General features: G+C 44.7%; 116 protein-coding genes (2 of these 116 running past the window's edge). 49 read left to right on the forward strand and 67 right to left on the reverse strand.

Features of this window, described 5'->3' with window-relative positions; translation table 11 throughout:
• Positions 1 to 962 carry the 3' portion of a phosphoenolpyruvate-protein phosphotransferase PtsI gene (gene ptsI, locus ITG09_12105; GenBank protein ID UPR51435.1) on the forward strand. 763 nt of this gene lie to the left of the window's left edge, so 962 of the gene's 1,725 nt are visible here — the last part of the coding sequence; its start codon lies beyond the left edge, outside the window; it ends in the stop codon at positions 960 to 962.
• A gap of 106 nt (positions 963 to 1,068) precedes the next feature.
• Entirely contained in the window at positions 1,069 to 1,578 is a 510-nt protein-coding gene (gene crr / locus ITG09_12110; protein UPR51436.1) for a PTS glucose transporter subunit IIA, read from the forward strand.
• 573 nt (positions 1,579 to 2,151) lie between these two features.
• Here the strand turns inward: crr and ITG09_12115 are convergent.
• From ITG09_12115 to ITG09_12130, 4 genes are all read right to left on the reverse strand, one after another.
• Positions 2,152 to 3,285, reverse strand: a complete 1,134-nt coding sequence (locus tag ITG09_12115) for a flagellin (protein ID UPR51437.1) — start codon at positions 3,283 to 3,285, stop codon at positions 2,152 to 2,154.
• Positions 3,286 to 3,581: 296 nt separating this feature from the next.
• Positions 3,582 to 4,715 (reverse strand): flagellin, encoded by a 1,134-nt coding sequence (locus ITG09_12120; protein ID UPR51438.1) that lies wholly within the window; start codon positions 4,713 to 4,715, stop codon positions 3,582 to 3,584.
• Between the two features lie 122 nt (positions 4,716 to 4,837).
• A complete protein-coding gene (locus tag ITG09_12125) occupies positions 4,838 to 5,761 on the reverse strand; it encodes a Dyp-type peroxidase (GenBank protein ID UPR51439.1) in 924 nt (307 codons plus the stop codon).
• A gap of 65 nt (positions 5,762 to 5,826) precedes the next feature.
• A complete protein-coding gene (locus ITG09_12130) occupies positions 5,827 to 6,288 on the reverse strand; it encodes a DUF2919 domain-containing protein (GenBank protein ID UPR51440.1) in 462 nt (153 codons plus the stop codon).
• 109 nt (positions 6,289 to 6,397) lie between these two features.
• Between ITG09_12130 and ITG09_12135 the strand changes: the two genes are divergently transcribed.
• Complete coding sequence (locus ITG09_12135) at positions 6,398 to 6,742, forward strand: DUF2956 domain-containing protein (GenBank protein ID UPR51441.1); 345 nt, start codon at positions 6,398 to 6,400, stop codon at positions 6,740 to 6,742.
• Positions 6,743 to 6,754: 12 nt separating this feature from the next.
• Positions 6,755 to 7,087 carry a DUF4156 domain-containing protein gene (locus ITG09_12140; protein UPR51442.1) on the forward strand — a complete coding sequence of 111 codons (333 nt, stop codon included), beginning with the start codon at positions 6,755 to 6,757 and terminating at the stop codon, positions 7,085 to 7,087.
• A 92-nt stretch (positions 7,088 to 7,179) separates the two neighbouring features.
• Here ITG09_12140 and ITG09_12145 read toward each other — a convergent pair whose 3' ends face one another.
• Positions 7,180 to 7,467 carry a helix-turn-helix domain-containing protein gene (locus ITG09_12145; protein UPR51443.1) on the reverse strand — a complete coding sequence of 96 codons (288 nt, stop codon included), beginning with the start codon at positions 7,465 to 7,467 and terminating at the stop codon, positions 7,180 to 7,182.
• A 205-nt stretch (positions 7,468 to 7,672) separates the two neighbouring features.
• Here ITG09_12145 and ITG09_12150 point away from each other — a divergent pair, with 205 nt between their 5' ends.
• From ITG09_12150 to ITG09_12165, 4 genes are all read left to right on the forward strand, one after another.
• The gene (locus ITG09_12150) at positions 7,673 to 8,020 is read left to right on the forward strand and encodes an ArsC family reductase (GenBank protein ID UPR51444.1); all 348 of its coding nucleotides are present in this window, start codon (positions 7,673 to 7,675) and stop codon (positions 8,018 to 8,020) included.
• A 111-nt stretch (positions 8,021 to 8,131) separates the two neighbouring features.
• Positions 8,132 to 9,268: a succinyl-diaminopimelate desuccinylase gene (gene dapE / locus ITG09_12155; protein UPR51445.1), complete on the forward strand. Its 1,137-nt coding sequence runs from the start codon at positions 8,132 to 8,134 to the stop codon at positions 9,266 to 9,268.
• A 46-nt stretch (positions 9,269 to 9,314) separates the two neighbouring features.
• A complete protein-coding gene (locus ITG09_12160; protein ID UPR51446.1) occupies positions 9,315 to 9,989 on the forward strand; it encodes a M15 family metallopeptidase in 675 nt (224 codons plus the stop codon).
• Between the two features lie 8 nt (positions 9,990 to 9,997).
• Complete coding sequence (locus ITG09_12165) at positions 9,998 to 10,207, forward strand: DUF2897 family protein (protein ID UPR51447.1); 210 nt, start codon at positions 9,998 to 10,000, stop codon at positions 10,205 to 10,207.
• A 146-nt stretch (positions 10,208 to 10,353) separates the two neighbouring features.
• Here ITG09_12165 and bamC read toward each other — a convergent pair whose 3' ends face one another.
• Together bamC and dapA are read right to left on the reverse strand one after the other, a co-directional pair.
• Positions 10,354 to 11,400 (reverse strand): outer membrane protein assembly factor BamC, encoded by a 1,047-nt coding sequence (gene bamC / locus ITG09_12170; protein UPR51448.1) that lies wholly within the window; start codon positions 11,398 to 11,400, stop codon positions 10,354 to 10,356.
• A gap of 48 nt (positions 11,401 to 11,448) precedes the next feature.
• On the reverse strand, positions 11,449 to 12,327 hold the full coding sequence (dapA, locus tag ITG09_12175; GenBank protein UPR51449.1) for a 4-hydroxy-tetrahydrodipicolinate synthase: 879 nt from the start codon (positions 12,325 to 12,327) through the stop codon (positions 11,449 to 11,451).
• Between the two features lie 378 nt (positions 12,328 to 12,705).
• Between dapA and ITG09_12180 the strand changes: the two genes are divergently transcribed.
• Both ITG09_12180 and bcp read left to right on the forward strand, forming a co-directional pair.
• Positions 12,706 to 13,248 (forward strand): glycine cleavage system protein R, encoded by a 543-nt coding sequence (locus ITG09_12180; GenBank protein UPR51450.1) that lies wholly within the window; start codon positions 12,706 to 12,708, stop codon positions 13,246 to 13,248.
• Between the two features lie 12 nt (positions 13,249 to 13,260).
• A complete protein-coding gene (gene bcp, locus ITG09_12185) occupies positions 13,261 to 13,731 on the forward strand; it encodes a thioredoxin-dependent thiol peroxidase (GenBank protein UPR51451.1) in 471 nt (156 codons plus the stop codon).
• 124 nt (positions 13,732 to 13,855) lie between these two features.
• On the opposite strand, the gene ITG09_12190 is transcribed toward bcp, so the two are convergent.
• Positions 13,856 to 14,932, reverse strand: coding sequence for an AI-2E family transporter (locus tag ITG09_12190; GenBank protein ID UPR51452.1), 1,077 nt, complete (start codon positions 14,930 to 14,932; stop codon positions 13,856 to 13,858).
• Positions 14,925 to 15,164 carry a sulfurtransferase TusA family protein gene (locus ITG09_12195; protein UPR51453.1) on the reverse strand — a complete coding sequence of 80 codons (240 nt, stop codon included), beginning with the start codon at positions 15,162 to 15,164 and terminating at the stop codon, positions 14,925 to 14,927. Before ITG09_12195 ends, ITG09_12190 begins: the two co-directional genes overlap by 8 nt.
• 178 nt (positions 15,165 to 15,342) lie before the next feature.
• Here ITG09_12195 and ITG09_12200 point away from each other — a divergent pair, with 178 nt between their 5' ends.
• The 4 genes from ITG09_12200 (at position 15,343) to ITG09_12215 (ending at position 18,308) form a co-directional block, all read left to right on the forward strand.
• The gene (locus ITG09_12200) at positions 15,343 to 16,797 is read left to right on the forward strand and encodes a M48 family metallopeptidase (GenBank protein UPR51454.1); all 1,455 of its coding nucleotides are present in this window, start codon (positions 15,343 to 15,345) and stop codon (positions 16,795 to 16,797) included.
• A gap of 126 nt (positions 16,798 to 16,923) precedes the next feature.
• Positions 16,924 to 17,274, forward strand: coding sequence for an arsenate reductase (glutaredoxin) (gene arsC, locus ITG09_12205; GenBank protein ID UPR51455.1), 351 nt, complete (start codon positions 16,924 to 16,926; stop codon positions 17,272 to 17,274).
• A gap of 6 nt (positions 17,275 to 17,280) precedes the next feature.
• A complete protein-coding gene (gene wrbA / locus ITG09_12210) occupies positions 17,281 to 17,874 on the forward strand; it encodes an NAD(P)H:quinone oxidoreductase (GenBank protein UPR51456.1) in 594 nt (197 codons plus the stop codon).
• The gene (locus ITG09_12215; GenBank protein ID UPR51457.1) at positions 17,871 to 18,308 is read left to right on the forward strand and encodes a DUF2069 domain-containing protein; all 438 of its coding nucleotides are present in this window, start codon (positions 17,871 to 17,873) and stop codon (positions 18,306 to 18,308) included. The genes wrbA and ITG09_12215 overlap by 4 nt, the downstream gene beginning before the upstream one ends.
• Before the next feature lie 115 nt (positions 18,309 to 18,423).
• Here ITG09_12215 and ITG09_12220 read toward each other — a convergent pair whose 3' ends face one another.
• Positions 18,424 to 19,689 (reverse strand): DUF2066 domain-containing protein, encoded by a 1,266-nt coding sequence (locus ITG09_12220; protein UPR51458.1) that lies wholly within the window; start codon positions 19,687 to 19,689, stop codon positions 18,424 to 18,426.
• Positions 19,690 to 19,967: 278 nt separating this feature from the next.
• On the opposite strand from ITG09_12220, the gene ITG09_12225 reads away from it, so the two are divergent.
• Both ITG09_12225 and ITG09_12230 read left to right on the forward strand, forming a co-directional pair.
• Positions 19,968 to 21,206: a uracil-xanthine permease gene (locus ITG09_12225; GenBank protein ID UPR51459.1), complete on the forward strand. Its 1,239-nt coding sequence runs from the start codon at positions 19,968 to 19,970 to the stop codon at positions 21,204 to 21,206.
• A 128-nt stretch (positions 21,207 to 21,334) separates the two neighbouring features.
• A protein-coding gene (locus tag ITG09_12230) for an IS3 family transposase (protein ID UPR51460.1) occupies positions 21,335 to 22,569 on the forward strand; the annotation gives its coding sequence in 2 pieces (ribosomal slippage) (positions 21,335 to 21,704 and positions 21,704 to 22,569; 1,236 coding nt in all).
• A 90-nt stretch (positions 22,570 to 22,659) separates the two neighbouring features.
• Here the strand turns inward: ITG09_12230 and upp are convergent.
• Positions 22,660 to 23,286: a uracil phosphoribosyltransferase gene (upp, locus tag ITG09_12235; protein ID UPR51461.1), complete on the reverse strand. Its 627-nt coding sequence runs from the start codon at positions 23,284 to 23,286 to the stop codon at positions 22,660 to 22,662.
• Between the two features lie 169 nt (positions 23,287 to 23,455).
• On the opposite strand from upp, the gene purM reads away from it, so the two are divergent.
• Positions 23,456 to 24,496, forward strand: coding sequence for a phosphoribosylformylglycinamidine cyclo-ligase (gene purM / locus ITG09_12240; protein ID UPR51462.1), 1,041 nt, complete (start codon positions 23,456 to 23,458; stop codon positions 24,494 to 24,496).
• A gap of 132 nt (positions 24,497 to 24,628) precedes the next feature.
• Positions 24,629 to 25,303: a phosphoribosylglycinamide formyltransferase gene (purN, locus tag ITG09_12245; protein UPR51463.1), complete on the forward strand. Its 675-nt coding sequence runs from the start codon at positions 24,629 to 24,631 to the stop codon at positions 25,301 to 25,303.
• Positions 25,304 to 25,419: 116 nt separating this feature from the next.
• Here purN and ITG09_12250 read toward each other — a convergent pair whose 3' ends face one another.
• Together ITG09_12250 and lpcA are read right to left on the reverse strand one after the other, a co-directional pair.
• Positions 25,420 to 26,265: a class II glutamine amidotransferase gene (locus tag ITG09_12250; GenBank protein ID UPR51464.1), complete on the reverse strand. Its 846-nt coding sequence runs from the start codon at positions 26,263 to 26,265 to the stop codon at positions 25,420 to 25,422.
• A gap of 67 nt (positions 26,266 to 26,332) precedes the next feature.
• Positions 26,333 to 26,908 (reverse strand): D-sedoheptulose 7-phosphate isomerase, encoded by a 576-nt coding sequence (gene lpcA, locus ITG09_12255; protein UPR51465.1) that lies wholly within the window; start codon positions 26,906 to 26,908, stop codon positions 26,333 to 26,335.
• Positions 26,909 to 27,236: 328 nt separating this feature from the next.
• Here lpcA and fadE point away from each other — a divergent pair, with 328 nt between their 5' ends.
• The gene (gene fadE / locus ITG09_12260; GenBank protein ID UPR51466.1) at positions 27,237 to 29,702 is read left to right on the forward strand and encodes an acyl-CoA dehydrogenase FadE; all 2,466 of its coding nucleotides are present in this window, start codon (positions 27,237 to 27,239) and stop codon (positions 29,700 to 29,702) included.
• A gap of 128 nt (positions 29,703 to 29,830) precedes the next feature.
• Here the strand turns inward: fadE and ITG09_12265 are convergent, their stop codons facing one another.
• Both ITG09_12265 and dnaQ read right to left on the reverse strand, forming a co-directional pair.
• Positions 29,831 to 31,078, reverse strand: a complete 1,248-nt coding sequence (locus ITG09_12265; GenBank protein ID UPR51467.1) for a TIGR03503 family protein — start codon at positions 31,076 to 31,078, stop codon at positions 29,831 to 29,833.
• A 9-nt stretch (positions 31,079 to 31,087) separates the two neighbouring features.
• Positions 31,088 to 31,855 carry a DNA polymerase III subunit epsilon gene (gene dnaQ, locus ITG09_12270; GenBank protein UPR51468.1) on the reverse strand — a complete coding sequence of 256 codons (768 nt, stop codon included), beginning with the start codon at positions 31,853 to 31,855 and terminating at the stop codon, positions 31,088 to 31,090.
• A 56-nt stretch (positions 31,856 to 31,911) separates the two neighbouring features.
• On the opposite strand from dnaQ, the gene rnhA reads away from it, so the two are divergent.
• Entirely contained in the window at positions 31,912 to 32,376 is a 465-nt protein-coding gene (gene rnhA / locus ITG09_12275) for a ribonuclease HI (GenBank protein ID UPR51469.1), read from the forward strand.
• Positions 32,377 to 32,454: 78 nt separating this feature from the next.
• On the opposite strand, the gene ITG09_12280 is transcribed toward rnhA, so the two are convergent.
• Complete coding sequence (locus tag ITG09_12280; protein UPR51470.1) at positions 32,455 to 33,237, reverse strand: methyltransferase domain-containing protein; 783 nt, start codon at positions 33,235 to 33,237, stop codon at positions 32,455 to 32,457.
• Between the two features lie 53 nt (positions 33,238 to 33,290).
• Here ITG09_12280 and gloB point away from each other — a divergent pair, with 53 nt between their 5' ends.
• The 3 genes from gloB to ITG09_12295 all read left to right on the forward strand — a co-directional run bounded on the left by gloB (position 33,291) and on the right by ITG09_12295 (position 36,377).
• The gene (gene gloB, locus ITG09_12285) at positions 33,291 to 34,049 is read left to right on the forward strand and encodes a hydroxyacylglutathione hydrolase (GenBank protein UPR51471.1); all 759 of its coding nucleotides are present in this window, start codon (positions 33,291 to 33,293) and stop codon (positions 34,047 to 34,049) included.
• 70 nt (positions 34,050 to 34,119) lie between these two features.
• A complete protein-coding gene (locus ITG09_12290; GenBank protein ID UPR51472.1) occupies positions 34,120 to 35,694 on the forward strand; it encodes a LysM peptidoglycan-binding domain-containing protein in 1,575 nt (524 codons plus the stop codon).
• The gene (locus tag ITG09_12295; protein ID UPR51473.1) at positions 35,691 to 36,377 is read left to right on the forward strand and encodes a YIP1 family protein; all 687 of its coding nucleotides are present in this window, start codon (positions 35,691 to 35,693) and stop codon (positions 36,375 to 36,377) included. Before ITG09_12290 ends, ITG09_12295 begins: the two co-directional genes overlap by 4 nt.
• Positions 36,378 to 36,477: 100 nt before the next feature.
• Here ITG09_12295 and ITG09_12300 read toward each other — a convergent pair whose 3' ends face one another.
• From ITG09_12300 to rpsB, 21 genes are all read right to left on the reverse strand, one after another.
• On the reverse strand, positions 36,478 to 37,320 hold the full coding sequence (locus tag ITG09_12300; GenBank protein ID UPR51474.1) for an endonuclease/exonuclease/phosphatase family protein: 843 nt from the start codon (positions 37,318 to 37,320) through the stop codon (positions 36,478 to 36,480).
• Between the two features lie 61 nt (positions 37,321 to 37,381).
• Positions 37,382 to 37,720 (reverse strand): nitrogen regulatory protein P-II, encoded by a 339-nt coding sequence (gene glnB, locus ITG09_12305; GenBank protein UPR51475.1) that lies wholly within the window; start codon positions 37,718 to 37,720, stop codon positions 37,382 to 37,384.
• Between the two features lie 130 nt (positions 37,721 to 37,850).
• Positions 37,851 to 38,162 (reverse strand): cytochrome c, encoded by a 312-nt coding sequence (locus tag ITG09_12310; protein UPR51476.1) that lies wholly within the window; start codon positions 38,160 to 38,162, stop codon positions 37,851 to 37,853.
• A 58-nt stretch (positions 38,163 to 38,220) separates the two neighbouring features.
• Positions 38,221 to 39,567 (reverse strand): tRNA lysidine(34) synthetase TilS, encoded by a 1,347-nt coding sequence (tilS, locus tag ITG09_12315; GenBank protein ID UPR51477.1) that lies wholly within the window; start codon positions 39,565 to 39,567, stop codon positions 38,221 to 38,223.
• A gap of 125 nt (positions 39,568 to 39,692) precedes the next feature.
• On the reverse strand, positions 39,693 to 40,652 hold the full coding sequence (accA, locus tag ITG09_12320; GenBank protein UPR51478.1) for an acetyl-CoA carboxylase carboxyl transferase subunit alpha: 960 nt from the start codon (positions 40,650 to 40,652) through the stop codon (positions 39,693 to 39,695).
• A gap of 45 nt (positions 40,653 to 40,697) precedes the next feature.
• On the reverse strand, positions 40,698 to 44,177 hold the full coding sequence (gene dnaE / locus ITG09_12325; GenBank protein UPR51479.1) for a DNA polymerase III subunit alpha: 3,480 nt from the start codon (positions 44,175 to 44,177) through the stop codon (positions 40,698 to 40,700).
• Between the two features lie 102 nt (positions 44,178 to 44,279).
• Positions 44,280 to 44,900, reverse strand: coding sequence for a ribonuclease HII (rnhB, locus tag ITG09_12330; protein ID UPR51480.1), 621 nt, complete (start codon positions 44,898 to 44,900; stop codon positions 44,280 to 44,282).
• A 33-nt stretch (positions 44,901 to 44,933) separates the two neighbouring features.
• On the reverse strand, positions 44,934 to 46,130 hold the full coding sequence (gene lpxB / locus ITG09_12335) for a lipid-A-disaccharide synthase (protein ID UPR51481.1): 1,197 nt from the start codon (positions 46,128 to 46,130) through the stop codon (positions 44,934 to 44,936).
• A gap of 123 nt (positions 46,131 to 46,253) precedes the next feature.
• Positions 46,254 to 47,042, reverse strand: coding sequence for an acyl-ACP--UDP-N-acetylglucosamine O-acyltransferase (gene lpxA / locus ITG09_12340; protein ID UPR51482.1), 789 nt, complete (start codon positions 47,040 to 47,042; stop codon positions 46,254 to 46,256).
• 1 nt (position 47,043) lies between these two features.
• Positions 47,044 to 47,496, reverse strand: coding sequence for a 3-hydroxyacyl-ACP dehydratase FabZ (gene fabZ / locus ITG09_12345; GenBank protein UPR51483.1), 453 nt, complete (start codon positions 47,494 to 47,496; stop codon positions 47,044 to 47,046).
• Positions 47,497 to 47,589: 93 nt separating this feature from the next.
• Positions 47,590 to 48,621, reverse strand: coding sequence for a UDP-3-O-(3-hydroxymyristoyl)glucosamine N-acyltransferase (gene lpxD, locus ITG09_12350; protein ID UPR51484.1), 1,032 nt, complete (start codon positions 48,619 to 48,621; stop codon positions 47,590 to 47,592).
• Positions 48,622 to 48,626: 5 nt separating this feature from the next.
• Positions 48,627 to 49,127 carry an OmpH family outer membrane protein gene (locus tag ITG09_12355; protein ID UPR53638.1) on the reverse strand — a complete coding sequence of 167 codons (501 nt, stop codon included), beginning with the start codon at positions 49,125 to 49,127 and terminating at the stop codon, positions 48,627 to 48,629.
• 27 nt (positions 49,128 to 49,154) lie between these two features.
• Complete coding sequence (bamA, locus tag ITG09_12360) at positions 49,155 to 51,560, reverse strand: outer membrane protein assembly factor BamA (protein UPR51485.1); 2,406 nt, start codon at positions 51,558 to 51,560, stop codon at positions 49,155 to 49,157.
• A 48-nt stretch (positions 51,561 to 51,608) separates the two neighbouring features.
• The gene (gene rseP, locus ITG09_12365; protein ID UPR51486.1) at positions 51,609 to 52,967 is read right to left on the reverse strand and encodes a sigma E protease regulator RseP; all 1,359 of its coding nucleotides are present in this window, start codon (positions 52,965 to 52,967) and stop codon (positions 51,609 to 51,611) included.
• The gene (gene ispC / locus ITG09_12370; protein ID UPR51487.1) at positions 52,964 to 54,172 is read right to left on the reverse strand and encodes a 1-deoxy-D-xylulose-5-phosphate reductoisomerase; all 1,209 of its coding nucleotides are present in this window, start codon (positions 54,170 to 54,172) and stop codon (positions 52,964 to 52,966) included. Before ispC ends, rseP begins: the two co-directional genes overlap by 4 nt.
• A gap of 50 nt (positions 54,173 to 54,222) precedes the next feature.
• Entirely contained in the window at positions 54,223 to 55,065 is an 843-nt protein-coding gene (locus ITG09_12375; protein ID UPR51488.1) for a phosphatidate cytidylyltransferase, read from the reverse strand.
• Between the two features lie 15 nt (positions 55,066 to 55,080).
• The gene (locus ITG09_12380) at positions 55,081 to 55,833 is read right to left on the reverse strand and encodes an isoprenyl transferase (protein ID UPR51489.1); all 753 of its coding nucleotides are present in this window, start codon (positions 55,831 to 55,833) and stop codon (positions 55,081 to 55,083) included.
• Positions 55,834 to 55,931: 98 nt separating this feature from the next.
• Positions 55,932 to 56,489: a ribosome recycling factor gene (frr, locus tag ITG09_12385; protein UPR51490.1), complete on the reverse strand. Its 558-nt coding sequence runs from the start codon at positions 56,487 to 56,489 to the stop codon at positions 55,932 to 55,934.
• 98 nt (positions 56,490 to 56,587) lie between these two features.
• Positions 56,588 to 57,319 carry a UMP kinase gene (gene pyrH / locus ITG09_12390; GenBank protein ID UPR51491.1) on the reverse strand — a complete coding sequence of 244 codons (732 nt, stop codon included), beginning with the start codon at positions 57,317 to 57,319 and terminating at the stop codon, positions 56,588 to 56,590.
• 156 nt (positions 57,320 to 57,475) lie between these two features.
• Positions 57,476 to 58,321: an elongation factor Ts gene (gene tsf / locus ITG09_12395; protein UPR51492.1), complete on the reverse strand. Its 846-nt coding sequence runs from the start codon at positions 58,319 to 58,321 to the stop codon at positions 57,476 to 57,478.
• A gap of 138 nt (positions 58,322 to 58,459) precedes the next feature.
• Positions 58,460 to 59,191: a 30S ribosomal protein S2 gene (gene rpsB, locus ITG09_12400; GenBank protein ID UPR51493.1), complete on the reverse strand. Its 732-nt coding sequence runs from the start codon at positions 59,189 to 59,191 to the stop codon at positions 58,460 to 58,462.
• A 457-nt stretch (positions 59,192 to 59,648) separates the two neighbouring features.
• Between rpsB and map the strand changes: the two genes are divergently transcribed.
• The 3 genes from map to ITG09_12415 all read left to right on the forward strand — a co-directional run bounded on the left by map (position 59,649) and on the right by ITG09_12415 (position 63,836).
• Entirely contained in the window at positions 59,649 to 60,527 is an 879-nt protein-coding gene (gene map / locus ITG09_12405) for a type I methionyl aminopeptidase (protein UPR51494.1), read from the forward strand.
• A gap of 139 nt (positions 60,528 to 60,666) precedes the next feature.
• Entirely contained in the window at positions 60,667 to 63,288 is a 2,622-nt protein-coding gene (gene glnD / locus ITG09_12410; GenBank protein ID UPR51495.1) for a bifunctional uridylyltransferase/uridylyl-removing protein GlnD, read from the forward strand.
• A gap of 164 nt (positions 63,289 to 63,452) precedes the next feature.
• Positions 63,453 to 63,836, forward strand: coding sequence for a DUF3461 family protein (locus ITG09_12415; protein ID UPR51496.1), 384 nt, complete (start codon positions 63,453 to 63,455; stop codon positions 63,834 to 63,836).
• Between the two features lie 125 nt (positions 63,837 to 63,961).
• On the opposite strand, the gene truC is transcribed toward ITG09_12415, so the two are convergent.
• Both truC and ITG09_12425 read right to left on the reverse strand, forming a co-directional pair.
• Positions 63,962 to 64,711, reverse strand: coding sequence for a tRNA pseudouridine(65) synthase TruC (truC, locus tag ITG09_12420; GenBank protein ID UPR51497.1), 750 nt, complete (start codon positions 64,709 to 64,711; stop codon positions 63,962 to 63,964).
• Positions 64,711 to 65,025, reverse strand: coding sequence for a YqcC family protein (locus ITG09_12425; protein ID UPR51498.1), 315 nt, complete (start codon positions 65,023 to 65,025; stop codon positions 64,711 to 64,713). The genes truC and ITG09_12425 overlap by 1 nt, the downstream gene beginning before the upstream one ends.
• Before the next feature lie 87 nt (positions 65,026 to 65,112).
• Between ITG09_12425 and ITG09_12430 the strand changes: the two genes are divergently transcribed.
• Together ITG09_12430 and ITG09_12435 are read left to right on the forward strand one after the other, a co-directional pair.
• Positions 65,113 to 66,153: a DUF3549 family protein gene (locus tag ITG09_12430; GenBank protein ID UPR51499.1), complete on the forward strand. Its 1,041-nt coding sequence runs from the start codon at positions 65,113 to 65,115 to the stop codon at positions 66,151 to 66,153.
• Between the two features lie 85 nt (positions 66,154 to 66,238).
• Complete coding sequence (locus tag ITG09_12435; GenBank protein ID UPR51500.1) at positions 66,239 to 66,547, forward strand: DUF3301 domain-containing protein; 309 nt, start codon at positions 66,239 to 66,241, stop codon at positions 66,545 to 66,547.
• Here the strand turns inward: ITG09_12435 and ITG09_12440 are convergent.
• The gene (locus ITG09_12440; GenBank protein ID UPR51501.1) at positions 66,513 to 67,031 is read right to left on the reverse strand and encodes a GNAT family N-acetyltransferase; all 519 of its coding nucleotides are present in this window, start codon (positions 67,029 to 67,031) and stop codon (positions 66,513 to 66,515) included. The two genes, ITG09_12435 and ITG09_12440, sit on opposite strands and share 35 nt — an antisense overlap.
• 754 nt (positions 67,032 to 67,785) lie before the next feature.
• On the opposite strand from ITG09_12440, the gene ITG09_12445 reads away from it, so the two are divergent.
• From ITG09_12445 to ITG09_12455, 3 genes are all read left to right on the forward strand, one after another.
• Positions 67,786 to 68,070 carry a hypothetical protein gene (locus tag ITG09_12445; protein ID UPR51502.1) on the forward strand — a complete coding sequence of 95 codons (285 nt, stop codon included), beginning with the start codon at positions 67,786 to 67,788 and terminating at the stop codon, positions 68,068 to 68,070.
• A 57-nt stretch (positions 68,071 to 68,127) separates the two neighbouring features.
• The gene (locus tag ITG09_12450; GenBank protein UPR51503.1) at positions 68,128 to 68,571 is read left to right on the forward strand and encodes a YaiI/YqxD family protein; all 444 of its coding nucleotides are present in this window, start codon (positions 68,128 to 68,130) and stop codon (positions 68,569 to 68,571) included.
• A 118-nt stretch (positions 68,572 to 68,689) separates the two neighbouring features.
• A complete protein-coding gene (locus tag ITG09_12455; GenBank protein UPR51504.1) occupies positions 68,690 to 69,460 on the forward strand; it encodes a MipA/OmpV family protein in 771 nt (256 codons plus the stop codon).
• A gap of 122 nt (positions 69,461 to 69,582) precedes the next feature.
• On the opposite strand, the gene ITG09_12460 is transcribed toward ITG09_12455, so the two are convergent.
• The 3 genes from ITG09_12460 to ITG09_12470 form a co-directional block, all read right to left on the reverse strand.
• Positions 69,583 to 71,169 carry an AbgT family transporter gene (locus ITG09_12460; protein UPR51505.1) on the reverse strand — a complete coding sequence of 529 codons (1,587 nt, stop codon included), beginning with the start codon at positions 71,167 to 71,169 and terminating at the stop codon, positions 69,583 to 69,585.
• Positions 71,170 to 71,557: 388 nt separating this feature from the next.
• Positions 71,558 to 71,683, reverse strand: coding sequence for a 50S ribosomal protein L36 (gene rpmJ / locus ITG09_12465; GenBank protein UPR51506.1), 126 nt, complete (start codon positions 71,681 to 71,683; stop codon positions 71,558 to 71,560).
• The gene (locus ITG09_12470; GenBank protein UPR51507.1) at positions 71,684 to 71,944 is read right to left on the reverse strand and encodes a type B 50S ribosomal protein L31; all 261 of its coding nucleotides are present in this window, start codon (positions 71,942 to 71,944) and stop codon (positions 71,684 to 71,686) included.
• A 124-nt stretch (positions 71,945 to 72,068) separates the two neighbouring features.
• Here ITG09_12470 and tsaA point away from each other — a divergent pair, with 124 nt between their 5' ends.
• The 6 genes from tsaA to ITG09_12500 all read left to right on the forward strand — a co-directional run bounded on the left by tsaA (position 72,069) and on the right by ITG09_12500 (position 76,586).
• On the forward strand, positions 72,069 to 72,764 hold the full coding sequence (tsaA, locus tag ITG09_12475) for a tRNA (N6-threonylcarbamoyladenosine(37)-N6)-methyltransferase TrmO (GenBank protein UPR51508.1): 696 nt from the start codon (positions 72,069 to 72,071) through the stop codon (positions 72,762 to 72,764).
• Between the two features lie 101 nt (positions 72,765 to 72,865).
• On the forward strand, positions 72,866 to 74,581 hold the full coding sequence (locus ITG09_12480; GenBank protein UPR51509.1) for a proline--tRNA ligase: 1,716 nt from the start codon (positions 72,866 to 72,868) through the stop codon (positions 74,579 to 74,581).
• 189 nt (positions 74,582 to 74,770) lie between these two features.
• Positions 74,771 to 75,466 carry a tellurite resistance TerB family protein gene (locus tag ITG09_12485; GenBank protein ID UPR51510.1) on the forward strand — a complete coding sequence of 232 codons (696 nt, stop codon included), beginning with the start codon at positions 74,771 to 74,773 and terminating at the stop codon, positions 75,464 to 75,466.
• A 164-nt stretch (positions 75,467 to 75,630) separates the two neighbouring features.
• The gene (locus ITG09_12490; GenBank protein UPR51511.1) at positions 75,631 to 75,834 is read left to right on the forward strand and encodes a YaeP family protein; all 204 of its coding nucleotides are present in this window, start codon (positions 75,631 to 75,633) and stop codon (positions 75,832 to 75,834) included.
• A gap of 1 nt (position 75,835) precedes the next feature.
• Positions 75,836 to 76,027 carry a DUF4250 domain-containing protein gene (locus tag ITG09_12495; GenBank protein ID UPR51512.1) on the forward strand — a complete coding sequence of 64 codons (192 nt, stop codon included), beginning with the start codon at positions 75,836 to 75,838 and terminating at the stop codon, positions 76,025 to 76,027.
• A gap of 232 nt (positions 76,028 to 76,259) precedes the next feature.
• Complete coding sequence (locus tag ITG09_12500; GenBank protein UPR51513.1) at positions 76,260 to 76,586, forward strand: hypothetical protein; 327 nt, start codon at positions 76,260 to 76,262, stop codon at positions 76,584 to 76,586.
• A 571-nt stretch (positions 76,587 to 77,157) separates the two neighbouring features.
• On the opposite strand, the gene ITG09_12505 is transcribed toward ITG09_12500, so the two are convergent.
• Positions 77,158 to 78,408, reverse strand: a complete 1,251-nt coding sequence (locus ITG09_12505; GenBank protein UPR51514.1) for a serine hydroxymethyltransferase — start codon at positions 78,406 to 78,408, stop codon at positions 77,158 to 77,160.
• Positions 78,409 to 78,755: 347 nt separating this feature from the next.
• On the opposite strand from ITG09_12505, the gene ITG09_12510 reads away from it, so the two are divergent.
• A complete protein-coding gene (locus ITG09_12510) occupies positions 78,756 to 79,358 on the forward strand; it encodes a YitT family protein (GenBank protein UPR51515.1) in 603 nt (200 codons plus the stop codon).
• A 178-nt stretch (positions 79,359 to 79,536) separates the two neighbouring features.
• Here the strand turns inward: ITG09_12510 and treC are convergent, their stop codons facing one another.
• The 5 genes from treC to gmhB all read right to left on the reverse strand — a co-directional run bounded on the left by treC (position 79,537) and on the right by gmhB (position 85,033).
• Positions 79,537 to 81,222 carry an alpha,alpha-phosphotrehalase gene (gene treC, locus ITG09_12515; GenBank protein ID UPR51516.1) on the reverse strand — a complete coding sequence of 562 codons (1,686 nt, stop codon included), beginning with the start codon at positions 81,220 to 81,222 and terminating at the stop codon, positions 79,537 to 79,539.
• A gap of 141 nt (positions 81,223 to 81,363) precedes the next feature.
• Entirely contained in the window at positions 81,364 to 82,788 is a 1,425-nt protein-coding gene (gene treB / locus ITG09_12520; GenBank protein UPR51517.1) for a PTS trehalose transporter subunit IIBC, read from the reverse strand.
• 205 nt (positions 82,789 to 82,993) lie between these two features.
• Entirely contained in the window at positions 82,994 to 83,938 is a 945-nt protein-coding gene (gene treR, locus ITG09_12525; protein ID UPR51518.1) for an HTH-type transcriptional regulator TreR, read from the reverse strand.
• 91 nt (positions 83,939 to 84,029) lie between these two features.
• Positions 84,030 to 84,365: an MliC family protein gene (locus tag ITG09_12530; GenBank protein ID UPR51519.1), complete on the reverse strand. Its 336-nt coding sequence runs from the start codon at positions 84,363 to 84,365 to the stop codon at positions 84,030 to 84,032.
• Positions 84,366 to 84,481: 116 nt separating this feature from the next.
• A complete protein-coding gene (gene gmhB / locus ITG09_12535) occupies positions 84,482 to 85,033 on the reverse strand; it encodes a D-glycero-beta-D-manno-heptose 1,7-bisphosphate 7-phosphatase (protein UPR51520.1) in 552 nt (183 codons plus the stop codon).
• A gap of 240 nt (positions 85,034 to 85,273) precedes the next feature.
• On the opposite strand from gmhB, the gene metN reads away from it, so the two are divergent.
• The 3 genes from metN to ITG09_12550 all read left to right on the forward strand — a co-directional run bounded on the left by metN (position 85,274) and on the right by ITG09_12550 (position 87,857).
• On the forward strand, positions 85,274 to 86,308 hold the full coding sequence (gene metN, locus ITG09_12540; GenBank protein UPR51521.1) for a methionine ABC transporter ATP-binding protein MetN: 1,035 nt from the start codon (positions 85,274 to 85,276) through the stop codon (positions 86,306 to 86,308).
• Positions 86,298 to 86,981, forward strand: a complete 684-nt coding sequence (locus ITG09_12545; protein UPR51522.1) for an ABC transporter permease — start codon at positions 86,298 to 86,300, stop codon at positions 86,979 to 86,981. Before metN ends, ITG09_12545 begins: the two co-directional genes overlap by 11 nt.
• Before the next feature lie 66 nt (positions 86,982 to 87,047).
• On the forward strand, positions 87,048 to 87,857 hold the full coding sequence (locus ITG09_12550; protein UPR51523.1) for a MetQ/NlpA family lipoprotein: 810 nt from the start codon (positions 87,048 to 87,050) through the stop codon (positions 87,855 to 87,857).
• A gap of 109 nt (positions 87,858 to 87,966) precedes the next feature.
• On the opposite strand, the gene ITG09_12555 is transcribed toward ITG09_12550, so the two are convergent.
• The 3 genes from ITG09_12555 to syd form a co-directional block, all read right to left on the reverse strand.
• Positions 87,967 to 89,172 carry a carbohydrate porin gene (locus tag ITG09_12555; protein ID UPR51524.1) on the reverse strand — a complete coding sequence of 402 codons (1,206 nt, stop codon included), beginning with the start codon at positions 89,170 to 89,172 and terminating at the stop codon, positions 87,967 to 87,969.
• A 410-nt stretch (positions 89,173 to 89,582) separates the two neighbouring features.
• A complete protein-coding gene (locus ITG09_12560) occupies positions 89,583 to 90,359 on the reverse strand; it encodes a Zn-ribbon-containing protein (GenBank protein UPR51525.1) in 777 nt (258 codons plus the stop codon).
• 4 nt (positions 90,360 to 90,363) lie between these two features.
• Complete coding sequence (gene syd / locus ITG09_12565; protein UPR51526.1) at positions 90,364 to 90,909, reverse strand: SecY-interacting protein; 546 nt, start codon at positions 90,907 to 90,909, stop codon at positions 90,364 to 90,366.
• Between the two features lie 131 nt (positions 90,910 to 91,040).
• On the opposite strand from syd, the gene queF reads away from it, so the two are divergent.
• The 5 genes from queF (at position 91,041) to xni (ending at position 98,425) form a co-directional block, all read left to right on the forward strand.
• A complete protein-coding gene (queF, locus tag ITG09_12570; GenBank protein UPR51527.1) occupies positions 91,041 to 91,886 on the forward strand; it encodes an NADPH-dependent 7-cyano-7-deazaguanine reductase QueF in 846 nt (281 codons plus the stop codon).
• A 55-nt stretch (positions 91,887 to 91,941) separates the two neighbouring features.
• A complete protein-coding gene (locus tag ITG09_12575) occupies positions 91,942 to 94,200 on the forward strand; it encodes a tetratricopeptide repeat protein (protein UPR51528.1) in 2,259 nt (752 codons plus the stop codon).
• Positions 94,201 to 94,318: 118 nt separating this feature from the next.
• Positions 94,319 to 95,884, forward strand: coding sequence for a GGDEF domain-containing protein (locus tag ITG09_12580; GenBank protein UPR51529.1), 1,566 nt, complete (start codon positions 94,319 to 94,321; stop codon positions 95,882 to 95,884).
• 242 nt (positions 95,885 to 96,126) lie between these two features.
• On the forward strand, positions 96,127 to 97,491 hold the full coding sequence (locus ITG09_12585) for an LOG family protein (GenBank protein UPR51530.1): 1,365 nt from the start codon (positions 96,127 to 96,129) through the stop codon (positions 97,489 to 97,491).
• A 160-nt stretch (positions 97,492 to 97,651) separates the two neighbouring features.
• A complete protein-coding gene (gene xni / locus ITG09_12590) occupies positions 97,652 to 98,425 on the forward strand; it encodes a flap endonuclease Xni (GenBank protein ID UPR51531.1) in 774 nt (257 codons plus the stop codon).
• Between the two features lie 130 nt (positions 98,426 to 98,555).
• Here the strand turns inward: xni and rlmM are convergent, their stop codons facing one another.
• The 7 genes from rlmM to pomA all read right to left on the reverse strand — a co-directional run bounded on the left by rlmM (position 98,556) and on the right by pomA (position 105,742).
• Positions 98,556 to 99,647 (reverse strand): 23S rRNA (cytidine(2498)-2'-O)-methyltransferase RlmM, encoded by a 1,092-nt coding sequence (rlmM, locus tag ITG09_12595; GenBank protein UPR51532.1) that lies wholly within the window; start codon positions 99,645 to 99,647, stop codon positions 98,556 to 98,558.
• Positions 99,644 to 100,042, reverse strand: coding sequence for a DUF423 domain-containing protein (locus ITG09_12600; GenBank protein ID UPR51533.1), 399 nt, complete (start codon positions 100,040 to 100,042; stop codon positions 99,644 to 99,646). The genes rlmM and ITG09_12600 overlap by 4 nt, the downstream gene beginning before the upstream one ends.
• Positions 100,032 to 100,655 carry an alpha/beta fold hydrolase gene (locus tag ITG09_12605; GenBank protein ID UPR51534.1) on the reverse strand — a complete coding sequence of 208 codons (624 nt, stop codon included), beginning with the start codon at positions 100,653 to 100,655 and terminating at the stop codon, positions 100,032 to 100,034. The genes ITG09_12600 and ITG09_12605 overlap by 11 nt, the downstream gene beginning before the upstream one ends.
• Complete coding sequence (locus tag ITG09_12610) at positions 100,648 to 101,556, reverse strand: transcriptional regulator GcvA (protein ID UPR51535.1); 909 nt, start codon at positions 101,554 to 101,556, stop codon at positions 100,648 to 100,650. The genes ITG09_12605 and ITG09_12610 overlap by 8 nt, the downstream gene beginning before the upstream one ends.
• Positions 101,557 to 102,228: 672 nt before the next feature.
• Complete coding sequence (thiI, locus tag ITG09_12615; GenBank protein UPR51536.1) at positions 102,229 to 103,677, reverse strand: tRNA 4-thiouridine(8) synthase ThiI; 1,449 nt, start codon at positions 103,675 to 103,677, stop codon at positions 102,229 to 102,231.
• Positions 103,678 to 104,017: 340 nt separating this feature from the next.
• A complete protein-coding gene (locus ITG09_12620) occupies positions 104,018 to 104,965 on the reverse strand; it encodes a flagellar motor protein MotB (GenBank protein UPR51537.1) in 948 nt (315 codons plus the stop codon).
• Positions 104,966 to 104,977: 12 nt separating this feature from the next.
• Entirely contained in the window at positions 104,978 to 105,742 is a 765-nt protein-coding gene (gene pomA / locus ITG09_12625; GenBank protein ID UPR51538.1) for a flagellar motor protein PomA, read from the reverse strand.
• 298 nt (positions 105,743 to 106,040) lie between these two features.
• Here pomA and xseB point away from each other — a divergent pair, with 298 nt between their 5' ends.
• The 3 genes from xseB to dxs are packed head-to-tail and all read left to right on the forward strand — an operon-like array spanning position 106,041 to position 109,093.
• A complete protein-coding gene (xseB, locus tag ITG09_12630; protein UPR51539.1) occupies positions 106,041 to 106,283 on the forward strand; it encodes an exodeoxyribonuclease VII small subunit in 243 nt (80 codons plus the stop codon).
• Between the two features lie 20 nt (positions 106,284 to 106,303).
• Positions 106,304 to 107,188, forward strand: a complete 885-nt coding sequence (gene ispA, locus ITG09_12635) for a (2E,6E)-farnesyl diphosphate synthase (protein UPR51540.1) — start codon at positions 106,304 to 106,306, stop codon at positions 107,186 to 107,188.
• 21 nt (positions 107,189 to 107,209) lie between these two features.
• On the forward strand, positions 107,210 to 109,093 hold the full coding sequence (dxs, locus tag ITG09_12640; GenBank protein ID UPR51541.1) for a 1-deoxy-D-xylulose-5-phosphate synthase: 1,884 nt from the start codon (positions 107,210 to 107,212) through the stop codon (positions 109,091 to 109,093).
• Positions 109,094 to 109,223: 130 nt separating this feature from the next.
• Here the strand turns inward: dxs and pgpA are convergent, their stop codons facing one another.
• From pgpA to nrdR, 8 genes are all read right to left on the reverse strand, one after another.
• Positions 109,224 to 109,730, reverse strand: coding sequence for a phosphatidylglycerophosphatase A (gene pgpA, locus ITG09_12645; protein UPR51542.1), 507 nt, complete (start codon positions 109,728 to 109,730; stop codon positions 109,224 to 109,226).
• Entirely contained in the window at positions 109,730 to 110,704 is a 975-nt protein-coding gene (thiL, locus tag ITG09_12650; protein UPR51543.1) for a thiamine-phosphate kinase, read from the reverse strand. Before thiL ends, pgpA begins: the two co-directional genes overlap by 1 nt.
• Before the next feature lie 115 nt (positions 110,705 to 110,819).
• Positions 110,820 to 111,287 carry a transcription antitermination factor NusB gene (gene nusB / locus ITG09_12655; protein UPR51544.1) on the reverse strand — a complete coding sequence of 156 codons (468 nt, stop codon included), beginning with the start codon at positions 111,285 to 111,287 and terminating at the stop codon, positions 110,820 to 110,822.
• Complete coding sequence (ribE, locus tag ITG09_12660) at positions 111,287 to 111,757, reverse strand: 6,7-dimethyl-8-ribityllumazine synthase (GenBank protein UPR51545.1); 471 nt, start codon at positions 111,755 to 111,757, stop codon at positions 111,287 to 111,289. The genes nusB and ribE overlap by 1 nt, the downstream gene beginning before the upstream one ends.
• A 281-nt stretch (positions 111,758 to 112,038) precedes the next feature.
• On the reverse strand, positions 112,039 to 113,148 hold the full coding sequence (gene ribB, locus ITG09_12665; protein UPR51546.1) for a 3,4-dihydroxy-2-butanone-4-phosphate synthase: 1,110 nt from the start codon (positions 113,146 to 113,148) through the stop codon (positions 112,039 to 112,041).
• 108 nt (positions 113,149 to 113,256) lie between these two features.
• A complete protein-coding gene (locus tag ITG09_12670; protein ID UPR51547.1) occupies positions 113,257 to 113,913 on the reverse strand; it encodes a riboflavin synthase in 657 nt (218 codons plus the stop codon).
• Positions 113,914 to 113,982: 69 nt separating this feature from the next.
• The gene (ribD, locus tag ITG09_12675) at positions 113,983 to 115,062 is read right to left on the reverse strand and encodes a bifunctional diaminohydroxyphosphoribosylaminopyrimidine deaminase/5-amino-6-(5-phosphoribosylamino)uracil reductase RibD (GenBank protein UPR51548.1); all 1,080 of its coding nucleotides are present in this window, start codon (positions 115,060 to 115,062) and stop codon (positions 113,983 to 113,985) included.
• A 40-nt stretch (positions 115,063 to 115,102) separates the two neighbouring features.
• Positions 115,103 to 115,343: the 3' portion of a transcriptional regulator NrdR gene (gene nrdR, locus ITG09_12680; protein UPR51549.1), read on the reverse strand. The gene runs 209 nt beyond the window's last position; 241 of the gene's 450 nt are visible here — the last part of the coding sequence; its start codon lies beyond the right edge, outside the window; its stop codon occupies positions 115,103 to 115,105.

Consider the following 115,343-nt stretch of genomic DNA (forward strand, 5'->3'; position numbering starts at 1 on the left):
AACTTAAAGACCTACCTGCTATCACGCTTGATAACCATCAAGTAGAAGTTTGCGGCAACATCGGTACAGTTAAAGACTGTGACGGTATCCTGCGCAACGGTGGCGAAGGTGTTGGTCTGTACCGTACTGAATTCCTATTCATGGACCGTACTGCACTTCCTACTGAAGAAGAGCAATACGTTGCTTACAAAGAAGTAGCTGAAGCAATGCACGGTGAGTCAGTGATTATCCGTACAATGGATATCGGTGGCGATAAAGATCTACCATACATGGATCTTCCAGAAGAGATGAACCCGTTCCTAGGCTGGCGTGCAGTACGTATCAGCTTGGATCGTCGTGAAATCTTACGTGACCAACTACGCGGCATTCTTCGTGCATCTGCACACGGTAAGCTACGTATCATGTTCCCAATGATCATTTCTATTGAAGAGATCCGTGAACTGAAAAAAGCAATCGAAGAGTACAAAGTTGAACTTCGCGCTGAAGGTCACGCATTCGATGAAGACATCGAAATTGGCGTAATGGTTGAGACTCCAGCAGCAGCTGCAATCGCACACCACCTTGCTAAAGAAGTGGCTTTCTTCTCTATCGGTACTAACGATCTAACGCAATACACTCTTGCAGTTGACCGTGGTAACGAGATGATTTCTCACCTTTACAACCCACTATCTCCAGCGGTTCTTCTTGTAATCAAGCAAGTAATCGATGCTTCTCATAAAGAAGGCAAATGGACAGGTATGTGTGGCGAGCTAGCAGGCGATGAGCGTGCAACTCTACTTCTTCTTGGTATGGGTCTAGATGAGTTCTCTATGAGCGGTATCTCTATCCCTAAAGTTAAGAAAGTAATCCGTAACTCTAACTTCGCAGAAGTTAAAGCTATGGCTGACGAAGCACTATCTCTACCTACAGCTGCAGAAATTGAAGCTTGCGTAGAAAAGTTCATCGCTGAGAAAACTCAGTAATCACCAAGAGCTTAATAAAGTTAGACGGCTAAAAATAGTCGTCTAATTTGTTAGATTGGTATAGTATATTCTACAGAATAAAACTAAACGTTAGGAGCATGACACAATGGGTCTGTTTGACAAACTGAAAAAGCTAGTATCTGACGACAGCGCTGACGCTGGTGCAATCGAAATCATCGCACCTCTATCTGGCGAAATCGTAAATATTGAAGATGTGCCAGATGTTGTTTTCGCTGAAAAAATCGTTGGTGACGGCATCGCGATCAAACCAGCTGGCGACAAAATGGTTGCTCCAGTTAACGGTACTATCGGTAAGATTTTCGAAACTAACCACGCATTCTCTATCGAGTCTGACGACGGTGTTGAGCTTTTCGTTCACTTCGGTATCGATACTGTTGAACTTAAAGGCGAAGGCTTCACTCGTGTAGCTGAAGAAGGTCAATCTGTTAAAGCTGGTGACACTATCATCACTTTCGACCTAGCGCTTCTAGAAGAGAAAGCGAAATCTACGCTTACTCCAGTTGTTATCTCTAACATGGACGAAATCAAAGAGCTGAACAAGCTTTCTGGTTCTGTAACTGTTGGCGAAACTCCAGTTCTTAAAGTAACTAAGTAATTTCGATTACTTAACTGCTTTAATAAAAACGCTGCCTAAGGGTGGCGTTTTTTGTGCCTGCTATTTTTTTCCAATACCTCAGATAGCATTACTGACTATCACACCGATACTCTTCTCCAAGATCCCTTAAAGAATCACAACCACACTGACCGTTTGCACCCTACTATCCAACTAGGTTTTGACTAAACGCTGTTAAGCGCTATTCAATGCATTTCGTCCATACATCAAATTATACTTGAGGCTTTTAACAAGCAGCAGATCTCTGATACCTCGTTCTACTCGATTCTGAGATGACGACTAAAGGCTTAGATTCAGGTAAGCAAAAGCTCAATACCACTCTATAGTCGTCATTCCCTACAGTGAGGAACGAACGTGATAGGGAATCTCGCTTTTTCTTCTCTTAACCAACATTACACTTGTCCGAAAGCACCTTTGCCAAATCACAGGCAATAAAAAACCCAGCCGAAGCTGGGTCTGTTTAGCGCTCATCTCTCACCACGAGCTAATTTGTGGAAGCCTAACGTTAACGCTTTTTCTCAACAACGCTTATAGTCAACGTGGCCTTTCAATCGATTAACCTAGTAGGCTAAGTGCCGAGTTCGGTGCTTGCTTCGCTTGAGCAAGAATCGAGCTTGAAGCTTGAGAAAGGATCTGAGACTTAGTCATCTGAGTCGTTTCTTTCGCGAAATCGGTATCTTTAATACGGCTCTTAGATGCGTTAACGTTCTCGTTAATGTTGTCTAAGTTGCTGATAGCGTGGTCGAAACGGTTTTGGAACGCACCTAGCTCAGCACGGTGGCTGTCTACGTACTTAAGTGCCGCATCGATTACAGCTACAGACTCTTGTGCGCCGCCAACTGATGTTACGTCGATAGTATCAACTGTTACATCTTTACCAGGTTGCATGCCTAGTTCGCCAGCAAGGCTGCCAGAGAATGCCACTTCGCCTTCAACTTTGTTGTTACCAGTAAACATTTGTAGCTTACCGTCTTCAGTTACAGACGCTTTAACAGAATCTTGTTGACCGTTGATGTACGTTGCTAGCTCTTCGATGTCGTCACCCGCTTTCGCAGACACATCGATTTCTTGTGCTTGGCCGAAGTTATCAGTGAACGACATTTTTAGGTCGTTTGCGCCAGCTTGAACGTTCCAGTCTTTGTCTTTCGCGTTCTCAGTTTGGTAGCTCTTACCACCCATCTGAGCGTTATCAGAGCGCATGTCTTTCAGTTGAAGCATTACCGCTTCACCGTTGTCCGCACCGATTTGGAATGACTTAGTACCGTGAGTACCGTTAAGTAGCTTGTTGCCACCAAAAGACGTCGTTTCCGCGATACGGTTTAGCTCGTCGTTCAGTGCAGTTACTTCTTCTTGAATCGCTACACGCTCAGATTTTGAGTTTGAGCCGTTTGAAGATTGTAGAGACAAATCACGCATACGTTGCAGGATGTTCGTTGTCTCGTTCATTGCACCTTCAGCAGTTTGTGCAATAGAGATACCGTCATTCGCGTTACGTACAGCAACATCAAGACCACGGCTCTGAACGTTCAAACGATTTGAGATTTGTAGGCCCGCAGCGTCATCTTTCGCGCTGTTGATTTTAGAACCTGAAGCTAGACGCTCCATTGATGTTTGTTGTGCGCTGTTTGCATTGTTTAGGTAACGTTGCGCTGTCATCGCTGATACGTTTGTATTTACATTCACTGCCATGGTGACTTCTCCAATTGATTTTCCGGTATAGCGGTTTCCGACGTCTCGGAAAACCAAGTAGTTATCTCTAAGTTACTTTTAATAACGGCGTGATTGGCGAAACCTTTAGGAAAAAAACAACAAAATTAAAGAAATAACGATAAAGGGGAAGAAAGCGTGACTGGCAGTAAAATTATCAAAAAAAGATAAGAAAATCGCTAAAGTTGCCGAGAAGTCGGTCGAGCGACAATTAGTATTTTAATTAACCAAATGAACTGATTTAGCTGAAATACCTTTATAAGATTTGAGGTAATTTATTAGCCCAATAAGGTTAAGGCAAGGTTCGGCGCCTGCTTTGCTTGAGCCAGTATTGTGGTGCTCACCTGCTGCAAAATTTGTTGCTTAAGCATTTGAGTGGTTTCTTTGGCGTAATCGGTATCTTTGATTCTGCTGTTTGATGTCGCCAAGTTCTCATGAACATTTTCGAGATTATTAATCGCATGATCAAAGCGGTTTTGCATTGCCCCTAATTCAGAGCGATGACTATCCACGTACTTCATTGCTGTATCTAAAATAGAAACAGCGCGCTGCGCACCACCCACATCGGTCACATTGATGTCATCGACTGATTCGTAATAACCCGCTGACATCGAAAGCTCACTGGCTAACGAACCTGAGAAAGAGATAGTGCCTGCCGTATCTTCACCAGACATATAAATCTGAAGCTGACCGTCATCGTTGACGGAAGCAGATACGAGATCCGTTTGACCATTGATGTAAGTCGCCAGCTCTTCGATGTCATCGCCCGCCTTCGCATTAATGGTGATCTCTTGAGGCTGACCAAAACGATCGGTAAACGACATCGTCATATCATTTTGATTGGATTTCACTTCCCATGAATCACTGGCCATGCCATTAGCAACGTAGCTAAAGCCGCCCATGTTGATGTCATCAGTACGCATGTTTTTCAAACCTATCTGCACCGCTTCACCAGAACTGCCACCGATTTGAAAAGATGAGTGCCCAAAACTGCCATTAAGGAGCTTTTTACCACCGAATGAAGTGGTTTCGGCAATTCGATTCAGCTCATCATTTAAGGCGGTGACTTCTTCTTGAATCGCCGTCCTTTCCGACTGGCTATTCGAACCATTACTCGCTTGCAGTGACAAATCTCGCATGCGTTGCATGATATTGGTGGTTTCGTTCATCGCCCCTTCTGCAGTCTGCATAATGGAGATTCCGTCGTTGGCGTTTCGAACCGCGACATCAATACCGCTCATCTGCGCTTCTAGTCGATTTGAAATTTGTAAGCCAGCCGCATCGTCTTTTGCACTATTAATACGACTTCCTGAAGCTAAGCGCTCCAAAGATTGGTTCAGCATGTTGTTGGCATTCGACAGATTCCTCTGAGCCACCAGCGCTGAGACATTTGTATTAACAGTTATAGCCATAGACCTTCACTTACAAAAAGATGAATAAAACTCACGATTGCTCTTATATCGACCAATCTATCTAAAGCTTTAATAAAAAAGGAGCCCTGAGGCTCCCTTTGTTTATTCTATTTTGAGACGATTTACTTAACCGTTAATGCACTCAACATGTCAGTTGAAGGAGCAAAGTAGTAAGCGCCTGTCACCGCTTTAGTAAAGCGAAGCAGTTGATCTGTTTTGCCATCGGTTACGCCGTACATGCTCTCTAACATCGCATCAAAGTTATGGCGAACGTTACAGTAAGCAATGAACAGTAAGCCATGATCGCCTGTTGCTGTTCCGTAAGGCAGGCTGTGACGAACGATTTTAAGACCCTTGCCTTCTTCTTTAATATCCACACGACCAACGTGAGACGCCGCAGGAACATCGTCTAGCTCAATTGAATCGGGCTTAGTACGACCAACAACTTTCTCTTGTGCCGATACATTCAATCGGTTCCAAGCAGGTAGGTTATGCACAAAACGTTGCACCATCACATAACTACCGCCAGCAAATTCACCTTCAGGTACAATCGCCACTTCAGCGCGCTGTGCGTCTTTCGGGTTTTCGGTGCCATCAACGAAATCGGTCATGTCACGTGAATCTAGGAAGCGGTAACCGTAGGTTTCATCAACTACTTCAACGTCTGCAGCTACTTCAGATAGCAATTTACGTAGGATGAAGAAGTGCAGATCGTGTCGATTTGAATGACAGTGAATCAGAACATCAGACAATGTGCTCGGTGCAGTGACATCACCTTCACCAAGCGCAGGGAAATCAATGAGGTCCGACGGAGCTGCTTGCTCGAACTTATCCCAAAAAGCTTTTGAGAACGCAACCGATGCCGTTAAGTTCGCATCAGGCTGAGCTTGATTTAGCTCTTCGATTAGCGCAGGAATCTTTTGAATTTCTGCTAATACGTCAGCAGCGTTAGCATTCACTTTTAGTTGAACGTAAAGAGCGAAAGGCCCAGCTTCTGGCAAGATAGCACTTTGAATTTGAGACTGCTCATTTGAGATGTTAAGCATAGATTAATCCTTTCATTTTTAGCTTCTAAGTATAATTGTGAACGGGACAAATGTTTTGATGAGAATCAGTCTTCTAGCTCGACCGCTTTAAAGCAATCTTTAGCGGTATGACTATTGGTTAGATAAAGAGCTAACCACAGGAGTAACAATAAAGTTACCCCATTCGACCAACGAAACCATCCGTTATCCAAATAGATTAAATAAAGGGTATGAGAGCTCTGTGCCAAGATAGCCATCATGGTCACCCCGCGTCCCCATGACACGACTTTGTTAAGGCGCTTTCTATCTGGAGATCTTAGCCCAAATAACCACATCAGTAGCAAGCTAGGAACGCTCAATGCAATTCCAACATAAAACATTTGATGGTCTGGATAGATAATTTCGAGGATATCCGTGCCCGACTCTCGGCTTGCTCCTGCGACAATGAAAACAACCAAAGCTTTCGCCAGATACAGCCAACCTAACCATAAAAGGATTGGGGCTTTTAAAAAGCCGTGCTTATCGTATTGTTCTATGGAGTGCCGCACAAATCTCACTTTCACTTATTTTAAAACCAACACTTTAACGCAAATCATTCATACTTAACTAGCTTTGCGTTATCTTAGTAGCCAATCCGTTTTAATTATCGAACTCAGTATGAAAAAGAAAACTAATACGCCGTCTGTTGAATCTCAACAAGAAGCACTGAAGATAGCCAAAGCGACTCAAAAGCCAGCTCAAACCAAAGAGCAAACCAAGTTGATTGCTCAAGGTATCGAGAAAGGCATCGCACTTTACAAGAAACAGCAAAAAGAACGCAGTCGCCAAGCTGATAAAGCAAAAAAACGCGTACAGAAAGAGAAGCAGACTCAACAAGCTAATCTAGACGAAGAGAACAATGTAGACGCGAGTGTTGAAACAACATCAAATCACGCCAGTAAATTGCCGTGGTTACTATTGATCGCAAGCTGGGTAGGTTTCGCGATTTATTTGATGAAATAGCAGGGTAAACGAATGAAAAAGGAATTAGTCGCTTTGACCATGAGTGGTGCATTGCTAGGTTGCACGACACCGACATCAGCTCCTCACAATGAAGCGGACAAAGTACAAATGGATTTCCACGGTATGATTAATATCGAACAATGCGAGTATAAAGGGGAAGTCACGGGCAGTGAAGGCCATTGGTACAGCTACCTATTCTTTCCCAATGACACATTGATTCAAGGCGCCATGAATGAACTCAAGTCGAATACGATTGAGCTAGGCGCAGATACCGTGATATTCACACTTCCCCAAGATTTTTCCACATCTGTGACTATGCTGGGAACTGCCTATCTGTGTAAGTAAATCGAAACGTAATGAGGTCGCTCACCACTCAAATGAGCGTCATACTACCCGACGACTTCTACTACAAAAAAAGAAAGCCAGCTTTCGCTGGCTTATGCACTAAATCCAAGGCTTGTTGCTATATCGCCTTTACGCTGGATAACCCATTGACTGTCAAATGGCCCCCAGTCGGATAACTGGTAATAGCCATCATTATGACGTCGCCCATCTTGAACAAACATAAGTTCGATACCGATCCCCGGTAACGCCTTGAGTACATCTTGAATAGTACGACGAGGCCACCCCGTTTTTTCGATGAGTTTAGGCACATTTGGCCTATCAAGGCTTTCCACTAACAATGCTAAATATAGCCGCCTTGCAAAAACAGGACTCAACTCCATTGACACCTCCTATATATGTGCAGCTCAATTATTTCTTTTTTCGCTGACAACATGTTGAGGCTGATCAATAAGTCTCCAATAGTGACATTTTCTTACGCTTTTTTTTCACTCTATGAAATATTCATCACTCTATTTTGTCTGAGTTGCCGCTTCCTGATAGGATTCAACTCATAACAATGAAATAAAATCACTCAAAGGAAGAATAATGACTATCACCATGTTTGGCATTCCAAACTGCGACACCATCAAAAAAGCAAAGAAATGGCTCGAAGCTGAAGGTATCGAGTTCGAATTTCACGATTATCGCAAACAAGGTATCACAGAAGAGCTAGTAACAAGCTTTTGCTCTGAGCTAGGTTGGGAACTTGTGCTAAACAAACGTGGTACGACTTATCGCCAACTTTCTCAAGAGCAGAAAGACACATTGACGGAAGAAAAAGCCGTCGCGCTGCTTGTTGAACAACCAGCAATGATTAAGCGCCCTATCTTGAAAGCCGATGGCAAGCTTCATGTTGGCTTCAAAGCTGACCAATACGCTGCTATTTTTGCGTAATCAGCAATTTTCGTAATAAGCAAATTAGAACAGATAACAAGACGTTGAACTGCCCCTATTCAACGCCTGAAATTAATGACTAGACGTTTTATTTAAACAAGGAATTCAAGGATGACAGATAGCCCAACTTTGGCTCTGGCAAAAGACCTCATTAGCCGCCAATCGGTAACCCCTGAAGATGCAGGCTGCCAAGAGCTGATGATTAATCGCTTAAAAGCGCTCGGTTTTGAAATCGAAGTAATGGTATTTGAAGATACGACAAACTTTTGGGCTCGTCGTGGTACCGAAGCTCCTCTGTTTGCCTTTGCTGGCCACACTGATGTTGTACCTGCAGGCCCAATCGAACAATGGAACACTAAGCCATTCGAACCGACTATCGTAGACGGCTTCCTACACGGTCGCGGTGCAGCGGACATGAAAGGTTCTCTGGCTTCAATGATCGTTGCCGTAGAACAATTCATCGCTAAGCATCCTGATCACACAGGTTCAATCGGCTTCCTTATCACATCGGATGAAGAAGGCCCGTTTATCAACGGTACCGTACGTGTTGTTGAGACACTGATGGCACGCGGTGAGAACATCGACATGTGTATTGTTGGCGAACCATCAAGCACTGAATTCGTAGGTGATGTTGTGAAAAACGGCCGTCGTGGCTCTATCACAGGCGATCTAACGGTTAAAGGTACACAAGGTCATGTTGCCTACCCTCACCTTGCGAACAACCCGGTACACAGCTCTCTGCTTGCAATCAACGAGTTGGCAACGACTGAGTGGGACAAAGGTAATGATTACTTCCCACCAACCAGTTTCCAAATCCCAAATGTAAGCGCAGGTACGGGGGCTTCCAACGTGATTCCTGGTGAGTTTAATGTTCAGTTTAACCTGCGTTTTAGCACCGAGTTAAGCAACGACATCATCGTTGAACGAATCACAACAACGCTCGATAAGTACGACTTCGAATACGATCTGAAATGGACATTCAATGGCGACCCGTTCTTAACAGATGCAGGCTCATTACTTGATGCTATTGTCGATGCAGTAGGTCATGTAAATGATGTTAAGCCTGCATTGCTTACCACCGGTGGTACATCAGATGGTCGCTTTATTGCTCGCATGAAAGGGCAAGTGGTTGAACTAGGCCCTGTGAACGCGACGATTCACAAGGTTAACGAATGCGTGAAAGTGGCTGATTTAGAAAAGCTAACTGACATGTACGAAAGAACATTGGTGAACCTGTTCGCTAAATAGTTCTTTAATCAGCGATTCATAGCATCTAATTATTGAGAGACACGTTATGACACCAGAGCAGCTAACCGGACAATCAGATTCTCACCTAGAGCCTAACCTGATTGGCACCAAGACATTCTTGGTTCACAGTGATGTCAAAGATGATCTGAACAATTTGATTGAAGCTGCTCAACTCGCTGGTTTTAAAATGGAGATTGCCAGTGGCTTTCGCGACTATGAAAGGCAGTCTCTGATTTGGAACCGTAAGTTTTCTGGTGAAGCACCAATATTAGATTCAGAAAGCCAACCTCTTGATGTATCTACACTCACTGAGCATCAAAAGTTATCAGCTATCCTGAGATGGTCCGCGCTTCCCGGTGCGAGCCGTCACCACTGGGGTTGTGACTTCGATGTCTTTGCTCGTAACCACTTACCTGAAGGCATGCTGCTGCAATTAGAACCTTGGGAATACCTTACAGGCCACCAGCAAGCGTTTTACCAATGGCTTGTTGCCAATGCATCTCAATATGGGTTCTTCTTTCCTTACAGCCAAGACCTCGGCGGTGTGGCGATAGAACCTTGGCATATTAGCCATCGTAAAGTTTCACAGTTGTGTTTATCACAGTTATCTCCCACTTTACTTGGCAAGCAACTCCAATCTAAGTCAATATTAGGGTATGAGATAATTATGGAGCAGCTAGACGAGATCTATGCGCGCTTCGTGGCGAATATCAGTCATTAGGAGCGCTTATGTTGGAGTGGCTTACAAACCCTTGGGTTATCATCATCATCGTAGTTAGCGTTGTGGTGGGTAACATCGCAGCTCTCAAACAGACCGCCAATATGGATCTGACAGGTCGTAACAAAACAGAACGAGACTTAGATAAGCTCAATCGATTGGATAAGCAGAATCAAGAGAAAGCTGAAAAAGAAGAGTCCAAAGACAATAAAGATGTTTAGCCTTTTTACTTTGGTCCACTAGCCTGATTGATCTACAGGCTACTGAAAACGGATACAAAAAAAAGGACACATTGTGTCCTCTTTTTTATTGGCTTTAGCTAATCACAGAGCTGATTTTACTCAGCTCTGAAACGGCTTAAGTGCAACTACTCAGCTTTCGCTTCTTTGTCATCTTTGGTCTGGTCTGCGATATGCGCGAGTACCGGAACCATTGACTTAAGCAACTCTTCTTCTACTGGTTTACCTGATGCATCCGTTACGTTGATCGACGTACGGTTGCCAAGGTCACCAAATAGGAAGTTGTAAGTGCCTGGCGCTAAGTCGATAGGCTGTAGGCCAATTTCTTGCCAGAATTCATCATCTGGCGCGGCGTACTTAGCTTTCACTGTACCTTGAGACTGGTTACGCTCTTCAAGCTCAAAACCCATAGCAGGCAACAAGCTTGGCAGACGTTGCCAGAATACATTGTATGGTGTACGAGCAATAATCACAGGGAAGCCACTGCGGTCAGAACCCATTGAAATTGGAATACGCTTCACCAACTCTTGCGCTTTCAGCGCCGCTTCAGCACGAAGGTTTTCATCGTACTTAGCCATGACTAGATTGGTCAGAAACGCGTTGTAACGCTCTTTATTGGTTGCCGTTACCGGTTTCTCTTCAGTACCTTCACGCCAATCAATCAGATTAATCTTGAAGCCATGACGGTTATTCGCTTGGAAACGAGAGATAGAGTAGCGGCTGCCAATCTCTACGTCTTCATCTTCAGAAACCCAAGTTACCCAGTCGGTCTCAATCTCATTCTCTGATTGCTCACGAATGCCAATACCACGCTGAGCCAGCATGTCTACAGCCGTTTGCCATACACGATCTGCCTCTTCAGCACGAAGAAGCCATAGTGTCACTTCACCATTTTGACGCTCAGCACGAGCTCCTGGGATCAATTCAAGCACTTGTTGAGGTGGACGAATATCCACTTCACGACCTGTACCACCACTGAATTCACCGCTTGGGATGTCAAAGTTTGGGTAGAACTGAGGCTGAGCATCTTCAGGCAACTGCCATTGTGAAAACTCAGGTGTTTCTAAGTATTCGAAATCATCTTTGGCTTGGCGACGTTGAGTCGGGCTACCAGAACATGCTGTAAGAACGAAAACAGCCAGTGACCCAATCACTAGCTGGTGAGAATACTTCATTTATACTCCTAAATGCCGAAGGTTCGCTTCGGCATCACTTCATACGTTTTAGTAAATGCACGCTTCAGTCATTGCTTGAGCAACGACAGGTTGAGCTGGTTCTGACAGTTCAGTCAGCGGTAGACGTAAACCACCTTCAGCAATCAGACCCATTTTATGAACCGCCCATTTTACGGGAATAGGGTTAGACTCAACGAACAAATTCTTGTGTAGAGGCATCAAGCGCTCATTGATCGCTTCTGCTTCTTCAAACTTACCTTCTTTCGCTAGTTTGAACATGGTTGCCATATCAGCGGCTGCAACATTATTGGTTACAGAGATCACGCCGTCACCACCACGCTTAACAAATTCTAGGCCTGTTAAGTCATCACCACTTAGTAAGATAAAGTCTTCGCCACAAAGTTCACGGTGAATTGCAATTCTGTCGAGATCACCCGTCGCATCTTTAAGTGCAACGATGTTTTCGATCTCAGCAAGGCGAGCAACCGTCTCTGGTAATAAGTCTACAGCAGTACGACCAGGAACATTGTATAGGATTTGTGGAACGTCACTGACTTCAGCAATCGCTTTGTAGTGTTGGTACAAACCTTCTTGAGTCGGTTTGTTGTAGTAAGGCGTTACGCTCAGGCAACCTGCAATGCCAGAACCATTTAATAAACGGCTGAATAGCACTGACTCGTGAGTTGCGTTTGCACCCGTACCAGCGATAACAGGAATACGACCATCAGCAAATTCAACGATCTTATTGACGACTTTGACATGCTCTTCAATTGTGAGTGTTGAAGACTCACCTGTTGTGCCAACCGCAACCAGACCATCACTACCTGCAGCAACATGGTGATCAACCAACTTTTTAAGGCTGTCGAAATCCACTTCGCCATCTGCGTTAAATGGCGTAACTAGCGCAACGATACTTCCTGAAAACATGTCTATCTCCCTTAATTTATTCTTTTTGCATGTTACTGTAAGCCAATCAATAAACACAAGACATTAAAGTGGCTTACCGGCAACATCTGCATTAAATATTGTCGTATGTTTGAGGTAAAACGACTTCTAACGGCGTTCTACCTAGAATTTGGGTAACCTACGCTCAATCTAGCGGATGGCACACCACTGGATGTCAGTAACAAGTAAGCTGTGCTCTCATCACGCTATCTCATTTTTTAACGCGCTCGATATTCTTATCATTGGTTACCAATTAGATAGACGCAAGGTGCCTCATAAAAAGCCCCGTGCACACGCTTATTCCACGAGCTAACTGTGCTAACATGCATGAATCAATGGAATATAAAGAGACGTGATTTTATGACTCAACATCTAGTAATCACAGCTGTGGGCACTGATCGCCCAGGTGTATGCAACCAAGTGGTTCATTTAGTCACCCAATCAGGCTGTAATATTATTGATAGCCGTATCGCTCTGTTTGGCGAAGAATTTACGCTTATCATGCTACTGTCTGGAAAGGCAAATAACATTACCCGCGTTGAAACCACCCTACCCTTGCTTGGCCAAGAGCACGACTTGATTACGATTATGAAGCGAACCTCGCCTCATGATGTTATTGAGAACTCCTACACGCTAGAAGTTTTCGTTGAGTCAGACGACAAACTCGGCCTAACTGAGCAGTTCACTCAGTTCTTCGCAGACCGAAATATCGGTCTCGATTCGCTTAGCGCGCAAACCATCAATAAGTCCAAGGTTCAGCTCGATAACGACCAATTCCATATCTCTATTACCGCTTCTGTGCAATCAGAATGTAATTTGATGCAGCTACAAGAAGAATTCAATTCGCTGTGTCAGAGCCTATCAGTTCAAGGCTCGCTCAACTTTATCAAAAACAGTCTTTAAAAAGGAAATGTCATGAATACGCTAACGGCTGGTGTTCCAGCACCTGCTTTTTCTCTTCCAGATCAAGATGGCAATATCGTATCTCTTGGTGACTTCAAAGGTAAAAAAGTACTTTTCTACTTTTACCCAAAAGCAATGACTCCAGGTTGTATTGTGCAAGCGGAAGGCCTGCGTGATATCAAAGCACAGCTTGATGACCTAAATGTGGTTGTTTTGGGTGTGAGTGTTGACCCAGTAAAACGCCTACCAAATTTCGTTGAGAAGAAATCTCTGAACTTCACACTGCTGTCTGATGAAGACCACAGCGTTGCTGAACAGTTTGGCGTTTGGGGCGAGAAGAAATTCATGGGTAAGGTATACGATGGTCTGCACCGTATTAGCTTCCTAATTGATGAAGAAGGCCAGATTGAACACGTCTTCAACAAGTTCAAGACCAAGACTCACCACGAAGTGGTTCTAGATTACTTCAATCAAGAAGCTTAAGGGCTATTTGAGTAAGTTAATGACTTAGATTCGCCACTCTCTAAGGCAATAGCAACACTTATTAAGCTAAGAGCAAAAAGGCCGAACATCATGGATGCTCGGCCTTATTCTATAACAAGATCAATTACTTTTGATGTTCGGAGTCATCGTCTAATGCGTGACTCGGTAAGGCATTCCAAACCGCCTTAACTAGCGTTGCCAACGGGATAGCAAAGAACACGCCCCAGAATCCCCACAGTCCACCAAACACTAACACCGCAACAATAATCGCAACTGGGTGCAGGTTCACTGCTTCAGAGAACAGAACCGGAACCAACACGTTACCATCTAGCGCTTGGATGATGCCGTACGCAAGTAACAGCCAGTAGAACTGAGGTTCTAGTCCCCATTGGAACAAACCAACAATCGCCACAGGTACCGTTACCGCTGCCGCACCGATATAAGGAATCAATACAGAGAAACCAACCGCAACCGCTAACAAGACTGAATAACGAAGATCTAAAATCGCGAAGGTTACATAACTCACACCACCAACGATTAAAATCTCGAGAACCTTACCGCGAATGTAATTGGAGATTTGCTGGTTCATCTCTACCCATACTTTGGTCGCCAAACGACGATTTCGAGGAAGTACACCACTCGCCATTCTGATCATCTCTTCTTTGTCTTTTAACAAGAAAAAGATAAGCAGTGGTACGAGAATTAAGTAAACCGCTAAGGTCGCTAAGCTCACAAGAGAAGCAAGAGAGCCTTTGACAACACTTTCACCAAAACCTAACGCTTTGTTTTTGGCGTTAGACATAATGGACTCAACAATCTGCAGGTTAGCAAGTTCAGGGTAACGCTCTGGAATCGTCGCAATGAAGTTTTGTAAGCTGCCATACATACTTGGGATGTCATTGATTAGGTTACCCACTTGCTCCCAAATGGTTGGTACCAAGCCAAAGATCGCAAGTAGCATCACGCTAAAGAACATCATAATGACCAACATCACCGAAGGCGTTCTTGGAACACCGAGTCTTTGAAGTTGGGTAACAGGCCACTCAAGCAAATAAGCCAACACAATTGCAACCAAGAGTGGCGCAATTAGGTGACCAAAGAAGTAGATGGTAACAAAGCCGAAGAGAATGATGGCAACCAAACTGACAGCATGGGGATCAGAGAAACGTCGTTTATACCAACGATTGACCATTTCAAGCATCTGACTGCAATTCCTTTTTAGTGACGAGGAGATGATGGTAATTAGAGCAAACCTCAGTGATGACGTCATAGGTTTGCTTAGACAAATAAGTAACAATATCTTTCATCGAGCTGATGTCAGAGACATAAATTGACAATGTTTGCCCTACTTCTAACTTTACACTGTGACGCTTGGCTAATAATAGTGCCATTGGACAGCGCTCTTGGCGTAAATCTAGAATATTAGGTGTCATTCTTGAGCCCGATGCTTATTATAAGGGTCGTATTGTAATCTGTTTTTGAAAACGCGCCATCATTCATTCATCTTCCTTCATGATAGCGCACGCACTTGGCAAAGGTTAAATCAGATAAAGAACCAATTTGCATCGCACTTGTCTTACTGTCAGAAGAAACGGAGTATTACTGACTAATATGTTTAAACGCGCTCGCTCAATTGCTTGCTTATGCATCGCAGCTACATTAAGCACCCCAACTTTGGCGAATACCAACAGTTTGGAGCTACCAGATATCGGTACCGCTGCTGGCGGCACACTCTCTATTGACCAAGAACTTATCTATGGTGATGCCTACATGCGCATCATCAGAAGCAGCCAGCCCATTGTTAACGACCCGGTTCTAAACCTTTATATCGACACGTTAGGCCACCGTTTGGTCGCGAACGCAAATGATGTAAAGACACCTTTCCAGTTCTTTATGATTCGTGATCGCAACATCAACGCCTTCGCATTCTTTGGTGGTTATGTTGCTTTGCACTCCGGTCTATTCCTGCACGCACAATCTGAGAGTGAACTCGCTTCTGTATTAGCGCACGAAATCGCGCACGTTACCCAACGTCACTTAGCACGTAGTATGGAAGATCAAGCTCGTCGTTCTCCTGCGACTATCGCTGCACTTGCGGCTTCAGTATTACTGGCGATTGCAGCCCCTGAAGCGGGTATTGCAGCCCTAACCGCAACAACTGCGGGTAACATGCAAAGCCAAATCAACTATACGCGTAGCAACGAGAAAGAAGCTGACCGCTTTGGTATCAACACTCTGGCAAAAGCTGGCTTTGATGTGAATGCAATGCCACGTTTCTTCGGCCGTTTAGCTGATGAATACCGCTACGCAAGCACACCACCGCCAATGCTATTAACTCACCCACTACCAGAAGACCGTATTACCGATTCACGCGCTCGTGCTCGTAGTTACCCACCACTGAAACTGGCCCCGTCGCTGGACTACCACTTAGCAAGAGCCCGCATTGTCGCGCGCTATACTGGCATTAATAATGATGCTGCTCTTGATTGGTTTGAGCGTCAGCTGAAAAAAGCCCCTAAAGCTTTGGTTCCGTCATTAGAGTATGGCCAAGCATTGGTTTACCTAGATTCTAAAAAATTAGACAAAGCGGAGCCCATTCTGAACAAGCTGATTAACAGCGACCCAACCAACCTGTTTTATCTAGATGCTATTTCGGATCTGCACATTGAGAAGAAACAGCCTGAGATTGCGATTAAAGAACTTAAATCAGCACTGGTTCGTCAACCAAACAACCCGGTTCTGACCATTAACTACGCCAACGCAATGATTGAAAATGAAGACCTACAGGAAGCCGTTCGCGTATTGCAACGTTACACGCACGATAATCCGAACGACACCAATGGCTGGCACCTACTTTCAAAGGTCAATACGAGCTTAGGTAATAGCGACGAAGATCTTGCCGCTCGCGCAGAAATCTTGGCACTGCAAGCCAACTGGAACAAAGCGATTCAGTATTACACGCAGGCCAGCCAAATCGCAGAGCTCGGCAGCCTAAAACAAGCACGTTATGATGCTCGAATTGACCAGTTAATGATTCAGCGCGAACGTTTCTTATCGTTGCAATAAGCTTGTTTTATTAGCCGTCATTCTTGGTAAAAGAATAAAAACAACGCTCAACATTACATAATATAGAAGCCATTCAGGTGGCTTCAACTGAACAACTAAATCAAAAAATAATAATGAGGAAGAACCATGTCTGTCGTGATTTATCATAACCCACGTTGCTCAAAGAGCCGTCAAACTCTCGAACTGCTTCAAGAAAATGGCGTACAGCCAGAGGTAATCAAATACCTAGAGACTCCGTTAACAGTTGAACAGCTGAAAGTACTGTTCACTCAGCTTGGTTTCGAGAGTGTTCGTGACATGATGCGTACCAAAGAAGCGGATTACAAAGAAGCAAACCTTGGTGATGCGTCGGTGACTGATGAAGATCTTTTCTCAGCAATGGCTGCAAATCCAAAACTGTTTGAACGCCCTGTTGTTGTCGCGAACAACAAAGCAAAGATTGGTCGCCCACCAGAGCAAGTGCTAGAGATTCTGTAATCCAATATGAGCATTAACATTCTTGTTCTTTACTACAGTCGCCACGGCAACACACAAGCGCTAGCAAGGCAGATAGCACGAGGGGTTGAATCCATCCCGAACTGCGAAGCCATGCTAAGAACGGTGAACGACGTGTACACGGTAGAGGAGCAGCCTGATTCGCGCTATCAACCAACCGATCCTATTGCGACCTTGCAAGATCTCCGTTCTTGCGATGGTTTGGCGCTGGGCAGTCCAGTTTGGTTTGGCAATATGGCCGGGCCAATGAAGCACTTTTGGGATAGCACGACATCACTTTGGATCAATGGCGATCTTATCGATAAGCCCGCCTGTGTCTTTACCTCTTCTTCATCACTGCATGGTGGTCAAGAGACGACACAGCAAAGCATGATGTTGCCTCTACTTCACCATGGCATGTTAGTCGTAGGAATTCCCTACTCAGAACCTGCTCTGCACACCACTCAAACTGGTGGCACACCTTACGGTGCCAGCAGTACAGGAGAGAGCGCTTCGCTTAGCAAAGAAGAGATTGAGTTGGCGCAGAGCCTAGGCAAACGCTTAGCACGTATCGCCATCAACCAGAAGGGGAACTCTCAATGATGTATATGCCAGAAACGGCTATGTCTCCCAAAACCAAGCTCTTTCGTTATCTTGCTTTAGCGGGCAACTTATCGCTTTTATTCTGGGTAGTAGCTTGGCAAATGACGCTTTCACCACACCCGCATCTAAGCAATGTCACACTAGCGATTGCTTGGGCTATTCCGCTGTTGCTGCCATTACCGGGCATTTTAGCAGGTAAGCCTTATACGCACGCTTGGGCGAATTTCGTATTGATGCTCTATTTCCTACACGCATTAACTATTTTGTATGTAGACGATGGTGAACGCTTGTTAGCGGCTGTAGAACTGCTTCTTACGACTCTAGGTTTCGTGGGCAATATCTTATTTACTCGCTTTAGAGCCAAAGAATTAGGCATCAAGTTGAAGCGCCTTTCCGAAGTAGAAAAGAGAGAGAAAGCTAAATTCGAGCAATAATATTGATTCGATGTTCTAAAGCTCACATAACACCAGAACAACAAAAAGCCCTGCGAGATTGCTCTTGCAGGGCTTTTTTCATGTTTTCATTTCAATCAGTCATGTCAGCTGACAATTATGAGCGAATCCACTCGTAGACCAAGCTTGGCTTAGCATGTAATGGCGCAGTGATAGTTAGTTCTTCCGTGTTAGATTCTTCTAACGTGACATCAGAAGTACCTGTTGGCTCAGCATCCGTAGATACCTCACTACCTTTAATCACCTGAACGCTTGAGTCAGCCTCACTTCCCTCGCCTTCAGCATCAACAGTGCTTGTTGAATCATCGCCTACAGACATGGAATTGTCTTGCGTTTCAAATTCAGGGCTCACTTCAGGTTCAATGTAAGATTCTTCAACCTTCGCGACTTGACGAATGCTTTCAACTTCTTGCTCAAACTCTTGTTGAGTCGACAATAAGTGAATTCGGAAAGTGACTTCGTTGTTCTGAATCTTCAGAATATCTAAGCTTGCCACCGAGTTTAGACGCTTAAGTGCGCTCTCCAACTGGAAGAAGTCTTGAGCATTATTCAGGCTTATAAACTGCGTTAAAATCGACTCTGATGACTCACTCGCTACCGTCACAGCACTTTTACCTGCGTAGTAGTTACTGATTTGGTCGACTAACTTCTTAGAAGTCGTTGCGCTGTTACCTGATAAAGAACCACTTACAGGCGATGTTGGTGCACTCGTCAATTGACTTGGCTTTTGATCGTATAGAGCCCAACGTAAACCTGAAGATTGAGCCTTTATCACCAACACAGCATCAACAGGGTAACGCTGACTCGCTTTACTGATTGGCGTAACAAAGCTGCCCCACAAATCAGAAGTCGCAATACCCGTAATATCGTCAAAATCACCCACAGGCAGCGTTAGAGGCAAGCCACGCTCTTTTGCGTTTGCTTGTAAGCCAGCTGCTAACTGTGAGTTAGAGTGTTCCCATACGATGTTCTTGTCGTAGTTGTCCTCTTCCACAAGCCAAACAAGGATGTTTGAACGCGTGTCAGGCCAGTAAGGTAACTGTGCTTGAGTCAGTAGAGAACGGATTTGAGCGCCGTTAAAACGCATACGCAATGTTGATTGGTCATTGCTTTCGCCAAAACTCATTTGAGACATGTACTGCGAACTCTTGCGCATCGCCTTTTGAATCGTCTCATTCGAAGCGACATCAGTTTGGCCAGTCGCACGTATCAATACCTGCTCCATACCTGTATTTCTTGCCACTTGTTCTGGCTGTTTGTCTTCAGCGTTAATCGCAACTTCAGCACTAAAAATATCTACTTGAGTTAAGGCATAACTCGGAGAGGCTAATAGTCCCATCAACAACAATGCTATGTAGCGCATACTGATCCTAATATTCAAATCTTGTGCCTAGATGATAAGCAACTATGGATTGAGGGGCAAGGTCGATAGCGCCCACTGTGTTTAATAACCACAAAATATCACTTAGCCATGATAAATCGCTCACTTATAAACTGAATTTCTAGGGTTTAGATGGATATAAAACATCACTAAGATAAATAAATTTGATCCATCTAGTGTAGCAATCGATTGCTAAGTGATAGAATCCTGCGAATTTTATTTTTCACTTTTCATATAACGACCATTTTTAAGGACATATCATGAAAAATGCTTTGCAAGGTGCGCAAATGCTGTTCGTAGCTTTTGGTGCGCTTGTACTCGTGCCGCTACTAACAGGACTTGATCCTAACGTTGCACTCTTTGGCGCAGGTATCGGTACCCTTTTATTCCAACTTATTACACGCCGTTCAGTGCCAATCTTCTTAGCGTCTTCGTTCGCATTCATCGCACCTATCATGTTTGGTATTCAAACTTGGGGTGTAGGTGCAACCATGGGCGGCCTAATGGCAGCCGGTGTTGTTTATGTATTAATGGGTGCGTTGATTAAAGTGCGTGGCGTAGCCTTCATCCATAAGCTGCTTCCACCGGTCGTGGTTGGCCCAGTGATCATGGTGATCGGTTTAGGTCTTGCCCCTGTTGCGGTAAACATGGCGCTAGGTAAAACAGGCGACGGCGCAGTTCAGCTTATCGATGCAGACGCTGCACTGTGGATCTCTTCGATTTCACTGTTAGTAACGATTGTCATCAGTGTGTTCTCTAAAGGCTTCCTTAAGCTACTGCCAATCTTCGGTGGTATTGTTGCAGGTTACATCACAAGCTTGGTTTACGGTGTCGTTGATTTCACGCCAGTTGCTCAAGCTGCTTGGTTAGCTCTACCTAAGTTCACAGCGCCAGAGTTCAATATCAACGCTATCTTCTTTATGGTGTTTGTTGCGATTGCACCGGCCGTTGAACACGTTGGCGACATGCTTGCTATCTCTAACGTAACCGGCAAAGACTACCTTAAAAAACCAGGTCTACACCGCACGATCACAGGTGACGGTGTGGCGACGATTGCAGCTTCTATGCTGGGCGCGCCACCAAACACAACCTACAGTGAAGTAACTGGGGCGGTAATGCTGACCAAAGCATTCAATCCTGTGATCATGACTTGGGCAGCAGTAACAGCGATTGTTCTCGCATTGGTCGGTAAGTTAGGTGCTCTACTTCAAACTATTCCGGTTCCTGTGATGGGCGGCATCATGATTCTACTGTTTGGCTCTATCGCAACCGTAGGCTTGAATACTCTAATTCAGAACAAAGTTGACCTACACAAATCACGCAACCTTGTGATTGTGGGCATTACGTTAGTATTTGGTATCGGCGGCATGGCATTTGGCATCGGCGACTTTAGCCTACAAGGCGTAAGCTTATGTGGCATCGTAGCGATTCTACTGAACCTAGTTCTTCCAGATGAGCTAGGTGATAACACTGTGGTAGATAAAGCTCAAATCGATTAATCAATCGATAAGGCTAGATTCAAAAGAATCACAAACCAACAAGATCAAAAAAGGGAGAGCATCGAATGCTCTCCCTTTTTATTAATACTGTCCCGTCCTGAAATGTGTTTACACATTGAGGACGAATTATGACTACTTCAAATAATACCTACGTTAAGCGCACTCAGCGTGATTACACACTAGGCTTTAAATTACAGGTCGTCGCCGCTGTAGAAAGAGGCGATATGACATATAAACAAGCCCAAACCATTTATGGTATCCAAGGCCGTTCAACTGTTTTAACTTGGCTTCGAAAGCACGGTAAGATGAATTGGGCGCAAACTCCAAGGATGAATACCATGCACCAATCTAAGCCTAAAGAGTCACCAGCACAGAAAATAAAGCGCCTTGAGAAAGAGCTGGAAGACGAAAAAATAAAGAATCTCTTTTTAAATAGAGTGGTTGATATTCTTGATGCTGAACACGGAACTAGCCTCAGAAAAAAGTATCTCGCCAAGGAGCAAGAAGTCTTCAAGAACAGGACGGAATAAGTTTAGTTCGAGTATGTAAGCTATGCGGGATAACGAGACAAAGCGTTTATCAACGAGAAAAGCGAGCTGTTCATCGCCAGTTAGAACTTAAACCCATCAAACAAATGGTGTTGGATATTAGACGTTATATGCCTCGGGTTGGCACTAGGAAACTCTACTTTTTACTTAAGCCAAAGTTGCAAGAACAAGGTATCAAGCTAGGTCGAGATGCTCTTTTCAACTACTTACGTGATGAACGATTATTGGTAAGACCTAAACGTAGTTTTACAAAAACGACAAACAGTAAGCATTGGATGAAAAAACATCCGAACTTATTAAAGAACTACAAACCATGCAATCCAGAGGGTGTGTTAGTAAGTGACATTACCTATATCCAATCAGATGAAGGTGTTCACTATCTCTCATTGGTAACTGATGCGTTTAGTCGGAAAATTATGGGCTACGAGCTGAGCAACGAAATGAAGGCGACGGATGTTGTGAAAGCGCTAGATATGGCTGTTAAGGGACGTCAATATCATTGTTCGTGTATCCATCACTCTGATCGTGGTCTCCAGTACTGCTCAGGTGTTTATCAAGATAAGTTGAAAAGTAGCGGCATAATCCCCTCGATGACAGACGGTTATGACTGCTACCAAAATGCATTAGCAGAGAGAGTAAATGGAATACTGAAACAAGAGTTCTTACTTGATAAGTGTAGAAACCTCGGAGAGCTTAAACAACTAGTAAAAGAGTCTATAAGTACCTATAACAACATGAGGCCGCACCTTAGCCTTAGGATGAAAACTCCAAATGAGGTGCATGAAAAAAGCCAACAGCTGGCGCTATTGGCTTAGTAGAAATACTGTCAACGTATTTTAGGACGAGACATACGGTTGATTCAACGAGTTAAGGAACGGTTTAGAGTCTCTTAAGCTGATACCGAATTACTTAGTACCGAAGATCTTATCACCAGCATCGCCAAGACCAGGAACAATGTAGCCCTTGTCGTTTAGCTTCTCATCGATTGCAGCGGTGTAAAGCTCAACGTCTGGGTGCGCTTTTTCTAGAGCAGCGATACCTTCAGGAGCAGCAACAAGCACAAGAATCTTAAAGTGCTTACAACCTTTCTCTTTCATCAGGTCGATAGTCGCGATCATAGAACCACCTGTCGCAAGCATTGGGTCTACTACTAGAGCAATACGCTCATCGATGTTAGATGCAAGCTTGTTGAAGTATGGTACTGGCTCAAGTGTTTCTTCGTCACGGTAGATACCAACAACGCTGATACGTGCACTTGGAATGTGCTCAAGAACGCCGTCCATCATGCCTAGACCAGCACGTAGGATTGGCACTACAGTTACTTTTTTACCTTTAATTTGGTCAACTTCTACTGGACCGTTCCAACCGTTAATCGTCACACGCTCAGTTTCAAAGTCTGATGTCGCTTCGTATGTTAGAAGGCTACCCACTTCTGTCGCTAGCTCACGAAAACGCTTAGTGCTAATCTCACCTTCACGCATCAGGCCAATTTTATGTTTTACTAGCGGGTGTTTCACTTCAACAACTTTCATTTCCAACTCCGGCAATATTTAAACAAACCTGTAGATTATACACGAACTCTAAGGTTATTTCAGAATCTTTATTCTAATAAAAAAAACCGCGCAAACGTTTGCTCTTGGTAATCAAGCCCTGTTAGAATAGCGCCGTTTTCACATCCAACTTAAGTTCGAGGACTATCCCGTGAGTGGTAATACTTCTTCTCTAAGCTACAAAGACGCTGGTGTTGATATCGACGCAGGTAATGCACTAGTAGACCGTATCAAAGGTGCTGTTAAACGCACTCGTCGCCCTGAAGTAATGGGCGGTATTGGTGGCTTTGGCGCCCTATGTGAACTTCCAACGAAATACAAAGAGCCGGTACTTGTTTCAGGTACTGATGGTGTTGGTACTAAACTTCGCCTTGCTTTGGATCTGAAAAAACACGACACCATTGGTATCGACCTAGTGGCAATGTGTGTGAACGACTTAATCGTTCAAGGTGGTGAGCCGCTATTCTTCCTAGACTACTACGCAACAGGTAAGCTAGATGTAGATACAGCAGCAGACGTTGTTTCTGGTATTGCTGAAGGCTGTGTTCAAGCTGGCTGTGCACTAATCGGTGGTGAAACTGCTGAAATGCCAGGTATGTACGAAGGCGACGACTACGATGTAGCTGGCTTCTGTGTTGGTGTTGTAGAAAAAGCTGACATCATTGACGGCACTAAAGTAGCAGCAGGCGACGCACTTATCGCTGTTGGCTCAAGTGGTCCACACTCAAACGGTTACTCTTTAATTCGTAAAGTTCTAGAAGTTTCTGGTGCTGATAAGAGTGAAGAACTAGAAGGTCGCACTATCGGTGAGCACCTACTAGAACCCACTAAGATTTACATCAAATCGGCACTTAAGATGATTGCTGAACATGACATTCATGCTATCTCGCACATCACCGGTGGTGGTTTCTGGGAAAACATCCCACGCGTACTTCCTGAAGGCACTAAAGCAGTCATTGATGGCAAGAGCTGGGAATGGCCTGCTATCTTCAACTGGCTACAAGAGAAAGGTAACGTGGAGACATTTGAAATGTACCGCACTTTCAACTGTGGTGTAGGCCTAGTTGTTGCTCTACCTAAAGATCAAGCAGACGCTGCTGTTGAACTACTGAAAGCTGAAGGCGAAAACGCTTGGGTTATCGGTGAGATCGCAAACGCAGAAGCTGGCGAAGAGCAAGTTGAAATCAAATAAGTGATACGTTCACTTACTTAGTTAATCAATGAGGACCTAATGGTCCTCATTTTGCTATTTGGCCCGCAGAAAACCTTAGTTTATGTAGGTACATTGTAAACAGTCCAGTTAATCAATCGTATGACCCACTCTATGAAAAACAATCACTCAAATAAAACCAGTCTCTCTCAGAAAAACATCGTTGTGTTAGTTTCAGGAAGCGGAAGTAACTTACAGGCAATTTTGGATGCTTGTGATAGCAATATGATTGATGCTTCAGTTAAGGCTGTCTTCTCAAACAAAGCAGAGGCTTTTGGATTAGAACGAGCGAAAACCGCAGGTGTTGACGCACATTCAGTGAATCCAAAAGACTTTGGTTCACGTGAAGAATTTGACAATGAATTAATGGTTCAGATCGATGCTTACCAACCCGATTTAATCATACTCGCTGGCTACATGCGAATCCTGAGTTCAGAATTTGTTCGTCACTATGCAGGTAAAATGGTCAACATCCACCCTTCCCTGTTACCCAAGTACCCAGGCCTACACACCCACCAGCGTGCCATTGATGCACAAGATAAAGAGCACGGTACCAGCGTCCACTTTGTTACCGAAGAACTTGATGGTGGCCCGGTGATCTTACAGGCTAAGGTTCCGGTATTTGAAGATGATGATGCTGATATGTTGGCAAGCCGAGTGCTGACTCAAGAACATTGCATTTACCCTATGGTCTGTAAATGGTTCGCGGAAGAGCGTTTATCAATGGTAAAAGGACAAGCGGTGTTAGACGGTAAGACACTAGGTAAACACGGTTACGCAGAAGAGTAATTCGTCACACGACCCTCTCGCGACAAATTGCTGAAAACAAAAAGGCCGCTTACTGACTTATTAGTGCAGTAAGCGGCCTTTCGTTTGTTTGGGTTCAAGCAATACGATCTACAGCATTAACTTAATGGCTCTGTAGGCGCTTGGCTCGCGACCTTTTTCGGCGCATAAGCAACATCTTCCAACGCTTGATGATTATTGCCAATCAACTCACCAAAATGAAACAGTGCGTATTCGCCCGGCTTCATTCTAAACCACTCTTCATTGTCCGTAAGAGGTTGAGTTGCAACGACCGTCACCACATCATTCGGCGTGGTCTCTTCTTGGAAGTTAATCTCAACGTCTTCATCAATTAAGCTCGCTTTGCCAAAAGGTGCGCGTCTGGTTATCCAGTACAAATGATTAGTACAGTAAGTCATCACGTACTCACCATCACTCAACAACATGTTGAAAACACCTTTCTCGCGTAGCTTGTCACAACATTCAGCCACGAAGCGAAACATACCTTCCATGTCTTGAGGCGGTTCAGGGAAACGCTCTTCAAGTTGTTTCAGTAGCCAACAAAAAGAGAGCTCACTGTCTGTCTCGCCAACCGGTCTGAAACGGCCGCTAATCAGATCGTCGTAATCCGTTAACTGGCCATTATGAGCAAAGGTCCAGTATCGACCCCAAAGCTCACGGGTAAAAGGGTGTGTATTTTCTAGATTGACGCCACCACGGTTGGCTTGACGAATATGACTGACAACAGCTTGGCTTTTAATTGGGTAGTTTTGAACTAGCTCAGCAATCTTAGATTCACAGCTCGGATTCGGATCTTTAAAGGTGCGAAAACCCTTTCCCTCATAGAAGGTAATACCCCAGCCATCGCGGTGCGGGCCAGTATTTCCTCCACGCTGCATAAGACCAGTAAAGCTAAAACAAATATCAGTTGGCACATTCGCGCTCATACCGAGCAATTCACACATGGTTTAATCTACTCCCTATTAAAACCAATGGAGCCACAAAGCTGGGCTCCAAATGTCTGTATAACTATTATTCCATCTCTTTTTCAACAAGTTGAATCACAATGTGGATGATCTTAATGTGAATCTCTTGGATGCGGTCTGCGTAACCAAAGTGTGGCACTCGGATTTCAATATCCGCACAGCCCGCCATTTTACCGCCATCTTTACCCGTCAATGCAATAGTCTTCATGCCTTTCGCTTGAGCCGCTTCAATCGCTTTTAGAATATTGCCTGAGTTACCTGAAGTCGACAGACCGAACAACACATCACCTTTACGGCCTACCGCTTCTACATAACGAGAGAATACGTGGTCGTAGCCAAAATCATTACTCACACAAGATAAGTGGCTAGGGTCTGAAATCGCAATGCCAGCATAGCCCGGGCGATTTTCACGGTATCGGCCAGTAAGCTCTTCAGCAAAATGCATCGCATCACAGTGTGAACCACCATTGCCACAAGAAAGCACTTTGCCTTCTTGCTTGAATGAGTCAGCAATCAGTTTTGCCGCCGCTTCAATTTGAGCGATGTTATGGTCATCACTCAAGAACTTGTTCAGAACATCAGCAGCTTCGTTTAATTCACTTTTGATTAGGTCTTGGTACATAAGGCTTATCTCTTATTTTTTTGACGCAACTTAAAGCGCGTGAAATGAGAACTGAGAGTTTTCCCCTCTTTATAGCTGAGTTTACCCACAAACATGAAATAGTGTCGACACTTAAGCCCAAAGATTGCCACCTTTATTAGGGTCTCACTGCCGATCCGTCCAAATATTCGCCACCAACCTCTCACAATTAGAATTTTAACTCTATTGAGATCACTTTTTATTCACCTTGGAGTTTTACAAATATTTAATATTTTGTTTACACTTAACTGGTTAGACCTCTTACCTAAAACTTAATAACAATAAGTGATCTCTGAAAAGGAAATCGATCATGAACATATTGCTCTCCCTACTCGGCATGACCGCCATCTTAGGCGTCTGTCTTTACCATAGAGTTAGTCTGGTACGTGCATTAATTGTATTAACTGGCGCAATGGTAGCATTAACAGTGTTTGGCGGCGTGGCAGTCACTGGCTGGCTTTGCTACGTGTTAGCCGTTGCGATCTTTGCTGTACCTACCATTCGTCAGACCTTAATCAGCCAAAAAGCACTCTCTTTATTTAAGAAAGTTCTACCAGCGATGTCTCAGACAGAAAAAGAAGCACTAGAAGCTGGTACGGTATGGTGGGAAGCAGAGCTGTTCAAAGGCAAACCTGAATGGAAGAAGCTTCAGAACATTGCTGACCCGAAGCTATCTGAAGCTGAGCAAGCGTTTTTAGATGGCCCAGTAAACACCGTGTGTGAAATGGTCAATGATTACCAAGTTACTCATGAGCTTGCTGATTTGCCACCAGAAGTATGGCAATACCTGAAAGACCATAAATTCTTCGCCATGATCATCAAGAAAAAATACGGTGGCTTAGAGTTCTCAGCTTACGCTCAATCTTTGGTTCTACAAAAGCTAACTGGCGTTTCTAGTGTATTGTCATCGACGGTTGGCGTACCTAACTCATTAGGCCCAGGCGAGCTGTTACAACACTACGGAACAGAAGAACAAAGAAACCATTACCTTCCTCGGTTAGCTGAAGGTAAAGAGATCCCTTGTTTTGCCCTAACAAGCCCAGAAGCTGGCTCAGATGCAGGCTCAATCCCTGATTACGGCATTGTATGTAAAGGAGATTGGCAAGGCGAAGAAGTACTTGGAATGCGTTTAACATGGAACAAGCGTTATATCACTCTTGCTCCTGTCGCGACCGTCTTAGGGTTAGCATTTAAACTGCGTGATCCTGATGGTCTGCTTGGAGACAAACAAGATCTTGGTATTACTTGTGCGTTGATTCCAACGGATTTAAAAGGCGTTGAGATTGGCAACCGTCACTTTCCGCTTAACGTTCCATTCCAAAATGGCCCAACGCAAGGCGATGAGCTTTTTGTGCCTATCGACTTCATCATTGGTGGCCAGAAAATGGCAGGTCAAGGCTGGCGCATGCTGGTTGAGTGTTTGTCGGTTGGCCGTGGTATCACACTGCCTTCAAACTCGACAGGTGGTATCAAGTCGGCTGCGCTTGCAACTGGCGCTTACGCTCGTATCCGCCGTCAGTTCAAACAACCAATTGGGCGTATGGAAGGGGTTGAAGAGCCACTTGCACGCCTGGCCGGTAACGCTTATGTAATGGACGCTGCGAGTAACCTAACCGTTGCGGGCATCGACCTTGGCGAAAAGCCTTCGGTTATCTCTGCAATCGTTAAGTACCACTGTACTCACCGTGGCCAACGCAGCATCATTGATGCGATGGATATCGTCGGCGGTAAAGGCATTTGCTTAGGCCCATCAAACTTCCTAGCTCGTGGCTACCAAGGCTCACCTATCGCGATAACGGTTGAAGGCGCAAACATACTGACTCGCTCAATGATCATCTATGGTCAAGGTGCGATTCGCTGCCACCCTTACGTACTGAACGAAATGGAAGCCGCTTATTCTGAAAGCAGCGATGCGCTTGATAAGTTTGATTCAGCGTTAGCTGGACACGTTAGCTTTACTATGAGTAACCTAGTTCGCAGCTTGTGGTTTGGTTTAACCGATGGCCGTGGTTCTGATGCGCCAACACCTTCAAATAAAACAGATAAACAGACACAGCGTTACTACCAACAGCTAAACCGCTACAGTGCAAACCTAGCGCTACTGTCTGATATTTCAATGGCAGTTCTAGGCGGCTCACTGAAGCGTAGAGAACGTTTATCAGCAAGACTGGGTGATATCCTAAGTCAACTTTACTTAGGTTCAGCAACGTTGAAACGCTTTGAAAGTGAAGGCAGCCACGCTGAAGATCTACCGTTAGTACATTGGGGGATGCAAGATAGCTTACGTCAGACTGAAGTGGCGATTGATGAGTTCTTAGCGAACTTCCCTAACCCTGTAATTGGTCGTCTGCTTCGTGTTGTATTAATGCCATTTGGTCGCATTCGCCGTGCACCAAACGACAAGCTAGACAGCCAAGTAGCGCATATTATTCAAACGCCGAGCGAAACACGCTCTCGTATCGGTCGTGGTCAATATCTAGAAGCGACGGAATACAACCCAGTAGGTAAGATTGAAAAAGCGCTAGAAGTGATTCTTCAAGCTGAACCTCTGTTCGACAAAGTCTGCAAAGAGACACATCAAAAACGTGCCTTCTTACGACTTGATCTTGTCGCTCAGTTGGGACTTGAGAAAGGTATCTTAACGCAAGATGAAGCCGACCTTCTGATCAGTGCAGAACAACACAGACTGTACACAATTAACGTTGACGACTTCTCACCAGAGGAGCTTGCAGCAAAGTCTCAGTACCCAGACCAATCGATTGACAACGTCGCTTAAGGTCAAAAAAGAAACGAAAACGGGGCTCCTATGAGTCCCGTTTTTTTATTTGTTCATTGTTATCACAATTTTGAAGGCTTTACCTTTATGGTCTTGTTCTCTCAAGACCACTCGAACCTATAGACGATTTACTTTGGCGCTTTGAGTTGCATTTCTGGTTGAGCTCTTTTCTTGGCTGCCACTTTACGAGCCACAAACCAAATCAATAAGCCCAATAGAATAGCGACCACATTGCCCACCGCAATAATGATCATACTGCGCTGTCTGTCATCTTCACGTTTTTGAAGTACCATCAACTCTGCCGCGATACGCTTCTGCTCTGCAAGTGCTTCTTCTTGAAGACGTCGTGATTCTGCTAAGTCGATATCTTCAACAACGCTGTACGACTGCTCGGTAATTGGAAATATCAGTGGGCGCTGACTTGAAGCATCAGTGGCATAAACCATCCCTGACCAATTATAAATCCCTAAATCGCCGTTGTAAGGCATCTCTAAAGCGACTTTCATTGCGTCGACTTCAGCTTGGCCCTGCCTATACGTGACATAATCATCAGGTGCTTTATGCTCAACGTGAACCGCTAAAGAGCTCGGCGCGATCATACCCTGCTCGCCAGACACCACAATGGTGTGAGGTAAGCCCTCTTTTCGAGACTGAATGAAAGTAGTGGTGATCGGTGTTGGGTAAACTAAGACTTCTTGTTCCTGCGCTCGCAAAAATACACCATTGCCTGAAGTAATACGTGCGCGGTATTTGCCAGGCTCGATATCAATTGGCAAAGAGACAGTGAACACACCATCTCCAGCTTGTTCATCCAGACCACTGCCATCATCGGCAAACTCGCCCATAACAACAGGCACTGGGCGTGCTTCTCTCACTAAAGACTCTTCGTTTTCGACAAACTTAGTAAACGTCACCTTAAGCTTCACGCGATCAAGAAAATCACGCAGCACAAGAGGTTTGCCATCTGAAGTCAAACGGGCAGTAAATTTAATGTGTTCGGTTTGATACAACTTATCTGGAAACTCATTGGCATCCAAAACAAGGTGAGACAGGAGCTTGATGTTGTTCTTAGGGGAAACTTTACCGACCGCTTGCCAAGGGCCAGGCATCGGCTTGTCGATAGAGATAATGTCCATGGACGACTCTTCGTACCAACGGACATTATCAGCATTGCGCCAAGAGTAGTATTTCTTGCCGTCAGGGCGAACCAAAACGACGGGCTTAGAGTTATCGGCTCGATAAATCACAAAGGTGACTTGTTCAATACTGGGGTCAACTCTAAAACGGTTGTCCAATAAACTCATTACGGATTCCGTTGCTGCATGTAAGCTAAAGCTTAACAGCAATAAGTAACCGGTAGCCAATACCCTTAACATACTTTCTCCCTACTGACGCCAAAGGCAGCTTCCGCTTTTCTCGACGAGGTCTAAACGATTTTGATGCGCTTCTACTTCATCGGCCGTAGCTCGTAAAACCTTTAGGGATTTTCGACCACTTTCTACTCTTCGTATACTTTCGGCTTCGCCTTCTTGTTGGCCAGCGTTAAATTGTAGCGAAGTTTGCCCACCCGTCATCAATAAGTAGACGTCGGCTAGAATCTCCGCATCGAGCAATGCGCCGTGGAGAGTACGGTGCGAGTTATCAATACCGTAACGGTCACATAAGATATCTAGGTTGTTTCTTTTACCTGGGAATATCTTCTTCGCCATTGCCAAGGTATCGGTGACTTTGCAGTAGTCATCCGTTTTACCTATCGCTGGATTAAGCTTCTCAAACTCATAGTCCATAAAGCCCGTATCGAAGGGCGCATTATGAGCCACCAGCTCCGCACCTTTGATAAAGTCGAGAAACTCTTTATGTATATCTTGATATTCAGGCTTATCAATCAAGAATTCATCGGTAATACCGTGAACGCCAATCGCCTCTTCTTGAATCGCACGATCGGGCTTGATGTAGACATGGAAATGACGCCCGGTCAACCTACGGTTGATGATCTCTACTGCACCAATTTCAACGATGCGGTGGCCCATATAGTGAGGACCACCTTCTGTATTCATACCGGTGGTTTCGGTATCGAGTACAACAATGCGCTTATTTTCGTTCGAACTGTTTTTTTCGTTCGTGCTTTGTTCTGGAGTGCTACTGGTATTCATAAGGATAACTGTGTCAGACTATGCCGATAATGTGCTTGAGGTAATAGTATCAAATCATGACGAAACAAGTTGAAATTTTCACTGATGGTTCTTGTTTAGGTAACCCTGGCCCAGGTGGCTATGGCATCGTACTTCGCTACAAAAAAGTCGAAAAGACGCTAGCAGAAGGCTTCACGCTAACAACCAATAACCGTATGGAAATGCTCGCCGCCGTCGTTGCTCTCCAAGCCCTCAAAGAGCCTTGCTCTGTGATTCTGACCACAGATAGCCAATACGTGCGTCAAGGTATCACACAGTGGATTCACAACTGGAAAAAACGTGACTGGAAGACAGCTGATAAGAAACCGGTTAAAAATGCCGATCTCTGGCAAAGGCTCGATAAAGAAACCGCTCGCCATAGCGTTGATTGGCGCTGGGTAAAAGGACACGCAGGACACAGAGAAAACGAGATGTGTGATGATTTAGCAAGAAACGCAGCGGAAAATCCAACTCAAGAAGATACGGGGTATCAGCCAAGCTAATCACCTTTTGAAGTGAGATGTAGATTTCGAAGTAAATTTATAGTTTCTTAGACGGATAGATAGATGAAAAGCCGACAACTAGTCGGCTTTTTCTGTTTTTAGCGGATATGAAGCCTTGTTTGAATGCTGCGTGGGACGGCTATTGGTTCTAAAGCTTGCTCCAACAGGAGAAAAGCGTCGCTTAAGGTGCCAATGAGGCTTAATCGGTTTGAGCGGATAAGTACGCTTACGAGCAACAATAAAGTATTGGCTTCCCGCAAAAGAAGCACAGCCGCCTAAGCTGTTCTCTAACCAGGTCCACATCGCCTGATATTTACTCATCGGAAACAACGCATAGGTATCGCAATGAATCACTTCATAGTTCAATACACCTAACCAGTCTTTAATTCGGTTTGGCGTATACATGCGCCCACTCCAAGGCAAACTGTTCTTTCGCCAAGGCATCAAACTGGCAAGCCCAGTCACACTGAAAGGGTTAAAGCCAGTGATGATGATATAGCCATCGTCCATCATCACTCGGTCTACTTCTCTCAATAAACGATGCGGGTCATTGCTATAATCTAACTGATGACTCAGCACTACAACATCAAAGCTTTTCTCCAAAAAGGGTAAATTATAGCCATCCGCTATCACATTATGTAATGGGTTCTGGATATCTAGGTTTACTTGATGTTGAATGTTGCAGGTGCAGCTAGAAATCTCACTACTGAGGCCGCCGAGCTTGAGCATATGGTAACCAAATAGCTTTGGGCACCACTCATCGAGTCGAGTTTGAATAGATTCTCTCAACCAGTCCCCATTGTGCAATTGCGCCCAAGTGTAAGGATGTTCAAACTTCTTTCTGCTACGTGCTGGCTTCATCAATAATCTGTCTCACTTATTCTGTCGCACTGAAAGTGACTGGAGAACCAATAATGTTACATATCAAAAGCATACCTGCATTTAACGACAATTACATCTGGCTGATTCAAAATAGCGATCGCCGTTGTGCTGTCGTCGACCCTGGTGATGCGACTCCAGTATTAGAGTACTTAGCACACCATGAGCTAACTTTAGATGCAATCTTGATTACACACCACCACCATGATCACATTGGTGGCGTTCCAGAACTAGTTAGACAATTTCCCGGCGTGGATGTCGTAGGTCCAAGGAATGAGCCTATCCCTACCTTAACTCACCCGGTTGATGATGGTGATCAATTAGAACTGTTTGACGAAGTATTCCTCGTGCTAGGGCTCAGTGGACATACCGCGGGTCATATTGGTTATGTGGGCGATGCCAAACTATTTTGTGGTGATGTGCTGTTTTCAGCTGGCTGCGGCCGAATCATGGAAGGTACACCACAACAGATGTTTGATGCACTGAACAAGATCACAGCGCTGCCTCAAGAAACCGAAGTCTATTGTGCACATGAGTACACTGCAGCTAATATCGCTTTCGCATTAGCAGTTGAGCCTGATAACCAACATTTACAGCAATATCGCGACCAAGTGAACCGACTTCGCGCTCAAAATAAGTCGACCATCCCCACAAATTTGAGACAAGAAAAGTTTGTGAACCCCTTCCTGCGCTATACCGAGCCAAGTGTAATGAAATCAGTGTCTAATCGCACCGAACAGACCGATCCTTTATCAGTATTCACTGCTTTGCGTGCGTGGAAGAACGAATTTTAACAAATACAGACTTGTCACTCATAGGGGGTGGCAAGTATTATCATCGGCCGTTAATTAAAAAGGCTGTAACATGCGAGTTAAGTACAGCTGGGCTTTGGTATTACTACTTTCTGGTTGCCAATTAACTCAGTCAGATAATCCAGACCAAGCTTCCGAGCAAACCAACACATCTCCTACTAAAGAAGTTTCTCAAGCGAACGTTTCATCAGAAGCAACAGCCAAAGAAGATCAAAAAGTTGAAGCACCTGTCGTTACTCCACAAACACAAGAAGATGTTTGGAAACGCATTGCGATGCAACTTGAAATGGAAGTACCAGACCAAAAGAAGGTCGACTACTACCGAACTTGGTATCTAAAGCACCCTAGTCATCTAAAAACCGTCTCACAACGAGCTGAACCTTTCCTTTATTTGATCACCACTAAGATTGAAGAAAAAGGCTTACCACTAGAATTGGCACTATTGCCCGTTGTAGAAAGCTCTTTCGATGCGTTTGCCTATTCTCATGGCAGTGCAGCAGGACTATGGCAATTCATTTCAGGCACAGGCAAAGACTACGGGCTTGAACAAAACTTCTGGTACGATGGTCGTCGCGATGTTGCCGCTTCTACCGATGCTGCATTGGATTTCCTCTCAGACCTTAACCGACGTTTCGATGGCGACTGGAATCACGCCATTGCCGCCTATAACAGTGGCGGTGGTCGTGTAAGCAGTGCTATCCGCAAAAACAAAAAACTTGGTAAACCAATCGACTTCTTCTCTTTGGATTTACCAAAAGAGACCAGCAGCTATGTGCCTAAGCTACTTGCACTGGCTGACGTGATTGCCAACCAAGAAAAGTATGGCATCGATATCCCTGCGATTCCAAACAAGCCGGTACTGACTCTGGTTAACCCTGAAGAGCAACTTGACCTAGCGATTGCTGCAAACTATGCGGGCATTCCAGTCAAAGAACTGCAAGGCTACAACCCTGCTTATAACCAGTGGGCGACAGCGCCAGAAAAACATCAGCAATTATTGCTTCCTCTAAGCTCTGTTGAGAAGTTCAACAAAGAAGTGGCCGCCAATAAAGGCAAAGGCATGAAGTTAGTGCGTTATAAAGTACAATCTGGCGACAGCATCAGCGTACTGGCAAGTAAATACAACACCACCAGCAAAGTGATTCGCTCTGCAAACGGAATGAACAACAACAATATCCGTATTGGTCAGCACCTACTTATCCCAACTTCAACCAAAGACGACAAAACGTACGCACTAAGCGCTTCAAACCGCCTAGCAAGCACACAGTCGAAGAGTCGTGGCCAATATAAGCTTAGCCATACCGTTAAAAGTGGTGACAGCCTATGGACGATTGCACGCGTAAATAAGGTATCTCACCAATCACTGGCTAAGTGGAATGGCATGGGACCACGCGACACGCTTAGAGTTGGTCAAGAACTGGTCATTTGGAAGAACGGCTCAGACGGCGCCATCATCCGCACGATCTTTTATAACGTAAGATCAGGTGACACAGTCAGCGCTATTGCATCAAAGTTCAAAGTAAAAAGTGCAGATGTTGTAAAATGGAACACTTTGCAGAACAAGAAATACCTACAGCCAGGACAAAAACTGAAGCTGTATGTTGATGTAACTAAGGTAAGTGTATGAACCCGTCAAGTAACCCACTCGTCATGCTGTTGGATATATTCCGTTCACCAACAGCGTGTTTCTTAGCGCTTTATCAGCGAAGTGCTTGGGGATGGCAACCCTACGTCGTATTAATGCTCAGCCCATTTTTATTTTGGGGTGCTTATTTTTCGAATGTAGATTTTGCATGGTTAAGTGCAGAGCTATCGCAACAACTGGCTCAAACTAACCCTGACCAATTGGCGTTACTTGACAGCAATACCTTACTCGCGAGTGAAATCATCAGCGACGTATTTGGCCGAACATTAACCATCGTTCTATTGGCATTCTGGTTTAACCTAGCAACCAAGCCAAGCCAACATCAACATAGCTTTTGGCGCTGGTTCGCAGCGGCATCGGTTGTCATATTTCCGGCTGTTTTAGGTGATGTAGCAAGCTACGCAAGCCTAATACTCAAGCATGGACATGTGATGAACTACGCTGCAGACTTGAACAGCTTAAATGGCTTGATTAAGTTACCGCTAACCAATGATTGGTCGCAGTTTGCTAGCTCATTACCACTATTGTTGCCTTGGTACATCGTACTGGGTTATGCCGCGGTATTAACGTGGACTGAGTTTGAACGCGGGCAAGCGCTTGTGATTTCAGGCTTACCATGGGTTGGCTACTACCTAATCTGGGCGCTCTACATTTTAATCTTTTAAGTTGAAGGGATAAGGCTAGCGAAAACTCTCTAGCCTATTTGCTCCGTTAGATGACCCAACGTAACCACCGTGCGAATAGTTAAGCTCCAATAGCTAATAACTATTTAGCCTTAAAGGTCACTCGCATAGGGTTATGATCAGAAGCGTCCGTAATGGGCGCTTTTGCTTTTTCTACCTCTAGCCCTCGATAGAACACGTGGTCGAGCACCAGCCCTGTAATGAACTGAGTCCTGTTATCGGGCTCAAAGGCAACTTCCATCAAGCCTACCTGTTCCAACGCATCTTTCAATACAGTAAAGCGAGTTTCACTCCAGCTATTAAAGTCTCCAGCAAAGATGACAGGCCCCCGATACTTTTGCAGATTATCAGTTAAGCTCTTGAGTTGAGCTTCATAATCTTCCGTACCAAAAGTAAAATTCACGGCATGGATATTAATCACAGCCAGCTCTTCGCCATTGCTTAGTTGGTAACGCGACCAAAGCGCGGATTTAGGCAGTTGAAGCCAAGGTTCTTCATGAGTAAATGCACAAGCTTCAATCGGTAAATGAGTTGCTAGGTTGAGTACACCTGCACTTTGCTCAAAGGCCTCAAACGCATTAACACGAGTGCTTCCCCACTGGCCGCTCGTTACCCATTGGCGAAGCCCTTGTGTCATACTCGCTTCTTGCAACAAGACTAAATCGCTACCTGCTGACAGCTTATTTAACTCATTCTGCCAATTATTTCGGTTTTGCTTGTAGATATTCCACACCGTAATGTCCAAGCCATCAGACACATCAATCGCTTTCGGCGCAGAGTTTTGATAGCAGCTGTAGGTATCATTGCTGGTACCTTGAGAGGAAGTGATCAGGTTGGGTTTATTCGGGATCACGAAGATAAAATGAAAACTAACGACAGCAAGCGTTATCAATAGCGTGATAACAATGATGACTTTCTTAAACATATAGCACCCTACCAGAAATGAAAAAGGAGCGATAAACGCTCCTTTTAGGGTAATAGTTTTTTTATACGGCGTCTTCGTCTTCTTCGCCAGTACGAATACGTACCACACGTTCAACTTCAGTAATGAAGATCTTACCGTCACCGATTTTACCTGTTTGAGCCGTCTCGATGATGGTATCAACACATTGGTCAGCCACTTCGTCGGTCACAACGATTTCTAGTTTCACTTTAGGTAAAAAGTCGACCATGTACTCTGCGCCGCGGTATAGCTCAGTATGACCTTTTTGACGTCCAAAGCCTTTAACTTCAGATACTGTCATACCTGTAATACCCACTTCTGCAAGTGCTTCACGTACATCATCAAGTTTGAATGGCTTGATAATGGCTTCAATCTTTTTCATGTTCATCCCTTAAACTGTGCGAATAGCTCATTATCGGTTAGCTATAGTAAACATTCAATGAAAAAAGCCAGAGCTTTAAAGCTCTGGCTCGAAATTTATCATCTTGTTTAATCAGCGCTTTGAGAAGGTTTTACTTAAGGCTTGCGTAGTAAGCAGCTAGATTCGCGATGTCTTCATCACTCAGCATTGAAGCCTGAGCCTGCATTACAGCGGCCAAACCACCGGTACGCTGGCCGTTCTTATAGGCGTTAATTGATGAAGCGATGTATTGCTCGTTTTGACCCTTAAGGTTTGGATAGCCAGGGATCACTGCGATACCGTCTACACCATGACATGCCGCACAGATTGCTGCTTTAGCTTGACCCGCAGCAACATCACCCGCCAGAGCGTTACCACTCAATAGTCCAAATCCAAGAACTAATCCTAGTGTAATTTTCTTCATTGCATATTCCATTAATTATTTTTATTAAAGTGACGGTAAATTGTGACACAAACTTTTTCTACTTGCTCCAAAGCGCTTCACAATCTTGACCTTCGTAGTTTTTATCTACGAATAAGCCTAAAACAGCGATCACTCGCTCACCATCCATTAATATTGGCGTTCTGCGTCGTAACCAACTGGGTACCTGGTATTCCTGAAAGAGTTTTTTGAGCTTTCGACTATGCCCGCGTCCAACAGGGTGAGCCGACAACCCTTCCGGATTAAAGATCACTCTTAGTGTTACGCTTGTATCCGACAAACTAAAGCTTTGCACATCACGGTGGTCAGATACACCCTCACTAATCACTGAGTTTAAGTGTAGCTCCCCTAAACCGTCAGGCAGAACTAAGCACTCTTCCATTGAGATATCGCTTTGCCAGTTCGACAAGTCTTTGGTCTCTTTTACGACATAGAGATGTTGATTAAAGCGTCTAACCTCAACCTCGTTTAACACCAGCTTAGGGTTGGCGTCAGCCTGGGCGCATGCCACCTCATCCCATATAAGTTTGAGCTGCTTTTGAGTCGGCATCGCTTGTCCGCAATAGCTCAACCACATTCTTAACAAGCGTGCCCGTAATAAAGCAGAATGCTGAGACAACACCTTAATGCTCAAGCTTTGGCTCTTGACCTCACCGTCATCTAAAGCTTGCTGAAAGTGAGACTCAAGCAGTTCATCGAGTAGCAACTCTTGCTCTGCGCACAGTTGAGCGCTGCGACTGACCGACTCTCGGAAACTAGGCCAACGCTCGGTCAGTGTCGGAGTGACTTGATGACGAATAAAATTGCGGTCAAAGCGAACGTCTTGATTGCTCTCATCTTCCACCCAAGTTAAAGCCATATCGCGCGCCGACGCTTCAATATCCGTTCTTGTCACCGACAGCAGTGGGCGAACGATATAAGCATCATCAAACGGCATCACTTTCGCCATTGAAGAGAGCCCTTTCGGACCACTGCCACGCTTCAACGCTAACAAGAAAGTTTCTACTTGGTCATCGATGTGTTGGCCTGTAACTAATACATCACCTTGTCTAATATGCTTTTTAAAAGCTTGGTATCGAGCATCTCGAGCCAGCTTTTCAATGCTCTCACCACTGTTGGTATCCAGCGAGACCCTTTCTACTGCTAACGAAACCGACAAAACATCACACCAAGTTTGGCATTGCTCTGCCCAGTGATCAGCATTCTTGCTCAAGCCATGGTGAACATGTATAGCACAGCACTCAATGTGATGGGACTTAGCGTATTGCGCAGCCAACTCCAACAACACTCGTGAGTCGACACCACCACTGAAAGCGACGACCAACCTATGAGGCTTAAGCGCGCTTTGATCAAGTACAGATGTGAAGGTATCAATTAAGTGTGTCATGAGGCCAATAAACCAAGAGATCGTGTGTGAATGGATAATGTTTTAATAATAAAAAAGGGTTGGCACTGAGTCCAACCCTTTCATCATCTTGTTACTTGAAGCTGCCTCATTTCAAGGCACGCTTATCAGCAGTAACCGTAGCTCATTAGGCGTTGGTAACGACGCTCTAGAAGTGCTTCGTTATCAAACTGCTCTAGCTCTTCTAGCTGTTTAACTAACATGTCTTTCATGTTCTGAGCGGTTTGTGCAGGGTCACGGTGCGCCCCCCCTAGAGGCTCAGGAATGATTTCGTCAATAAGCTCAAGCTCTTTAAGACGAGGGGCAATCAGGCCCATCGCTTCAGCTGCTTGTGGTGCTTTATCTGAATCACGCCACAAGATTGAAGCACAACCTTCTGGAGAGATTACTGAGTACGTAGAGTACTGAAGCATGTTCACGTAGTCGCCAACACCAATCGCTAGTGCACCACCAGAACCGCCTTCACCAACAACGTTACAGATAACTGGAACTGAAAGGCCAGCCATTACTTTAAGGTTTTTAGCGATAGCTTCAGATTGACCACGCTCTTCAGCACCAACACCTGGGTATGCGCCCGCTGTGTCGATGAAAGTAATAATAGGCATGTTGAAACGCTCAGCGGTTTCCATTAGACGTAGCGCCTTACGGTAACCTTCTGGCTTTGGCATACCAAAGTTACGGATCACTTTCTCTTTAGTCTCACGACCTTTCTGGTGACCAATAACCATAACAGGACGGCCATTTAGACGAGCCATACCACCCACAATCGCTTTGTCGTCAGCGTAAGCGCGATCGCCCGCCATCTCTTCAAACTCTGTGAATGCATGCTCCAGGTAATCTTTTGTGTAAGGACGTTGAGGGTGACGAGCAAGTTGAGCTACCTGCCATGCACCTAAGTCACTAAAGATTTTCTGTTTAAGCTCTAAGCTTTTTTTCTCTAGTTGTTCGATTTCTTTGTCTAGATCTACCGCTGTGTCACCACCGTGACGCGAAACGTCACGTAGCGCTTCGATTTTTGCTTCAAGTTCAGCGATAGGCTTTTCAAATTCTAGAAAGTTCAGGCTCATCTATGAATCCTTGTTGATTCAGCTCCGCATTCGCGAAGCTAAATTTTAGTTAAATTCGAGTTCTACTTGGCTATTTCCAAGCAGCTGTTTTAATTCGTCTAGTAATGTATCACTTGGCGTCACGCGCCATTCTGTGCCCAATGTTAACCGCGCTCTAGCGTCGGCACGCTGGTAGTATACATTGACTGGGACCGTTCCGGCTCTATAAGGTTCTAAGATTTGACTAAAGCGTTCAAAAAATTGACCGTTAATTTGGGATTGGTCGATAGATATCGACACCCCACGAGCATATTTTTCACGGGCGTTTCCTAGGTCCATGACCTCGCGCGCGGACATTTTAAGCCCGCCATTGAAATCATCAAAGCTGACCTGTCCGGAAACGACCACAATTTTGTCTTTTTCGAGTAATTCTGCGTAGCGATCGAGCGCATCCGAGAACAACATCACTTCCATTCGCCCCGATCGGTCATCCAGTGTCATCAAACCGATTCGTGTACCGCGTTTAGTGGTCATCACCCTAGACGCAATCACTAAACCTGCAATCGTTAATGACTGATCACGACGCGTTGGCGTGGCATCCTTCAAACGACAGCTGGTGTATTTCGCTAACTCTTTGATGTAAGCGTTAACCGGGTGACCCGTTAAATACAAACCAAGCGTTTCACGTTCACCCTCAAGCCAAACCTTCTCAGGCCATTTAGGCACTTGGGTATACTTGTGCTCAACCTCTTCCGGAGCGTCGGTCAACACACCAAACATATCAGATTGACCAAAAGATTCCGCGTGGTGATGTTGGCTCGCCGCCTTCACCGCATCTTTCAAAGATGCCATCATCGCTGCTCGGTGAGGACCTAATCTATCTAAGGCTCCAGATAGAATCAACTTTTCGATAACACGTTTATTAACCTTCTTCAGATCAAGACGTGCACAGAAGTCGAATAAGTCTTTAAAGTAACCGCCTTTATTTCGCGCTTCAATGATCGCTTCAATAGGGCCTTCACCGACCCCTTTGATCGCACCGATGCCATAAACAATCGCGCCATCCTCATCCACATTAAAGCGGTATAAACCGGAATTAATATCAGGTGGAAGAAGCTTGAGCTTCATACGGAAGCACTCATCGACCAGGCCGATAACCTTCTCTGTGTTATCCATATCGGCTGTCATTACCGCAGCCATAAATTCCGCTGGGTAGTGCGTTTTCAGCCATAGCGTTTGATAAGAAACCAGTGCGTATGCTGCGGAGTGAGATTTGTTAAAGCCGTAGCCCGCAAATTTCTCTACCAAGTCAAAGATCTTCATGGCCAATTCGCCATCAACACCATTAGCTTCAGCGCCCTCTTTAAAGGTACCACGCTGCTTTGCCATCTCTTCTGGCTTTTTCTTACCCATCGCACGACGCAACATATCCGCTCCGCCAAGCGTATAGCCAGCAAGGATCTGTGCGATTTGCATTACCTGTTCTTGATACAGGATGATGCCGTAGGTAGGTTCTAGTGTCTCTTTAAGCGATTCGTGCTGCCACGTTTCATCAGGGTATGAAACCGCCTCTCGGCCGTGCTTACGGTCGATAAAGTTATCTACCATGCCCGATTGCAGAGGGCCCGGACGGAACAAGGCTACCAATGCGATGATATCTTCAAAACAGTCCGGCTGGAGACGTTTGATCAGGTCTTTCATACCACGAGATTCCAGCTGGAATACCGCGGTGGTTTCAGAATTTTGTAATAGATTGAACGATGCTTGATCATCAAGAGGGATAGATTCAATTCGAATCGGATCTTTACCCTCTTTTGCCAAACGAGGGTTCACTAACCCTAGCGCCCAGTCGATGATGGTCAGGGTACGCAGACCCAAGAAGTCGAACTTAACCAAACCTGCAGTTTCAACGTCATTCTTATCGAATTGCGTTACCGGGAAGTTGCCTTCCGCATCGGCATAAATAGGTGCAAAGTCGGTAATCGTGGTGGGTGAGATAACAACACCACCTGCGTGCTTACCCGCATTTCGCGTACAACCTTCAAGGATACGACACTTATCAATCAACTCGCGAACTTCTTCATCGCCATCGTAAAGCTCTGGCAATGCAGGTTCAGCAAGGAAGGCTTTCTCTAGCGTCATGCCTGGGTCTGGCGGCACAAGCTTTGAAATTCGGTCGACGAAACCAAACGGGTGACCTAGTACACGGCCTACGTCGCGAATTACCGCTTTCGCCGCCATGGTACCAAAGGTGATGATCTGAGATACAGCATCACGACCGTACATTTCAGCAACGTGGTCAATAACTTGGTCACGCTTATCCATACAAAAGTCGATATCGAAATCGGGCATGGATACACGTTCTGGGTTCAAGAAACGTTCGAACAGCAAGTCATATTCAAGTGGGTCAAGATCGGTGATATCCAATGCGTAAGCCACCAAAGAACCGGCACCGGAACCACGACCAGGACCTACTGGCACATCGTTGTCTTTTGACCACTGGATGAACTCCATTACAATCAAGAAGTAACCTGGGAACCCCATGTTATTGACAACTTCAAGCTCGATCTTGAGTCGTTCATCGTATTCAGGTCTACGCTCTGCTCGGACTTTTTCGTCAGGGAATAGAAATTCTAAACGACGCTCAAGCCCTTCTTCTGACTTCTTAATCAGGAAGTCTTCAATCGCCAAACCTTCGGTAGGGAAGTTAGGCAAGAAGTATTCGCCTAATCGAACGGTTACATTACAACGCTTGGCAATCTCAACACTGTTTTCCAATGCTTCAGGGATGTCTGAGAACAACTCACACATCTCTTCTTCGCTACGTAGGTACTGTTGTGGGCTGTAGTTTTTTGGTCGACGTGGATCAACCATCGTGAAGCCGTCGTGAATCGCCACACGGATTTCATGGGCATCAAAAAGATCTTCAGTCAGGAATACCACTTCGTTGGTTGCGACAACTGGCAGGTCTTCTTGCTCGGCCAGTTCTAGAGCAAAGTGCAGATAAGACTCTTCATCAGGACGTCCTGTACGGATCAGTTCCAAATAAAAACGGTCGGCAAAGTGTGTTTTGTAAAACTCGACACTACTTGCAACCAACTCACGGTTGCCTTTTAGCAACGCCTTACCAATCTCACCTTCTTTCGCACCCGATAAAAGAATCAGGCCTTCAGCATGTTCAATCAGCCACTCTTTATCAATAACAGGCTGATGTTGAACATGACCTCGAAGGTAAGCTTTCGAGATAAGCAACGTTAGGTTGTTATAACCTTTATTATCCGTTGCGATAACGGTGAGCTTAGTCAACTCGTCACCGAATTCCGGAGACTGCATCAAGAAGTCAGCACCAATAATAGGTTTAACCCCACACCCATGGGCAGTACCGTAAAACTTAACCAAACCACACAGGTTAGTAAAGTCGGTCAATGCTAGAGCAGGCATACCCATTTCAGCGACTTTTTTAACTAACGGTGGCACCTTGGACAGGCCATCTACCATCGAAAAGTCACTGTGTACGCGTAGGTGAACAAATTTTGGATCTGACATTATTTTTCCTGAGTTCTAGGTTTGAGCCTAGGATTACAACTGTGTGTATTCTATTTTTTTCTACCGCAAGTTCGCAACTTTATTCGCTGCAAAACTCTAGCTCTAATCTATACCAAGAACACGTTTTACTGGTTTAAAGCTTTTGCGGTAATGCTCGGTTACGCCATGTTTTTCAATCGCTTCGAAATGCGCCTTGGTCGGGTAACCCTTATGTTTAGCAAAACCAAACTCTGGATGAAGTTTATCAAGCTCTTCCATCTCTTGGTCACGAACCACTTTAGCGATGATAGACGCTGCGCTGATTTCAGCAACTCGCAAATCTCCTTTTACAATCGCCAAACCATCCATAGGTAATTCTGGAACACGGTTACCATCGATCAGAGCCATCTCTGGCTGAATGCTAAGCCCAGCGATGGCACGCTGCATCGCTACCATGGTTGCTTGTAGAATATTTAACTCATCGATTTCTTGTGGGGAACAACGGCCCACAGACCACGCCAAAGCTTTCTCTTTGATTTCAGGAAGCAACGCAAGACGCTTTTTCTCAGACAGTTTCTTTGAGTCGTTCAAACCTTCGATAGGATTGTTTGGATCGAGGATAACTGCAGCAGTCACCACGTCGCCAACCAAAGGACCACGTCCTACTTCATCCACGCCAGCAAACAAGTGGTAGCCTTGCGGGTATTCAAATGGAGGAAGCTCTTTTTTCTCTTTTACTGCCATAACTAATCTCTTAATGTTCTGTAAGTAAGCGCTTTACGCTTCAACAAAAGGTCGGTCAATCAATTTCAATACTGCGTTAGCGGCTTGTTTGTCTGCGTCTTTGCGGATCCAATGATGCATTTCAGTAAAGCGTTCGATCAAGGCACTGTTATCGGCTGATAGCATCTTATCGACAGACGGGAACAAAAAGTCTGGGTGGCACTCTTCAAGAATATGCTCTTTCACGATCTCCTCACCAGCCAAAATATTCGGCAGTGACACAAACTCAGTGATCGCCAATTTCTTAACAATGTAACCCGTCAGCTTATTTACTTTGTAACCAACCACCATAGGGCGTTTAAGTAACATACATTCAAGAGCCACGGTACCTGAAGCCAAAAGCACAGAATCAGCAGCGGTAATCACGTTGGTTGCCGTATCTTCGACTAACGTGAATTCAAGATCAGGTGCGGTCGATTGCCAGATTTCAGTAAACTGCTTTTTACGCTGCTCATTAACCAACGCAACAACAAAATTAATATCAGGGTACTTCTGCTTAATACGCTGGCAGGTCTCGATAAATGGTTGAGCAATCAAGCTCATTTCACCACCACGGCTACCCGGTAATACCGCTAGCCACTGCTTATCTTGATCTAAGCCCAACAGTTCTCGAGCGTCTCGTTTACTCGGCTCCAAAGGAATCGCATCCGCCAACGTGTGGCCCACAAATTCGCAGGCAACGTTATATTTATCATAAAACGCTTTTTCGAATGGCAGGAAAGCTAGGACTAAGTCAGTTGCCTTATCGATTTTAAAGATACGCTTTGGACGCCAAGCCCATACTGAAGGACTCACGTAATGCACTGTTTTGATGCCAGCGTTCTTAAGATCCAACTCAAGTCTCAGGTTGAAGTCAGGCGCATCAATACCAACAAACACATCGGGTGGATTTTGAGTGAAATACTTCACTAGCTCCGCTTTCACTTTTAATAAGCGAGGCAAACGTCCAAGCACTTCAACCAACCCCATTACAGCCAGCTCTTCCATTTCGAAAAGAGACTCACAACCAAGGGCTTTCATTTTGGGGCCGCCAATACCGACGAATTCTGCATTTGGGTATTGCGATTTAATCGCTTTTATAAAGCCTTCACCCAGAGTGTCGCCAGAAAGTTCCCCAACAACGATACCCACACGCAATGGTTCGTTCGAAACAAAATTCGAAGTGTTAGTTTGTGTATCTTGCTGTGCCATAGTTTTCCCTTCTCGCCTAAAGCAAAAAAGACCGCCTAATGAGTAGCGATCTTTTTGTTATACCAATCTGATTAAGTAATTATTGTCATACTTGCGCTGATTGATACACAATCACATCAAGTATTAACGAATAATACCGCGCTCAGAGTTCTCTAGCATTTCTAGCATAGGAGTAACCGAAGTAAACTCTTTTGCCATTTCAACTAAAGCCGCTTTCGCTTCTTCAAGTGTTTTACCTGAACGGTATAACTCTTTGTACGCTTTCTGTAGTGCTCGAATCTCTGGTTTCTCAAACCCGTTACGCTTCAAACCAACAAGGTTCAAACCAAATGGAGCTGCGTGGTTACCTTGAGCAAGTACGTAAGGGAGTACATCTTGAACAACCGCAGAACAACCGCCAATGTACGCATAAGCGCCAATTGAACAGAACGGGTGAATCGCAGAAAGTGCCATTACACCAGCGTAGTCGCCAACAGTTACGTGACCGCCAAGGATAGCGTTGTTACCAATGTGAGTGTGGTTTCCAACGATTACATCATGCGCTACGTGAGCGTTTACACAAAGTAAGTTGTCATCACCAATCACTGTGGTTGCTTTATCTTGAGTCGTACCACGGTGGATTTGAACGGCTTCACGAATCACGTTGCGATCACCGATCACTACTGTTGTTTCTTCGCCGCCATACTTCTTGTCTTGGTTTTCTTCACCAATCACAGCATGTGGGAAGATACGGTTTTCTTTACCAATGGTTGTGTGACCTTTAATCACAACGTGCGACATAATTTCTGTGTCGTCACCAATAGTCACAGTACCAGCAATGTAAGTGAAAGGCCCAACCGTCACGTTAGCACCGATAGTTACATCACCTTCGATTACTGCTGCCGGGTGAATTTTCGCTGTTTCATGAATCATATTAAAACTCTCTACGAGCACATTTAAGTTCAGCTGAACACACTACAGCGCCGTCAACTTTAGCCACACCGTTAAATGATGCAATGCCACGACGTTCTTTTAGGAACTCAACTTCGATAACCAATTGGTCACCTGGTACCACTGGCTTACGAAATTTTGCTTTATCAACACTTGCGAAGTAGTAAAGTTCGTTGCCAGAAGGGGCACCAAAAGATTTAAATGCAAGAAGACCTGTAGCTTGAGCCATTGCTTCTAAGATCAACACGCCTGGGAATACAGGAAGTTGTGGGAAGTGGCCTGTGAACTGAGGTTCATTAACAGAAACATTCTTAATCGCGGTCAGTGTTTTTTCTTTTTCAAAGCTAGTCACACGATCAACCATTAAGAATGGGTAGCGATGAGGTAATAGTTCCTGAATTTCAGTAATGTTCATCGTTGTCTGTTCAGTAGTCAAAGTCGTATTCCTATGTATATTCTTTATTTAATTAGAAGGATTATAAACGAAAAAGACTCGCTGTACGCGAGCCTTTTATTAGAAATGCTGGAATTATGATTCCGCGCTCTTCTCGATAAGTTTTTCAACGGTTTTCAAACGCTTGTTCATTTCATCAATTCGATGTACACGCGTTGCTGTTTTACGCCAATCTTTGTTTGGCTGTAAAGGAATACCTGAAGAGTACATACCTTTCTCAGTGATGCTGCGCATTACCATCCCCATACCGGTGATTGTAACGCCGTCAACGATTTCAATGTGACCATTAATCACACAACCGCCACCAATAATACAGTACTTACCTATCGTAGTGCTGCCAGCTACAATTGTACCACCAGCAATTGCCGAACCATATCCGATGTGAACATTGTGAGCAATTTGAAGTTGGTTATCTAAGATAACGTTATCTTCAATCACTGTATCGTCCAACGCGCCACGGTCGATGGTAGTACACGCACCAATTTCTACGCGGTTACCAACGCGAACCGAACCGACTTGAGGGATCTTAACCCACTCGCCTTTCTCGTTTGCATAGCCAAAGCCATCAGAGCCAACGACAGTGCTTGATTGGATCAAACACGCAGCGCCAATAACAACTTCATGGTAAATGCTTACATTTGCCCACAACTTAGTGCCGGAGCCAATCTTTGCGTTTTTACCAATAAAGCAACCTGCACCGATGATTACATCATCACCAAGGACAACACCAGATTCAATCACAGCATTTGCACCAATAGACACGTTTTGTCCGATGGTCGCATCGCTTGAAATTGAAGCAGAATCAGCAATAGCCGCAGCAGGTGCCGGAGTAGTATCAAGCGCTTGAGCAACTTTAGCAAAAGCAACGTAAGGGTCATTAACCACTATTACATTGGTTTTACACAGTTCGCGTTCACTCTCTTTAACCATAATAGCGGATGCTTTACAGTCACCTAAGTGCTTGCTGTACTTAACGTTAGAAAGGAACGTAATGTTACCTTCTTGCGCTTTATCCATAGGAGCAACTGTTGAGACGGTAATACTACCGTCTCCATGTAGCTCTCCACCGGTAATCGTTGCCAATTCGGCTAAAGTCAGGTTCTTCATAAAACTTATTTCAGTGATTTAATTACTTGCTCAGAGATATTGTATTCTGGCTTGCCGTATTGCAGAGTTTGAATATCAACGATCATGTCGTAGCCTTCTTTCTCTGCAACTTTCGTTACAGCATCTTGAATCACTTTGAATAGCTTCTGCTTCTCTTGTGCTTCACGACGTTGGCTTGCTTTTTCTAGTGCTTGAGCTTTGATTTTGTACTTGCTGTCTAGCTGGCCTACTTCGATACGTAGCTTCTCAACTTCGTCAGGGCCTAGTAGCTCGCCATCACGCTTAAGCTTTTCAATCTTAGTCTTTGCTTCAGCTTGAATACTCTGTAGTTCAGCCGCTTTATCTTTGAACTCTTCCTGCATTTTTTGAAGAACAACTTCACGCTGAGGTAGAGCCTGGAATACTTGTGCAGTGTTTACATAACCCACTTTTTGCGCAGCTTCGGCCGCTGTTGCAAAAAAAGAAGAGCTAAGAACTACAAGGCCTAAACCTGCTGCTTTAATCATATTTTTCAAAATATTGTCCTTTAAATATTAGAAAGTTCTACCAATGGTAAATGTGAAGAATTCCTCATCATCACCTTCGTAAACTTTAATTGGTTTCGCTAGAGAGAAAACCAGTGGGCCCATTGGTGACATCCATTGAAGAGCGGCACCATAAGATGAGCGATAATTGGTTGGATCAGAATAATCGTAGTAGTACTTGCTGCCACTGTTCGGTGCGCCACGATCTACGAACTCGGTATCCCATACACTTGCCATGTCGAAGAAGACGCTGGTTCGAATTTGGCTACGCGCTTCATCAGAAGCAAACGGCGTAGGTACGATTAACTCTAAACTTGCTAATGCAACCGCGTTACCACCTACAGAATCATCCGTAGCGGTATCGTAGGTTGGGTTGTTACCCGTACTGCTTCCGTAAACAGCTTTCGGGCCTGCCGAGTTAGAACCAAAACCACGTAGAGTAGTAAAGCCACCCGCGTAGTAGTTCTCGTAGAATGGGAACAAGTTATCATTACCATCCGTTTGACCATAACCATTACCATAGCCTAATCGGCCACGCATCAATAGTGTGAACTCATGCTTTTTGGTCAGCGGGATGTAATGTTTTACATCGTACTGCATTTTGAAGTACTGAGCATCAGAGCCTGGTACTGTCATTTTAGCGAAAGCACGTTGGTGGTTACCCTCGGTTGGGAAAAAACCACGGTTAAGATTGTTACGAGTCCAAGAGATATTGATATCGAAGTCATTGGTTAGGATGTGTTCGTCACCATATTGGTTAATACTTCTCGCGAATTGTTCAACTTGGATATAGGTTGGAACGTTACCGATCTTGTTGTGCGTATAGCCAACACCAAACTCAAGACGGTTCAGCTCATCCATAGGGAAACCCCATGTTAGGCTGGTACCGTAACTTTGGTTGGTATAGTCGACAATGCCCGCTTCAGAGGCTTCAAATTCGTTGTAGAAGATCTTACCGCCTAAACTCACACCATCAAGGTTCCAGTATGGGTCGCGGTAGTCTAAGCTCACGTTCTTTTGGTAGTCGTTCATCATGGCACTTACGCCAACACGATTACCTGAACCCGCAAAGTTATCTTGCTGTAAACCAACTTGGAAGCTGACACCTGATTCAGTACCGTAGCCAACACCAAAGTTGATGCTGCCAGAGTTTGCTTCCTTAACGTTGTAAACCAAATCAACTTGATCTTCACTACCTGGGACTCGTACGGTTTGTACATCCACAGTTTCAAAGTAACCTAAACGGTTCAGGCGGCTCTTACCGGTATCAATCGATCTCGAGTTAAGCCAACTTCCTTCCATCTGACGCATCTCGCGACGTAACACTTCATCTTTGGTTGAGTTGTTACCCGTAAAACGAATATCACGAACGTAGATACGACTCCCCGCTTCTACATTGATCACTAACGAAACTTCTTTGGTTTCATCATCAAATTCTGGAATAGTGCGAACTTGTGGGTAGGCATAGCCAGATTCACCAAGAATTCGTTTTACGTTCTCTTCCAAAGACGTTACCGAGGAGCCGTTATAAGTATCGCCGTCTTCAAATGGCACTAACGCTTCGAAATCAGCCTCACGGCCGATTAGCTCACCACGGAAATAGACATCTTTAACGGTGTAAGCTTCGCCTTCATCAAGGCCGAGTGTGATGTAAACACCTTTCTTGTCTGGAGAGATCGCCACCTGAGTTGAGTCCACCTTAAACTTAAGGTAACCACGATCAAGGTAGTAAGATTTCAGCGCTTCAATATCACCAGCTAATACTTGCTTCTGATATTTTTCATCCGCAAGGAAATTCCACCATGCAACATCAACATTCAAGTTGAAACGACTGAGGAGTTCAGCGTCAGAGAAAACTTCGTTACCGATAAAGTTGATTTGCTGAATCTTAGCGGATACGCCTTCAGTAAACACAAATTTAAGGTCAGAACGGTTACGAGGCAAAGGCGTCACAACCGCTTTTACTGTCGCGTTGTACTTACCAACACTGTAGTAAAAATCTTCAAGGCCTTTCTCAATGTTACTCAGTGTAGTGCGGTCAAGAGCTTCACCTTCGCGAACACCAGACGCATCTAGGTTCTGCTGAAGTTGCTCTTCTTTAATCGCTTTGTTACCCGAGAATGAAATGCTCGCGATAGTCGGTCGTTCTTTCACTTGAACAACTAAAACACCTTCATCGCGAAGGACTTTAACGTCCTCAAAGTTACCTGAAGCATACAATGCACGAATGATCTCAGACACATCGCTTTCATCCACTTCATCGCCAATACGCACTGGCATTTTGAGTAGAGCAGCACCAAGTGCAACACGCTGTAAACCTTCGATCTTGATATCTTGAACCACAAAGTTTTGTGCTCCGTTCGCAGCCACACTAGTGGCCAATAGACTTGCGAACAGAATTTGCTTAATCGCCATACTTATTCTAATTATTCCTTGCTACTACCAATTCCTGTGAGAAACCATTCACAGACGAGTAAAGTCATTAAATATTGCCAGAGCCATCAAAGAGAAGAGGATTGCACCTCCCACTCTGTATCCAATTTCCTGAATTTTTTCAGGAACAGGTTTACGAGTAACAGCCTCAATGGCGAAAAATAGCAAATGTCCGCCATCAAGCATAGGCAGCGGAACCAAATTAATAATCCCTAAGTTAACACTAATCAGAGCCAAAAAGCCTAAGAAATAAACCAAACCGTAATCGGCGGTTGTCCCTGCACCTTTAGCTATTGAAATCGGGCCACTTAAGTTATTCAAGCCAACATCACCAACGATGAGCTTCTTAAGCATTGTCAGCGTCAACCCAATGATTTGACCTGTTTTATCAAATGCTTTTCCTACAGACTCAATTACACCAAATTGTAACTCAAAGCGATAATCTTCTGGCCATTCTGCGACTTCTGGAGCAATACCTGCATAGCCGATTGTGGAACCATCAGAAAGCTCGCGGCTTTTTGGCGTCATAACTAATGACTGTTCAGTACCATTTCGTAAGACCACAAGGTCCAAGGATGTCATCGGATTCGAACGGATTAACTCAACAACCGACTGCCACTGTTCAATAGGCTGCCCATTAATCTCAACAATTTTGTCGCCAGCCTCTACTCCGGCATCGTATGCCGCACCGTCATCAATGACTTGAGCAAGCACTGTCGATATCTCTGGAGAATACGGTCTAAAACCCAGCGTTGTCATTGCAGATTCAGTTTCTGGGTTAAACGACCAGTCTGAAATATCCAATATCATCTGTTGTTCAAAGCCGATATCGTCTTGAGAGGCAACCGTTACAGTCATCGATTGGTCACCAATATGCGATATCAAACCCATATTGACTGATTCCCAATCTGCGGTTTTGATTCCTGAAATAGATTTAAGTTCCATTCCAGTTTCAATTCCGGCTTGTGCAGCAATAGATTGCGGAGTAACTTCACCAATTACGGGTTTAACTGCCGGTACGCCAATCAAAAATACTAGCCAATACGCAAAAACGGCAAAGATAAAATTAAACGCAGGACCTGCCCCAACTATTGCAGTTCTTTTCCACAATGGCTTCTTATCAAAAGCGTATTGTTGTTCTTCTTCAGAAAGATCGTCTACACGACCATCAAGCATCTTAACGTAACCACCTAATGGAATGACAGACAAGCTGTACTCTATGCCATCACGGCCAACTTTGCTCCAGATTGATTTACCAAAACCAATCGAGAATTTCTCAACTTTCACACCACAGCGGCGAGCAACCCAGAAGTGTCCAAACTCATGAACAGCGACCAGAATACCAAGCGCTACAATAAAGGATGCGAAGTTCCACAGAATTCCACTCATGCTAGCTGCTCTTTAATAAATTGAATGGCTATTTGACGAGACATATTATCGAGCTCGAGAAGGCTTTCCAAGCTATCTAAGCCCTCAGAGTTATGTTGTTCACATACTTTGCTCATAACATGCTCGTTAATAATAGCAATATCGGTAAACTTCACTCGATTGTTCAAGAAAGCATCGACTGCAATTTCGTTTGCCGCGTTAATTGCTGTTGTAGCATGCTGTCCTAGGTAGCAAGCTTCAATAGCTAATCTTAAACATGGATAACGGCTAAAATCGGGTTCTAGGAAAGTAAGCTCGCCCACTTTGGTGAAATCCAGAGGCTTGACACCCGCTTCTGTACGCTCAGGGTAAGACATCGTCAAAGCAATTGGCGTCGCCATATCAGGTTCGCCCATTTGAGCAAGCACAGAGCCATCCTTGTACTGGACCATAGAATGAATCACAGACTGAGGATGGATAATCACTTTCAACTGCTCTTGAGAAGCATTAAATAGCCACTTAGCCTCAATGTACTCTAAGCCTTTATTCATCATAGTTGCTGAGTCGACAGAGATCTTAGGACCCATAGACCAATTAGGGTGTGCGATAGCGCGCTCAGGAGTAACGGATTCAAGCTCTGTAACATCGGTATAGCGGAAAGGACCGCCAGAACCCGTCAAGAGAATATGGTTGATACCACTATCTTCCAGATTACAACGACCTAGATGGGTTTGTACATTTTTCGGTAGGCATTGAAAGATAGCATTGTGCTCACTATCAACAGGAAGTAGCTCAGCGCCATATTTTTCTACTGCGTCGATGAACAACTGTCCTGACATCACTAAGGCTTCTTTATTTGCAAGCAAGATACGCTTCCCAGCCTTTACCGCAGACATAGTAGGAAGTAAACCTGCGGCACCAACAATAGCAGCCATTACCGTGTCCACTTCCTCTAGAGAAGCAACCAGACACATGCCTTCAGTGCCTGAAAGTACTTTTACGTTAGGATAACTGGTGGACAACGCCTCAGTCAGTTGAGAGGCTGCATCAGGACAAGCCATAGCAACATAGCTTGGTTTCCACTTTTTAACTAGCGCCAGCATCTTTTCAACATTCGAACCAGCAGCCAGTGCAACCACTGAATAGAGATCTGGGTTTTGCTCAACGACTTTCAGTGTACTTGCACCAATTGAGCCGGTTGCACCAAGGATAGTTAGATTTCGCATCACATATGACCGTAGAAATGTAGTAAAGGGCAGAATCACTGCCCTTTTTATTAGAATGCTAAATAAAGCAGAGCAAAGACAGGGAATGCAGCTGTTAAGCTATCTATTCTATCTAGTATACCACCATGACCAGGAATCAGATTACTGCTGTCTTTCACCCCAGAAACACGCTTAAACATGCTTTCAACAAGGTCACCTAGAACAGAAATAACAACGGTCACAAGGGTAATAACAATCATGTGAAGTGAGCTGGTGAATTGGATGTCAAACAAGTCAGCAAAGATCCAAGCCACGATCACTGCAGTAATAATCCCCCCAATAAGACCTTCAATCGTCTTGTTCGGGCTCACCGCTGGTGCCATTTTGCGCTTACCAAAGCTCTTTCCTGAAAAATAAGCACCGCTGTCCGCTGCCCAAACAAGCAAGCAAACAAACATCACCAATTTTGCACCGTGGTAAGGATCAACATCGATACCGTTAGCACGTAGGATAACCACACTCCAGAAGAATGGCAGTAGAGTTAGTACACCAAAGGCATGACGAAGAAGAGAAGAGTCTTTCCATGCAGGCATAGACTTAGGATAAGTCACCGCCATGCCACTCGCGATTACCCACCAAATCGAGCCAATCGTTAGGATGGCGTAGTGAGCAGTAGACAAGTTATTAAGGCTAAATGCATCAAAAGGGATAAAAGCAAAACTTGCAGCACTAACCACAACCGTTGGAATCAACGCTAAATAACGTGATTTGCTTTCAACAAACTGAGTCCACTCCCAAAAGCCCAATAGCGTGATTACTGCGAGTGAGAGTATAAATGTGGGAAGTGATAACTCAAAAATACCTAGAATAACTAGGGGAGCCAAAATCAACGCCGTAATAATTCGTTGTTTCAAACCAAAAAATCCTTATTAACTGTCCATCAGAGCTTTAATTTGCTCACCAGTGCATCCAAAACGACGCTCACGGTTTACAAACCAAGTCACAGCTTCTACTAAGCTGTCTTCATTAAAGTCTGGCCAGAATTGTTCAGTGAAATACATTTCGGCGTAAGCCAACTGCCAAAGCATAAAATTACTAATACGGCATTCGCCACTGGTACGGATAAGTAGATCGACTTCAGGAATATCTGCCATCGTCAGGTGCTGTGTAATCATAGCTTCATCAATGTCATCTACATTAATATCGCCAGACTTTACCTGTTGAGCAATAGAGGTCATTGCTTGCTGAATATCCCACTTACCGCCGTAGTTAGCCGCAATATTAATAACCATACCAGTATTGGTGCTAGTCAAAGCTTCCGCTTCTTCTATCTTCTTTTGTAGTCGATCATTGAAACGACTTTTATCACCGATAACACGAAGTTGTAGATTATTTTTATGAAGCTTTTTTACTTCACTCGACAGCACTGAAATAAACAGTTCCATCAAGATACCGACTTCTTCTTCAGGACGACGCCAGTTCTCGCTACTAAACGCAAAAAGAGTAACGGCTTTAATGCCAAGTCTGGCTGCAGAAGAGATAGTTTTACGAACGGCTTGAACACCGTTTTTATGGCCAAAAACGCGAGGCTTGCCCTTAGCTTTTGCCCAACGACCATTACCATCCATAATGATAGCAATGTGTTTAGGAAGAGAGTCTGTGAACGCTTGAGAATTATGCATAAAAGAGTGAATCAAATTCTAATAGTCGAACAGAGTAGCATAAAAAAACGCTGCACCGTGAGTACAGCGTTTTTCCGGAAAGAAAAGAATATGGAAAATTAAACTTCCATCAACTCTTTTTCTTTAACAGCTAGAACTTCGTCTACGTTCTTAACCGCAGCGTCAGTTAACTTTTGAATTTCGTCTTGTGCTTTACGATCTTCATCTTCAGAGATTTCTTTGTCTTTAAGAAGTGCTTTTAGATCGCCATTTGCATCACGACGGATGTTACGGATAGCAACACGGCCACCTTCAGCTTCGCCACGAACGATTTTAACTAGGTCTTTACGACGCTCTTCCGTTAGTGGTGGAAGTGGAACACGGATAACTGTACCCGCAGACATAGGGTTTAGGCCTAGGTCAGATGTCAGGATTGCTTTTTCAACTAGAGGAGTCAGTGTTTTATCAAACACTGTAATAGCTAGTGTACGTGCATCTTCAGCGATAACGTTAGCTACTTGAGTCAAAGGCGTTGGAGCACCGTAGTACTCAACAGTAAGACCAGAAAGTAAGCTCGGGTGCGCACGGCCTGTACGAATCTTTTGCAGGCTGTTTTTTAGTGCATCAACACTTTTTACCATGCGCTCTTGAGCGTCTTTTTTGATTTCGTTAATCACAATTTCACCTTGATTATGTTCTTTCTTCAAGAAAGCTTTTTATTTGGAGTGATAAGGATAAGCTTACCAAAGTATAACACCTCAGTAAGCCCGAAAAATTAGTCAGCGTCGCTGATTAATGTACCTTCAGTTTCACCCATAACCACGCGACGTAGTGCGCCTGGTTTATTCATGTTAAATACACGGATTGGCATTTTGTGATCACGTGCTAGCGTAAATGCAGCCAAATCCATTACTTTCAATTCTTTCTCAAGAATCGTGTTGTAAGACAAAGTATCATACAGCTCTGCGTCTGGGTTTGCTACTGGGTCAGCAGTAAATACACCATCTACTTTCGTCGCTTTTAGAACTACGTCAGCTTCGATTTCGATACCACGTAGACACGCAGCAGAATCTGTAGTGAAGAATGGGTTACCAGTACCTGCAGAGAAGATCACAACGCGACCTTGACGTAGTTGGCTGATTGCATCTGCCCAATTGTAATCGTCACATACACCTTTAAGAGGGATTGCAGACATTACACGTGCGTTTACGTAAGCACGGTGTAGAGCGTCACGCATTGCAAGGCCGTTCATTACCGTTGCAAGCATACCCATGTGGTCACCAACAACGCGGTTCATACCTGCTTCAGCAAGGCCTGCGCCACGGAAAAGGTTACCGCCACCGATAACAACACCTACTTGAACACCTAGTTCAACCAATTCTTTTACTTCTTGAGCCATACGATCAAGGATCGTCGGGTCAATACCAAAACCTTCTTCGCCTTGTAGTGCTTCACCGCTAAGTTTTAACAGAATACGTTGATACGCCGGTTTAGGGTTCGTAGTCATGGAGTTTACCTTCCAAAGAGTTGATGATTAACAGTCATGGATAAAAACTGATTAGCTCAGTTCGCATTCATAACAGCTAAAAGCCTAAAATAATTCACTATTCATAAAAAGACCGCAGCATTTGCCACGGTCTTTTTTCAATCAATACGCTAAGGATTAACCTTTTTGTACCGCTGCAACTTCGTCTGCGAAGCTCATTTCAGCAGCTTTCTCGATACCTTCACCAACTTCTAAACGAACGAAGGTAGTAACTGATGCGCCTTTCTCTTTAAGAATGTCAGCAACAGTTTTCTTAGGTTCCATGATGAAAGCTTGACCAGTAAGAGATACTTCGCCCGTGAATTTCTTCATACGGCCGATAACCATTTTCTCAGCGATCTCTTGTGGTTTGCCTTCGTTCATAGCGATTTCTACTTGAACAGCTTTTTCTTTTTCTACTACGTCAGCAGGTACGTCAGATGGGTTAACGTACTCAGGCTTAGAAGCAGCAACGTGCATAGCGATGTGCTTAAGCGTTTCAGCTTCGCCTTCACCAGCAACAACAACACCGATTTTCTCGCCGTGACGGTAAGAAGCTAGTGCAACACCTTCAACAAGCTCAACGCGACGGATGCCGATGTTCTCACCGATCTTAGTTACTAGAGCGATACGTGCATCTTCAAACTTAGCTTGAAGAGCAGTGATGTCTAGACGTTCAGCTAGAGCTGCTTCAGCAACTTCGTTAGCGAATGCAAGGAAACCTGCATCTTTAGCTACGAAATCAGTTTGGCAGTTCACTTCAAGAAGAGCAGCAACGCCAGCTTCTTCTTTAATGATGATTGTGCCTTCTGCAGCAACGTTACCAGCTTTTTTAGCTGCTTTCGCTGCGCCAGATTTACGCATGTTTTCAATTGCTAGCTCGATGTCGCCTTCAGCAGCAACAAGCGCTTTTTTACATTCCATCATGCCCGCTGCTGTGCGTTCACGAAGTTCTTTAACTAGAGCTGCAGTTACAGTTGCCATTCTCTATTCCTTAGTAAATTCTAAAAAAGATAAAAAACAGGGGCCTAAATAATTGGCCCCTGATATTGACTGTATTCAGTCCGTTAAGCCATCGATTATGACCGCTTAATATGAACTAAATATGGCTCAGAGCCGCTATTATTCAGCTTCTACAAAACCGTCTTTTTCAGCAGCTACAGCAGCAACATCTTTGTTACGACCTTCTTTAACCGCGTCTGCAGCAGCGTTTAGGTAAAGCTGTACTGCACGGATTGCATCATCGTTACCTGGGATAACGAAGTCAACGCCGTCTGGGTTAGAGTTAGTATCAACTACAGCGTAAACTGGGATACCTAGGTTGTTTGCTTCTTTAACTGCGATGTGTTCGTGATCAGCATCGATAACGAATAGAGCGTCTGGAAGGCCGCCCATGTTCTTGATACCACCAAGAGACTTCTCTAGCTTCTCCATTTCACGAGTGCGCATTAGAGCTTCTTTCTTAGTAAGCTTGTCGAAAGTACCGTCTTGAGCTTGCGCTTCAAGTTCTTTCAGACGCTTGATAGACTGACGAACAGTTTTGTAGTTCGTTAGCATACCGCCTAACCAGCGGTTGTTAACGTAGAACTGATTGCTGTTGATAGCAGCTTCTTTAACAGCTTCAGATGCAGCGCGCTTAGTACCAACGAAAAGAACTTTACCTTTCTTCTCACCAACTTTAGCAATCTCTGCTAGAGCTTCGTTGAACATTGGTACAGTTTTTTCTAGGTTGATGATATGAACCTTGCTACGAGCACCAAAGATGAATGGCTTCATTTTTGGGTTCCAGTAACGAGTTTGGTGACCGAAGTGAACACCAGCTTTAAGCATATCGCGCATTGATACAGTTGCCATTTTAAAATCCTCTATGGGGTTAGGCCTCCACATTCCCCATGAATCCGACCCCTAACAACTAACCACTTTACAGCCGTTATCTGTGTTGTTGAGGCACCCCGGAACATGTGTCGGAATGTGTGTGATTTAAAGATATAAGTTAGTGGACACGAAGCTTGTTTCGCCAATTGGAGAAAACAGTCCTGATGTCCGGCGCGCTTTATACCATATTTTGTCCATCTATGGCTAGAAAAAAATATAAAAATGGCGGTTGCTATACTGATCTTTGACGCTGTATTTCTCCTATAAATACTATCAATAACGCAAGAGGTAAGCGGCTTAAAGTTGAACACTATTCAATCACGCTTAATAGTATCCACCAGCATTATATGGGTATCAGAATGTTGCGCTAAAATGCTGCACTGCTAGAATAGCCCCAATATGCACACTTAGGTGCTACCAAATTAAGAGATATGCAATGGCTGTAAAAATTAAAACTGCTGAAGAAATTCAAAAAATGCGCGTTGCCGGTAAGCTGGCTTCTGAAATTCTAGAGATGATTGAACCTCATATCCAAGTAGGTACCACGACAGAAGAACTGAACAAAATCTGTCATGAATACGCTCTAGAAAGAGGCGCATACTCAGCACCACTTGATTACCACGGTTTCCCTAAGTCAATCTGTACGTCTATCAACCACATTGTGTGCCACGGCATTCCAGCATCACAAGATGAGACAGGTAGCACAGGTCAATTCAAACCTGCGGTACTAAAAGATGGCGACATTCTTAACGTTGATATCACAGTAATCATCCCTGATGACGAAAACGCTGACCTAAGCACTCGTCCGCAAGGTTACCACGGTGACACGTCTAAAATGTTTCTTGTGGGTGAAGTTTCTCCGGCAAACAAACGTCTATGTATGGTTGCTCAAGAAGCACTTTACGAAGGGATGCGCCAAGTAAAACCTGGTGTTCAGCTTGGTCAAATTGGTACGGCTATCGAGAAGTACATCAAAACAAACAATAAAAACAACCCACGCGCTAAGTTCTCTATTGTTAAAGATTACTGTGGCCACGGTATTGGTTCTGAGTTCCATGAAGACCCACAAGTGGTTCACTACAAGAACAGCGATCGCACAGTGCTAAAAGCTGGCATGTGTTTCACTATCGAGCCAATGATCAACGCTGGTAAGTTTGGCTGCCGTCTTGATGACCAAGATAGCTGGACAGTGTACACAGCAGACAGCAAAAACTCGGCGCAGTGGGAACACACATTAGTTGTGACTGATACAGGTTGTGAAGTACTGACACTACGCAGCGACGATACGATTCCACGTATCATGAAGAACGCTTAGTTCATCGAACTGAACGCATCAGCCTTTTAAAAATATCCTCGCATTGTCGAGGATATTTTTTTATCCGCTCAATTTCGATTTTCCATCAGCTTCTGTTAAATTGTTTACTATTCTCATTTGCTTGCACGGATAGCAGACTATGCCTTATCAATGCCCCCTTACGTTCAATGACGAACAAATTGAAATCTGCGAATTAAAAAATCAGCTCGAGATCTTCACGCAGTATCAAAAAAATGAATTTCTGAATCACCACCCTGTCACCGACTTGGTTCTACTGCGCTCCGAATACATGGATTTACTTCTCAATCGTTTGTGGGAGAACTTCGGATTCAACAAACTGCCTCATATTTCACTTGTTGCAGTGGGCGGTTACGGTCGTGGTGAACTGCATCCTTTGTCCGACATTGATATTCTCATCGTCTCACAAAAAACATTGCCACCAGCGCTAGGTGAAAAAGTCAGCCAATTCATCACCCTACTCTGGGATCTAAGATTAGAAGTCGGCCATGCCGTGCGTACCATTGCCGAATGTCTTGAGATCGGTATTGATGATTTAACCGTTGCGACCAACCTTCAAGAATCTCGCTTGCTGTGTGGCAGTGAAGACACCTTCCAAGAACTAAAAATGAAGATTCACTCTGATTCATTTTGGCCAAGTGAAACCTTCTACAAAGCTAAAATTCAAGAACAAAGAGAACGCCACGCTCGTTACCACGACACCACCTACAATCTAGAACCGGACATTAAATCAACTCCGGGTGGACTCAGAGACATCCACACCCTGAGCTGGGTTGCCCGTCGCCATTTCGGTGCGACCTCTTTGTTAGAAATGAGCAAGTACGGTTTTCTTACTGACGCGGAATATCGTGAGTTAGTTGAGTGTCAAGATTTCTTGTGGCGTGTTCGCTTTGCATTGCACATTGAACTGCGCCGTTACGACAACCGTCTCACTTTTGCCCATCAAGCTCAAGTCGCTGAACATTTAGGTTATACGGGCGAAGGAAACCGCGGTGTTGAGATGATGATGAAGGAGTTCTACCGGACCCTTCGTCGTGTTGCTGAACTCAATAAGATGCTGCTCAAGCTATTCGATCAAGCGATCATCAATGGCGGTCAGACCCAAGACGCTGAGATTCTCGATAGTGACTTTCAACGTCGAGGCGCATTGATCGAAGCACGTAAGCCAGCCCTATTCCAAGCAAGACCAGAAACCATTCTCGATATGTTCATCCACATTGCGAATGACTCTTCAATCGAAGGGGTTAGTCCCCCAACATTGCGACAACTGCGAACAGCGCGTCGTCGATTGAACCGATTCCTGCATACCATTCCTGAAGCTCGTGACAAGTTCATGGATCTAGTTCGCCACCCTAATGCCCTGCACAAAGCTTTTAGCCTAATGCATAAACTGGGCGTACTCTCGGCATACTTACCGCAGTGGAGCCAGATCGTTGGTCAGATGCAGTTTGACCTATTCCATGTTTACACCGTTGATGAACACAGTATTCGCCTGCTCAAGCACATCAACCGATTTGGTCAAATCGAAAACCACGATAAGCACCCTATCTGTTGTGAAGTCTATCCACGAGTTCAAAAGAAAGAGTTGTTGATTCTGGCGGCTATCTTCCACGATATAGGCAAAGGTAGAGGTGGTGATCACTCGGAAATCGGCGCCGTTGAGGCTTACTCATTCTGTATTGAACATGGGTTGTCTAAACCAGAAGCAAAACAGGTCGCATGGCTCGTTCAAAATCACCTATTGATGTCTGTCACTGCCCAGCGCCGTGATATCTACGACCCTGATGTCATCACAGAGTTTGCTAAAAAAGTCCGTGATGAAGAATCATTAGAGTTACTGGTGTGTTTAACCGTCGCCGATATCTGTGCAACCAATCCAGAATTATGGAACAGTTGGAAACGCACCCTGCTAGCCGAGCTATTTCACTCAACACAGCGAGCGCTACGTCGCGGCTTAGAAAACCCAGTCGATGTCAGAGACCGTATTCGTCACAATCAGCAGATGGCATCAGCTCTGTTACGTAAAGAGGGGTTCACCGCTCGTGAGATTGAAGTGCTTTGGCAACGTTTCAAAGCCGATTACTTCTTACGTCATACACACAAGCAAATCGCTTGGCACTGTGAGCACTTACTTCGTCTAAAAGACCCGAGCCAACCGTTAGTTTTGATCAGCAAGAAAGCGACGCGTGGTGGCACGGAGGTGTTTGTTTACTGTAAAGACCAAGCTGCACTTTTTGCGACTGTTGTGGCTGAATTGGATAGACGCAACTTCAACGTTCATGACGCGCAGGTCATGGTCAGCAAAGATGGTCATGTTTTAGATACCTTTATCGTACTTGACCAACATGGTGAAGCGATTGACGAAGCAAGGCACAAAGCCGTCGCTAAGCACCTAACCCATGTTCTGGCGGATGGTCGTCCGACTAAGATTAAGACACGTCGCACGCCACGTAACTTGCAGCACTTTAAGGTCAAAACCTTAGTTGAGTTCCTACCGACCAAGAGCAAGAAACGCACCTTGATGGAACTCAGAGCACTGGACACGCCGGGATTACTGGCTCAAGTTGGTGCAACCTTTGCTGAGTTAGACATCAATTTGCACGGTGCTAAAATTACCACCATCGGCGAACGTGCAGAAGATTTGTTTATTCTGACCAGTGAAGTGGGAGGAAGACTTTCTGAAGAGCAAGAGCAAGCGCTAAGAGAAAGATTAACAGAACATGTTTCGGAACTTGCGCCTTAAAAATAGAATCTAACCATCGAATAAGTGTGGGCAAAGATAGAGAGCGATCTTGCCCACAACTTACAATCAATTCCCAGATATCAACTATCTAGCTCGTCGCTAGGCTGCTACATTGATTAAGTCAATTACATAAAAGTATTACATTCATAAACTAGAGGTCGCTTATGTATCCAAACCTCACTGGCTTAGGTATCCACGAACCTAAACAGATTGAACGTTACTCCCTTCGCCAAGAAGCCCACAAAGATATTCTGAAGATTTACTTTCGTAAGCAGAAAGGTGAACTGTTCGCGAAAAGCGTTAAGTTTAAGTACCCACGACAAGTAAAAAGTGTGCTTGTTAGCGGTGGAAATAATCAATACAAAGAAGTGACTGAGATTAACCGTAACCTCACTCTTGTGATTGATGAGCTCAACAAGATCACCAAACCCACGCCAACGGCTGAAGTGGATGTGAAGCAGAAGATCCTGACTGACTTACGCCACCTAGAGAAGGTGGTATCAAGTAAGATCGCTGAGATCGAAGCCGATCTAGAAAAACTAAAATGATCCCGCAATGAACATCTAACTAACATTATTTATGACGTTGAGATTGTACTGACATCAAAAAGGGCTGATATCACTATCAGCCCTCTGTTTTTTCTACTATCTACGTTGACTAGACGCGTGTGAGTTTACTTAGACAAACGCGCTTCAGCATTCACTAAGTTGGTATCCCACTCAAAAGTTTCAAACAACCTTAGCCACGTTTCATCTAGGCTAGCTTTCATTACTAATTCTTTCTTTGTAAAAGGATGAATGAAACGCAACTCAGAAGCGTGCAACAACAAACGGTGCGAATCTAAATCATCGCGGAACAGTCTGTTGTGCTTACCATCACCATGTGAAGTATCGCCCACGATGGGATGTCTTAGGTGAGCCATGTGACGACGCAGCTGATGTTTGCGGCCGGTCTTTGGCATCATCTCAACTAAGCAGTAACGGCTCGTTGGAAAACGTCCTGTTGAATATGGCACTTCTACTCTTGCTAGCGGTTCATAGACTGTCACCGCCTCTTGCGCTTCTTTGTCTTCTTTCGCGAACTTATCTGCGATCTTATCCAGCTCAACCTTAAGTGCATAATCGAGCGTATCGCCCTCTTCTATCCAACCACGGACAATCGCATGATAGGTTTTTTGCATCTCATGATTAGCGAACATCGGCATCACCTCAGAGGCAACCTCACTCGACAATGCAAACACCAACACACCAGATGTTGGTCGGTCTAAGCGATGTAGAGGGAAGACGTGCTGACCAATTTGGTCGCGCAATGTCTGCATCACAAATTGAGTCTCGTGTTTATCCAACCATGAGCGATGTACTAGCATTCCCGCCGGCTTATTCACCGCGACAAAATACTCATCTTGATAAATGATCTCTAACATTACGCACATACCTCATCAATGCTCAGAATCGTCACTAGCAGTTCAGCTTTGTCTGCCTCATTTTTCCACACTTCACTAAAATAAGGATGAATCGCAAAGCCTTTAGGTAGACTCATTTGGGCATCCATCATTACGCTAATCTTAACGATGAAGATCCACTGCAACCACTCTTCCGGTTGTAACGAATCAATCGCGAAAGGTTCAACACTTGCAAGCGCCTCATCCGAGGGAGGAAGAGCGCTCCACAGAGAACATTGGCGCATTTGTTGTTCTAATTGTTGAAGTAAAAGAGGTAACTTTGTGGCAGCTGTCATTTTTCACCAAGTTATTTATCTAGTGACCTTGAAATTGGGGCATAGAGTACCATCTATTTAGGAAAGAAAGTTAGGAGCTTTATTACTATGGAAACGATTCACACGCTCACACAGTTACTCAAGAATAGCGGTTGCCAATACGATATCTACGACCTAGGTCGTCGCATTCAGAAGATCGACAACACCTTATTCTCTGATGTTGAGCAAGGGAAACAGCCGTACCCATTTCCACTTCAGAAACAAGCTCACTTAGCCATTAGTTACTGGAACGAACACAAGCAACCTTGGATTTGGTTCCTAAAGTTCAAGCTGGACGAAAGAGGCCTATTGCATCAAGGCGATGTAGGCAACTTCCTTAAGTTTGTTATTGAAGCAATGGGCACACGTTTAAACGGCGAGATCAGCGAAGAGCAGCAACAAAAGCTGTCTAACAACCCATACACGTTCAAGCCTTCAGAAGACAAGATGGCCGTCTTCCATAGCCAAGTCAGAGCAGGTTTAGACCTAGCGACGAGCCAATACTACGAACATGCTCAACACTACTTCACTGGCGCTCTAGGCTGGGACAACTGGAAAACGGTTGGTCTTCAAGGCATCACCGACATGTGTGCTCGCCTAAGCAGCCAACAAAACGGTGTCGCGATTCGAAAAGCGCTAAATAAACTACCATCAGAACCTTTATACGCAACACTAGGGGCACTTGAGCATACGCAAATCAATGACAAGCTCGCTCAACGCTTACAAGAGATGGCAGAGAATGAGATCAACAGCCAAGAACCTGATCTGTTCTTGCTGTCAGCCTTGGTTCGTGCCCTTTCTGGTGCTGAGCAAAGCACAACGAATGCCGTAATTAACCAAGTTCTGGCTAGCCCACGCTTAAGCCACCAAGAGGTGTTAATTGGCTTGGCTGGTCGTAGCTGGTATGCACTACAAGACCCAGCGATTGCTGAGCAATTCTTGCTGCGTCTCGCACAAACGGGTAATCAAAACCTGTTCAATCAATTGTTTGCAGATTTAGTGATGATTCCGACTCTGAGAATGGTATTTTTACCGCTACTGAACTCGAACCCATCACCAGAACTTGCCAATGCACTTGTTGAATTACAACAAGCGGCTAAGTCGCAATAGAAACTAAATAGAACCGAACAATAGCTCGTAAGAAAAAACTCAAATCACGAACGGAATAGAGAGATAAAAAGGAAGTATGGATTAAATGATAGATAACTTATTGGCTATTTTGTTCCTGTGCTTCTTTTGCTTTCTGTTTTGGCAGCAGCGCAGGCAATCTGAGCTTGCGAAAGCTGCCATTGCGAGAAAGTGTAAAGAGCTAGACCTACAATTATTAAGTGTCGCCTTCAGTGGTCATAAACTTAAGATGCGCCATGAGCTAACCACCATTTGGCGCTGGCACACCGTGTACCAATTCGAGTTTTCGGCGTTGGGTGATGACCTGTACCAAGGGAAACTGACTATGGTGGGTTTCCGTTCTATGCGGTTTGAGCTACAGCCTCATAGAATGTAACGTCGCAATACTCGGTATAACGATATTCATGATAAGGGCCAAACTGATCTTGTTTGGTCTCTTTAAATGCAAAACCTAATTTTTCTAGTAGCTTAATAGATGGGTTGTGGCCGACATTCACAGTCGCAACAACATTCGTTAGACGCTCTTCAAAACGCACCAAACTAAAGAAAGGCCTTAGTACCTCACTAGCAAAGCCTTGATTCCAGTACTCTTTATCCAAAATAAAGCCAAGTTCATGCTTACCCTTTTCCGATGAAACAAAGACATGTCCAAGATATTCACGGGTTTGGTTGTGGATGATCGCGCGGCAGAAGCCGACGTTATCTTGCAGTATTTCTTCAAATAGATGCTTCGCAGAGGCGACAGAGTGAGGCCCATTCATTTCAGCACGATTAATGGGGCAGCAATTTAACTTGATAAAGTCGAGTTCTAGCTGTTCAGTATAAGGTACCAACAACGTTCTTGAGGTTGCTATCGTCATAAAACACTCCTTGTGTTGACCATTAGCAGAAAAGCAGATGTTGCGCTCTTAGATGAAAAAGAGCCGTCTAGATAGAGAAAAGCCTCAGGAAAAGAAAAGCCCCGACACCGAAGTGTCAGGGCTAGGGTCTTACTCGCAGCAGTCCGGCTACTAATTAATGCTCCATGCATCATCCATAATAGTGGCTGTAATCCTTCAGCTCTTTCCTTTACTTCGCCGTCCTAGCGGTGTCCAATCATCCTGAAAGCTAACAATCCTAGTTAGCGCACATCACTTGTTCCGTGAGCGGTGTCCTTTACATCGTCCTGATGCTAATCCAACCCTTTAATCCTAAAGGTGTCCATTGTCATTCCGTTGCAGCTAACTTCCTGTTAACTGACTGTATCCCTACAATGTCCTTACGCTCCATGCTTGATCACTCAATCCTAAGTAACCAAATCTTCATCCTGAAGATAACCAAATCCTTGGTGCTTTCCTGTTCCGTGTCAGAATCCTTCCGACAAGGTTTAATTTACGCGATTTAGGATTCCGGACAATAGATTTGCATCACATTTTGAATTCAAGAAAGTTGTTAATTATATAAAACAATTAAAATTCAACACTTTAAATATATACACATCAATCTCTCTAACGATGTATTCGTGTTATCTCACAGCCTTTGTAAGAGATCTCTCACACGGCATGGGATGTTTTATGATTCGCTATCATCCACCGGAGCGAGTAAAATAACTAAAGACTAAAAATGGAGGTCAACATGCTGACAAAAGATGTGTCTGAAGAGTTGAAATCAGTGCTTGAAGGACTGCAAGCGCAAGGAAAAGAGCCGACTGTTGCTTTAGTTAAAGCTCGTATGAGCACATCTGTACCGATGCCTGCTTTGATCACAACTATCAAGAGCTGGAAAAGTGCGAATCGAGTACCTAAAGTGGAAGTCGCAACACAAGAAGAGCCAGCACTAGACCGTGTTAGCCAACTGGAAAAACAAATCCTTGAACTTACTGCTCGCGTAGCCACGCTTGAAGCCAAACTAACTGAATAATAAGTTAACCGAGCAATAAGTTGACCGGTAAATAAGCTAACAGAGAAATAGAACACTATGAAGATATGGGTTGATGCAGACGCTTGTCCCAAGGTTATCCGAGAAACCATCGTACGCGCAGCTGAGCGCACAGGGGTGGAATGTACCTTTGTCGCGAACCATTTGGTTCCCGTTCCCAAGCGTAATAACATTCACTCAATTCAAGTCCCAAGCGGGTTTGATATTGCAGATGATGAAATAGTAAAACGCACGGAACCCGGCGATCTAGTGATAACCTCAGACATCCCTCTGGCTGATGAAGTGATCACCAAAGGTGCGCTTGCTTTAAGCTCTCGCGGGGAGCTTTACACCAAAGAAACCATCAAAGCACGTCTCAACATTCGTGATTTCATGGATACTATGCGTTCAAGTGGTATTCAAACTGGCGGACCAAGTACCCTTTCTCAAACCGACCGTCGTGAGTTCGCAAACCACCTCGATCGCCTGCTAGCTAAACGCTAAACGCAGTCTTTCTAATGACGACAACTTTAGAAATCGTCACTTAGTAGATGCAGCCCCGATGAAATTTTAATCGACATACTCCGTTCTTGATATTTATTACAATAACGGAGTATTGCTTATGATTCGTCGAATCGCCCTCTCGCTATCCATTCTTTTTTGCAACACTCAACTTTCCTTCGCCGAGGAAAGTTTTGCTGATGAAGGCTTTGCCCATAAAGATTTCGCCGATGAAGAATACGGAATCATAGGTGGCGGTATCACCTATGGTGAAAGTGTTTTCTCCACTAAAAGTTCTCCTCAACTCGGTGCAACACCCAACCTCTTCTATTCCGGCCCGAAAGGCTTTATTGATGGCAGCCTAGTCAATTGGCAACTGCTACCTTATGTGGGGTTATCAGGAAACTGGCGCTTTGCAGAGGTGTCAGACACTTTTGTAGACCTACCTAACGGCATTCAAGACCGAGATGGTAATGGAGAGCTAGGGATAACTTTAGGCACGGTAGGCGCACGCCTGACCTATTTACACGACGTGACTTCAGAGCATAACGGCTATGAAGTTCAGCTTCACTTAGGCAGAACGCTAGAAACGTGGACGCAACCATTCACTATTACGCCTTACATAGAAATCGACTATCGAGACAAAAAGCTCTCAAATCATCTTTACAGTATTTCTAACGCAGAGGCTTCTTCCTCTGGGTTGAGTCAATTTGATTCTGGGTCAACCTTTGTCTATCAAGCCGGGTTAATCGGACTCTATGAGTTCACACCCACTTGGATTGGTATCGCACGAGCAGACTTGATTCATCACGACAGCAACAGCGCGTTGATCCAACGAGATTTAGGTTGGTCGTTTGAATTAGGGGTAACCTATCGTTTTGCGGGGTTGTAAGTTTGTAGACTTCAATAATTTACAGGCTCCAAATTAAAAGAGCCTGCATCAATGCAGGCCCTTTGGTATCACATAATTTATTCAGTTGATAGCGAATCAAAATGTTCGACTATCACTACTCACTATGGCGTGTAGTACGTTGCAGCGCCCGGACCTACTGGTAAGCCAAATACGAATACCCAAACGTAGAACATTAAGCTCCAACCAACCAAGAATACTAATGAGTATGGAAGCATAGTTGCAATCAGAGTACCGATACCTAGGTTCTTCATGTAACGCGTAGCTACAGCTAGGATAAGACCGAAGTAGCTCATCATTGGAGTAATAATGTTTGTTGTTGAGTCACCGATACGGTAAGCCGCTTGAATCGTTTCAGGTGCATAGCCTACTAGCATTAGCATTGGAACGAAGATAGGTGCTGTTACAGCCCACTGAGCAGAAGCGGAACCGATCATCAGGTTAATGAAGCCACACATTAGGATGAATGCGAAGAACAACATTGGACCTGTTAGGCCGATATCCTGTAGGAACGTAGCACCTGCAACTGCGAATACTTGACCGAAGTTAGTCCACTTGAAGAAAGCAACAAACTGAGCAGCGAAGAACACAAGTACGATGTACATGCCCATTGAAGACATAGACTTAGACATTGCATTGATAACATCACGGTCTGTTTTCATTGTACCGGTAACTTTACCGTAAACAAAACCAGGAACTGCGAAGAATACGAAGATGAACGCTACAATACTTTTCAGGAATGGAGAACCTGAAACCGTACCTGCTGCTGAACGTAGAACACCATCAGCTGGAACAATCGTCCATGCAAGAAGTGCAGAAACCGCTAATACTGCAATACCTGCAAGCTTAAGGCCTTTCTTCTCAACGTCTGTTAGCTTGCCCATTGAATCATTTGATAAATCTTCAGACGCTTCTTCGTCGTTGTATTTACCCAGTTTTGGTTCAACAATCTTCTCAGTTACAAATGCACCTGTAATCGCGATGAAGAAAGTAGAAACAAACATGAAGTACCAGTTTGATTCAGGACCAACGTTGTAAGTCGGGTCGATCATTTGTGCTGCTGTTGTGGTAATACCAGAAAGCAGTGGATCAACCGTACCGATTAGAAGGTTTGCAGAGTAACCACCAGATACACCAGCAAATGCTGCCGCTAGACCAGCTAATGGGTGACGACCCAAAGAGTGGAAAAGCATTGCTGCAAGCGGGATAAGTACTACATAACCAAGCTCTGAAGCCGTGTTAGAGATAATACCGGCAAAAACTACGGTTACCGTAACCATGCGCTTAGATGCGCCCATTACCATGCCACGCATCGCCGCAGATAATAAACCTGAGTGCTCAGCAATCGCTACACCTAGCATTGCAACAAGCACGGTACCTAATGGCGCAAAGCCAACAAAGTTTGTCACTAGATTAGTAACTATGAGCTGTAAGCCTTCAGCATTAAGTAAGCTTACAACGTAGATCATGCCGTCAGCAGCACGACCTGGAGCACCTTCTGGACGAGGGTCCATAACAGATACTTCAAAATATCCAGCGATACCTGAAGTAACTAGAATAGCGACACAGAAGATTGCGAAAAGAGTGATCGGGTGGGGTAATAGATTCCCCAAATACTCAACACCATCGAGAAAACGGGTAAAAATAGGTTTCTTTGGCGAGTTGTTTTTTATTGAAGCTGATGAACTCATCAGTTCCCTCCTTGTAGTGATTCCTATGCAATTGTGACAAAAATGTTCAAATTGCCAGCGAAGGGTACGCGACAAAATTATCAATTAGAAATTCAAAATGTTACAAAATGTGTAACAAACGACGGCTTTTAACTCTATTTGAACAATTAATTAGCAAATAAATCTACATTAAATACAAAATCTAGATTTATAATTCACAAATACACATTCACCACAAATATAAACAAAGATGTAACCTATTGATTCACTTGAAAATAAAATACATCGTACGCTAAATAAATACCCTATCTTTAACCAGGTTCCTCTCGAGGGAAAAGAAAAGCAGGCAAATGAATGAAGTTTGACTTTCCCCTCGTTTTTTACACACGTGTCACATCCAATTGACGGCTTATTTCTGAACTGCTTTGAATCTCGGATTGGTTTTGCAGATAACATAGTGACGGCCTCGGCGCTTTACTATCTGACAATCTGGGTGACGGCTCTTTGCACTTTTCAGTGATTTCACGACTTTCATTTATTTCGCTCCCTTACCTAATTGACCAAAACGACGAGTAAAGTTCGCAACACGTCCCTCTTTATGTAGCACCCTCTGTTTACCGGTATAGAAAGGGTGCGATTTTGACGACACTTCAATGGTGAAGTAAGGATAAGTATTGCCATCTTCCCATTCAATAGTGCGATCTGTTTTCAGCGTAGAGCCTATTAAGAAGTACTCATCGACACTGGTGTCATGAAAGACCACAGGACGGTAATCTGGATGGATATTTGGTTTCATTGTCTTTCCCTAAATGATTAATTTGTTATGTTATAACATTTCAAATGATAATCATTATCAAAAGAAAAACAAGCTAATTTATGATATTTTTCCACCATAGATCGTAATTAGAGAGCGTCTGCTCATGTACTCCATTGAACCTATTGGCTTTATAGAGTCTCCTTATAAAGAGAAGTTCGCCGTGCCAAGGCAACCTAGATTGGTGCCAACATCCACCTCAAGAGTCAGGCTGGTTGATGCGGCAAACTGCCTTGAATCAGTTCGTAACATCGAACAATTCAGCCATGTGTGGCTGCTATTTCTATTCGACAAGAACCTTGAAGCGGGCTGGAAACCAACAGTGAGACCACCTCGACTCGGTGGTAATGAACGCATAGGTGTGTTCGCATCACGTGCGACATTCAGACCGAATGGGATTGGTATGTCCGCGGTTGAGCTCAAAGGTGTCTCTCAAGAGAAGGGGCAGACTTGGTTGGATTTGGGCAGTGTCGATCTCGTAGACGGCACGCCGATCATCGACATCAAACCTTATATCCCCTACTCGGATGCGATTCCGGGTGCACTTGGAGGCTTTGCCGCCGATGAACCTGAAGTGCTAGACGTGAACTTTTCACAGCAAGCCCAAGCGAAACTGGCACAACACCCGCAGGCACGCCATATCATTCAGGTGATCAAAGAAGTGCTTGGTCAAGATCCACGCCCTGCCTATAAAAAAGGCAAGCCGGACAGTAAGGAATATGCGGTAAATTTGTTCGATCTTAACGTGAAATTCGTTGTTGAGGCGCTTTTCATCAATGTAACTGACATTGAACGCTTTTGAGATCCCAAATAGGCTGATATTATATGCGGCTATATCAGATTTGCTGTGGTTACGAACGACAGCAAATTTTCTTTTATCAATGATGAAACGGATACCATAGAATGCGTACCAGTAACTACCTTCTTTCTACTCTGAAAGAGACTCCAAACGACGCAGAAGTTATCAGCCACCAGCTGATGCTACGTGCAGGTATGATCCGTAAGCTAGCTTCAGGTTTATATACTTGGCTACCTACTGGTCTACGTGTACTGCGTAAAGTCGAAAATATCGTTCGCCAAGAGATCGATAATGCAGGTGCCGTTGAAATCTTGATGCCCGTAGTTCAACCGTTTGAGCTTTGGGAAGAGACTGGCCGTTCTGAAAAGATGGGCCCTGAGCTACTTCGTTTCACAGACCGTCACTCTCGTCCGTTCGTTCTTAGCCCAACAGCTGAAGAAGTAGTAACGAGCCTAGTACGTAACGAGATCAGCTCTTACAAACAGCTACCTCTAAACCTGTACCAAATCCAGACTAAATTCCGTGATGAGCGCCGCCCTCGTTTTGGCGTAATGCGTGCACGTGAATTCTCTATGATGGATGCGTACAGCTTTGATATCGACAAAGAAGGCTTAGAAAAGTCTTACCAAGCGATGCACGATGCTTACTGTAAAGCATTCGACCGCATGGGCCTTGAATACCGTCCAGTATTAGCAGACTCTGGCGCAATCGGCGGCAGCGGCTCTCAAGAGTTCCACGTTCTTGCTGAAAGCGGCGAAGACCTAATCGCATTCTCTTCTGAATCTGATTACGCAGCGAACATCGAGAAAGCAGAAGCATTAGCTCCTACTGAAGAAGTTGCAGCGCCAACTCAAGAGATGGAACTGGTTGATACGCCTAACGCAAAAACAATTGCCGAGCTTGTAGAACAACACGGTCTAGCAATCGAGAAGACAGTTAAGACTCTATTCGTTAAAGCATCTGATGAAGTAGAAGCAGATATCATCGCTCTAATCATCCGTGGTGACCACGAGCTTAACGAAGTGAAAGCAGAAAACCTTCCACAGGTTGCATCTCCACTAGAGATGGCTTCTGAAGAAGAAATCCGTGCACTTGTTGGTGCAGGCCCTGGTTCACTTGGCCCTGTTGGCCTAGAGCTACCATTCATCGTTGACCGCTCTGTTGCTGTAATGAGCGACTTCGGCGCAGGTGCAAACGTAGACGGTAAGCACTACTTCGGTATTAACTGGGGTCGTGACGTTGAGCTTGCTCAAGTTGAAGACCTACGTAACGTAGTTGAAGGCGACCTAAGCCCATGTGGTCAAGGTACTATCCAGCTTAAGCGTGGTATCGAAGTTGGTCACATCTTCCAACTAGGTAATACTTACTCTAAAGCAATGAACTGTAACGTGCTTGGTCCTGATGGTAAGAGCGTAATCCTAGAAATGGGTTGTTACGGTATCGGTGTTTCACGTGTTGTTGCATCTGCTATCGAGCAAAACCACGATAAATTCGGTATCACTTGGCCAGACGCACTAGCGCCGTTCCAAGTTGCTATCGTACCAATGAACATGCACAAATCTGAGCGCGTTAAAGAAGCAGCTGAGAAGCTATACGCTGAATTAACAGCTATGGGTATCGAAGTACTATTTGATGACCGTAAAGAGCGTCCAGGTGTTATGTTTAAAGATATCGAGCTAGTGGGTATTCCTCACACTATCGTTATCGGTGATCGCAGCATGGACGAAGGTAACTTCGAATACAAAAACCGTCGTACTGGTGATAAAGAAGCTATCGCAATGGACACGGTTATCGAGCACCTTAAAGCTCAACTAGCTTAGTAATCCGATTACTGACTAAATAAACATTGAAAGGCTGCCATTAGGTGGCCTTTTTTGTACCTGTCGTTTCCCTTCAAGTTCTCTTCTCTTTATCACTAGAGTAAATAACGTAAGTTAATCCCCTGTTCATCTTTAAATCCGTATATTGGGTTCATCAACTCTTTAGACCCGCTTACATTGGAGGTATCGATGGATATCAAAAGCTTACTTAACCAAGCACTTAAGTCAGATCTCGTTAAACAAGGTACTCAGAAGCTTTCACAAGGATCTTCGAGTTTAAGCAGCCTCTCTCAAGGCAGTAGCAGCAATGGTAAGGGTAGCAGTAAAAGTACACTCGGAGCCTTCGGTGCAGGTGCAGTTGGCGGAGGACTCTCAAGTGCGTTAATGGGCTCGAAGAAAACCAAGAAAATGGGTAAGAAAGCCGCTGGTATTGGTGGCGCAGCAGCACTTGGCGCTCTCGCTTATAAGGTCTACAACGACTATCAGTCTAAACAAGGCCAGACACCCAATGTCGAGCAGGCTCAGTTTGATGAAAATGATGCAAATCACAGCGTGCTCATTCTACGATCGATGATAGCCGCGTCTAAAGCTGATGGCCATGTTGATGAAGAAGAGATGGCTAAGATAGAGCAAGCCGTCGAGAATATGGGCGCTGATTATCAACTGACTAAATTGGTCTCTGAAGAACTGCATAAGCCACTCGACCCAAGCGAAATCGCTCAATTAGCAACGTCACCTCAACAGGCGAGTGAGATCTACTTAGCTTCTTTGATTGTGGCCGACGAACAGAACTTCATGGAAAAGGCGTACCTGAAAGAGCTCGCGAAGCAACTCAACCTTGCTGATGAAGTCACCTATCAACTTGAACAACAAGTATCTAGCTAATTGGTAAGTACCAAACAAATCAGTAAAGAGAAGCCTAAACGGCGAACTAACCAAGTGAGATATTGAGCAAGGACAAACTAACTCTGAACTTGATCAGATCCACTTTGTTTTTGCTTATCTCTATGTGTATATTGAGATCAGTTATCATTTGGTTAGGTATAAAAATGAAAGTATACGATTGTTGTGATTTGGTGCGTGAACTGTATTCTCAAATTGGCAGTGGCGACCAAGGCTATATCCCTAAAGCGATCACCTGCGCGGTAAAAACATTGAATGACCTTGCTGCAGATGAATCTCTTCCTAAAGAAGCGCGTGAGCGTGCAGCATTTGCCGCTGCAAACCTACTGATCTCAGATTTCGAGGACTAATATGAACCTCGCTAATTTTGAAAAAATGGATCCTGTAATGTTGATGAGCATCGTTAACATGAAGCTACGTGACGACTTCGGTGGTGATTTGGATCGAGTGGTCAACTTCTACGAGATCGACAAAGCAGCCTTGATCGCTAAACTTGCGTCTGCTGGTTTTGAGTTCCTTCCAGAAGCCAAACAGTTTCGATAGTCATTTAGAACAAGCTTGATTTTGAAAGACCAACCTCAGTGTTGGTCTTTTTTATTGGTGATACTTATTGGATAAACATGTAGTTAGCCAGTTATAAATTATCTGTCTACATCTATACTTTTATATCTTAGAGTCAACGAACGCTCCTTGAACCAAAGCGTATTGTTGTATAGGCTACCTAAAATAGCCTATAAAACTCATCACCCAATCTGATGGTAGCGAAGGATTAACAATGAAAAGACTCGGACTTTTGGCAGTTTTCGCCGCAACACTGACTGCAGGTTGCGCTTCAAATACACAGCAAGACAACTTTCGTGAAGCCTCTTTTGAGCTGTGTAACACCGAAGTCGATATTTACTCAGTAAGCCATGATGAAAGAGTACGCATTGTCTGCTCTGATGGCTCTAAGTTCGCGATAAACAACGAAGACACGCTAGAAGTGATGCGTGATATCAATATTGACTACTGTGATGGCGAAGGCTTAGGCAAATTCAACGAGAGCCGCCATTATTACTCATTCAAATGTAAGTCTGGCACTCTGCTAAGCATCAGAAAATAAAACCAACATAAGAAAACCACAAAGGGTTGATGTGCAAACATCAGCCCTTTTTAGTACCCGCAATAACCAATCTTCAAAAACAAAAAAGCCCCAACAGGAGCCTTTCAAATCGTATTTTTCAATCAAATAGCTTTAGTTCAAGGAAAAGGCGCGGAGTTTACAAACACCTTTAACTAGAAACAAAAAAGGGACTCAATGAGCCCCTTTAAATGTGTTTTTCAAAGTAGTCATTTGAAATTCTAGGAGAGCACGCGGAGCTTACGAATGTAAGTGAGCATGCTCGACAACAACTTTAAAACTTCCAAGTACAAAAAAGGCCCCTATTAAGGAGCCTCTAGTATCATTATTTTTCAAAGTAGTTGTTTGAAATTCTAAGAGAGCACGCGGAGCTCACGAATGTAAGTGAGCATGCTCGACAGCGTAGTACCTCAAAAACAAAAAAGGCTCCCAACAGGAGCCTTTCAAATCGCATTTTTCAATCAAATAGCTTTAGTTCAAGGAAAAGGCGCGGAGTTTACGAATGTAAATGAGCACCTTTGACACAGAAATTAAGCTATTTGAGCCAGAAAAATTAAGCGTAAACCGGTAGACGCTTACAGATTTCTAATACTTTAGCTTTAGTCGCTTCGATAACAGACTCATCGCCCATGTTATCAAGAATGTCACACATCCAGCCAGCAAGAGCTTTCGCGTCTGCTTCAGAGAAACCACGACGAGTAATAGAAGGAGAACCGATACGGATACCAGACGTAACGAACGGGCTACGTGGATCGTTTGGTACTGAGTTCTTGTTAACTGTAATGTTAGCTGAACCTAGTGCTGCGTCTGCTTCTTTACCTGTGATGTCTTTGTCGATTAGGTCAACTAGGAACAGGTGGTTCTCTGTAGAACCTGAAACGATGTTGTAACCGCGTACTAGGAATTCAGCAACCATTGCTTTTGCGTTAGCAACAACGCGAGCTTGGTACTCTTTGAATTCTGGCTCTAGAGCTTCTTTGAACGCTACTGCTTTACCAGCGATAACGTGCATTAGAGGACCACCTTGGCCGCCAGGGAATACTGCTGAGTTTAGCTTCTTGTAAAGATCTTCGCCTTCGTTAGAAAGGATAAGACCGCCACGAGGACCAGCAAGCGTTTTGTGCGTTGTCGTTGTTACAACGTGAGCATGTGGAACTGGGTTCGGGTAAACGCCTGCAGCGATTAGACCAGCAACGTGAGCCATATCTACGAAGAAGTAAGCACCTACTTTGTCAGCGATTTCACGCATGCGCTTCCAATCACAAACTTGAGAGTAAGCTGAGAAACCACCGATGATCATCTTAGGCTTGTGCTCGATAGCTAGCGCTTCCATCTCTTCGTAATCGATTTGGCCTGCTTCATCGATACCGTAAGGAATGATGTTGTAAAGCTTACCAGAGAAGTTTACTGGAGAACCGTGAGTTAGGTGACCACCGTGTGCAAGGCTCATACCTAGAACAGTATCGCCAGCATTCAGTAGTGCCATGTATACAGCATTGTTTGCTTGAGAACCTGAGTGAGGTTGTACGTTTGCGTATTGAGCGCCAAACAGTTCACATGCACGTTCGATTGCTAGAGTTTCAACTTTATCTACGTACTCACAACCACCGTAGTAACGCTTACCTGGGTAGCCTTCAGCGTATTTGTTTGTAAGTTGAGAACCTTGAGCTTCCATTACACGTGGGCTTGTGTAGTTTTCTGAAGCGATAAGTTCGATGTGCTCTTCCTGACGAAGAGTTTCTTCTTGGATAGCTGCGAATAGATCCGCATCGTAATCAGCAATGTTCATGTCACGCTTAAGCATCTGTATCTCCTGACTCAGATTGTACTGAAAGTTTCAAAAAAACCACACAACGACCAAAAGCAAACGTTTCCGTCACCGTTTTGATGTGACGCATTCTACATAATTTGATCTAGGTCATAAAGAGCTAATTGCAATTTTATCATGCAGTTTTTTCATAATCACATATAAGATTCATCATGGTTATTTAGCTTATCCAACCAAAGATGACGCTTACTGTCAATTTTACGCTTTACACCCTGTAAAACGCAGATTACATAGGTTTACCTTAATTTTGCACCTCAAGCTACCGAAAGCTAAGGTTTTTCTCTACTATGCACGCCTTTATTGGTTAGGTAATTATAAAAACGATGGAAAAACACTCACGTAAAGAAGATTGGGTAGCGATTCTCACTGGCACGTTTTTAGTGGCGTTAGGCGTCTTCTTTTTACAGTCAGCGAATCTGCTTACTGGTGGTACTACTGGCTTGGCTCTGCTCTTGAGTCAATTCTTGCCTGTAACCTTTGGTATTTTGTACTTTGTTGCCAATTGTCCATTCTACTTATTGGCATGGAAACGATTTGGCCGTAGCTTTGCTATTAGCAGTGCGATTTCTGGTGCTTTAGTGTCTGTGTTTGCCGATCATTTATACTTGGTGATTTCGTTAGAAGTTCATAATGAAATATACTGCGCTGTTGCAGGCGGCCTGTTGATGGGCTTAGGTATGCTGATCTTATTCCGTCATCGCTCAAGTCTGGGTGGCTTCAACGTACTGTGCTTGTTTATCCAAGACCGATACGGTATCTCTGTAGGTAAAACCCAAATGGGTATTGATGCGTGTATTCTGTTTGCATCCTTCTTCTTTGTGTCACCTTGGGTAATTGCCGTATCTGTATTGGGCACCGCAGTGTTGAACATTGTATTGGCAATGAATCACAAGCCTACTCGTTATTCGGTCAACTACGCGTCTTAGTGTTCACACCCGTTCTATCGCCTATCGTCGCTGGCTACTCGACACTCTAACTGCAGACTCAAAGTACGATAATCCAGACTATAACTAAGCAAAAAGGCTTTGGGGAGCTCTCCAAAGCCTTTGTAAAAGTCCAATTCCTTAAGGGGAGTAAGAATCAGGCTTCTTAAAATGAAAAAGGTTAACCTTCAATCAAGAGAATACGAGTCTCGTAAGGACGTAAAACTTGATGATGTAATGCTACTGAAGTGTTCGCCTCTTGATAGTTAGACAACAAACTCTTCGCCTTGCTCATATCAAAACGTTCCGGTATAACGCATTCCGCCTCTTCACCATAATAGTTATTAATACACAACAAAGTCTGATTATCAGTCTCGCGAGAATACGCAAATACCGATGGGTGCTCAGGCAATAAATCTTTGTAGCTACCATGAGTAATCACTGGCACTTGTTTACGTAACTCAATCAAGCTCTTGTAGAAGTAAAAAACAGAGTCTTTGTCTTCCAGTGCTTGCTCAGCGTTGATCTCAGTATAGTTATTCGCAACGTCTAGCCACGGCTTAGCTTGTGAGAAACCTGCATGCGCTTCGCTGCTCCATTGCATCGGCGTGCGAGAGTTATCACGAGATTTCTGCGCCAGAATCGCCATCATATCTTGATGCGCCACACCATCACGGTTCACCATGATGTCATACATATTGGTACTCTCGACATCGCGATACTGGCTGATCTCGGTATAACCAGGGTTGGTCATGCCAATCTCTTCACCTTGATAGATATAAGGTGTGCCTTGCATCATGTGCACAGAAGCGGCCAACATTTTAGCCGATTCAACACGATATTGTTGATCGTTGCCCAAGCGGCTCACGACTCTTGGTTGGTCATGGTTGCACCAAAACAGTGCACCCCAACCTTTGCCGTTCAAGCCTGTTTGCCAATGATTGAAGATCGACTTGAGCTGTAAGAAATCAAACGGCGCATTGGTCCACTTCTCACCATTGGTATAATCGACCTTAAGGTGGTGGAAGTTAAACACCATCGATAGTTCGCTGTTATCAATGTTTGAGTACTGCTGGCAATGCTCAAGTGTCGTTGAAGACATCTCGCCTACTGTCACGCTACCGTATTTCTGGAATACCGCTTCGCTGATCTCTTTCAGGTATTCATGCACTCGTGGACCATCAGTGTAAAAACGACGACCATCACCGATATCATCGTTAGGGAAATCTTGCTGTTTCGAAATCAGGTTGATCACATCCAAACGGAAGCCATCAACGCCCTTCTCAGCCCAGAAGCTGATGACGTCTTTTACTTCTTCGCGTACAACCGGGTTCTCCCAGTTAAGGTCAGCCTGTTCTTTGGCGAATAAGTGTAGGAAGTATTGCCCAGTCGCCTCATCCATTTCCCATGCATTACCACCAAACTTAGACTGCCAGTTAGTTGGTGCTTGACCGTTTACAGAATCTTTCCAGATGTAGTAGTCGCGGTATGGGCTGTTTTTGTCACCCAGTGCCGACTGAAACCATGCGTGCTCTGTTGAGGTGTGGTTTACAACGATATCCATCACGATACGAATACCACGTTGGTGCGCTTCAGCCAGCAATAAGTCGAAGTCTTCCATGATGCCGAATTGCGAGTTAATCGCGTAGTAATCTGAAATATCGTATCCGTTATCGATCATTGGGGATGCGTAAACTGGGGTTAACCAAATTGCATCCACACTTAAGTGTTTAAGATAATCCAGTTTTGAAATGATCCCTTTGATATCGCCAGTGCCTTTACTGCCACTATCACAAAAGCTCTTTGGGTAGATTTGATAGATGGTTGCGGTTTTCCACCAACTTTCATCATGCTCAGTCATCGCCATCTCTAACACTCACTTACCAAAAAATATAAATAAAAAATCACCATGTGAATCATGGTCGAATAGCCGTTATAACTAAAAGAAAAAGCTATAACTAAGAGAAAAAGCGATGGCTCACTTTGGAGTCATCGCTTATTTAATACATTACGCGTTTGCGGTTTCTAGCTCGCCTTTCATCTGTGCTCGTTTATAGAAGAACAGTGTTAACGTAACGGGTAGTACAATCGCCACCAGCATCGCAATTAAGTAAACAGACCAATATTGCGGTTGAATCGATAAGATGCCCGGCAAACCACCAACACCGATACCATTCGCCATCACACCTGCGCTACCACAGATAGCAGCCGCTGCGGCACTGCCGATCATTGCGCTCAGCATTGGGAATTTGTATTTAAGGTTGATGCCGTACATCGCAGGCTCTGTAACTCCTAAGTAGGCAGAGATTGCAGCTGGAACCGAGATGTCTCGCTCGCCTTCGCGTTTACTTAAGATGATGATGCCGACAACCGCCGAAGCTTGTGCGATATTTGATAGCGCAATCAAAGGCCAGATTGGCGTGCCACCTAAGTCTTGCATCAGTTGTAGGTCGACTGCGTTGGTTGTGTGGTGAATACCTGTGATAACCAAAGGTGCGTATAGGAAGCCAAATACCACTGAACCAAGAATCGCAAAATCACCCGTCATTGCCGCTTTAGCCGCGAATGCCACGCCATCGCCTAACATACGGCCAAATGGACCAATGAAAGCGTGCGCTAGAATTACAGACAAAATAATCGATACAAATGGCACAACAACAAGGTACAGATAAGAAGGAACAATACGCTTAAGGTTAGTCTCAATGAACGCCAGAGCTACACCCGCTAGCATCGCAGGGATCACCTGTGCCTGATAACCGACTTTCTCAATCACGAACAAGCCAAAGTCCCACACCTCAGGTACCGATTTACCTATCATGTAAGCGTTCATCAATTGCGGGGAAACTAAGGTCACACCGAGCGTGATACCCAAAATAGGGGTTCCGCCGAGTTTCTTAACCGTCGCCCAACACACACCAACCGGTAGGAAGAAGAAAATCGCTTCACCAATCAGCCACAAGAAAGAGTGAACGGTTGCCCAAAATTGGCTGATTTCAACGAGGGTTTTGCCGTCAAACATGCGAATGTCGCCAATCACATTACGGAAACCAAGAATCAAACCACCAGTAATGATGGCTGGCAGCAGTGGTACGAAAATTTCGGCTAAATGGGAGATACCACGCTCAAGGAAGTTCATGTTCTGACGAGCAGCAAGCTTAGACTCATCTTTTGATGACGCCTCTTTACCCGTTTGCTCAATCAGAAGTGCGTACACTTCATCAACCTCTGTGCCAATCACGACTTGGAATTGACCTGCGTTCGTAAAGCAGCCTTTTACCAGCTTCAGCTTTTCTAGTTCTGCTTTGTTCGCTTGCTCTGTATCGTTCAATACAAAACGCAGTCGAGTCAGACAATGGCTGACACTCGCAATATTTTCTTTGCCACCGACTAACTCGATAAGACGCGCAACGTCTTGCTTCGCTATCTTACTCATACTACCCCACCCTGGTTTCATTCAATTACTCATCTAAACCATGCAGCGATAACCACTCAAGACTTAGACTTATGGGAACATTCCCAATTACGGTTATTATAATGCCCGCATGAATGATAAATTAAAATGGGAACAGTCCCATTAATTGAAAGAGATCACACTCTAATTTTAATCTAAGCGGTTCGATTTCGCTTAATTGAGTGGATTATAGAATCGGAGATTGGGTGTGATGAGAGATCTCTGAATTGCCTAAAAGCTGAGAGATCAATAGATTAGCCGCTAGCTTACCTGCAGATTGGTAGCCAGGATCAATGCTAAATACACGAGGGAACAAGAAAGAGAGAAGATCATTGCCACCAACGCCTGTTACAACCACATCTTCACGTTGTAGTTCTTGTAGACGCTTGATCACGCCAAGAGCCAATGTGTCACTGGCACAAACAAGTGCTTGAGTTGTAGGAGTCAGTACTTCATCCACCAGCTGATAAGCGCTTTCATGATGAAGTTGGCCAGTACGATAGTTCGCAATCACTCCAGTGCTTTCGCACCAATCGAGATAAGCCTTAAGACGCAGCTCACCGGTTGATTTATCACTAGGATCAACACCAATAAAGCCGACATCTGAGATCCCCTGATCCGATAGATGCGCTAACGCACTATTGATCACCTGTTGGTTATCGTAGTTAATCGACGTTACGTTCTCGGTATCCAGAGCAATAACCACGGCCTTGTGTTCCCACGCTTCGATCGCCGGAATGTCACAATCCGTAAAGCCAAAAACAATGATGCCATCTACATTGCGACGCTTTAAAACCTGAAGATGCTCGTTGGCTTTATCTCTATCGAGTTGGCTTTCCATGATCACCACGTCGTAATCCTCTCGATACAACTCAGCCAGCATGGTGCTAACGGCTTTGTTTTCAGAGGGAGAATCTAAACGAGAGATGATCACGCCGATGACTTTTTGACTGCCACCACGCATTGATTGCGCAGACTTTGAAGGCGTGTACCCAGATTCTTGAATTACTCTTTCCACCCTTTCACGGGTTTCAGGTTTCACTTTAGGATCATTGGTCAGAACGCGAGATACGGTTGACTTACCAACACCGGACAGCTTAGCAATATCGAGAATAGTGAGTTTTTTGCTCATAAAAAGTCTAACGTTAAAGGGAAGAGAAGAAAAAGTGAGGGTAGGTTCCCTCACTTAACTGTTTGTAAATTATAGCAGTTCTTACTATGACCTACTTTTGGCAATTACGATAGACCACACGGCCAAGTTCGAGGCGTGCGTCGTCACCTTTAGTACGCAAAGTGATGCTGTTAATCATCTCTGAGGTGCCATCATCTAAGATGTATTTTGTTCCTGAGCCTGCCGGTACTTGAGTCAATTGGTACTCGTTATCAGGTAAACGCAGTACTGCTTTTTCATTACTAAGGTAAGCCACATCAAACGACACGTCAGACTCACATTGATAAGTCACGAATTGATTATCCGATGCTGCACTATCAGGGGCTGCTGATTTAGAGCACCCGACTAATGCTACCGTACATAGAGATGCTACCAACATAGCTTTCATACTTCGTTCCTCATCTTTATATAGTCAATGACACTTAGTTTAGTCTCAGGTTAGGAAAACCTTATTGATAAGTAAGTGCCTGGTGATAGGTAAATACCTTAGTGACAAATAAACGCTTAGCCTTTTAAGAAAGCTGGTACATCTTTAATGCTATCAAGTACCACACTAGCTAGCGCTTCACCCTTTTCAGTGATTGGCTTACCGGTTCTTACCAATACTTTAGTGCCAACACCTGCGGCTTCTGCAGCCATCATGTCTTCAGCTTTATCACCAATCATGACAGAGTTAGCCATATCAATCTTCAGAAAGTCACGAGCAGAAATGAACATGCCTGGTTTAGGCTTGCGACATTCACAATCTTGTTTGTAATCGCCAATGCCGTGTTCAGGGTGATGAGGACAGTAATAGATACCATCTAACTCAACGCCATTATCGACAAAGTTCCAATCCATCCACTGTGTCAAAGAAAGAAAACGATCTTCGCTAAACTTGCCACGAGCAATACCAGATTGGTTGGTCACAAGTACCAGTAAATAGCCCATATCTTTAAACGCTTTCGCCGCTTCAAATACACCATCGATGTATTCAAAGTCATGCTCATCATGTACATAGCCGTGATCAACGTTAATCACACCATCACGATCTAAAAAAACAGCCGGTTTAGACAAAATTCAGTTCTCTATCAACTCTCTATTAATCATTAATTATTACACGCTTTATTTGCTTCATCACTATCTATTTAGTTTTGCGTTCGTTAACGATTTGTTTCTAACCTAGCAACACGATCGATGTTTAGCCGTCTAGACGTAAAAATATCTATTGACTTAGATCATAGAACACCATAGCATCGTCTGTAAATCGAACGAGCTATCGATATATTATTCTGTTTTACCTGCACGAGTTTCCCTATGATTAAAGTGAATCAAGTCAACAAGGTTTTCTATCAAGGCACTAAAGAAATCAATGCCTTAATTGATATCAACCTCCATATTCCTCAAGGTCAAATCTTTGGAGTCATCGGCTCTTCAGGTGCAGGAAAAAGTACCCTGATCCGTTGTGTAAATATGTTGGAAGCTCCGACCTCTGGTGAAGTGATTGTTGACGGTATAGACCTAACAAAACTCAGCAAATCAGAACTTAGCGAAGCGCGCCGTAACATTGGCATGATATTCCAGCACTTCAACCTGCTGTCTTCTCGTACTGTATTTAACAATGTAGCACTGCCTCTAGAACTTGCAGGTAAAGATAAAGCGATTATTGAAGCTAAAGTGAGCGAGTTACTTGAACTGGTTGGCCTTGCTGATAAGCGTGATACCTACCCTGCTAACCTAAGTGGCGGTCAAAAGCAGCGTGTTGCGATTGCTCGTGCATTGGCTTCTGATCCGAAAGTACTGCTGTGTGATGAAGCGACCAGTGCTCTGGATCCTGCAACCACTCAATCGATTCTTGAGCTACTGCGTGAAATCAACCGCAAACTAAACATCACTATCCTGCTTATTACGCACGAGATGGATGTGGTTAAAAGCATTTGTCATGAAGTCGCGATCATTGGCGGCGGTGAATTGGTAGAGAAAGGCACAGTCGGTGACATCTTTGCTCACCCTAAGACAGAGCTAGCGCATCAGTTTATTCGCTCAACCTTGGATCTGACGATTCCTGAAGATTACCAAGCACGTTTGCAAGAGACTCGCGTCAACAGCAGCTACCCGTTGGTACGTCTTGAGTTTACTGGCGCAACCGTTGATGCACCGCTAATGACGCAAATTGCACGTAAATTTAATATCGATGTCAGCATCTTAAGCTCAGACCTAGATTACGCAGGCGGCGTTAAGTTCGGCATGATGGTCGCAGAACTGTTCGGTAATGAAGCCGATGATAATGCTGCTATTCAATTCCTACGCGACAACAATGTAAAAGTAGAGGTACTTGGTTATGTCCTTTAGTTTCAACGAGATTGCTGACTGGATCAGCCTTAACGGTAACCTTCTATTAGGCGCAACAGGCGAAACACTTTACATGGTTGCTGTCGCGGGCATTGTTGGCTTCGCTGTCGGTATCCCACTAGGCGTGATTCTACACACGACTAAACGAGGTGGTTTGTTAGAGAACACCAAGCTAAACAAAATTCTCGGTGCGGTTGTCAACGTGGGTCGTTCAGTGCCTTTCTTAGTACTGATGGTTGCGATTATCCCACTGACTAAGATGCTGATTGGTACCTTCATCGGTACAACAGCAGCGATTGTTCCATTGACGATTGGCGCTATCCCATTCGTGGCTCGACTGATCGAAAGTGCGCTACTTGAAGTACCAACAGGTCTAGTGGAAGCGGCTCAATCAATGGGCGCAACACCAACACAAATCATCAATAAGGTTCTGCTTCCAGAAGCACTACCGACTATTATCAACTCAGTAACGATTACGCTAGTGACTTTGGTGAGCTACTCAGCAATGGCCGGTACTGTGGGCGGTGGCGGCCTAGGTGATGTCGCAATTCGTTACGGATTCCACCGCTACGATGTGACCATCATGGCTGTGACGGTAGTGATGTTGATTGTGCTAGTACAAATTATTCAATCAATCGGTGATTCATTAGTTCGCCGTGTTGACCACAGATAACGACTTACAAACCAAACTCAAAGTCGTCTGAACCAAATTAAATAGATTTATTAAAAGGAGATTATTATGAAATTTAACCTTAAAGGTTTACTTACTATCGCAGCAGCGGCATCAGCGCTAGTACTAGCAGGTTGTGGTGACAAAGAAGTCGACACTTCTAAAGTAAAAGTTGGCGTAATGGCGGGTGCTGAAGCACAAGTTGCTGAAGTTGCAGCTAAAGTAGCAAAAGAGCAGTATGGCCTAGATGTTGAACTAGTAACTTTCACAGATTACGTAACACCAAACGCAGCACTGGATGACGGCTCTATCGACATCAACGCATTCCAACACGCACCGTACCTAGATCAGCAAGTGGCTGACCGTGGTTACAAGCTAACTATTGCTGGCAACACGTTTGTTTACCCAATCGCGGGTTACTCTAAAGAAGTGACATCGGTAGACGAAATCCAAGACGGCGCTCGTATTGCGGTACCAAACGATCCAACAAACCTAGGTCGTTCTCTGCTTCTACTTGAGCAACAAGGTCTTCTTGAGCTTCGTGAAGGTGCTGGTCTTCTAGCAACAGTTCGTGACATCGTTAAGAACCCTAAGAACCTAACAATTGTTGAACTAGACGCAGCACAACTGCCACGCTCTCTTGATGATGTAGCACTGTCTATCATCAACACAACTTACGCGAGCTCTATCAACCTGACTCCGCAAAAAGACGGTATCTTCGTTGAAGACAAAGATTCTCCTTACGTAAACCTAATCGTTTCTCGTGAAGACAACCTAAACGCTGAAAACGTACAGAACTTCGTTAAAGCTTACCAAACTGAAGAAGTGTACAACGCAGCTTCTGATATCTTCCAAGGTGGCGTAGTTAAAGGTTGGTAATCACCTAAACTGCAACATCATATAGATACCCGAAGGGGCTGACATAACGTCAGCCCCTTTTTATTTACGGCAGTTTTTTATTTACCGCAATTCGTTAGAAAGGCTCGGCTTACCACCAAGCTTCTACTTGCATACCAACACTCATTTCACTGTTCTTACCTTCACCGAAGGCATTGTCATTTTCTGCATCATTCAGGTAAGTCGCAAAGATACGAAATTCAGGACGTGACCAGAAACCCACTTGCGGAACCCAAGCCTGAGCAACGGTAAACTTACCGCCCACGCCGTCTTGGTTATCAATGGTTTCCACAAAGCCGCCAATTTCAAGAATGGTACGCATACGCTTGTCCCACTTGTAAAGCGGACGGATTACTGCACTGAACGACTCATCATCACTGTTATTCGCACCAACCCCCGTCGACATGGCATAACGAACAGTGTGGCCAAACTCGATATTCTCACCAATCGCAAGTACACCCCAGTTAATCAATCGGAAGCCCTCGGCGTCATTATTGTTTGCATCACGTACGATGCCCTTACCGGTACCAAAGGTTGTCATCTGCTCGGCATAGCCAGAGTTAGCAACTTGGAGAATCGTTTTATTGAAGCCACCAGTAAGGTTTTGATTCAAGCTTGCCGTTAGCATGACGCTGTCATCCGCGTCGACCGTTTGACCTTGTTTTTCATTGGCGAAGTTCATATCAATGCCGACCTCAAGATCCGCATTATTCCACAGTGGGATCCCTGCATAGCGCACGTCTGCAATCATGGCTGTGGTTTCTTTGCCATCAAATACATCCCCCGTAACGGTGTCTTGAATCAAAGCGACCGATAATTTACCTGGGCCCATATTGATGTGCTCTACGCCGGCACCAATACCACTTACATCCCAGTAGTAGTTATCAACGATGTGTACATCATGACGTTGGTAGTAACGTTCACCCGCCCAAATTCCAATGTCCTTATCTCCAAACAGTCCGACTGCCTGAACATTTAATTGCACCACATCAACGCTTTTATCCGCGGCGTTCTCATCTTGGCCTTGCCAGTACGACAACATGGAATCAACTAAAAATGAAACGTCGTCCTCGGCATACACTTCTTTTCTAAAACCAAACTCGCCATACAGGTCATTTTCGTTGCCGAGTCGTCCAACTTTACTCACCTCCCATTTACTATTTGAACCGCCTTCATTACTCAAGCCAACGCCGCCGCGCATGTAGCCATTAAACTCCAATGGCGTGGTTTCATCAGCGTATAAATTAGGTGCAAGTAAAGCAGTAGAGAGTGCAGCAGCAATAGGTAACAGTTTCATCGTCCATTCCTTTAAGATCTAGAATTACGTTATTTTTACAAATGGGAACATTCCCATGGGATCGATCCCATTTATATTGAGAGGATTATAAATTGAAAGGGAACTGATTGATTACTGTGATCCAGTTAACTATTGAAATGATCAAAAGTTGATGGATGTGGAATTATTTCAGTGAATACATGGGGGCTACAGAGAGAGACATGCGGCACAGAATGAGCGTATTTAAGAGCGAAATAGGTTCGACAATATTGGCAAAGCCCAATACTGATTAATGCTCAATATGGCGGTCAAAGAAAGAGAAACAGACGAGAAGCTAGCAGGGAGAAAACAGAGGAATAAGTATCGAAGTATTGATCAACACTTCGATACCTTGAATCGCTAATTAAGCTTTAAGAGTTAGGGATTAGGAGTTACTTAAGATGATCCCAAGAGATGTTTGATACCAGACGGCAGTCATCACACTTGAAATAGAAAATGTCGTGGATCGGCGCATCTAGCAGCCATTCGCCACCACATTGCGGACATTTACGCTCTTTTTCAGCTTTTAAGCTGATGCCACCCACGCGGTACAAGTAGTAATAAGTCGGGATCTTCGTGAGATATTCAATGCGTCCTCTTAAGCCCCAACCGCGTTTGAACAACACACTTTTGGTATCACTGATCTCAGTCAGAGTTGCGTGTTCAGCACGACAGCCCCCACCCATTTGGACTTCATCACAAGCTTGCCATTCTGTCTGCCATTTCAACACGGCTTTATGGTCACCATTAAAGGTTGGCGGGTTGCGGTATAGCGGGATCGGTAACAAGCTGTCGCCACTGCGTAGCGGTGAACAAGTATGAACGAACGTCGTGTAAAGCACCTGCCAGCTAGGCGCTTCGTCTTCAGCTACTTCTTCAGAGTTAAGATCTCGACCAAGCAAGCGCATTTTCGGCGCAAGCAGGCTCGCGTTAGACAAGCGATCAAAACACACTTTTACGAAATCTGAGTGATTACGCGGGTGCAAGCTGTCTTGCTCTGGGCAGACAACGCGAACATAAAACTCACCGTCCCCCATCACGATAGGAAACTCACGACCTAGCACTTGTCCGTTATAACGAAGTGCATCCATTAAGCCATTAACAGCCTTGTCGACAGCGCTTACCGTTGTGTTATCAAAACACTCAAATTGAAGTTCTAGTACGTACATCTGTTTATACCGCTGGTTGTAGCTTTTCTAAAAACTCAGCCAATGTCTCGGCTAGTACATCACGATTCTTGGTGCCCAAGCGCTCTAAAATCACGTTGCCCGTTAGGTTACAGATAGAGATGACATCTAGCTCAGCATCGGTCGCTGCGATAAAAACCGTAGGCTTTAGCTTTAAGCGACGCTGAGTCACGAGGTGGCCTAAGATGTTTTCTTGTAGACATTCGAAGTCTTCATCACTCCAAATCTGTAATAGAGTCAGTTCATTGCCGTCGAAGGTCGCGTTCATGTCTGCGCTGTATTGCGCACCGTAGAAAGTTTTGATGTCTTCGTGCAGCGTCAATTCAATACCCGTTTCTACGTTGGTGAAATCTGCGAACTGCTCACGTGGATAGTGCTTCCATAACACGGCATCGCCGCTCTTTTCTTCTACACATGGCGATACCACGTCCACCAACTCCTCATTGCGAGGTAAGCTTTGGTGTTGCTGTTGCCACGCGTCAACGTATCGCTGACTAAAAGAAAGTAGTGCGTCTTGAGCACGTTGAGTCATGAAAATCTCCTAAACACAAAATAATAAATAGAATCCGAGCCCTTTCCGTGTCGATTAGGCGATGACTTAATGACAGGGTAATGGGGATTCAGTAAAATCGACCCCATTCTAATCGAATTTGAAACGAAAGTATGAGCAAATATTCTGACGCAAAAGAGCTAGCGGGTTTAACCCTAGGCCAAAAAACTGAGTACTCTAACCAATACGATGCAAGTTTATTGCAACCTGTACCTCGTAGCCTGAATCGTGATGATCTTGCGCTAAACGGTGAACTGCCTTTTGTTGGTCATGATATTTGGACGATGTACGAACTTTCGTGGCTAAACACTAATGGCCTACCACAAGTGGCCGTGGGTGAAGTTTTCATCCCTGCAACGAGTCCAAACTTAATTGAATCAAAATCTTTCAAGCTGTACCTAAACAGCTATAACCAGACTCAATTCGAAAACTGGGAACAAGTAACTGAGCGACTGACCCAAGATTTGTCAGCATGTGCAGGCGAAACTGTCATTGTGAATGTAAACTCAGTAACCGACTACACCAACCAACCTATCGTAACGATGGAAGGTGACTGTATCGACAACCAAGACATCCAAATCACTAGCTACGACTTTGAAGCATCACTGCTTGAAGGCGCTGCTGGCGAACAAGAAGTGGAAGAAACACTGCACAGCCACCTATTGAAGTCGAACTGTTTGATCACCAACCAACCAGACTGGGGCAGCGTTGAGATCGCATATTCAGGTAAGCAAATTGACCGTGAAGCTCTGCTACGCTATTTAGTTTCTTTCCGTGAGCACAACGAATTCCACGAACAATGTGTTGAACGTATCTTCACTGACATCATGAAATACTGCGGCCCATCTAAGCTAACTGTATTTGCTCGTTACACGCGTCGTGGTGGTCTGGATATCAACCCATACCGTTCAACAGAGCAAGATAGACCAAGCCACAACAAGCGTATGGCTCGCCAATAATAGGCTCAAGACACACACTTATTGGAACCTACCTCATCTTTAAAGGGACATTGAAATGCGTTGGTTATACGTCGTTAGCCTATTTATTTTAAGCTTAAGCACATCGGTTAATGCGTCGGTCTATTCATCGGCGCTGCTCAATGAAGCCAATAACTTGGTTGAGATCGAGCCGAGCCAAGCAAAACAAATGGCCAACAGCTACCTAACGCTTCGTGTCCTTTCTGATCAACGCGAGAAAAGCCCTTCGGCGATTTCTCGCGAAGAGACAGACTCTTCGATTCGAACGCCAAACAGCAGCATCGATGCCTACAAGATCTTAGCGAAAGCCGAGTACAACCTTGGCAACATTCGCATTGCGATTCAGCACATCGACAAAGCCTCTGAGCTCGCAAAAACCTATAAGCTTGAGTACCTAAAACTGGATCTAGAGATCCTAAAAGTACGCTTACTTTGGCTAAGTGACAGAAAGTCCGTCAAAGCAAAGGCAGAGCTGGCCAATATTGAAACAAACCTAGAATCGGTGAATAAAACCTTACGTCTGACGGAAGGCATTACCTATCGTTTGATCATGTTGAAAGCCGATATCGCCTCTTACGATAACAAGATCGATGAAGCGGAAAAGTTCTACCAAGAAGCGAAGACCTATCTCGACCAGCGTTACTCTGAAAAAGTGACCATCGATTACCACATCTCGGTCGGCGAATTTTACCTGAACCACAAAGAGTACAACCACGCGCTATCTGAGTTGTTGTATGGTTACTGGAAGTCGGTAGAAGGCAACTTGAGCTCTCGTTTGGCTAAAGTAAACCGCCTACTGGCACAGCTTTTCTTTGAGCGCCAAGTATTAGACAAAGCACTAGAGCACCTATCTCAAGCCGCTGATTTTTATGATAACTTTGAAAATTCTCCAGTATTAGCACAAGTGCTTAAGAAAATGGGCGATGTGTACTTTTACCAAGGTAAATACAACCTTGCCCTAGTGCATTTCTTCAACGTCCTGGATCATGAAAGTACTGACCGAGATATCTACCAAGTCATTGATATTCGTCTAAGTTTATCGGCAACCTATTTACGTCTTTATAATTACCCTCTTGCAGAGCAGTACCTAACCCGTGCCCTCGAACTGTTGGAGTACACGGACATTCCGAAACTGGAAGGTCGTGCTGCACTGCTATCAGCAGGTTTGGCTTATCATCTGCAAGAAAGTGAAGACGTGATAAAGCATGCGACACGTGCGCTTGAGATCTCACGTCAGATAGAGAACATGCGCCTGTCACAACGCTCGTACTACTTACTCTCTTTAGGTTATGAACAGGCAGGTCGCCCACAGCAAGCATTGGCAAACCTTAAGCAGTACAACAGCCTTGTCTCTTTAGAGCAGCAAAAACTTAACCGTGTTGGCGAAGACGCGTTCCGTCAACAGAAAGAATTTGCCGAACAAACTCTGCACTACGCAGGCCAAGCGCAAGAGCTAGAGCAATACAAACTGGAGCATCGTAAGTTCCAAAAGATATCATTCGCCCTATTCTTGTTCAGCATTATCTTGTTCTTCTTTGTGTTGCGTCGCGGCTACATCATTCAAACCTTAGCCAAAGAAGTGGACTCACTGCGCACCGACCTATTTACGCACTCACGTTCAAAGCTTCCTAACCTAAGAATGCTCAATGCGAAGCTCTCAAATTCATTGGAACAAACCAGCCAAACCTTTGAGCAATGGCAGCTTGGCGAATTGATTCATGAGCCACTCAACGACCGTTTACGCTTCGTGATGATTGATTTGCCGTTCTTACGCAATATGTACACGCAGAACGGTTACAAAGCCGGTCTAGAACTCGAAGACGCTTTCGGTGAGTTCCTAAAATCTAAGCTTGAAGGCCCAGCTCGAGTCTACCACTTCTCGGATGCGAACCTGCTTTATATCGAGCCAAACGCTGACCGCGATTTATCTCCTGAGGCAATGTTCAGAAAGATTCAATCTTGGGTGAATGACTTCGAGCCAGAACGTAACATCAACCGAACGGTCCGTATGGGTATCGCTGACTACCCGTTTTTGCCTCGCGCATACACCGCGATTAACGATCAAGAGCTGCTCGACGTATTATTAATGTCGACCAATCTAGCTCGTGAGATCAGTCTCAAAGAGCGCACTAGCCAATGGGTCTATCTAAAAGCTATCGATAATGCACCGGCAGCAAGCCTTGCAACTGGTAACATAAGAGAAGCATGTAAACATGCGATTAATCAAGGGTTAATAAAAATACAATCGTCGTACCAGAATGAGGACAACATCAAAAAAATGCTAAAAGATGACTAATTTGCGAACGGTTAAGAGCAGCAAGTCGTGACCTTATTTTTAGTTTTGTTATTATCGCTATAACGGAATTTCATCAAAATGATCGAGATCGGTCTACGCGGCGCTAATAAATACATCTATGGGCATTCTTGAAAAAGACATTCAGGCGCAACTCCACCAGCTGAAATCTCAGTTGGAGCAAGTCCGTTTGACGCAAAGAGACACCTCGTTCAAGTTTATTAGAGAACAAAAAGTTCTAAAGCGTATCGTCACATCTTTAAGTGACGCATGTGTTGGCAGCAACAGCCATTTAGATGAAAATCTCATTGCCCTTAGGGAAGAGCTAGAAAAACAAAAAGACATTAGCTCGATGATCCCAAAGCTGGCGGTATTAGAAAGGATGCTTAAGCAGAAAACGTTGGCTATGGATAAACAGAACGGATATCTGGACGATAGCATTAAGCACAGTGGGGAAACGCTGCAACGCATAACTGGCCTTCCAGCACAGCTAAAACGCGACCTACGAAACTTACTTAGCTTCTCCGAATGCAATGGCAGTCAGAAAGTCGACCATGCCATGAAACTTCTCGGTATTTATGAGCGTGCCATAAAGATTATGGCGAATAACTCACGCACGCATTTTGCCGACGCTGCACAATCTCCAGAGCAAGAACTCCTTTCTGACCTATCAAACGAATTACAACACTTGATCACTGAACTCGACTTCGAGGGTGAATCGGGTGATCTGCTTACCGATATTCGAGCAAAACTGCTGCTTGGTGTTTCAACACAAAACCTACTTGAGCTGACGCTTCAAATTCTCAAGCTGGTTATTGAAGGTACCAATCTAGAACGTAAAAAGTCTGAACAATTTATTGATCAGCTTAACTCTTCTCTAGCGTCCAGCATCAAAACGGCAGACCAAAATGCCGACCAGAGCCAGAGCTACTTTGAGCACCGCCAAGGTCTGAACTCTGAGTTAAATGAACTTGTCACTAGAAGCCAAAGTTCGGTAGATAAAGCGAAGGATATTGATAGTTTAAAGCTGTCGATTAACCCGCTACTCAGTGAAATCGCCTCTCTTTCGGAAAGGTTGAACCACGCAGAGCAAAAAGAACGAGCTCTGATAGAGAGAATGAGTTACGGAAAGACTCAGTTAGATTCACTCTATGAAGTGACCCAAGATTACCGTAAACGTTTGGAAGATCAGGCTCAGCGTATGCTGCTTGATCCTCTAACCAAGGTTTACAATCGCACTGCTTTTACCGATCGCTTAGAGCTTGAGTACCGCCGCTGGATCCGCGCGCAGCACTCGCTACGTGTAGTCCTGCTCGACATCGACAACTTCAAAGCCATCAACGACAGCTTTGGTTATACCGCGGGTGATAAGGCACTTAAAATCATCGCAAGAACCATCACCAAAGAAGCAGGCACAACTGATACTGTGGCTCGCTTTTCAGGTGAAGAGTTCGTCTTACTGCTACCAGAGCAAACCGATGAATATTGCCACCAGGTGATTCAAAACATCCAAGCTCAAGTAAGCCGCTTACCCTTTAAGTTCCGTGACCAACAAATCACGATTACCCTATGCGCGGTAAGTACTCAGTTTAAAGAGTCAGATACACCTGAAGAAGTGTTAGAACGGCTCAATACAACGCTAAATAAAGCAAAACAACGCGGTAACAACCAACTTGTTTGGCACTAAGCCAGCCCTAGATTTAATTTATTTCATTTTTTCAAATACTTATCACATACCATTTCCCTCAATGTTTGCTAAGCTAATGATTAACATTCGCTTAACAAGCATTCTTGGCAAGCAACGCTGTCGTATCCGTTTTGTCTGGTTAACTCTCTCCCACCTTTAACCAAACACTTTCAACGTTTGCTTCTCACTCTCGAGCCAGAGGGTCATTTCAACGCCCCTGCTCTTTTCAACAAGGAGGCACTATGATCACTCATATCAGCCCTGCCGGTAGCATGGATTTACTCTCTCAACTAGAGGTTGAGCGTCTTAAGAAAACCGCATCTAGTGATCTGTACCAACTGTATCGTAACTGTACGTTAGCGGTCCTAAACTCGGGTAGCCACACCGACAACTCCAAAGAGTTACTCGACAAATATCTGTCGTTCGATGTTGAGGTGGTGCGCCGTGAACGTGGCATCAAACTCGAACTGAGTAACCCACCTGAGCATGCCTTTGTCGATGGTGAAATCATCAAGGGTATTCAAGAACACCTATTTTCAGTGCTGCGTGACATTGTTTACGTCAACATGCACTTAGCTGATAACCAAAGGCTCAACCTGACTAATGCCACTCACATTACTAACCTTGTGTTTGGTATATTGAGAAATGCAGGTGCGCTGACGCCGGGCATTGAGCCTAACTTGATCGTGTGTTGGGGTGGCCACTCGATTAACGCCAACGAATACCAATACACTCGCGAAGTGGGTAATGAATTAGGCCTGCGTGAACTGAACATCTGTACCGGTTGTGGACCGGGTGCGATGGAAGGCCCAATGAAAGGAGCGGCTATTGGTCACGCAAAACAGCGTTACACTGATCATCGCTATCTAGGGTTAACAGAGCCTTCAATCATTGCGGCTGAGCCACCAAACCCAATCGTGAACGAGCTAGTGATTATGCCAGACATCGAGAAGCGTCTTGAGGCGTTTGTTCGTATGGCGCATGGCATCATCATTTTCCCTGGTGGCCCCGGGACGGCTGAAGAGCTGCTGTACATCTTAGGGATCATGATGCATCCGAATAATGCCGAGCAGCCAATGCCGATTGTCTTAACTGGCTCGAAAGAGAGCGAAGCTTACTTCCGCTCAATCGATAAGTTCATTGGTGAAACTCTAGGACCTGATGCGCAGAAACATTATGAGATCGTGATTGACGACCCAGCACGCGCTGCGAAGATCATGAAGCAAGCGATGCCAGATGTACGCTCTCACCGTAAAGAGACCGGCGATGCCTATAGCTACAACTGGTCACTGCATATTGAACCTGAGTTCCAACTGCCATTCGACCCGACTCATGAGTCTATGGCGGCGCTTGATCTTCATATGGACCAAAAAACAGAGAGCCTAGCCGCTAATTTACGTAAAGCGTTCTCAGGCATTGTGGCAGGTAACGTCAAAGCTGAGGGTATTCTGGAGATCGAGAAGCACGGCCCGTTCCTAATTGATGGCGACAAAGAGCTAATGACTAAAATGGACCAACTGCTGAATGACTTTGTTGAGCAACATCGAATGAAGTTACCGGGCGGTACGGACTACGTGCCTTGCTATAAAATCGCACCGAGCGATTAAGCACACTCATTCACGAGTAACCAAACAAGTGATAACCAATTGGCAGGCATAAAGTTAATCAGGTTATGACGTTTACGTCGCTAACGTTTCAACTCACCTAGTGATACGTTACTATAAGGGGCTAGCAGCCCCTTTTTTATTGCCTATTTAGTGGAAACTTATGTCTATCCATCTTGTTATTATCGATGCCTTAAACCTCATCCGACGCGTGCACTCTGTTCAGCCGGATCCAACCGATATAGCAAGAACCATCACCACCACTACTCGCACTCTCAATAAGATTCTGAATGAATCAAAGCCCACCCACATCATCGCGGTATTTGATCACCATTTACAAGACCGAGGTTGGCGCGCAGATGTGCTCCCTGCTTATAAGCAGAACCGTAAACCGATGCCAGAACCATTGATGAAAGGCCTTGATGCTATTCAACAAGCTTGGTGGGAGTTAGGCATTGATTCACTGCTGTCTGATGGCGATGAAGCAGATGATCTCGTCGCAACACTGGCAAAGAAAGTGGCTGACCACGGAGAAATCGTCACCATAATCTCGACAGACAAAGGGTATTGCCAGCTGCTATCACCCACTCTACAGATCCGAGATTACTTCCAGCACCGCTGGTTAGACAAACCCTTTATCGAAGCTGAGTTTGGCGTAAAACCCGAACAACTGGCAGATTACTGGGGATTAACGGGCGTAAGCTCTAGCCAAGTACCAGGTATCCCAGGTGTCGGGCCAAAAGCAGCCAAAGAGATATTGACCACTTACCCAGATATAGAAGCAGCTTACCAAGCAGAAGACCTACCGAAAAAGTATCGTAAAAAGTTCGACGAACACATCGAATCCGCTCGTGTATGTAAGCAAGTATCGGCACTCAAAACCGATATTGATTTAGGGTTCAATCTACAAGACATTCGTTACGAAGCAAACGCCTAAGTCCCTGTTTCACAAAGACACAATTTCTAAAAGGCTCTATTGTAGAAAGCCTTTGTTATGTAATGCCTCTAATACAAAAAATGCCCCTTAAAGGAGCATTTTCTTTATCACTGACATAGTAATGAAAATATTAGTACGGCGAGATATTCGAAAGCGACTGAATATGAACCGTGATTTCTTCGCGGTCATGATATAGGTGCTTCGCCTGCATCTTGAATTTAACTTTGTTATCGATAAGGAACTGTTTTAGGTTCTCGATATCTTGCAGTACTTCATCGTAGCGACCTTTCATTGGCAGCTTAAGGTTAAACAGAGCTTCTTTCGCCCAGCCTTTGATGATCCACTCACCCATTAAGTGAGCAACACGTGCAGGTTTCTCAACCATGTCACAAATAATCCAAGTCACGTTCTTACGATCAGGTTCGAACTTAAAGCCATCCACCATGTGGTGCTTAATTTGACCCGTTTCCATTAGGCTATCTGCCATCATGCCGTTATCGACACAGTGAACAAACATAGAGCGCTTAACCAATTGGTAAGTCCAACCACCTGGGCACGCACCTAAATCTACGCCCCACATACCCGGAGCCAGACGCTCGTCCCACTCATCACGAGGGATGAATACGTGGAATGCTTCTTCTAGCTTCAATGTAGAACGGCTTGGCGCATCTGATGGGAATTTCAAACGAGGAATGCCCATGAAGAACTGTGAGTTGTTGGTTGGGTAAGAGTAACCAACAAAGCAGTGACCCGGCGCAATAAAGCATAAATGAAGCACTGGCTTCTTAGCGTTATCTTTCGCAGTCATCAGGCCTTTACCACGCATTGCTTGACGCATCGGCACGGTAAACTTACGGCAGAACTTCAAAAGCTCTTTCGCTTCATTGGTATCTGGCGTTTCAATACGGATATCACCACAACGTGGGAAACCTTCTTTCTCAGAAAGCGCCTCAAGAATTGGAGAGATACGATCGTCTGTTGGGAGATCTTTGATTTCAACAGCAACCGCTAACATTTGACGAGCAAAGATCAGTGATTGGAAATCAACTTCTTTGATCAGCTTATCGGCTTCGCCAGCTTGATAACATTCAAACAATACAAAGCCTGTATTGCTCTTTAAGCGAGGAAAACCAAACACTTCCAGTTGTGTTGCCTTGTCTTGAATTTCGCCAGCACATTCTTTTTCAAAACCAGAGCGACAATAAAGTAGTACGTGTTTCACTGAGTTACCTCTTTTATATTCAAAGCAGCGAAGGAGAAGACTCCCCAACCAATGATAAATAGTAGACCACCAAACGGTGTTATAGGGCCAAACCATTTTATTCCTGTCAGTGCTAAGCCATAAAGGCTGCCACTAAAACAAAGGATGCCGATGATAAAGCAAATTGCCGCAATGAAAAAATATTTTTGTGATTTAGCGCCAAGTTTCATCTGTAGCAGAGCGCCACACGCCAATATCGCCAGAGTATGGATAAACTGGTACTGAACACCCGTCTCAAACACGCCTAGCAGATACTCTGTCAAGACAGCTTTTAACCCATGAGCGGCAAAGGCACCTAGCATTACGGCTATTGCGCCAGAGAAACCTGCAAAGGTGAGTAAATACTTACTTCTCATTAAGCACCTCTTTGATAAACGCCGATAGCTTCTCAACGGTTAAAGCAATGTTCTGCTGTTCGGTGTAGCCAGAACTCTTACGAGGCTTAAAACTATGGTCGCCATCGGGAATAAATTCAACACGAATAGAACCAGACAGATCAAAATCAGCAAACTCTTCACGCTTACCAAAGGTGTCACGTTCACCTTGTAAAATTAAACAAGGTTTCTCTAATTCAGCAAGATGCTCACCTTTGTACTTCTCAGGCTTACCTGGAGGATGGAAAGGAAAACCCAAACACGCCATCGCTGCCACCTTATCAACTTCAGACAAATGGCTCGCCATACGCCCTCCCATTGATTTTCCGCCAATCACAAGCTTATCAGCATCAACCTGCTCAATAATCTCTTGGTAGGCTTCAAGCAGCTTAGGGGCTCGGTCAGGTGGACGACGCTTGCCATCTTCAGCACGTTTAATCATGTAAGGGAAATTAAAACGGATAACTCGTATCCCTTTAAAGGCTAACCCTTTTGCCACCGACTGCATGAACTCATGATCCATACCTGCGCCAGCACCATGTGCAAAGATAAAGGTGATTGGATTGTCTTCACCATCAATGATGACGTTATTCATCGAGTAAATCCTCTTGTTCACTTTGCGCTTTCGCCAGCATCCAGTCGCGGAAGGTGGCAATACGGCCCATGTCAGCTTGTTTCTCATGACAAACCACATAGAAGGCATTCTTGCTCACCAACACTTCGTCAAAAGGCGCAATCAAACGACCCGCTTCGATTTCAGGTTGCGCCAACACGTTGTTACCCAGTGCAATGCCTTGGCCGTGAGCTGCCGCCTGCAACACCATGGTTGAGTGACTAAAGATAGGACCGTGATTGACGTTTACGCCATCAATGCCATTTTGCTTGGCAAACTGCTTCCAATCCTTTCGAGAAGTATCATGCAGTAACGTATGACATGCCAAATCACTGAGCGTTTCTAACGGCTTGGCTCCTAGCAACACCGAAGGTGAGCATAAAGGAATTAAATATTCTTGATAAAGCTTATCGGCTCTTAAACCAGACCAATTGCCTCTCCCATAATAGATAGCTACGTCTACGTCATCGGTCAGCGAGCCTTCATCCATATCAACGGCTTTGATTCGCACATCAATATCAGGCTCTTGTTGATTAAAGTCAGCGAGTCTTGGCACTAACCATTGAATCGCAAAGCTTGGAGGTAAGCTGATGGTCAATGCACCCTTCTCACTTCGCTCAAGCACTTTATCCGTCGCTTCAGCAAGTGATGTGAAAATATCTTTGATATCCAAGAAGTAGCTTTGTCCTTCTTCAGTCAGCAACAAAGAACGATTCCTTCGACGAAAAAGCTTCAGAGACAAAAACTCTTCCAGCGCTTTGATCTGATGACTGACGGCAGCTTGAGTAACAAACAGCTCTTCTGCAGCGCGCGTAAAACTCAAGTGTCGAGCTGCGGCTTCAAACACTCTTAGCGAGTTTAATGGGGGTAATCGACGAGACATAGTTACTCTCTAAATAAGCATTAGTTTTTTTTATCTGAAACATTATAATTTGTCCATTGCCTAGCGGCCAGAGAAATTCTATATTTCATCCCGCAGTAGCTAGCCTGAACGGCTTGATTCTCTCTAGAATCAATTGGTTTAGCTCCTGCGATGTTGTGTTTGCAAACTCGTTCTTTTCGAGTTGGGTAGAGTTCTACCGAATGTTTTGTTGCAGTTCTATACTGAAACGAGACATATACTTCCTGTATTTATTTTGACCTGTCTGTCAAATTTGTTTACACCGCCTTATGGGCGGTGTTTTTTTATGTGCAAAGAAAAGTAACAATAAGTTTATCAATAGCTGTGCTAATTAATCTTTATTATTTTTCATCGTTAATCACAGAATTAGACACCCACTCAAATAATCAACTGAACACATACAAATAGAACCATTGAGTAGCACTAAAAAATAACAGATTCCTCAAGATGCTCACACTTCTTCAGTCACATATAAGCCCGTTTATCACTTACGATTTCTATCAATCAAAAATTTTAAAGCTGGGCATGACGATAGCACGCCCAAACTCACGCCTCTGTCTGACCACTGTGAATCATTCACAATCGAAAATAAAAAAGCCGCTTACTTTTCAGTAAACGGCTTTGCAAAATTATTAACGGTTGCTCAGCACACCACTATGGGCGGTAAACCTTAACGTTATGGAAGCCTTGCTCTTGCAAGTAAAGCGCTTGCAGACGGCTCATGACACCACGGTCACAGTACAACAAGTACTCTTTCGTTTGATCTAAGTCGCCAAACTGAGTTGAAAGCTTGAAGAACGGGATGTGTTTGATTTCAACACCATCGATCTCTAGCGGGCTTTCGTCTTCTTCGTCTGGGCTACGGATATCTAGAACGACAGCATGCTCAGCAACGGCTTGAACTTGCTCCACTTCTGGTGCCTGTTCTTGGCTCTCTTTCTCGATATCACGGATATCCATAATACGAGCGTTCTCGATCACTTGCTCTAGCACTTCGAAGTTAAACTTAGCTTCTTCCGCTTCTAGTTTGCCTTTCTTCGCTTTCACGGTTGGCTTCTTAGAGATAACACCACAATACTCAGGCATTACTTTAGCGAAGTCTTCAGTACCAATCTTACGAGACAGGTCGATGATGTCTTCTTTGTCCCAGTTGATAAGAGGACGAAGGATCAAAGTATCGGTCACGTTATCGATATGACGCAAGTTAGTTAGTGTTTGGCTAGAAACCTGACCAAGAGCTTCACCCGTTACTAACGCTTCAATGCCGAAACGCTCTGCAACCATACCACCAGCACGCATGAACATACGCTTAAGAACAACGCCCATTTGGCCGTCTTCAACGTTCTCAAGGATCTCTGCAACTACAGGTTCAAAATCGATAGAGATAAACTTCACCTTTGCAGATGAACCGTATTTATCCCATAGATAGTGAGAAACTTGCTTAACACCAATCTCATGAGCAGGGCCACCAAGATTGAAGAAGCAGTAATGCACTTTAGAACCACGTTTGATGTGTAAGTAGCTTGAAACACCAGAATCAAAGCCACCAGAGATCAAGCTAAGCAGATCTTCTTGAGTACCAAGAGGGAAACCACCTAGGCCTTTATGACGTTCAATAACTTGGTTTAGCTTCTCGTTCTCGACTTCAACTTTAACGGTAACATCTGGATTTTTCAGTTTTACTTTTGCTGATTCAACCGCTTGGTTTAAACCACCACCTACGTAGCGTTCTAGCTCAATCGACGTAAAGTCATGTTTACCACGACGCTTAGCACGCACAGAGAAAGTCTTACCTTCAATAAGAGCACCGCTTCGCTCAAGAACTTGCTCGTAAATATGATGCAAGTCTTTAAACTCTGATTGCTGAACTTCAAGGGAGTGATGAATACCCGGAGTTTGCGTCAATACTTCGAGTGTTTCTTTAAAGTATTTGTCGCTCTCAGACGTCACTTCGATGTAGTCACGACGGTTGAAGACAGCCACAGACTCAGTACGACGCTGAAGAATAGTACGAATATTACGTTCTAGAATCTTTGTGAAGCGCTTACGCACCGATTCACTTTTAATAAAAATTTCCGGATGAGGCTTAACAATAAATTTCATAGTACTTTCACGCCAATAAGGTTCACAAATTTTAGTAGGTTCATCACCACGCAAAAGGTCATTTCACATAGTTATTGAAGCAATAATAGATCAATATTAAATCTAAGGGCGCGAATTATACATGAGAAATTGAAGCAAGGAAAAGAGTGCTTGCTTTAACCCAATAATTAAACCGCCTGTTATTAAAAAGTAGCAGGTCTCAAAACGACATGAATACCGCTGAGAGCATCATTGAAGACCAGAAAACAAAAAGCCCAACCTCATCATAAGGTTGGGCTTTCGATACTATCTGCTGACTAACGTATGTGTACCTGAAGACTAATCGCTGTCTCTCTGCCTACTACTGACCAATAACAGGCACTTCATCACTATAAAGCGGCTCACCTTGCATAATGCTGATTTCTACACGGCGGTTAAGGCTGCGTTGCCACTCAGTATCATTGGGTTCTACTGGTTCAGTATCCGCCATGCCTCTTACTCTCAAACGCTGATGAGAAAAACCACGAACCTTTTCCATCTCTTGAGCAACAGATACCGCTCGTTGTGATGACAAGTCCCAATTAGAGCGATAGAGCTCAGAATCAAGACGTTGGTTATCAGTGTGCCCTGAGATTCGAACAATGCCCGGTACATCTTTCACCAACTCAGCAACCTGTCTCACCAATGGTCGGAACTTAGGTTGTAAGAAAGCAGAACCCGATGGGAATGCACCCTTCTCACGAATTCGAATCACAATCTGCTGGCCAAGGTTTTCAACCTCAATCGCGCCTTGGTCGATCTCTCGCTCCAACGCCTTCTTGATGCTTTCCATCAAGGTTTCCATCTCTTGCGACTGAGCTTCAGCTTGCTGTTGCTGTTGGTCTGACTCAGAGTTTTGATTGTCATGAGTAGAAACCTCTGGCGACTTGCCTCCGGTCATCTTGCCTTGGTCACGCATTGTACCGCCCGCTCGTTCAGACTCCCCCTCATGAAACTCAAGAGTCTGTTGAGTAATATCGATGGTCTGTTGCATGATCACATCAATCGGTGTCGGCTCAGGACGACCAGGACGAAACTCCTGTGCAATAATGCTCGTTCCTTTCGGAATGTCTTTTACTTCCAAGCGGTTCTGCACACCAAACGCAAACTTCATCGAGCCTGCGATCTGCTTGAACTTCAATACGTCCATCTCAGAGAATGAGAGCAGCAGTACAAAGAAACACATCAGCAGCGACATCAAGTCAGCAAATGTCCCCATCCATTGAGGTAACCCCGGAGGAGGACATTTACATGGATTTTCTTCATCCATCTTCAATTCCTCTTACGCGGGTTCACCATCAATCGTGCGCTTACCTTCGTTTAGGTAGCTCTTCAGGTAACCATCGATAACACGTGGGTTCTGACCATCTTGAATCGCTAAAACACCATCCATCACCAGACGACGGTTTAGTGTCTCTTGATCACGACGCAGCGCAAGCTTGTCAGCAATTGGGAAGAACACCATGTTCGAAAGGATTGCACCGTAAAGCGTAGTCAAGAGTGCAACCGCCATCGCAGGACCGATCGCTTTAGGATCATCCATGTTCGAAAGCATGGCAACGAGACCTACCAAGGTACCAATCATACCCATCGCTGGTGCGACATCACCAAATGCTGAGAACACTTTCGCGCCCTGCTCGTGACGTTCTGTTGTTAATGCGATGTCTTTTTGCAGTGCTGCACGCACCACATCACCATCATGGCCATCCACCAATAAGTCGATACCCTTTTGCATGAAACTGTTGCTGATTTCCATCTCTTCAAGTGCTAGGAAGCCACCTTTACGAGCAGCGTCTGCCATCTCTACTACTTTCGCGATCAGATCTTCAGGCTCATCAGCTTTAAACATAAATGCTTTGCCGGCAATTTTAGTCGCGCCAAAGAACTGCCCCATGGTGAACTTCATCAGAACAACAAACGTTGAACCACCCACCACGATCAAAATGGATGTCGTGTCATAAAACATCCCGAGGCTTCCACCTAGGATCATTGCCATGATTACAAAGGCAAATCCACCAATCAAACCTATTAGGGTTGCTAAATCCACTGAGCACTCCTCATGCTTTTTTGTAGCTCTACGTCGACGATAATCTTTTTATCGGCCAGACTATAAGATCTTTTAGTAAATTCTTGGCCTAAGTATCACACTTTTCGTTTTTGAGTCACAACTATTCGCAGACTTTACCCCTATACGTAGTGCATAAACTCGATAAAGCTAAGGTTATTCAATCAAAGTGAGTTCAAGCCCCTTAAAAACGAACTTTCTAGCAAAATTCCTTTGTTACATTTGACCATATCAGCGGCCTAGGGTAACGTTCGTTCATCTTTCCAAACGCAGATTTATTATGGCTACTAAGAAACCTGAAAATATGAGCTTTGAAGCGGCAATCGAAGAGCTTGATGGCTTGGTTGATCAACTAGAAAATGGTGATCTAGCTTTAGATGATGCGCTTAAAAAATTCGAACGAGGCATCTCCCTCGCTCGTGCCGGTCAAAGCAAACTAAACGATGCAGAACAGCGTGTTAGCATCCTACTGCAAAATGAAGAAAACGCAGAACTTAGTGACTTTAACCCACAACCAGAATAACGAATTGTATGAGATCCCCTATGATCGAGACTTTATTGTCTTATCAAGCACGTAATAACGAGCAACTGAACCTTTGGCTTGATCGCCTGCCACACCAAAATCAGAACCTGATCAATGCGATGCGTTATGGGTTACTTTTAGGCGGTAAACGCGCACGTCCATTTCTTGTCTACATTACAGGGGAAATGCTCGGCTGCACCGCTGAAGAACTCGACACTCCAGCCTCTGCAGTCGAATGTATTCATGCTTATTCTCTGATTCACGACGACCTCCCAGCAATGGACGACGATGAACTGCGTCGTGGCCATCAGACTTGTCACATCAAATACGATGAAGCAACGGCTATTTTAACTGGCGATGCGCTACAAACTCTCGCGTTTACTATACTTGCGGAAGGCACGTTGAGTGCAGATGGGGAAAGCAATCGCGTTCGAATGATTCAACGCCTAGCCGAAGCCTCTGGTGCACAAGGTATGTGTATTGGACAAGCACTTGATATTGAAGCTGAAAACCGCTCTGTTACTCTAGAAGAGTTAGAAGAAGTTCACCGCAATAAAACGGGCGCTCTAATGAAATGTGCGATTCGTTTAGGTGCGCTTTCTGCTGGCGAAAAAGCGTTTGAAGTGATGCCTCAATTAGACAAGTACGCCGATGCCATTGGATTAGCATTCCAGGTTCAAGATGATATTTTAGATATCACTGGCGATACTGAAACTTTGGGTAAACCACAGGGTTCTGACCAAGAATTGAACAAAAGCACCTACCCTTCTTTGTTAGGTTTAGAGGACGCTCAAGAAAAAGCGCAAACTCTGCTACAGGAAGCGCTTCAAGCTTTGGCTGCAATCCCATACAATACCCAGTCACTCGAAGAGTTCGCCCGATACGTCATCGAGCGCAAGAACTAAGACAATAAGCGCGCATTACCTATGACTCTTGATATATCAAAGTACCCAACTCTTGCTTTGGCTGATAAGCCAGAGGATTTGCGTCTACTTCCAAAAGAGACGCTTACACAGCTTTGTGATGAATTACGCACCTATCTTCTCAACTCAGTGAGCCAGTCAAGTGGTCACTTAGCGTCAGGCTTAGGTACAGTAGAGCTGACAGTTGCTCTGCACTATGTGTACAACACACCTTTTGACCAGTTGGTTTGGGATGTTGGCCACCAAGCATACCCGCACAAAATTCTTACTGGTCGTCGCGACCGCTTGTCGACCATCCGTCAAAAAGATGGACTGCACCCATTCCCATGGCGTCAAGAGAGCGAGTACGACACGCTTTCTGTTGGTCACTCTTCAACATCGATCAGTGCCGGACTCGGTATGGCGATCAGTGCGAAGAAAGAAGGCAAGAATCGTAAAGTCGTCAGTGTGATTGGTGATGGCGCAATTACCGCTGGTATGGCCTTCGAAGCCATGAACCACGCGGGCGATATTCACAATGACATGCTGGTTATCCTTAACGATAACGAGATGTCGATCTCTGAAAACGTAGGTGCTCTGAACAACCATCTAGCTCAAGTTCTTTCTGGCAGTCTTTACACGTCAATTCGTGAGGGTGGCAAGAAAGTGCTATCGGGCGTTCCGCCGATTAAAGAGCTGGTTCGTCGTACAGAAGAACATCTAAAAGGCATGGTTGTCCCTGGCACCATGTTTGAAGAGTTAGGCTTTAACTACATTGGCCCAATTGACGGTCACGATGTGAATGAGCTGATTAAAACGCTGAAGAACATGAGAGATCTAAAAGGCCCTCAGTTCTTGCATATCATGACTAAGAAAGGCAAAGGCTACGAGCCTGCTGAAAAAGATCCAATTGGCTACCACGGCGTACCTAAATTCGATCCTGCACATTCAAGTCTGCCGAAGAGCACCAGCTCTAAACCAACTTTCTCTAAGATTTTTGGCGACTTCCTGTGTGATATGGCCGCGCAAGATCCTAAGCTAATGGCGATCACGCCTGCAATGCGTGAAGGTTCTGGTATGGTGCGTTTCTCTAAAGAATACCCAGAACAATACTTCGATGTAGCGATTGCTGAGCAGCACGCTGTGACACTAGCAACGGGTATGGCGATTGCGGGTGATAAGCCAATTGTGGCTATCTACTCGACGTTCTTACAACGTGGCTATGATCAACTGATCCACGATGTGGCTATCATGGATCTACCGGTTATGTTCGCGATTGACCGTGCAGGTCTTGTCGGCGCTGATGGTCAAACACACCAAGGTGCGTTCGACTTAAGCTTTATGCGCTGCATTCCAAACATGGTGATTATGGCGCCAAGCGACGAAAACGAATGTCGCCAAATGCTATACACAGGCCACCAGCACACAGGTCCAAGTGCCGTTCGTTACCCTCGTGGTAATGGCATGGGTACTGAGATTCAAAGTGAATTTACTGCGCTAGAGATTGGTAAAGGTCGTATCGTTCGCGAAAGCGAAAAAGCAAAAGATGGCTCGAAAGTCGCTATCCTGAGCTTCGGTACTTTCCTTGAGAGTGCACTTCAAACGGCTGATGATATCGATGCGACAGTTGCCGATATGCGCTTTGTGAAGCCACTCGATGAAGCTCTGATCAAACAACTAGCTGCTGACCACGATGTACTGGTTACTATCGAGGAAAACGCGATTGCAGGTGGTGCCGGCGCGGGTGTGATTGAATTCTTGATGCAAGAAAAGCTACTGATGCCAGTATTGAACCTTGGTCTTCCAGACAAGTTTATTGCTCAAGGTACTCAAGGCGAACTGCATGAAGAGCTTGGCTTAGATGCCAAGGGTATTGAGAAATCAATTTCAGCTTATCTAGCTAAATAGATTCTTAACTAGGTAAGTGAATCTTTAGCTAAACAGCAAAATCAAAAAAGGTTGGCCCTAGGGTCAACCTTTTTAGTATCCGTTACGTAGCTTGGTGTATCGCTAACTAAACCTTAACCCTTCAGTAAACTCACACTAACCAACCTGCGAAGTGTGCCACGGCATACAGCGAAATCGCCGCCATAATACCCGCCACAATATCATCAATCATGATACCTAAGCCGCCGTGAACTCGCTTGTCTAACCAACCAATTGGCCAAGGCTTTACCATGTCGAAGAAACGGAATAGCACAAAGCCAGTTAATAGCCATTTCCAATCATCAGTAGGAATGTTCAGCATCGGCACTAGGGCCATGGTGATCCAAAAGCCGGCGAACTCGTCCCATACGATAGAACCGTGATCGTGTACACCCATGTCATCAGAAGTCACTTGGCATATTTTGATACCAATAATGCAGCTCACCACCACAAGAATGACATAAATAGGAAAAGGTAATTGAACCAACAATAAGTACAATGGGATAGACGCAATCGTGCCCATGGTTCCGGGAATAATAGGCGATAAGCCACTGCCAAAACCCGTCGCTAATAAGTGCCAAGGGTTTTTAAGAGAGATTGCAGAAAGTGGATTTGTCATCAATTAACCTTAAAGTGATCGTAACCAGTTAAGTTCCAGCTTAATGGTTCACCATTATTGTGTAATTCAAAATATTCTACAGGTCTTATCTGGCCAATGCAGGTGACTTTTGTTCCAGTGTGTGACAAAGCACTTTCCAGAGAACCTTTATTTTCTTCCGGCACGGTAAAGCAGAGTTCGTACTCTTCGCCACTGGTTAACGCATACTGCTGCGCAGAAGCGATATCGGAAGAGAATTGACGTAATTCAGCGGAGATAGGCAACGTACTCACATCAATGCTCGCCCCCACCTGAGAGCGCTTAAGGATGTGTTTTAAATCAGCAATAACACCATCAGAGATATCAATGGCAGACGAAGCAAGGTTCACTAATGCCTGACCAGCCAAAACTCGTGGAGTGCTCAAGTAGTGTCTCTCTTCAAGCTCTAATGCATAAGGCTTAGCTTTGTTCTGTTCTGGGTCTAATATCACCTCTAGGCCTGCTTTACTGTCGCCTAAGTTGCCCGTTACGTAAATCCAGTCACCCACTTTCGCGCCATCTCTACGCAGTGCTCGACCTTCAGGTACAAAGCCCTGCACAGTAAGCGTTAGACTCAGCGGCCCTTTGGTCGTGTCACCACCAATAAGTTGAATACCAAAGTAGTCTGCAAGTTTGAAAAAAGAATCACAAAATGGGGCAAGCCACGCTTCATCGACTTCAGGCATGGTTAACGCAAACGAAACCCAAGCAGGTGTCGCGCCCATAGCGGCAAGGTCACTAATGTTAGAAGCCAAGGCTTTGTGTGCTACCCATGCCGGATTCGCCTCTGCTAAGAAATGAGTGCTCGCGACTAAGGTATCCGTGCTAATCGCTATCTCAACATTGCCCGGCGCTTTGACCAAAGCACAGTCATCGCCAGCAGCTAGAAGAACGTCTTTACGTTGTGGTTGTCGATTTACAAAATATTTTTCAATCAGGTTAAATTCGCCAGACATCACATGCCCTATCTTTAGTCTTCATACAAATCACCGTAATTATTGATATTACAGAAATTTAGTTACAAAAAAGGCCAGCATAAAAGCTGACCTTTAGATTCAATATACGAACGTCTTATTTCTTACGAACGTGCGGTGCAGCTTTATCAAGCACACCGTTAACAAACTTATGGCTGTCTTCTGCTGCGAATACTTTCGCAAGCTCGATAGCTTCGTTGATAACCACTTTGTATGGTACATCTTCGCGACGAGTCATCTCGTACATAGCTAAACGTAGAAGCGCTAGTTCCATCAAATCCAAATCTTGCATAGGGCGAGATACGAATGGACGAAGCTTGCTATCAAGTTCCATGTGGCTAAGAGCAACACCAGTTAGCAGGTCGCGGAAGTATGCAACGTCTGTTTCTGGCATAGCAAGTGCAGGTTCTGCAGCATGATGCTCTTCTTCATCATACTTACCACCAGATAAGAACTGTTCTTCAACGGTAGCAATATTTTCTTTAGTAATTTGCCAAGAATAAATTGCTTGTAGAGCAAATTGACGTGCGTTACGACGTGCGGCTGGTTTCACACTGGCCCCCATTAGGAATCGATTTCAGAAAGAACGTTGATCATCTCAAGTGCGCTAAGTGCTGCTTCTGCACCCTTATTACCAGCCTTGGTTCCTGCGCGTTCAATAGCTTGATCGATCGTATCAACAGTAAGAACACCAAACGCTACTGGAAGAGAAAATTCCAGAGACACTTGTGCCAAACCTTTATTACATTCACTACAAACATAGTCAAAGTGAGGTGTACCGCCACGGATTACTGTACCAAGAGATACAATCGCATCGAACTTACCCGTTTTTGCAACGCGCTGCGCTACAAGTGGAAGTTCTACTGCACCAGGGCAACGAACAACAGTGATGTTGTCTTCGCTTACTTGTCCATGACGCTTTAAAGTATCGATTGCACCAGAAAGTAAACTTTCGTTAATAAAACTGTTGAAACGAGCAATAACGATAGCAATTTTTGCATTTGGCGCTGGGAAGCCACCCTCGATCACTTTCATAAGCCTTCCTTTAACTATTTTCATCAAGTGAGAATCGCCGGATTCTAGCACAAAACTGTGAGCAATATCTAATGCTAATTTAGAAGAACAGACACCGGAGATGTAAAGATGATAACGCAGCGCTGCTCCCAACCGTATAGGAGCAACAAGTCGCCAAGCATCTGCATTTAACGCACGAAAAATTGAGCTTAGCGACTGTGCTCTTTTGGTTTAATTCGTCACCAAAAAAGAGCGACCAGAGTCATCATTGATTGTGTTGCTACAAATTAATCTGTGAGTGGTTACTCACAAACGTATTCAACCACGTTCAGACCGAAACCACCTAGTGCGTGGTAACGCTTAGTGCTTGAAGATAATAGACGCATATCATGAACGCCAAGGTCTTGTAGAATCTGAGAACCTACGCCAACACGACGCGAAGTACCTTGCTTCTTAGCCATAGTTGGTTGTTCGTTCTTATCTTGAGCTTCGAACGTCTTCACTTTGTGGATCAGAGAATCAGACGACTCTTCATTGCCAAGAATCACCAACACACCGCCTTCGTCGCCGATGCGCTTCATTGCTTTATCCAGCGACCAGCTACGCTCAGTGCCACGATCTGAATGAAGCAGATCGGTGAACGTATCATGTAGATGAACACGCACTAAAGGAGCACCATCAGACAAGTCGCCTTTTTGCATTGCGTAGTGGATCTGGTTATCAATCGTGTCGCGGTAAGTCACCAACTCAAAATCACCAAATTCAGTCGGTAGGTGACATTGTGCAACACGCTCGATCGTTGTTTCTGTGTTGTTGCGGTATTCAATCAGGTCAGCGATGGTACCTAGCTTGATATCATGCTTTTCAGCGAACACTTCAAGATCAGGGCGACGCGCCATAGTGCCGTCGTCATTAAGGATCTCAACGATAACCGATGCTGGCTCACAGCCTGCTAGACGAGCTAAATCACAACCTGCCTCTGTGTGACCAGCACGAGTTAGAACACCGCCGTCTTGCGCTGTTAGCGGGAAGATGTGACCTGGTTGTACAAGGTCAGCCGCTTTTGCATCTTTCGCGACTGCAGCTTGAACCGTCACCGCGCGATCTGATGCTGAAATACCTGTCGTTACACCCTCTGCCGCTTCAATCGAAACCGTAAAGTTTGTTGTGTACTGAGCGTTGTTGTCTTGAACCATAGGCGCAAGACCCATGCGGCTTGAGCGCTCTTTGGTCAGTGTTAGACAGATTAAACCACGACCGTACATCGCCATGAAGTTAATCGCTTCTGGCGTAACATGTTCTGCTGCCATGATCAGATCGCCTTCATTTTCGCGATCTTCATCATCCATCAGGATAACCATTTTTCCTAGGCGAATGTCTTCAATAATTTCTTGAGGAGTACTAATTGGCATTGTTCTATATCCTTTGAAATGGTTCTGCTTCCTAGAACCGACACTATTTAAACCTGATGATATTGCTTCGCTTTACAAAGTGATGCTTAACGCACTTTGTCTCAACGATTAGGCAAAACCATTCTGCTGTAAGAATTCCATCGTCAATCGAGATTCAGGCTCAGACTCTTGCTGTTGGCCTTGAAGTAGACGTTCCATGTAGCGTGCTAACACATCGACTTCTAGATTCACTTTGCGACCAACATTGAATTGGTCGATGGTGGTTTCTGAAGATGTATGAGGAACGATCGTCAGCTTAAATGCATTCTTACGTAAATCGTTCACGGTAAGACTAATACCATCCACCGTCACCGAACCTTTTTGAGCTACATACTTTGAGATTTCAGCAGGCATTTCTACCCAGAACTCAATCGCACGGCCAACTTGGTTGCGCTCAACAATCTCGCCCACGCCATCCACGTGACCCGATACGATGTGACCACCGAAACGAGTCGTCGGTAGCATCGCTTTCTCTAGGTTCACCTTGTCGCCTGCTTGGTAATCGACAAAACCCGTTTTTTTCAGGGTTTCAAGCGAAAGGTCTGCACTGTAGCTGTGCTCGTTGAACTCAACAACCGTCAAACAAACACCATTGGTAGCGATACTGTCGCCTAACTGAACGTCAGCCATATCAAGCTTACCCACGTTAACCGTTACGGTGATGTCTTCTCCGCGGGGAGTGATTGCACTCAATGTACCTACGGCTTCTACAATTCCTGTAAACATTTTAAAACTCTTTTTGTTGTCAACGACATGTATTTGGTTAGCAGAACTATTTCCACTGTGGTTCTGTAACTATGGGTTAATTACTACTGGCTTCGCTACTATGCGAATATCCACACCAACCTGTCGAACATCTTTAATTTCTAGGTCAATCACATCAGACATTGAGGTGAGCCCTAATGCGCCCATCAAACCTCGTCCGTCACTGCCCATAAGTTTAGGTGCTAAATAGAGGATTAGCTCATCCACCAGCTGCGCTTCAATCAAGCTTTTTGCCAACGTGGCGCCCGCTTCGACCCAAATATGGTCGATATGATTGGCAGGTAACTGACGCATCAAATCGTGTAAGTCCAACTGACCAGCATCCGTTGTTCCAACGGTAATATCGGCAGAGGCTTCAGCGACTCTCAATATCGATGTTGGCGTCTGGTATAACTTGAGCTCAGGGCGCAGTTGATTTTGGCGATCAAGAATCACACGAATCGGCTGACGTAGCTCTTCTTCAGCGTAATGAGCTTGAGCGCTGCTTGGTAATTCAGCCCAACGAACATTCAGCGATGCGTTGTCTTCAATCACCGTTTGACTGGTTGATAGAACCGCACCGGACTTTGCTCGATAATTCTGAACATCACGACGTGCTTCTGGCGATGTTATCCACTGGCTTTGACCATTTGCCAATGCAGTTTGACCATCAAGGCTGGCTGCCATTTTAAGCTGAACAAAAGGCATGCCTGTTTGCATACGCTTGATAAATGCAGGGTTCAAGTCGAGAGCATCTTGCTCTAACAAACCGATTTCAACCTCAATACCCGCATCACGTAGCATGTTGATGCCACGTCCTGCGACTTTAGGGTTTGGGTCCTGCATGGCACAAATCACTTTTGAAACTTGAGCTTTAATCAAACCTTCCGCACATGGCGGCGTTCGACCATAATGAGAACAAGGTTCTAACGTAACGTAAGCTGTTGCGCCTTTTGCCTTATCACCGGCCATTCGCATGGCATGCACTTCAGCATGAGGTTCGCCCGCTTTAGCATGAAAACCTTCACCAACGATCTGACCATCGGTTTGTACGATGACACAGCCCACATTTGGGTTTGGCGCAGTGGTGTAAATGCCGCGTTTCGCTAATTGAATAGCACGCGACATCATTTGAAAATCTAGGGGAGTAAAATTAGACATGATTGAGGGGTTAGTCCTCTAATTTAGCGATTTCTTCGCCAAACTCTCGGATGTCTTCAAAGCTGCGGTAAACAGAGGCAAAACGGATGTACGCCACTTTATCCAATTCTTTCAATTGGCCCATCACAAGATTACCGATCATCTCGCTTGGTACTTCGCGCTCACCAGTTGCACGGAGTTGTGACTTAATCGTACTGATTGCAAGTTCAATTGCATCAGCACTCACTGGGCGTTTTTCTAGGGCGCGCTGA

This window comes from Vibrio cyclitrophicus (assembly GCA_023206055.1).
Lineage (GTDB): Bacteria > Pseudomonadota > Gammaproteobacteria > Enterobacterales > Vibrionaceae > Vibrio > Vibrio cyclitrophicus_A.

What these genes read in the sequence shown, in the direction of transcription:
- crr (UPR51436.1), top strand. Translation starts at nt 1,069, where the DNA reads ATGGGTCTGTTTGACAAACTGAAAAAGCTAGTATCTGACGACAGCGCT.
- ITG09_12115 (UPR51437.1), bottom strand. Translation starts at nt 3,285, where the DNA reads ATGGCAGTGAATGTAAATACAAACGTATCAGCGATGACAGCGCAACGT.
- ITG09_12120 (UPR51438.1), bottom strand. Translation starts at nt 4,715, where the DNA reads ATGGCTATAACTGTTAATACAAATGTCTCAGCGCTGGTGGCTCAGAGG.
- ITG09_12125 (UPR51439.1), bottom strand. Translation starts at nt 5,761, where the DNA reads ATGCTTAACATCTCAAATGAGCAGTCTCAAATTCAAAGTGCTATCTTG.
- ITG09_12135 (UPR51441.1), top strand. Translation starts at nt 6,398, where the DNA reads ATGAAAAAGAAAACTAATACGCCGTCTGTTGAATCTCAACAAGAAGCA.
- ITG09_12140 (UPR51442.1), top strand. Translation starts at nt 6,755, where the DNA reads ATGAAAAAGGAATTAGTCGCTTTGACCATGAGTGGTGCATTGCTAGGT.
- ITG09_12145 (UPR51443.1), bottom strand. Translation starts at nt 7,467, where the DNA reads ATGGAGTTGAGTCCTGTTTTTGCAAGGCGGCTATATTTAGCATTGTTA.
- ITG09_12150 (UPR51444.1), top strand. Translation starts at nt 7,673, where the DNA reads ATGACTATCACCATGTTTGGCATTCCAAACTGCGACACCATCAAAAAA.
- dapE (UPR51445.1), top strand. Translation starts at nt 8,132, where the DNA reads ATGACAGATAGCCCAACTTTGGCTCTGGCAAAAGACCTCATTAGCCGC.
- ITG09_12160 (UPR51446.1), top strand. Translation starts at nt 9,315, where the DNA reads ATGACACCAGAGCAGCTAACCGGACAATCAGATTCTCACCTAGAGCCT.
- ITG09_12165 (UPR51447.1), top strand. Translation starts at nt 9,998, where the DNA reads ATGTTGGAGTGGCTTACAAACCCTTGGGTTATCATCATCATCGTAGTT.
- bamC (UPR51448.1), bottom strand. Translation starts at nt 11,400, where the DNA reads ATGAAGTATTCTCACCAGCTAGTGATTGGGTCACTGGCTGTTTTCGTT.
- dapA (UPR51449.1), bottom strand. Translation starts at nt 12,327, where the DNA reads ATGTTTTCAGGAAGTATCGTTGCGCTAGTTACGCCATTTAACGCAGAT.
- ITG09_12180 (UPR51450.1), top strand. Translation starts at nt 12,706, where the DNA reads ATGACTCAACATCTAGTAATCACAGCTGTGGGCACTGATCGCCCAGGT.
- bcp (UPR51451.1), top strand. Translation starts at nt 13,261, where the DNA reads ATGAATACGCTAACGGCTGGTGTTCCAGCACCTGCTTTTTCTCTTCCA.
- ITG09_12190 (UPR51452.1), bottom strand. Translation starts at nt 14,932, where the DNA reads ATGCTTGAAATGGTCAATCGTTGGTATAAACGACGTTTCTCTGATCCC.
- ITG09_12195 (UPR51453.1), bottom strand. Translation starts at nt 15,164, where the DNA reads ATGACACCTAATATTCTAGATTTACGCCAAGAGCGCTGTCCAATGGCA.
- ITG09_12200 (UPR51454.1), top strand. Translation starts at nt 15,343, where the DNA reads ATGTTTAAACGCGCTCGCTCAATTGCTTGCTTATGCATCGCAGCTACA.
- arsC (UPR51455.1), top strand. Translation starts at nt 16,924, where the DNA reads ATGTCTGTCGTGATTTATCATAACCCACGTTGCTCAAAGAGCCGTCAA.
- wrbA (UPR51456.1), top strand. Translation starts at nt 17,281, where the DNA reads ATGAGCATTAACATTCTTGTTCTTTACTACAGTCGCCACGGCAACACA.
- ITG09_12215 (UPR51457.1), top strand. Translation starts at nt 17,871, where the DNA reads ATGATGTATATGCCAGAAACGGCTATGTCTCCCAAAACCAAGCTCTTT.
- ITG09_12220 (UPR51458.1), bottom strand. Translation starts at nt 19,689, where the DNA reads ATGCGCTACATAGCATTGTTGTTGATGGGACTATTAGCCTCTCCGAGT.
- ITG09_12225 (UPR51459.1), top strand. Translation starts at nt 19,968, where the DNA reads ATGAAAAATGCTTTGCAAGGTGCGCAAATGCTGTTCGTAGCTTTTGGT.
- upp (UPR51461.1), bottom strand. Translation starts at nt 23,286, where the DNA reads ATGAAAGTTGTTGAAGTGAAACACCCGCTAGTAAAACATAAAATTGGC.
- purN (UPR51463.1), top strand. Translation starts at nt 24,629, where the DNA reads ATGAAAAACAATCACTCAAATAAAACCAGTCTCTCTCAGAAAAACATC.
- ITG09_12250 (UPR51464.1), bottom strand. Translation starts at nt 26,265, where the DNA reads ATGTGTGAATTGCTCGGTATGAGCGCGAATGTGCCAACTGATATTTGT.
- lpcA (UPR51465.1), bottom strand. Translation starts at nt 26,908, where the DNA reads ATGTACCAAGACCTAATCAAAAGTGAATTAAACGAAGCTGCTGATGTT.
- fadE (UPR51466.1), top strand. Translation starts at nt 27,237, where the DNA reads ATGAACATATTGCTCTCCCTACTCGGCATGACCGCCATCTTAGGCGTC.
- ITG09_12265 (UPR51467.1), bottom strand. Translation starts at nt 31,078, where the DNA reads ATGTTAAGGGTATTGGCTACCGGTTACTTATTGCTGTTAAGCTTTAGC.
- dnaQ (UPR51468.1), bottom strand. Translation starts at nt 31,855, where the DNA reads ATGAATACCAGTAGCACTCCAGAACAAAGCACGAACGAAAAAAACAGT.
- rnhA (UPR51469.1), top strand. Translation starts at nt 31,912, where the DNA reads ATGACGAAACAAGTTGAAATTTTCACTGATGGTTCTTGTTTAGGTAAC.
- ITG09_12280 (UPR51470.1), bottom strand. Translation starts at nt 33,237, where the DNA reads ATGAAGCCAGCACGTAGCAGAAAGAAGTTTGAACATCCTTACACTTGG.
- gloB (UPR51471.1), top strand. Translation starts at nt 33,291, where the DNA reads ATGTTACATATCAAAAGCATACCTGCATTTAACGACAATTACATCTGG.
- ITG09_12290 (UPR51472.1), top strand. Translation starts at nt 34,120, where the DNA reads ATGCGAGTTAAGTACAGCTGGGCTTTGGTATTACTACTTTCTGGTTGC.
- ITG09_12295 (UPR51473.1), top strand. Translation starts at nt 35,691, where the DNA reads ATGAACCCGTCAAGTAACCCACTCGTCATGCTGTTGGATATATTCCGT.
- ITG09_12300 (UPR51474.1), bottom strand. Translation starts at nt 37,320, where the DNA reads ATGTTTAAGAAAGTCATCATTGTTATCACGCTATTGATAACGCTTGCT.
- glnB (UPR51475.1), bottom strand. Translation starts at nt 37,720, where the DNA reads ATGAAAAAGATTGAAGCCATTATCAAGCCATTCAAACTTGATGATGTA.
- ITG09_12310 (UPR51476.1), bottom strand. Translation starts at nt 38,162, where the DNA reads ATGAAGAAAATTACACTAGGATTAGTTCTTGGATTTGGACTATTGAGT.
- tilS (UPR51477.1), bottom strand. Translation starts at nt 39,567, where the DNA reads ATGACACACTTAATTGATACCTTCACATCTGTACTTGATCAAAGCGCG.
- accA (UPR51478.1), bottom strand. Translation starts at nt 40,652, where the DNA reads ATGAGCCTGAACTTTCTAGAATTTGAAAAGCCTATCGCTGAACTTGAA.
- dnaE (UPR51479.1), bottom strand. Translation starts at nt 44,177, where the DNA reads ATGTCAGATCCAAAATTTGTTCACCTACGCGTACACAGTGACTTTTCG.
- rnhB (UPR51480.1), bottom strand. Translation starts at nt 44,900, where the DNA reads ATGGCAGTAAAAGAGAAAAAAGAGCTTCCTCCATTTGAATACCCGCAA.
- lpxB (UPR51481.1), bottom strand. Translation starts at nt 46,130, where the DNA reads ATGGCACAGCAAGATACACAAACTAACACTTCGAATTTTGTTTCGAAC.
- lpxA (UPR51482.1), bottom strand. Translation starts at nt 47,042, where the DNA reads ATGATTCATGAAACAGCGAAAATTCACCCGGCAGCAGTAATCGAAGGT.
- lpxD (UPR51484.1), bottom strand. Translation starts at nt 48,621, where the DNA reads ATGAAGAACCTGACTTTAGCCGAATTGGCAACGATTACCGGTGGAGAG.
- ITG09_12355 (UPR53638.1), bottom strand. Translation starts at nt 49,127, where the DNA reads ATGATTAAAGCAGCAGGTTTAGGCCTTGTAGTTCTTAGCTCTTCTTTT.
- bamA (UPR51485.1), bottom strand. Translation starts at nt 51,560, where the DNA reads ATGGCGATTAAGCAAATTCTGTTCGCAAGTCTATTGGCCACTAGTGTG.
- rseP (UPR51486.1), bottom strand. Translation starts at nt 52,967, where the DNA reads ATGAGTGGAATTCTGTGGAACTTCGCATCCTTTATTGTAGCGCTTGGT.
- ispC (UPR51487.1), bottom strand. Translation starts at nt 54,172, where the DNA reads ATGCGAAATCTAACTATCCTTGGTGCAACCGGCTCAATTGGTGCAAGT.
- ITG09_12380 (UPR51489.1), bottom strand. Translation starts at nt 55,833, where the DNA reads ATGCATAATTCTCAAGCGTTCACAGACTCTCTTCCTAAACACATTGCT.
- pyrH (UPR51491.1), bottom strand. Translation starts at nt 57,319, where the DNA reads ATGACTACGAACCCTAAACCGGCGTATCAACGTATTCTGTTAAAACTT.
- tsf (UPR51492.1), bottom strand. Translation starts at nt 58,321, where the DNA reads ATGGCAACTGTAACTGCAGCTCTAGTTAAAGAACTTCGTGAACGCACA.
- rpsB (UPR51493.1), bottom strand. Translation starts at nt 59,191, where the DNA reads ATGGCAACTGTATCAATGCGCGATATGCTTAAAGCTGGTGTTCACTTC.
- map (UPR51494.1), top strand. Translation starts at nt 59,649, where the DNA reads ATGGCTGTAAAAATTAAAACTGCTGAAGAAATTCAAAAAATGCGCGTT.
- glnD (UPR51495.1), top strand. Translation starts at nt 60,667, where the DNA reads ATGCCTTATCAATGCCCCCTTACGTTCAATGACGAACAAATTGAAATC.
- ITG09_12415 (UPR51496.1), top strand. Translation starts at nt 63,453, where the DNA reads ATGTATCCAAACCTCACTGGCTTAGGTATCCACGAACCTAAACAGATT.
- truC (UPR51497.1), bottom strand. Translation starts at nt 64,711, where the DNA reads ATGTTAGAGATCATTTATCAAGATGAGTATTTTGTCGCGGTGAATAAG.
- ITG09_12425 (UPR51498.1), bottom strand. Translation starts at nt 65,025, where the DNA reads ATGACAGCTGCCACAAAGTTACCTCTTTTACTTCAACAATTAGAACAA.
- ITG09_12430 (UPR51499.1), top strand. Translation starts at nt 65,113, where the DNA reads ATGGAAACGATTCACACGCTCACACAGTTACTCAAGAATAGCGGTTGC.
- ITG09_12435 (UPR51500.1), top strand. Translation starts at nt 66,239, where the DNA reads ATGATAGATAACTTATTGGCTATTTTGTTCCTGTGCTTCTTTTGCTTT.
- ITG09_12440 (UPR51501.1), bottom strand. Translation starts at nt 67,031, where the DNA reads ATGACGATAGCAACCTCAAGAACGTTGTTGGTACCTTATACTGAACAG.
- ITG09_12445 (UPR51502.1), top strand. Translation starts at nt 67,786, where the DNA reads ATGCTGACAAAAGATGTGTCTGAAGAGTTGAAATCAGTGCTTGAAGGA.
- ITG09_12450 (UPR51503.1), top strand. Translation starts at nt 68,128, where the DNA reads ATGAAGATATGGGTTGATGCAGACGCTTGTCCCAAGGTTATCCGAGAA.
- ITG09_12455 (UPR51504.1), top strand. Translation starts at nt 68,690, where the DNA reads ATGATTCGTCGAATCGCCCTCTCGCTATCCATTCTTTTTTGCAACACT.
- ITG09_12460 (UPR51505.1), bottom strand. Translation starts at nt 71,169, where the DNA reads ATGAGTTCATCAGCTTCAATAAAAAACAACTCGCCAAAGAAACCTATT.
- rpmJ (UPR51506.1), bottom strand. Translation starts at nt 71,683, where the DNA reads ATGAAAGTCGTGAAATCACTGAAAAGTGCAAAGAGCCGTCACCCAGAT.
- ITG09_12470 (UPR51507.1), bottom strand. Translation starts at nt 71,944, where the DNA reads ATGAAACCAAATATCCATCCAGATTACCGTCCTGTGGTCTTTCATGAC.
- tsaA (UPR51508.1), top strand. Translation starts at nt 72,069, where the DNA reads ATGTACTCCATTGAACCTATTGGCTTTATAGAGTCTCCTTATAAAGAG.
- ITG09_12480 (UPR51509.1), top strand. Translation starts at nt 72,866, where the DNA reads ATGCGTACCAGTAACTACCTTCTTTCTACTCTGAAAGAGACTCCAAAC.
- ITG09_12485 (UPR51510.1), top strand. Translation starts at nt 74,771, where the DNA reads ATGGATATCAAAAGCTTACTTAACCAAGCACTTAAGTCAGATCTCGTT.
- ITG09_12490 (UPR51511.1), top strand. Translation starts at nt 75,631, where the DNA reads ATGAAAGTATACGATTGTTGTGATTTGGTGCGTGAACTGTATTCTCAA.
- ITG09_12495 (UPR51512.1), top strand. Translation starts at nt 75,836, where the DNA reads ATGAACCTCGCTAATTTTGAAAAAATGGATCCTGTAATGTTGATGAGC.
- ITG09_12500 (UPR51513.1), top strand. Translation starts at nt 76,260, where the DNA reads ATGAAAAGACTCGGACTTTTGGCAGTTTTCGCCGCAACACTGACTGCA.
- ITG09_12505 (UPR51514.1), bottom strand. Translation starts at nt 78,408, where the DNA reads ATGCTTAAGCGTGACATGAACATTGCTGATTACGATGCGGATCTATTC.
- ITG09_12510 (UPR51515.1), top strand. Translation starts at nt 78,756, where the DNA reads ATGGAAAAACACTCACGTAAAGAAGATTGGGTAGCGATTCTCACTGGC.
- treC (UPR51516.1), bottom strand. Translation starts at nt 81,222, where the DNA reads ATGGCGATGACTGAGCATGATGAAAGTTGGTGGAAAACCGCAACCATC.
- treB (UPR51517.1), bottom strand. Translation starts at nt 82,788, where the DNA reads ATGAGTAAGATAGCGAAGCAAGACGTTGCGCGTCTTATCGAGTTAGTC.
- treR (UPR51518.1), bottom strand. Translation starts at nt 83,938, where the DNA reads ATGAGCAAAAAACTCACTATTCTCGATATTGCTAAGCTGTCCGGTGTT.
- ITG09_12530 (UPR51519.1), bottom strand. Translation starts at nt 84,365, where the DNA reads ATGAAAGCTATGTTGGTAGCATCTCTATGTACGGTAGCATTAGTCGGG.
- metN (UPR51521.1), top strand. Translation starts at nt 85,274, where the DNA reads ATGATTAAAGTGAATCAAGTCAACAAGGTTTTCTATCAAGGCACTAAA.
- ITG09_12545 (UPR51522.1), top strand. Translation starts at nt 86,298, where the DNA reads ATGTCCTTTAGTTTCAACGAGATTGCTGACTGGATCAGCCTTAACGGT.
- ITG09_12550 (UPR51523.1), top strand. Translation starts at nt 87,048, where the DNA reads ATGAAATTTAACCTTAAAGGTTTACTTACTATCGCAGCAGCGGCATCA.
- ITG09_12555 (UPR51524.1), bottom strand. Translation starts at nt 89,172, where the DNA reads ATGAAACTGTTACCTATTGCTGCTGCACTCTCTACTGCTTTACTTGCA.
- ITG09_12560 (UPR51525.1), bottom strand. Translation starts at nt 90,359, where the DNA reads ATGTACGTACTAGAACTTCAATTTGAGTGTTTTGATAACACAACGGTA.
- syd (UPR51526.1), bottom strand. Translation starts at nt 90,909, where the DNA reads ATGACTCAACGTGCTCAAGACGCACTACTTTCTTTTAGTCAGCGATAC.
- queF (UPR51527.1), top strand. Translation starts at nt 91,041, where the DNA reads ATGAGCAAATATTCTGACGCAAAAGAGCTAGCGGGTTTAACCCTAGGC.
- ITG09_12575 (UPR51528.1), top strand. Translation starts at nt 91,942, where the DNA reads ATGCGTTGGTTATACGTCGTTAGCCTATTTATTTTAAGCTTAAGCACA.
- ITG09_12580 (UPR51529.1), top strand. Translation starts at nt 94,319, where the DNA reads ATGGGCATTCTTGAAAAAGACATTCAGGCGCAACTCCACCAGCTGAAA.
- ITG09_12585 (UPR51530.1), top strand. Translation starts at nt 96,127, where the DNA reads ATGATCACTCATATCAGCCCTGCCGGTAGCATGGATTTACTCTCTCAA.
- xni (UPR51531.1), top strand. Translation starts at nt 97,652, where the DNA reads ATGTCTATCCATCTTGTTATTATCGATGCCTTAAACCTCATCCGACGC.
- ITG09_12600 (UPR51533.1), bottom strand. Translation starts at nt 100,042, where the DNA reads ATGAGAAGTAAGTATTTACTCACCTTTGCAGGTTTCTCTGGCGCAATA.
- ITG09_12605 (UPR51534.1), bottom strand. Translation starts at nt 100,655, where the DNA reads ATGAATAACGTCATCATTGATGGTGAAGACAATCCAATCACCTTTATC.
- ITG09_12610 (UPR51535.1), bottom strand. Translation starts at nt 101,556, where the DNA reads ATGTCTCGTCGATTACCCCCATTAAACTCGCTAAGAGTGTTTGAAGCC.
- thiI (UPR51536.1), bottom strand. Translation starts at nt 103,677, where the DNA reads ATGAAATTTATTGTTAAGCCTCATCCGGAAATTTTTATTAAAAGTGAA.
- ITG09_12620 (UPR51537.1), bottom strand. Translation starts at nt 104,965, where the DNA reads ATGGATGAAGAAAATCCATGTAAATGTCCTCCTCCGGGGTTACCTCAA.
- xseB (UPR51539.1), top strand. Translation starts at nt 106,041, where the DNA reads ATGGCTACTAAGAAACCTGAAAATATGAGCTTTGAAGCGGCAATCGAA.
- ispA (UPR51540.1), top strand. Translation starts at nt 106,304, where the DNA reads ATGATCGAGACTTTATTGTCTTATCAAGCACGTAATAACGAGCAACTG.
- dxs (UPR51541.1), top strand. Translation starts at nt 107,210, where the DNA reads ATGACTCTTGATATATCAAAGTACCCAACTCTTGCTTTGGCTGATAAG.
- pgpA (UPR51542.1), bottom strand. Translation starts at nt 109,730, where the DNA reads ATGACAAATCCACTTTCTGCAATCTCTCTTAAAAACCCTTGGCACTTA.
- thiL (UPR51543.1), bottom strand. Translation starts at nt 110,704, where the DNA reads ATGTCTGGCGAATTTAACCTGATTGAAAAATATTTTGTAAATCGACAA.
- nusB (UPR51544.1), bottom strand. Translation starts at nt 111,287, where the DNA reads ATGGGGGCCAGTGTGAAACCAGCCGCACGTCGTAACGCACGTCAATTT.
- ribE (UPR51545.1), bottom strand. Translation starts at nt 111,757, where the DNA reads ATGAAAGTGATCGAGGGTGGCTTCCCAGCGCCAAATGCAAAAATTGCT.
- ribB (UPR51546.1), bottom strand. Translation starts at nt 113,148, where the DNA reads ATGCCAATTAGTACTCCTCAAGAAATTATTGAAGACATTCGCCTAGGA.
- ITG09_12670 (UPR51547.1), bottom strand. Translation starts at nt 113,913, where the DNA reads ATGTTTACAGGAATTGTAGAAGCCGTAGGTACATTGAGTGCAATCACT.
- ribD (UPR51548.1), bottom strand. Translation starts at nt 115,062, where the DNA reads ATGATGTCGCGTGCTATTCAATTAGCGAAACGCGGCATTTACACCACT.